Here is a 109,002-nt window from a genome sequence, read left to right as displayed (position 1 = left end):
GGCCCGCAAACCCTGCGCCGGTTCCGGAAACGCCTTCGCTGGCAAGCCAGCTCCTACCAGGGGCACCCACCGCTATTTCATGTAGGAGCCGGCTTGCCGGCGAAGGGGCCCGCAAACCCTGCGCCGGTTCCGGAAACGCCTTCGCTGGCAAGCCAGCTCCTACCAGGGGCACCCACCGCTATTCCATGTAGGAGCCGGCTTGCCGGCGAAGGGGCCCGCAAGCCTTGCGCCGGTTCCGGAAACGCCTTCGCTGGCAAGCCAGCTCCTACGGGGGTGCCTGCGAGGCGGTTCCTTGCCGGCGAACGAGCACCATTGCCCTCGTCATCCAGAGGCGCATGCCCGTACACTCGATGGCCACTTCGACTTCAAGGATGACCTCGCCATGCCCAACGCCCATCCCACCATCGTCATCGAGCGGTGCAACGAAGCTCATATCGACGGCCTGACGGCGCTGTACAGCGAACCCAGTGTGGCGGCCCAGACCCTGCAACTGCCTTATCAGTCCCGCGAGTTGTGGCGCAAGCGCGTCGGGCTGGGGCAGGAAAACGAAGGGCTGGTGGCCCTGGTTGCCCTGCACCAGGGTGCGGTGATCGGCAGTTGCAGCCTGCTGCAGGTGGCGCGGGTGCGCCGGGCCCATTGCGCCGATATCGGCATGGGCGTATCCCCGGCCTGGCAACGCCAGGGCATCGGCAGCCGCCTGCTGGCGGCCGTGCTGGAGGTGGCCGACAACTGGATGAACCTGCGCCGGGTGGAGTTGACGGTGTATGCCGACAACCAGGCCGCCATCGGCCTGTACCGCAAGTTCGGCTTCGAAACCGAAGGCCAGCTGCGCGACTACGCCGTACGCGACGGCGGTTATGTCGATGTGCTGAGCATGGCGCGCTTGCGTCGTTGAGGCCGGGTTCGTGTAGCCGCTGCCGCAGGCTCGGGCCGCGTTCGGACGATCGGCTCCGCAGCAGAGGCAGGGATCCTGTGGCCGCCCGAGGTTCGGCAGGCGATCGCCATGCAAGGCCCTGCGGGCCTTGACGTTCACTCCAGCAAAGCGAAATCCACCGCCGCCCGGGCATGCAATTCGGTGGTGTCCAACAGGGGCAGGGCGCTGTGCTCGGGCTTGAGCAGCAGGCCGATTTCCGTGCAGCCGAGGATGATCGCCTCGGCACCACGGGCCTGGAGCCCGTCGATCACGTGTTGGTACAGCCGCCGCGAGCTCTCGCTGACAACGCCCACGCACAGCTCCTCATAGATGATGCGGTGCACCGCCTGGCGCTGCGCTACATCGGGCACCAGCACCTTCAGGCCCTGGTCTTCCAGGCGGCCTTTGAGGAACGCCTGCTCCATGGTGAAGGCTGTGCCCAGCAGCCCCACGCTCAGGGTGCCGGCTGCCTGGGCGGCCTGCACCACGGGGTCGGCAATATGCACAAAGGGCACTCCAATGGCGGCCTCTATTTGCCCGGCGACCTTGTGCATGGTGTTGGTGCAGAGCACCACGCATTCGGCGCCGCCGGCTTCCAGGCGCCGGGCTGCCTCCACCAGGATCGCCGCCGCGTCGTCCCAGCGCCCGGCATGCTGGGCCTGTTCGACAGGCCCGAAGTCGACGCTGTACATTAACAGCCGCGCTGAACGCAGCGGCCCCAGTCGATCGCGAACCTGCTGATTGATCAGGCGATAGTATTCGGCGCTGGACTCCCAGCTCATGCCGCCGATCAGGCCGATGGTGCGCATGGGCAACTCCTCTGTGGTGCGGTTGGGTAAGCCTCAGTTTCACGCCGCCACGGGTGGCGATCTATCAGGAAATTTCACATGCCCCAGGTGCTCGAACATCGCCTGCTGGACGGCCGCCTGCTGCTGCAACTGCTGCCGGCCGCGGCCTACAGCGCCCGCGATCCGGCCCAGTGGCAGACCTTGGGGGTGACCCTGGAACGCCAGCGCGGGGTGCATGCCATCGACTCCGACCGCCGCGAGGATTTCGATACCTGGCCCGGCACCCTGGCCCTGACGCCCGCAGGCATTGAGGTGTTTTCCGAATCCGCCATGGGCGGCGAATACCTGCTGCTGCGCTGGCAGGGCGCGACGCCGCTGGTTCCTGGGCAGCGCCGGATGCAGAGCCCGGGGCATGCCCGCGCCCTGGCCCTGGGGCGCGAAGCCAGGCGCCTGTTGCTGGCGCCCGAGGCCGATGAGCTGGCCCTGGAGCAATGCGCGCTGACGTTTCTGGGGCTGGCCCAGCCCGGTCGTGCGGCGCCAGCCCCGGCCCCGGATTTGGGGCAGGTGCTGCAACAGATGGCCGATGAATACGCCCGGCCCCTGTCACTGGCGCAACTGGCCCTGACCTACGGCCACAACGAACTGCGCCTGCTGCGCGACTTTCGTCGTGCTGTAGGCATCACGCCCCATGCCTGGATCACCGAGGTGCGTCTGCAAGCGGCCCGGCGGCTGCTGGAGCACACGGATCTGCCCCTGGCGGCGGTTGCCCAGGACTGTGGTTTTGCCCATCAGTCCCACCTGGGCAGCGCCTTGCGCCAAGCCACCGGCCTGACGCCGCGTCAGTACCGGCTGCAGTTTCAGTGCCGAGCGGCGGATACTGCGCTGTAGATTTTGCCTGGTAATGCCTTGCCAGTGATCGTCGCCAGCGGCCCGCAGGATCATCATCGGTGGGCGCAGCTACAGGGCTCGGCGAGCCGGCGGGCAAACAACTCAACGCCCGACACCGGCATCTGCCATGCTCAGGGCCGGCGACCTGCTGTTCTCAAAGGTCGAAGCCAGGGACACAGCACAATGGACGATATCCAGCAACTGGGCGAGATGCTGCGCCACTACGCGGCCAGTGAAGCCCACAAGAAGCAGCTGTTCGACAGCCAGTCGGTAGTCTGGGCGCGTCGCATTCATCAATTGTTCGGGCAGATCGAAGACTGGCTGGCGCCGGTGTTGCTGCCGGACCTGCTGGCGTTGCAGCGCGAGCCCTATGTGGCCTTCAGCCCGGCGGTGCCGCTGGAGGTCTCGACCTTCAAGAGCGAGAAGCTGACCATCCATATCGCCGGCAAACCGGTGGAGTTCGTGCCGGATGTGATGGGCCCCCAAGGGCAGATTTCCCTGGCGGTGATCGGCCTGACTGCGGCGCGGCTGGGCAGCGTGTCCCTGGTCGGCGAGGCTTCGGGCGGCTGGCAATGGCGCAAGACCAACGGCTTGAAGGACCCTGACGTCTTTGCCTTTGACGGCAATTTCCTCGCCGCTCAGTTGCAGAGCCTGATCCCCCGCGAGCGCGCCTGACCCGGCCAATACCCCCACTGTAGGAGCTGGCTTGCCAGCCAAAGCGCTCTACATATCCAGGTTTATCCAACCCGGCTTGGCTTCCTCCGGCGCCACGGCGTTGATTTTCTTGCCCGTGGCCAGCTCCACCCGGCGGGCTACGTCGGGGTCGTCGGCGAAGGGGATCAGGCTGGCGTCGTCCAGGCTCTTGGCACTCTGGTGACGCAGGCAGTACTCGATGCAGAGGTAGAGAAACGCCACCCCCAGCAGGTTGAGCAGTATATCCATGGGTTTTCAGGCTCCCTGAGACGCAACACGCCGGCCACGGGGGCCGGCGTGGGGCAGGTGGGTCAGGCGATCCGGGCGTCGCTCAGCGCCAGGCGCTCATCGGCAACGCGCACGGTGCGCCAGGTGTTGTAGGCCATCAGCAGCATGCCGCTGAGGAAGAACACGCCGCCGGCGAAACGCACCACGAATCCCGGATGGCTGGCCACCAGGGCCTCGACGAAGGAGTAGGTGAGGGTGCCGTCTTCGTTCACCGCGCGCCACATCAGGCCCTGGGTGATGCCATTGACCCACATCGAGGCGATGTACAGCACGGTGCCGATGGTGGCGAGCCAGAAGTGCAGGTTGATCAGCGGCACGCTGTACATCTGCTCGCGGCCGAAGACCTTGGGCACCATGTGGTAGATGGCCCCGAAGGTGATCATCGCCACCCAGCCCAGGGCACCGGCGTGTACGTGGCCGATGGTCCAGTCGGTGTAGTGGGACAGGGCGTTGACGGTCTTGATCGCCATCATCGGGCCCTCGAAGGTGGACATGCCGTAGAACGCCAGGGACAGCACCAGGAAGCGCAGGATCGGGTCGGTGCGCAGCTTATGCCAGGCCCCGGAGAGGGTCATCATGCCGTTGATCATGCCGCCCCAGCTCGGGGCCAGGAGGATCAGCGACATGGCCATGCCCAGGGACTGGGCCCAGTCCGGCAGCGCGGTGTAGTGCAGGTGGTGCGGGCCGGCCCAGATGTACAGGGTGATCAGCGCCCAGAAGTGCACGATGGACAGGCGATAGGAGTACACCGGGCGCCCGACTTGCTTGGGCACGAAGTAGTACATCATCCCGAGAAAGCCCGTGGTCAGGAAAAAGCCTACGGCGTTGTGCCCGTACCACCACTGGACCATGGCGTCGGTGGCCCCGGAATACACCGGGTAGGACTTGAACCAGTCCACCGGAATCGACAGGTGGTTGACCACGTGGAGCATGGCGATCACCAGGATGAAGGCGCCGAAGAACCAGTTGCCGACGTAGATGTGCTGGCTCTTGCGCCGCACCACGGTGGTGAAGAATACAATCGCGTAGGCGATCCAGACCACCGCCATCCACACCGCGCCGGCGAATTCGATCTCGGCGTATTCCTTGGTGGTGGTGTAGCCCAGGGGCAGGGTGATCAGCATGATCACGATCACCGACTGCCAGCCCCAGAAGGTGAAGGCGGCCAGGGTGTCGGAGTACAGCCGCACCTGGCAGGTGCGCTGGACCGCGTAGTAGCTGGCGGCGAACTGCGCGCTGCCGGCGAAACCGAAGATCACCAGGCTGGTGTGCAGCGGCCGCAGCCGGCCGAAGGTGCTCCAGGGCAGGTCGAGGTTCATCTCCGGCCACACCAGCTGCGAGGCAATCCACACCCCCATGGCCATGCCGATCACGCCCCATACCACTGTTGCGACGACGAATTGGCGAACCACCTTGTAGTTGTAGGCCTGTCCGATTGTTGCTGAGTTCATGGTCAATGCTTCCACGGTTGCAAAGTCTTGCCAGGCCACCCGGTCTGGCACGGGGTGCACTGTAGGAATCAGCGGGGAAACAAAACAGGCTCAGAAAAACCACATTAATACGGATCAGATTTTCCTCATGCCTACGGTGGTGCAGCCTTGGCTGATATGGTTTTTTAGTTTTTACCTGAATCTGTAACGCTCTGCGCCGTACGCGCATAGTCGCCCCCTCACAACACGCGCCGTTTAGAGCACGATCAGCTTCGATGAGGTAGGGACATGTATCAGTACGACGACTATGACCGGGCCCTGGTGCTTGAGCGGGTGGCGCAGTTTCGCGACCAGGTCGAGCGCTTCATGGGCGGCCAACTGAGCGAGGAGGAGTTCCTGCCCCTGCGCCTGCAGAACGGCCTGTATATGCAGAAGCACGCCTACATGCTGCGGGTGGCGATTCCCTACGGCACCCTCAGCGCCCGGCAGATGCGTACCCTGGCCAGCATCGCCCGGGACTTCGACCGCGGCTACGGCCACTTCACCACCCGGCAGAACCTGCAGTTCAACTGGATCGAGCTGGCCCAGGTGCCGGACATCCTGCAGCGCCTGGCCGAAGTGGAGATGCACGCCATCCAGACTTCCGGCAACTGTGTGCGCAACATCACCACCGAAGCCTTTGCCGGGGTGGCCGGCGACGAATACCTGGACCCGCGCCCCCTGGCGGAGATCCTGCGCCAGTGGTCCACCATCAACCCGGAATTCCTGTTCCTGCCGCGCAAGTTCAAGATCGCCATCTGCTCGGCCAAGCAGGACCGCGCGGCGATCATGATGCATGACATCGGCCTCTATCTTTACCGTGCCCGCAACGGCGAGATGCTCCTGCGGGTGATAGTCGGCGGCGGCCTGGGGCGCACGCCGATCCTCGGCCTGCAGATCCGCGACGGGCTGCCCTGGCAGCACTTGCTGTCCTATGTCGAAGCGGTGCTGCGGGTCTACAACCGCTACGGCCGGCGGGACAACAAGTACAAGGCGCGGATCAAGATCCTGGTCAAGGCCCTGGGCATCGAGGCCTTCGCCAGGGAAGTGGAGGAGGAGTGGCAGCACCTCAGGGACGGCCCCGCGCAGCTCACCGAGGACGAATTCCAGCGGGTGGCCAGCGCCTTTGTGCCGCCGCTCTACGAGCGCCTGGCGGACACCGACCTGGAGTACGGCAGCCACCTGGCCGAGTCCCCGGCCTTCGCCCGCTGGGTGGCGCGCAACGTGCACCCGCACAAGGTGCCGGGCTACACCTGCGTGGTGCTGTCGACCAAGCCGGGCCCGGCCTCGCCACCCGGTGACGTCACCGGCCAGCAGATGGAAGCGGTGGCCGACTGGTCCGAGGACTACGGCTTTGGCGAGATCCGCATTGCCCACGAACAGAACATCGTCTTGCCGGATGTGCCCAAGTCGCGTCTGTTCGAGCTTTGGCAGCGGGCCTGCGAGCATGGCCTGGGGACCGCCAACGCCGGGTTGCTGACCGATATCATCGCCTGCCCGGGCGGTGACTTCTGCGCCTTGGCCAACGCCCGTTCGATCCCCATTACCCTGGCCATCCAGCAGCGCTTCGACGACCTGGACTACCTCCACGACCTGGGGGACATCAGCCTGAACATTTCCGGCTGCATGAACGCCTGCGGCCATCACCACATCGGCAATATCGGCATCCTCGGCGTCGACAAGAACGGCAGCGAGTGGTTCCAGGTCACCCTGGGCGGGGCCAAGGGCCGTGACAGCGCCCTGGGCAAGGTGATAGGCCCGTCCTTCAGCGCCGAGGAAATCCCCGAAGTGATCGAACGCATCATCGCCACCTTCGTACGCTACCGGGAAAGCGACGAACCCTTCGTCGAGACCCTGCAGCGCATCGGCCTGGAGCCGTTCAAGGAGCGGGTCTATCCCAAGGCCGTGGAGGCGCTGGCATGAACAACCTGCTGCGTTTGCACGAAGGCGAAGCCCAACGGGTGGAAGACGATGCCTGGAGCCTGGTGCGCGGGGTCGACGACGCATTGCCGGACGGGCCGCTGATTCTGCCCCTGGCCCTGTGGCTGATGCGCCGCATCGAGCATCACCCGACCCGGGACGGCGTATGGATAGGCCCGGACGACGAGGTGGAAAGCCTCAAGCCCTGGCTCAAGCTGATCCCGCTGATCGCCGTGGACTTCCCCAGCTTTCGTGATGGCCGGGGTTACAGCCAGGCCTACCTGCTGCGTACCCGCCTGGGCTGGATGGGCGAATTGCGAGCGATTGGCGATGTGCTGCGCGACCAGTTGAGCCATATGCGCCAATGCGGCTTCGACAGCTTTGCCGTGCGTGAAGACAAATGCGCGCTGGACGCACTCAAAGGGTTGGCGGGGATGAGCGTGCTGTATGGCCGCTCGGTGATCGAGCCGCGGCCGCTGTTTCGTCGGCGCTGAAGGTGGCGCGCGGTTGCGCTGGTTAATGTAATTTCTAGAATAAATAGTCGTTTAAAATCAATAGATTAATATTGATAGTTAATCCTGTTTGATTGGTTTTAGGAAGGCTCGGGTAACCGAGCCCTCCTTGCCACCCCGCCTATTGCAACGCCGGGTCCCCGGGGTTGAGCTGCTTCCATTGCTGCATCAGTGCCTGGGCCTTGGGTTCCTGGCCGCTCTCCAGGTAGTACTGGATCAGGCTCAGGCGCGCATTGCGCTGGGTCGGCTGGCGCTGCATCAGGGCTTGCAACTGACGGTTGGCAGCGTCCTGCTGGCCACTGTCGTGCAGGGCCACTGCCAGCACATAGGCGTACTGAGCATTCTGCGGTTCCAGCTCGACGGCCTTTTTCAAGGCGGCCATGGCCCGGGCAGTGTCGCCCCCACGAATCAGGCTCAGGCCCCGGGTGTGCTGCAGCAGCGCCGACTCCGGGTGCTGTTGCAGGGCCTGGGCCAGCAGTTGCTGCGCCTCCTGGCTGCGGCCATTGGCTTCCAGCCACTGCCCCAGGGTCACCAGGGCCGGGAAGAAGTCGCTGTCGCGGCGCAAGGCTGCGCGCAGGTAGGGTTCGACCTCGGCACCGCGCCCGCTGGCCTGGTAGAGCATGGCCAGGTTGAGGTTGGCTTCGGCCCGCTCCACGAGGCTCAACTGCACCGCTTCATATTCGCCAAGGGCTTTGTCCCAGGCCCCTTGAGCTGGGCCCAGGCCACTGCGCGCGGCGCCCAGCAGATCGCGAGCTGCGGTGATCCGCACGGCCTTGACCGGGTCTTGCAGCAGGGGCACCAGCAGCGGGCCACGTTCGGCTGGCGGCACCAGGGCGCTGGTGGCTCGCACCGCGCTTTCGCGCACCTGGGGGTCCGCATGCCCGAGGGCCTGGGTAGCCAGTTGCAGTGCCTGGGCACTGGGATAGTTGGCCAGCTCGGCCAGCAGGGTGGCACGCCGGATCGGTGGCAGATCGCTGCGCTGCAGTTGTTCCTGCAACGCCTGGGCTGCCCCTGGGTGGCCGCCGCGGATCAACCACAGGCTGTCGTCGTAGCGCGGTGGCTGGGGTGGGCTGTTGGCGGTCCATAACTGGAACTGCCGGCTGATGCGTTCGCCGGCCTGTTGCCCCTGGTGGCAGCCCAGGCAGGCATCGGCCGTGCCAAGCTTCTGCGCCCGCAGCGGGTTGGGCAGGCTGAAGCTGTGGTCATGGCGATAGTCATTGCCCATGTAGACCTTGCCCGGCATATGGCAGTCCACGCATTGCGCACCGGGCTGGCCGGGGGTGTGCCGGTGATGGTCGGGGGAATCGTAATCCTTGGCCTGCAACCCGCGTCCGTCGATGCCGGCTGCCGCGCTCTTGCCGGCGGGGTTGTGGCATTGCAGGCATACGGCGTTGCCCGGGGCCTTGAGCTGGGTGCTGTGGGGGTTGTGGCAATTGCTGCAGCGCACCCCCTTGTCGAACATCTTGCTCTGGGCGAAGGAGCCGTATTCGAACACCTCGTCCTTGATCTTGCCGTCCAGGGCGTACAGCTCCCGGGTCAGGGCGCTGGGCAGGTAGTCATCCATCAGGCGCTGGCCGACGTGGTAGCCGTCGCCCAGGGGCGCGCGCCGGCCGTGGCAGCGGGCGCAGGTCTCGATCTCCTGGGTGGCGCTTGCGGCCTTGAGGTCCACGGCGAAGCCGGCGTTGGCCAGGGTGGCCTTGCTGGCCGTGGCCTGCAGGTGGTTGGAGGCCGGGCCGTGACAGGCCTGGCAGCCAACGCCGAGGCTGTTCCAGCGGCTGTCGAAGCGCTCCTGGCTGGCGCTGAAATTACGCTGGTAGCCGGTGGTGTGGCATTCCACACACATGAAGTTGGCGTTCTGGCTGGGCTTGCTCCAGTGCAGCGGGTTCTTGAAGTTAACGCCCTGGCCCGGATACAGGTGGAACCACTGCTGCTTGCGGGTATCCCAGGCCACGCCCAGGGCTTGCAGGCGTCCCTGGCCGACCTCGATCAGGTATTGCTGCAAGGGCTCGATGCCGAAGGTGTAGGCCACCTTGAAGTCCGCGGGCCTGCCGTCGGCGCCGGGGGTGTTGACCCAGAACTCGGTCCCGCGGCGAAACAACCGGGTGCTTTCGCCTTCGGCCTTGAAACGCTGTTCATTGAAATTGCCCAGCACCGTCTGCGGGTTGGCCTCCTGCATCGCCAGTTGATGGTGCGAGCCTTGCCAGTCCCTGGCCTGGGCCTGGTGGCAGCCCTGGCAGGCCTGTTCATCGACGTACTGGGCGGCCGGTAGCGCCGGCACGGCCTTGGGCTGGGCGGGGGGCGGGGCCGCAGCCACCTGCGGCGCCGCCAGCCGGGGCGGTTCGGCCAGCAGGAACCAGACGAGCCCGCCGAGCACCAGCAGCAACAGCAGGGCGCCGAAGGGGAACAGGTAGCGGTGGGGCGAAGGTGCAGTTGAAGCAGGGGGTGTCGAGCGTGGGTTATTCTTCTTCGGCTTGGGCATTGCGACGTCCGTATCCAGAATGCGGTGCCTTGATCGGCACTCTCAGGCTCGATGGAGCTTTGACGGCAGCTGCCGGTCTGTCAAATCCGGGCTGTGAATCAGCCCGCAAGCCGTGACAAACAACCCGCGCCGGCGGGGCAAAGCGCCGGCTTTTGGCTATACCTTAATTTCCCCTAGCCAGTCCCTGGCTGCTGCACCTACAGGAGTTACACATGAAGCTTGCTCTGACCCTCAGCACGCTGTGCCTTGCCACCCTCGGGATGGTGGGCTGTTCCAGCAAAGTGCCCCAGCCTGACGAGTACTCCGGGTTTCTCAGCGACTACAGCCAGCTCAAGGAAGCCAAGTCGCCCTCCGGCGTGGAGGTGATGCGCTGGATCGATCCCAAGCTCAAGCTGAGCAACTACAGCAGCGTGTACATCGAACCGACCCAGTTCTACCCGCAGCCGCAGCCGACGGCGAAGATCCCCCAGAGCACCCTGACCGCCATCACCCGTTACTACGACCAGGCACTGCAGCGCGAGGTGAGCAAATCCCTGCCACTGGCCACCGGCCCGGGCCCGGGGGTGATCGTGGTGCGCGCGGCGATTACCGCAGTCACCAGCAAGACCGAGGGCCTGAAGCCCTATGAAATCATTCCCGTGGCCCTGGTGGCGGCGGCGGTGAGCACCGCCAGTGGCATCCGCGACCAGGAAACCACCCTGGCCACCGAGGCGGCGTTCCTGGATGGCAGCACCCACGCGGTGATTGCCGAAGTGGTTCGCAAAGGCACCGGCAAGCCCCTGGAAAACGACACCCAGGTGATGCAGGCCAGCGACGTGAAGAACGTCATCGACGGCTGGGCCTATGACATGCACCAGTCCTACCTGCAACTGAAGAAAAAGTGACCGACCGTTGATGGCCGCGGCATCTTGAAAGGTGCCGCGGCCATCGTTCGGTTTCAGTACTGGCTGCGCGCCAGTTTGTTGTAGTGGTAGAGCATCTGGTCGTAACCCTGGGTCACTGCGTGGTAGTCGTCGCTCAGGCGTTGCGGCTCGGCATGTTGCTGCCAGTCGCGGTGCAGGGTGTCCAGCGCCTTGAGGTACTGTTCGCCGGGCTGGGCGATCAGTTGCCAGAGGTACAGCACCTGCTCGGTGTTCTTGTCCGGCTGGCCTGTTTTCAGGTACTGCTGCCGAGCGTCCCAGGTCTGGCGCAACTGCCGGGTGACCTGCGCCAGTTGGTCCGGGGTCAGGCTTTGCTGGCGTACGCCTGCCTCGACAAACTCCACAGTGCTGCGGGCCTGGATCATGTAATCGAGCAATGCCCAATGGGCATTGCGCCCCAGGCGTTGCTCCAGGCGCAGCAGTTGCTGGCTGCGCGGTTCGATATCCAGGGCCGGGAGCAACTGGCGCACGGCATTGGAAGCTTCCAGGTAAGCCTCGCTCTGTTGCGCCAGTTGGCGGGCAAACTCATCCAGTTGCGCCTCGGTCAGGGGCCGCCCGATGCCCATTTTGCGCATGAAGGAATCCTTGGTCAGGGCCGCGAAGGGCCCGAGCACTTGCAGATAGCGCACGGTGGCGGGGAGCAAAGGGCTGTCCGGGGCCAGGACCTGCAACTTGTCGGTGATCCTGCCGGGGCAGTTGAGGCGGTACAGTGCGTCGATGTCCTGGTGGCTGTAGGCATACAGGTCGTAGGCTTCGGGCGCCTTGGTCCGGGGCGCACCCTCGGTCATGAAGGCCTGGTGGGCCAGGCGCCAGGGCACATCCACCTGGTTCATGCAATTGACGATCGGCGCCAGGGCATTGGCCTGGGCGGTGCTCGGGCTGTCCTGGTGGTCCAGCCACAGGTCGAGGCGCCCCAGGGGCTTGCTGGCCCCGGCCAGGCCGACCAGCGTCAACCCCAGAACCAGGCCGATGGGCAGCAACCAATTGGGGTTCATGGCTGCCCCTCCTGGCCGTACCACTGGCGGGCGGTGGCCGGGGCCGTGCAGCCCTCGGCATTGGCGGGCATGCGCGCGCACAGGCGTTCGCTCCATTGCTGCAGGCCCTGGTTGGGGTTGAGCGTGCGCTGGCTGGTGATCAGCTGGAGGCTGCCCAGGCCTGCCACCAGCACCATGCAGCCCAGGCCGATCAACAGCCGCCGGCGCCAGGGAGCGGGTTTTTCCCAGGAAGCCTGGGCCTTGAGTTCGCGGCGCCGCAGGCTCGCCACCCCCAGCAGCACGGCCAGGTAAGTGGCGGCGCTGACCGGGCCGCAGAAATATCCCAGGGCACCGCTGATCAGCAGGGCCGGCAGCAGGTCGCGCAGGACCAGCACCTCACGGTCCGGGTCGAGCCAGTGCGGCAGGCGTGCGCCGAGTGCCTGGTCGCGTACCCAGAGGCGGTGAGCCAGAGGCTGCCAGAGCCACCCCAGCAGGGCCCCGGCGCCGGCAAAACAGGTGCTCCAGAACAGCGTTACGCCAATGATTTCCCCCAGGCTGCCGGCTTGCGGCGCATAGCGGGCCACGGCCCCCGCCAGGCAGGCGAGGACAATGCCCAGGTACATGGGCCAGGCGTTGAAGGCGAACTCCCAGTCGCGCCAGAAGAACGGCGTGCCGCCGGGCATGCCGGCCGATACCTCGGGGTGATTGGCGTGCAGCCGCGAGCTCAGTTGGCGGCAGCAGGCCCAGTCATCGGGGCGCAGGCGCCGGGCGAAGTTGCGCCGGCGGGTGAAACTGATGGGCGCCAGCAGCAGGTAGGCGGCGCGCTGTTGCGGGCTGGCCGGCGCCTGGGTGGCCAGGGCCTGCTGGCGGGCAATGAATACCGGTGCTTCGTCACGGGCTTTGAGGCGCTCCCATTCCAGCGCCGGACAGGCGTTGTCCGCACCGTTGTGCCAGCCCTGGCCGGCACACACCGCGGCGAACCCCGGGCTGGACCAGTAGGGGCTGTTGAGCAGCAGCTCCACCAGTTGCAGGTTGAACCACTGGCCCTGGTCCAGGCTGTTCAGCCAGGGCTGCTGCTGGCGTTGCGCGTAGGCCTGGAGCAGAGCCTGGTCGTCGCGCTGGGCCAGGGCGTCCTGCAGGGGCTGCAAGAGCTTTTCCTGGCACTGTTCCAGCAATGCATCGATCAGGTACTCCGGCAGTTCCAGGCGCTGCCAGGCGCTGAGCCAGTGGAACGTGGCAAAGGCCCAGGCCAGCAGCTGTTGCGACTGGTCCGGGCGTTCCACGCAGTGGCGCAACAGGCCCAGCTCGAACTCCAGCAGGCAGTCGCTCTGGATCGCCTGCTGATAGCGCAGGTCCAGTTGCTTGATGCGGATGCCCTCCAGCAAGGGGGCGACTCGCTGCGCCGGCGACAGCGGCTTTGGGCCCTGCGGCGCCTGCCCGGCCAGCGGCACCGGATCTTCGTCCGAATGTGGATCCTGCTCCTGCATGCCCAGCCACCGGGCTTGCTCCAGCGCCGATTCATAGGCTTCGCGCAGGCGCTGGAACGCCACCGGGTCTTCATCCGGGCGAGTCTGCTTGAGCAGCCTGGCGTAGTGGCGTTTGATGGTGCGGGTATCGGCGGTGGCCGGCAGGCCGAGCAGGGTCCAGCAACTCATTGGGCGGTACGACTCCATGAAAGACCGCCGCGCCCGGGCAGTGGCGCGCTGAAACTGCGCACCCTACCGGTTTCCTGAAAAAAAGTCCCAGGCCGCATGCAACGGCCCGGGATGGGCGCTTCAGCTCACTGGCCGACGAACCAGCGGTAGTAGGGGTTGCCGGCATCCACCTGGAGCAGTTCGCGGATCTCCCGGGCCCAGGCTTCGCGGTCGCCATCATAGGCGTGCAGGCTGGCGCGGTAGAACTGCATCAGGTTGCGGCTTTCCTGGTTCATGCGCTGGCGAAACTCGGGGCTGACATTCACCAGCACCGGTGGATGGCGCAGGTTCAGCAGCTCCGGCAGAACCCGGTTGATCTCCCGTGGCCGCACCCAGGGTGCGTACTCGATGCGCGGCCGGTCATCGGTGACCGCCGGGGCATCGCCGGCAAAGCGCTGCAGGCCGTCGCGGTCGCTGACCCAGGTGGCCAGCAGCGCCTGGGCGGAATTGACCCCGACTTCCCCCAGGGCGCTGCGCACGCTGTCCTGGGCAAAGCGCCGCTCGATCCTGGCCGCGTCCAGCTCGATGGGGTCCGGGGAACCCACCAGCAGCATCTCGTGGAACTCGCTGGTCCACAGGGTGGCGTAGGGGAAGACCTCGAGGAAGCTCTGCACCAGGGCGCGGGAGTCTTCGGTGTTCTGGGTCGGCAGGGGCAGCCACTGGGCCACCAGGCCCTGGGTGTTGAGGCGCCGCGCGGCCAGTTGGTAGAAGTCCCGGGAGTACAGGTTGACCACCCCGGCAGCGGAGGGCGGCGGCGGTTCCAGGGTGATCAGGTCATAGTTCTGCGGGCTGCGCAGCAGTTCCTGGCGCCCGTCCTGCAGGCGGATCTGAATGCCCGGGTCGCTGGCGGCATTGAAGTTGCCCTGGAACAGCGGCGCGGCGTCCAGTACCGCCGGTAGCAATTCCGCCACCACCCGCTGTTCCAGCCCCGGGTAGCGCAGCAGGGCCCCGGCGGTGATCCCGGTGCCGAAGCCGATCACCAGCGCCGAGCGCGGCTCGCCGTTGTGGATCAGCAGCGGCAGCAGGGCCTGGATGCGCATGTAGCGCAGTGACGGCATGGCATCGCCGGTGTTCGACACGCCCTGGATATACAGGCGATGGAAGCGCCGCTCGGGCTGGCCCTGGGTCACCACCGCCACCGTGGCGCCGCGGCCTTCCTGGTAGAAACTCAGTTCGGCGTGGCGGGCCCCGGGCAGGAGTTGCGCCAGGCGCTGGGGCGGGGTCAGCAGGGCCACGGCCAGGGACAGCAACCCCAGGGCAACCACCCCCTGGCGCCGGCCCTTGTTCACCCCGGGGCCCTGGCGCACGGCAAGCAGGCCCACCAGCGCTGCGATCAGCGCCAGCAGCCCCAGGGTGCGCACCAGCCCCAGCCAGGGGATCAGCACGAAGCCGCACAGGGCCACGCCAATGATCCCGCCCAGGGTGTTGCAGGCCAGCACGGCGCCAACGTCGCGGCCCACTGCGCGGCCGTCACAGCACAGGCGCAGGGCCAGGGGGAAGGCCGCCCCCAGCAGCAGGGTGGGCACGAACACGATGCACAGCGCGGCCACGGCAAAGCGCCCGCTCATGCCCAGCAGCGGGCTGCCCCCCAGGCTGAGGATGAGGGCTTCGACCTGGGTCTGGGCGAGGATCAGCCAGCGCCCCAGCAGCGCCATTTCCAGCAGGGCCAGCAGCCCGGCACCGGCAATCAGCAGGCCGAACAGGCCCCAGGGGTCACGTACCCGGTCGGCCCGCGGGGCCATGAGGCTACTGCCCAGGAACAGCCCGCCCAGGTAGGTGGCCAGGACTACCGCAAAGGCGTAGGTGCGGGTGCTCATGAACGGCACGATGGACTGCGACCAGACCACCTCGTAGCCCAGGGCCACGCCGCCGGCGAGGCTGTACAGCAGCAGGGCCAGGCGTGCCGGCCGCGGGTTGCGGGCCAGCTTTGCCGGCGCGCTGGCGGGCAGGGCCTGCTGTTGTTGCAGGGCCAGGGCACCGAGGGCCGCCAGCAGGTTCAGCAGCGCGGCGGCCAGGGCGCTGCCGCGCACGCCGAGGGTGGCAATCAGCACAAAGGCGCTGAGCAGGGTGCCGGCAATTGCCCCGGCGGTGTTGGCTGCGTACAGCCTGCCACCGGCGCGGCCCAGTTGCCCCGGGTCGGCCGCCAGGGCTCGCACCAGCACCGGCAGGGTGCCGCCCATCAGCACCGCCGGGGCGCCCACCAGCAGCAGTGGCAGGCCCCAGGCCAGCAGGCCCAGGTGCAGGGCCAGTTCAGCGAAGGGTGCGGCGGCGCCGGCCAGGGCCAGGGTCGCGCCCACGGCCGTCAGCGCCACCAGCAATTCCAGCAGCGCGTACAGGCGCCAGGGATTGGCCACCCGGTCGGCCAGGCGGCCGAACAGCCAGCCGCCCAGGGCCAGCCCGGCGAAGAAGGCGCTGATACCAGTGGTGATGGCATAGACCTCGACCCCCACCACCAGGGACAGTTGCTTGATCCACAGCACCTGGAAGATCAGCGCCGCAGCGCCGGAGACAAATAACAGCAGTGCCGGAAACCACTGCGCGCGGGTATCGAGGCTGTGGCTGGCAAGGTGTGGCCGCGAGAGGGGAGAACTCATGTTCCATGGCCTTATGCAGAAATCGAAATGCCCTACGGATGGGCAGGTGCCGGAGTCCCGGCGAATGCGGACTCAAGCGTAGTACAAGACTGGCGGACGTCTTCGTCGGCAAGCCGACTCCTACAGGGAATATGCGTACCCGCCCGTAGGAGCTGGCTTGCCAGCGAAGGCGTTGGCGAGGATGACGCAGGGCTTGCGGGCCTCTTCGTCGGCAAGCCGACGCCTGCTGTGTGGGGGGAGAGGCCGCCCGGTGGGCCGGGCGGCGTCGGGTCATTGGGCCGGTTGAGCCTTCATTTTCTCGGCGATCTTGGCATCCACCGCGGCGCGGATCTGGTCGATGCTGAAGCTCGCCGGTTTCTGGCTCGGTGGGTATTCGATGAAGGTCTCGAGGAACTTCGCCGACTTGGTCACCGCCACCCCGGCCAGGTAGACGTTCTTGGTGTTCCAGTCATAGAACTGGTCGGACACCACGTCCGCCCGCTCGTAGGGGTCCATCCGCAAGTTGAGGATCTTCGGTACCCGCAGGCATACGAACGGCTCGCTCCAGACCCTGAACCCGCCGGGCTGGCGCTGCTCGCAGAACACCACTTTCCAGTTGTCGAAGCGCATCGACACCAGCACCCCGTCATCGTTGAAGTAGTAGAACTCGTGGCGTTCCCCCTTGGGCTGCTGGCCGGTCAGGTAGGGCAACTGGTTGAAGCCGTCCAGGTGCACCTTGAAGCTGGCGCCACCGGTGGTGGGGGCCCAGCCCTTGAGCAGCTTGTCCTTGACCCCGCTGTCGCCGGCCGCCGCCAGCAGGGTGGGGAACCAGTCGAGCCCCGAGAACATCTCGTTGGAGACTTCCCCGGCCTTGACCTTGCCCGGCCAGCGAACCATCGCCGGCACCCGGTAGGCGCCTTCCCAGTTGGAGTTCTTCTCGTTGCGAAATGGCGTGGTCGCTGCATCCGGCCAGGAGAACTGGTTGGGCCCGTTGTCGGTGGTGTAGACGACGATGGTGTTGTCGGCGATCTTCAGGTCGTCGAGGGTCTTGAGCAGTTTGCCCACATCGTTGTCGTGCTCGACCATGCCGTCGGCGTATTCGTTGCCGGGCATGCCGCTCTGGCCCGCCATGGACTCGCGCACATGGGTGAACACGTGCATGCGCGTGGTGTTCATCCAGACGAAGAACGGCTTGTCGGCCTTGGCCTGCTTCTCGATGAAGGCCTGGGCGGCGGCGGTGGTTTCGTCGTCGATGGTCTCCATGCGTTTCTTGGTCAGGGCGCCGGTGTCCTCGATCTTGCCGTCGGCAAAACTGTGGATCACCCCGCGTGGCGAGTTGGCCTTGACGAAGTCCGGGTCGTCCTTGGGCCAGTAGGGGCGCTCGGGCTCCTCTTCGGCGTTGAGGTGGTAGAGGTTGCCGAAGAACTCGTCGAAACCGTGGGCGGTGGGCAGGTACTCATCCCGGTCGCCCAGGTGGTTCTTGCCGAACTGGCCGGTGGCGTAGCCCTGGGACTTCAGCGCCTGGGCGATGGTGATGTCGCGTTTTTGCAGGCCCACCGGGGCCCCGGGGATGCCCACCTTGGACAGCCCGGTGCGCAGCGGCGTCTGCCCGGTAATAAAGGAAGAGCGCCCGGCGGTGCAGCTGTTCTCCGCGTAGTAGTCGGTGAACAGCATGCCTTCCTTGGCGATGCGGTCGATGTTCGGTGTCTTGTAGCCGACCACGCCCATGGAATAGGCGCTGATATTGGTCTGGCCGATATCGTCGCCGAAGATCACCAGGATATTGGGTTTCTCTGCCGCCCCGGCAGTTGCCGAGAACGCCATCACCGCGGTCGCCACCAGGGCGGCCTTGGGTAGCCACTTGCGTATGCGAGTCATCTGACTTGCTCCTTTTTCGGGTTCGCTCGCCTGGGGCGAGCCACGTTGAGTGCTGTCCTGCCTTGCGTCTGTTGTTGCTTCTCCTGTGGTCATTGCGCTTGCTCGGGTGCCAGGGGCTCGAAGGGGTAGATCCGCCGCCATTCGGCGGCCATGTCCACCAGCGTCCAGCCGTGCTGCTGTGCTTGATCCAGGGCCTGGTCCAGGCGCCCGATCTGGGACTTGCGGTCGTAGGCCCACTCGCGCGCTGCGTCGGTGTGGTGCACCAGGGCCATGAACCGCTTGCCACTGCCGGCGGCGGTCCACTGCAGCATCTGCAGGTCGCCGTCGGAGTTGCCGAAAGCCAGCAGCGGGCGCCGGCCGATGATCCCGTCGATGCTTTCCGGCTTGCCCGGGCCGTCGTCGTTGTGGGCCAGCTTGGCGGTGCGCAGGATCGACGGCTGGCCGTCCTGGAACTGCCACTGGGTGACGAAGTTGCTGCCGATCACCTGTTCCGGCGGGATGCCGTAGGCGCTTTCGGCGAAGGCGCGCATGAAGGCGGTGTCGCCGCCGGAGACGATGTAGGTCTTGAAATCCTGGCTGCGCAGGTAGTCGAGCATTTCCAGCATGGGCTGGTAGATCATCTGGTTGAACGGCCGCCCGGTCTTCGGGTGGCGGGCCTCGGCCAGCCAGCGCCTGGCATTGTCGATAAAGGCCTCGCTGCTGATGCCGGTATGGGTGGCGCCGATGATCTGCAGCAGGCCGTGCATGCCGCTGGCGGCCAGGGCCTGGTGATCACCTTCGAGCACGGCCTGGAACGGCTGGCGGGTCTTCCACTCGGGGTGCTGGGGCGCGAGGCGCTTGATTTCGTCGAAGGCGAACAGCACCTCGAAATAGGCCGGTTGCTCGCTCCACAGGGTGCCGTCGTTGTCGAACACGGCAATGCGCTCGGCGGGTTTCACGTAGTCCGGGCCGCCCTGGGTGGTCACGGCCTGGACGAAGGCGAGAATGCCCTGCTTGCTCGGGCCGTCCTTCCACGAGGGCAAGGGGTCGCTGTTGGCCAGGGCCAGCAGCGGGGCGGCCAGCATCAGCAGCAGGAGGGGCAGGTGGCGCACGCGCCAGGGGGCTGGAAGTGTCATGGGAAATCCTTCTCGTGACGGGGGTTGAGGGGGCGCAGGCCGTGGCCTTGAGAAGGGGCTTGCGGCGTACCTTCGGCGTGCAGCGCCGGCAACGCCTGGCGCAGTTGCTCCAGCGCCGCACCGGCGTGGAGCGCCGGGCCATAGCAGGCCTGCAGCAGGGCGCGCAGGCGCGGGCCCAGGCTGGCCAGATCGAGGCGGCCGCTGCTGCGCCGACACCACAGGTACAGGGCACCCAGTTGCGGCGGCTGCTGCTTAAGCTGGCCCGGCACCTGTTCCCAGGCCCAGGCGGCGGAGCGCTCCCAGGCGGCCTGGCGGGCGGCCCGCCAGTGTTGCCAGGCCTGCTGCCCGCGTTGCCACCAGGGGCGGCCCAGGTACAGCGCCACAACGCCCAGCGCCAGCAGCAGGGCCAGGCCGACCAGGTACTGGGAAATGCGCCAGGGGTTTTGCCGGCCCAGGGCCTGGAGATCGTCGCGGATGGAAAACACCGGTTGATAGCGGCTGGCGGCCGTGGCCTCGAAACTCAAGGCCGGCAACTCGCTGACCTGGGCCCGATGCGCCCGGCTGTTCCACCATTTGATCCGCAGCGCCGGCAGTTGGTAGTGCCCGGGGCGCTGGATCCTGTAACTCAGGCGATCGATGCGCTGGCCACCGCTGATATGCCCGCGACCGTCATCCAGGTTGCTGATGCGCGGGGCCACCGGGTAGGCCTCCAGGCCGGCCACGGCGGCCGTGTGCGGCGGCGGCAGGGACAACCCCGGCGGGCCGTCGGCCTGCAGGGTCAGTTCGCGGACCAGGGTGTCGCCCACCGCCGCTGGTGTCGTGGACAAGCGCAGGGTCTGGGTCAGGCGCAGATCATCGGCCACCAGCACCGTTTCCCCCGGGGCGAAGCCCGGCGGCTGGCTGGCGCTGAAGGCCAGGGGCGGGGTCTGCGCCGACTGTTCGGCGCTGGCCTGGGCCGGGGTGGCGCGCACCACCAGGGGCGGGATCTGGAACGAGCTGGCCTGTTGCGGGGTGATCCGGTAGCGGTAGCGCATGCCGAAGAACGGCTGCCCGTCGAGGGTCTGGTTCAAGTGCTCGGCTTCTCCGTCGGGTGCCAGCACCAGGGCCCCGGGCAGTTGCAGCTCCGGCAGGGTCGCGGCCTGGGTGAACCAGGTATTGGTCAGCACATCGACCTGCAACTGCAGGGTTTGCCCGACCATCACCGAGGTATCGGGCTGCAACTGGGCCTGCACCCGCAACTGCGGCTCTGCCGCCAGCGCCTGCCAGCCCCAGAGCATCAGCCCAAGCGCCATTGCCCACAGCCCTCTCAGCGCTACAGGGTTCATGGCGTCACCTGCGGCGTGGTGTTGTCGAGGTCCTGCAGGCTGAACTTCTGCCGCAGGAACGCCGCCGGGGAGGTGCTGAGGTTCTGCAGCCAAAGCTCGTCGCTGGCGGCCTGCTGGGTCTCGACCTTCTTGCTCTGGCCCTTGCCCGCAGGCTTGTCGAACTTGATGGCATCGGGCTTGACCTCGGGGGCGTTCTGCTGCGCGCTCTCGGTGTCTTTTTTCAGCGCCTGGGCCAGGGCCAGGTTGGCACTGGCCTCGGCAAACCGGGGCTGCAACTTCAGGGCTTGCTGATAGGCGGCGATGGCCTCGTCGAACTTGAAGCGCCGCACATGGATATTGCCCAGGTAGAAATACGCCGCGGCGCTGTCCAGGCGGGCGAAGCTGGCCAGGGCCAGATCGAAGTCCGCCGCTTTATAAGCCGCGATGCCTTTCCAGTAGGGGTCGGTGAACAGCGCGGCGGCGGCCGGGTAGTGGCCGTGTTCGAAGGCCCAGCGTCCTTGCTGGTCGGCGCTGAAGAAGGCGTCGGCCAAGGTATTGGCCCGGGCCGTCGGCGCTTGCAGGCTCAAGCCCAGGCCCAGCAGCAGGGCACCCAGCCAGTTCAGGCTCCAGCCGCGGCGCACGCAGCAGAACGCCAACAGCAGCAGTGGCCAGCACAGCCAGTAGCCGGCGTCTTTCCATTGCAGTTGCCGGTCGGGGGCGCTGGCCGCGGTGAAATGCTGCTGGGCATGCAATTGCACCCAGTCCAGGTCGTCGTCATTCAGGGTCAGGCTGCCCAGGGGCGCGTCGCTGGCGGCGGCCAGTTGCTTGAGCGCGGCGCTGTCGAAACGCCCCAGTTGCGGGCGGCCGTCACTGTCGGTGAGCGGCTGGCCGTTAGCGTCGCGGATGATCCCGCCGTCGCTGCTGCCGGCCGCGAGGATCAGTACCTGCAAGGGGCTGCCGGCCAGTTGCTGTTTGATCGCCGTCAATTGCGAGGTGTCGGCGCCGTCGCTGATCAGCAGCAGGCTGCCGGGGCTGTGCTCGGCCTGGAGCAGGCGCTGGGCTTGCCGGATCACCCCCAGCACATCCTTGCCCGGGCGCTGGATCAGCTCGCTGCCCAGGGCCTGGATGAAGCTGTCGAGCAAGGCCGGGTCGTCGCTGGCCGGCAGTACCAGGTGGGCGCTGCCGGCGTAGGCGATCAGCCCGGTGCGGGCGCCACGGCGTTGCTGCACCAGTTGCTGCAACTTGTGCTTGGCGGCCTCCAGGCGGCTGGGCGGCAGGTCGCTGGCGTTCATCGAGGGGGACAGGTCGAGGGCGATGATCAGCGGTGCGCGGTTGTGCAGGAAATCCGGGCGGTCCTGTTCCCAGGTGGGGCCGGCAGCGGCCAGGGCGCCCAGCACCAGCAGCGCGCTGAGCAGATGCACCGGCCGCAGGCGCTGGGAGTCCTGCGGGGTGACCAGCAGGTGCGTCAGCAGGTGTGGGGCAATGGTGCCCCGCAGGCGGGCCTGCAGGTCATGCCGGCGCTGCCAGAGCCAGGGCAGCAAGGCCCCGGGAATGATCAGCAGCAGCCACAGTGGGCGCAGGAGGTGCAGGTCGCTGAGGTTGATCTGCATTTCAGGCCTCCTGCGGCGGGCGAACCCGGTTCGGGCGCAGGCGCGGCGCCAGCCAGGCCAGCAGGTGATACAGCACCAGCAGGCCCAGGGCCGCGCCCAGGGGCCAATGGAACAAATCGCGCTTGGGCTGGTGGCGCAGGGTCTGCACTTGATGGGGGGTGAGGCGGTCGAGGGTGGCGTAGACCTGGTCCAGGGCGCTGCGGTCCTCGGCGCGGAAGTAACGGCCACCGGTGGTCCGGGCGATCTGCTCCAGGGCCGACAGGTCGACCTTGGCTTCACCTTCGGCGCTGGGGTCCCCGATGCCGATGGTATGGATCACTACGCCTCGGGCTGCGGCCATGGCGGCGGCGTGTTGTGGGGTGATGGCGCTGCTGGTGTCGTTGCCGTCGGTGAGCAGGATCAGCACTTTTTCTGGTTCATGGGCCTGTTCCAGCAGCTTGAGCGCCAGGCCGATGGCGTCGCCAATCGCGGTGTTGGGCCCGGCCATGCCGATCCCGCTGTCTTCGAGCAGCAGGCTCAGGCTGGCGTGGTCCAGGGTCAGGGGCGCCTGGGCAAAGGCGCCGCTGCCGAACACGATCAGCCCCAGGCGATCGTCCTTGCGCCGCTGGATAAAGCCCTGGACCACTTCTTTCACTGCGCTCAGACGGTCGATCCGCTGGCCGTTGGCGTCGTTGAAATCCTGGGTCTGCATCGATTGCGAGAGGTCGATGGCGAGCATCAGGTCGCGTACCGGCTGCTGCTGTTCGAGGGGAGGCTCGACCCACACCGGCCGCGCCACCGCCAGCACCAGCAGGGCCCAGACCAGCAGGTTGAGCAGCAACTGCCCGCGGTTGCGGCGGCTGCCGGACGGTTGCGGCGCCTGGCCGACCGCGCGGCTCATGGCGGCGAAGAACGGCACCCGCACCGCGCTGCGGGCCTCGCGGTAGGCGGGCAGCCAGCGGTAGCCGAACCAGGGCAGCGGCAGCAGGAGCAACAGCCAGGGAGAGTCAAGCTGCCACATGATGCTGCTCCACCCAGGTGCGGCACTGCTCGAACAACTGTTGTTGCTGTGCGGGCGACAGGGCCTGCAATTGCGCCTGGGGCGCGTAGGCCAGCAGGGCCAGTTGCTGGCTGAAATCATCGGGCAGCGGTAGCGGGCAATGCTGTTGCAGAAAGGCCTGCCAATCCGCCCCTCGCAGCCCCGCCACCCCCCGCGGGCCTGCAGGCGCTGGCTTGCCCGCAAAAGCGCGGGTGGCTGTGGCAACGGCTTCCCCGGCAGGTCGGCGCCCACGGGATGCGTGGGGGGCAGGGGGCATGGACAGGGCCACGCGCTTGAGCAGTTCGGGCAAGGCGCGCAGGGCATGGATGCGCTCGTCGCTGGCTTGCAGCCGGGCCAGTTGTGCCAGTGCTTCGCGCCGATAGGCATCCCGGCGCCAGCGCCAGTAGCGCCGGGCGCCCCAGGCCAGGGCGCCGAGCAGCAGCAGGGCCAGCAGCACGGCCCAGCCCCAGGTCTGCGGCAGGTAGGCGGGCGGTGGTGGCAGGGGCATTTCCTGCAACTGGTCGATGCTGGGGAGGGTCGGGTTCATCGCCGCGGCGCTCCCAGCCTGCCCAGCTCGCTGCGCAGTTGTCCCTGGGCCTCCTGGGCCGTGCTGAACATCATCAGCGGTACCTGGCTGCGGCGCAGCAGGCTGGCCACGTCCTTGAGCCGGCCACTGAGGAAGTCCCCCAGGGGCCGGTGCACCTGGCGCTGCTCCACCGCCAGTTCCACTTGCAGTTGGCCCTGGGTCACCAGCAGCCGGCCGTTGTGCGGCAGTTCCAGGGCCAGGGGGTCGTAGACCTGCAGGGCGATCACGTCGTTGTGCCGGGCCAGTTGGCGCAGGTACTGCAGGGTGCGCGGGCTGGTGCCGGCGAAGTCGCTGACGATACAGACCAGATGGTCGTGGGCGGCGAGGTTCAGGCATTGCTGCAGCACCCGGTCCAACTGCGCGTCGCCCTCATGGTCGGGGTTGCCGGCGTGCAGTTGCTGGTTGTGCTGGACGATCCGGCTGCACAGGGCTTCCACCCGCTTGCGGCTACGCAGCGGGGCGAGGCTGTCGATGCCCTGGTCGTTGAACACCAGGCCGCCGACCCGGTCACCGGCCTGGAACACCATCCACGCCGCCAGCGCCGCCAGTTCTGCGGCCAGGGCCGACTTGAAGGCCCGCCGCGAGCCGAAGAACATCGACATGCGCTGGTCCACCAGGATCAGTGCCGGGCGGTCGCGCTCTTCGGTGAAGGTACGCACCACCGCCTTGCCGGTGCGCAAGGTGGCGCGCCAGTCCAGGTGACGCAGATCGTCGCCGGGCTGGTAGCGGCGCAGTTCGTCGAAGTTCAGGCCGCGCCCGCGCAGGCGCGAGGCGTGGTTGCCGGCGAGGATGCTGGCTTGTGGCTGGCGGGCGACAAAACTCAGGGAACGGGCCTGGAACTCCAGGGCCATCAGCTGGCTCAGGGCGACATAGACCTGCCCGTCGGCTTCGTGCAGTGGCGTTGCCATGGCGGTTCTCCTCAGGCCGGGATGGCCACGCTGTCCAGCAGCAGGTCCAGCACCTGGTCGGCGCCGACGCCGTCGGCCACCGCGTCGTAGCTCAGTTGCAGGCGGTGGCACAGCACCGGGTGCAGCACCCTGCGCACGTTGTCCGGGCTGACGAAATCCTCGCCCTGCAGCCAGGCATCGGCGCGGGCGCAGCGATCCAGGCCGATGCTGCCCCGGGGGCTGGCGCCGATGGCGATCCAGCGCCCCAGGTCCGGGTGATAGTCGGCGGGGTGGCGGGTGGCGTTGACCAGGTCGATCAGGTAGCGGTCGATGGCCGGGGCCACGGCCACCGCGCCGACTTCGCGACGGGCATCGAAGATCACCTGCTGGGACAAGGCAAAGCCCGGTACCCCGGGCGTGGCGCTGCCCAGGGCCTGTTCCTCGGCGCGCAGCAGGCGCAGCACCTGGCTTTCGTCCTCGGGCTGGGGGTAGTCCAGCAGCACCTTCATCAGGAAGCGGTCCATCTGCGCTTCCGGCAGGGGGTAGGTGCCTTCCTGCTCGATGGGGTTCTGGGTCGCCAGAACGATGAACAGCTCGGGCAGGGCATGGCTGGTGCCGGCCACGGTGATCTGCCGTTCCTCCATGGCTTCCAGCAGCGCTGCCTGGACCTTGGCCGGAGCGCGGTTGATCTCGTCCGCCAGGATCAGGTTGCCGAACAGCGGCCCGGGCTGGAAGCGGATCTGGTTCTGCCCCTGTTCCTGGTGCAGCACTTCGGCGCCGGTGATGTCCGAGGGCAGCAGGTCGGGGGTGAACTGGATGCGCCGCATGCTGGCCTCCAGGTGCCGGGCCAGGGCCTTGACCGTGCGGGTCTTGGCCAGCCCGGGCAGGCTTTCCAGCAGCAGGTGGCCGTTGCCCAGCAGGCCGATGACGATCTGCCGGATCACCGCTTCCTGGCCCAGCACCGCTTCGCTGATGCTGGCTTGCAGGGCCTGTATATCGTTACGTGCGCTCATGCTCGGTTCCTTGTGCATAGCCATTACCAGGGGGCCGCCACGACCACGTAGCGCAGGCTGCCGCCGATGTATTGCGGCTGGTACCAGGTGTTGCCGCAGTGTTGGTAGGCCACGCCGCTGGCCACCACCGAAACGCAGTCCGGCGGCACGCTGTCGACCTGGGTGCCGATGGCGAATGCCGCGGCGGTGGTGGCGCCGATCACCGCCGCTGCGCCCCAGGGGTGGTACCAGTCGTCGCCGTGATCGGGTGGTGGTGGCGGTGGCCCGGGCGGCCCCGGATAAGGCTGGGGCCCTGGCCCTGGATAGGGGTGTGGCTCAGGGCCCGGGCCGGGATAAGGATGCGGGCCGGGTCCTGGTCCCGGCCCGGGATGGGGCTGCGGATAGGGATGGGGCTCGGGATGCGGCGCCGGTTGCGGTGGCTGGGGCATGGGGTGCGGCATCGGCCGCGGCTGGGGCATGGGCCTCGGCGCCGGGCCGCCCCCACCCCCACCGTGGGGCACGACGAAGGTGCGGGCACCGCCGCCACCGCCGCGCAATTGCCAGGCCTGGGCCGCGGACACTTGCAGCAGGCCAAGGGTCAGGACGCTGTACAGCAACCAGTGATTGCGCTTCATGGCTGTACCTCCCCCTGTGCTGCGCTGCGCTCCAGGCGCCGCAATGGCACCTGCGTGGCGCCGGCCGGGGGCTTGAAGGCGAAGCTTGCGGCACTTGGCGCCGACTTGAGTTGCCAGCGGTAATCGACACTGTGGCGCGGCTGCTCGGGGCTGTCGCGGCGGCTGATGACCAGGCGGCAGGGCAAGGGCCGGGGCCCTTCGCGCAGCCACAGCTGCCAGTCGATGTCGCTCTGGCGGAAGGCGTAGTGGGCGCAACGCTGGTCGCCCAGGGTCTCGCTGGCGATGTACAGCGCCGAGGTCAGGCCGACCTTCTGCGCGGTGTCGGCGTCCCAGCGGAACAGGTCCGCCAGGGGCAGTTCGATGCCGTAGCTGTCGCTCAGGCGCTGTACCAGAGCGTCGATGCTGGCGGGCGCCGGGGCTCGGGCATAGTAGGGGCCGCGGCTGTCGTAGAGGGTGAAGGCTTCGCCGTCGTAGTACAGGCTGCGCCGCGCGCCCTGGCTTTCGACACTGACCCGCAGCCTGTCGGGTCGCTGGGCCAGCAGTTCGGTGTGGTGGCGAAACTCCACGGCCTGGCCGCTTTCCAGCAACTGGTCGGTGACGCTGTCGGCCTGGATCGCGAACTGGCGCAGGCTGCGCAGGTAGCTGCCCATCTGCTGCAAGGCGCCGAGGGCACGAGGTTCCAGCTCATCGGCGGCGTACAGCGGGGCACCGGCCCAGAGCAGGCCGAGCAGGGCGGCCAGCACAGCAGAGAATCGGGCACGGTCGGACATGGCGGGCTCCGTTCAGAACATGAAAGTGGGAATGACCGGGATAAAGGACAGGCGAAAATTCCAGCGGCTGCCGATCTGGTCGTCGGGGTGGATCGCCGAGTACTGGACTTCGCCGGAGATCCTCACCGGCAACTTGCCGACGTTGAAAATGCGCCCGGCACCCAGGCCGATGGGGAAGGTCACCTTGTTACCGCCGTCGGCCTTCCAGTTGACGGTGATATTGGGGGTCATGCCGATCCGCCATTGGGCCGGCCCCGGCAGGGCGCGTTGGATGAAGTACTGGATGTTGCTCAGGCTGACGTCCTTGCGCCGTCCGTCGCCGGCCACCGACCACCAGTGCTGGGGAAACACCCCCAGGGTCCAGTCCGGGCCGAGGTAGGCGGCGACGAAGGCCGGGCCCAGGGAGTACTTGCCGGTGCCCAGCACGTCCTGCTCGGCGGTGGGAAACATCGCCGTTGGCCCCACGCCCCAGACCAGCTTGCCGCCGCCGGCAAAGCGCAGTGGCTCCTTGGGGGAGAACACCCCCACGTAGGCCAGGTCGCCGAAGCCGCTGGTGCGCTGGAAGGGGTCTTCGATCAGCGCTGGAAAGTCCCGGTCGCTCAGCACTTCATAGGGGCTCAGGCCCACCAGTTTGCCGGCCTTGCGGTTGACCGGGGCGCTGACATAGCTGATGGGCAGGCGGTTGATCAGGTTCCAGTCTTCCCCCAGGGAGATCGGGAAGGTGGGCATGAAGCTGTATTTGCCCAGGTAGCGCGTGCCGTTGCTATGGGGGCCCTTGAGGGCGGTGTAGTCGAACTGGTTGAACAGCAGCACCAGGTTGCCCACCGGGTTGTCCATCAGTTTGGCGATCTGCTCGGTGGAGGGTTCGCAGCCGGCCTTGACCACTTGCTTGAGGTCGATATCGAAGTTTTCCTGCAACTGCCGGCAGGTCTCGGGATCGCCCTTGGCCGCCGGGCGCTTGCCGTCTTCCCCCAGGGCTGGCAGTTCGTTGGCAAGGGCGGCGAGGCTGCCCAGCAGGGTGGAGCACAGGGCCAACTGGCAAGCGATACGCATTGGCGTGCTCCTAGAAAAAGGCCAGGGTCAAGTTGACGCTGACGCCGTTGCCCTCGGGGCGGTTCTTGGTGTCGAACTCGGGGATCCAGCGCGCGCTGATGTTGGCCTGGGCGTCGGCGAACTTGCCGCTCCAGCCCAGGGTTGGCCCGGCGCCCACGGAGCGCCCGCGATAGCCGTTGAGTTTGTCTGCGGTGGGGCCCTGGTCGTCGCTGATCTGCTGGATGTAACCGACCACCAGCCCGGCGTTCCAGCCGCTGCCGAAGCCGTGGGTCCACAAGCCATCGAGGCGCAGGATGTCGCCGTTGCGGTAGTCGGCGGCGTCGTTGCGGGTATAGAACTCCAGGGAGCCCATCAGGCTGAATTCGCCGCCCTTGCCGTCCAGATGGGTGAAGGCGATGGTCGGCATGAAGGTGTAGTTGTTCTGCCCGGGGTTGGCCAGGCGGTTGTCGTTGTAGGCCCCGGTGGGCACGTAGATCGGCAGCGACAGGGCGATATGGTCGCGCTCGTTGATGTGGTAGCCGGCGGCGATCGGCGTGACCAGCAGGTCGGCGAACTGGGTGCCGCTGTCCTGGGTACCCACCGTGCGCCCGCGGGGGCCGGTGAGGCTGGCCTGGATGTCGGTGTACTGCACCGGCACGCCGATGGCCGAGGCGTAGTTCCAGCGGCCCTTGCCGGTGTCCCAGACCCGGGTGAAGTTGCCCATGGTGTAGGACACCTTCATTTTCAGCCCCGAGCTGAGATCGCCGATGATCGGCACCTGGCCGCTGCCCTTGAGCTCGCCGTCGTAGTAGATGCTGGTCAGGGACATCACCCAGCCCGGTTCCGGGGGGATGATCCCGGCATTGGAGTAGATCTGCTGGCCGGTGATGGGCCGGCCGACCCCGCCTTCGGCGGCATGCAGCAAGGGGCTGGCCGCCAGCAGGCAAAGGGCCAGGGATGAACGCAGGGGCGAAGGGCTGGGCATGACGGGCTCCGCTTATTGTTGTTCAGGGGCGACCGGCGTCAGCGGCGGCATCTTCCACTGGCCGTTGCTGACGTCGGGTTTGGGCAGGTAGATCCGCAGCACCCCGTAGAAGGGGCCGTTGGGGGCCGGCAACCAGTTGCTTTGCAGCTCCTTGGCCGGCGGCTGGTGCTGCACATGGAGGGTCAGGCCGCCGTCGGCGTCGGTTTTCAGCGAGGGCAGCATGCGTGAGTTGATCAGGTAGCGTTGCAGCGGGTTGGCCACCAGCAGCTTGTTCTTGCCGTCGTACATCGTCAGCGACCAGAAGGCATTGGCCGGGGGCAACTGGCCCTTGGCGAAGTGCAGGCGGTAGCGATGCTGGCCGGCGTTGAGCGGCTGGCCCTGGTCATCGACGAAGTAGCCAATATAGCTGGCCTCTTCGGCGGAGTTGCCGAAGATCCCCATGTTGGCCCCGGCGTAGCGGTACAGGTAGTTGTCCTGCAGGTGCTGGCGGCTGCCGAACAGGTCGCCACTGGTGATCTTGTGGGTATCGACCTGTTCTTTCTTGAAGGCGGCGAATTCGGCCTTGCCGTCGCTGATGCCGTCTTCCAGGGCCTGCTTTTGCGCGCTGCCCAGCTCTTTGAGGGGGAAGGGCTGGCCGGGAATGATGCCGATACTGGCCAGGCGTGCCAGCAGGTCCTTTTCCTCGGGCTGGGGCTGGGCGAAGGCCAGCATGAAGTTCAGGTAGCCGAACAGTTCCGGGCTGTCGCTCATGGTGGCGGTGAGCGGGGGCCAGTGGATCGCTGCCGGCGCCGGGGGCGGCGGCCGGCCGAGGAACTGGCTCAGCGCCTGGACCTGGTAGCTCTGCTGGATCTTCTGCACCTGCTCCAGGTCTTTTTCATCGAACAATTGGGTGCGGTACAGGGCGTAGACGATGTTGCTTTCACTGTGCAGCACCTTGTCGATACCGGCTGGCGTGGGGCCTTGCCAGTCAGGCCCGGCGATCAGGTAGTGGCCGCCCTGGTTGCCGGTGCTGCGGGTGCCCAGGTAGTCGAAGTTCTGGGTGTAGAGGTCGATCAACTGCACCGAGTAGTAGCGCTGGGCATCGATGGCCGGCAGGCTCAGTACCTGGGGTTCGGCCCGCAGGTCGAGCCAGGCGAAGGAGTAGGGGGTGTCCGAGTTGGGGGTGACGAAGGCCGTGTCCTTGGGGCTGAAGACCTGGGCGGTACCGCCGATGCGGTTGAACGGTGCCTTGAAGTTGGGCCCCCCCTGATCCACGGCCTGGGTGTAGAGGGTCTTGTACATCTCCACCACCGGAAAGCCGTAGAGGTAGGCCTGCTTGGCGATACCCCGGGCCTGCTCCGCGGTCGCGCTGAAGGCGCCCAGGGACGGGCCGCTGAGGGCCAGCGTCAAGACCCCGAGCAAGCTGGGCATCACAGCGTTGATGATCATCGTTCGAATCCTTGCGCCAAAGTCAGGGGGGCAGGCGTTACTGCACCAGGGTGATGTCATCGAGTTTCCAGCGCTTGTCGAAGTAGGCCTCGGTGGGGGCGTAGAGCCGGAAGTAGCTGAACCAGTGCTTGCCCGGCAGGGTCTGCACCCAGTTGCTTTCCAGGCCCTTGGGGGCGCTGGGGCCGAAATACAGGTCCAGGGAGCCGTCGGGGTTTTTCTTCAGGTCCTGGCGCGATGACAGATCGGCCTTGCGCTGCGGGTTGTCGATCAGGCAGCGGCTGGCACTGTCGTAGACGGTCAGCGACCAGAACTGCCTGGCCGGCGGGTTGCTGCCCAGGTGCAGGCGATAGTGCTTGCCGCCGTCCAGCCACTGGCCGTTGTGGTCGGTGTAGGCGCCGAGGTAGGTCTGGCCCAGGCCCGGGGTCTTGGACACCATGCCCTTGGTGTTGGTGACCGCCTCGTAGAACCAGGCGCTGCGTTCCCACAACTGGTCGTAATAGGCCACGCGCTGGGACGGGTCGGCGATGTTCAGCACCTTGTCCCATTGCCGGTCTGGCCAGTACTGGGCATCGGCGAAGCGCTTGGCGAAGGTATTGGCCTGGGCGATCAGCTCACCCATGCGCGCGCCCTGTTCCAGGGCCTGGCGCTGGTGCTCGTTGGGGTTGAAGGGCTTGTCCTTCTCGATGCCGAGGCTGGCGAGCATGGCCATGTAGAAGCGGTCGCGCTCGTTGACCGGCTCCTGCTGGATGATCTGGTGCAGGCGCTCCCAGTAGGCCATGCCCCGCGGCTGGGTGCCGGACCAGGGCTTGCCGCCGGGGGACAGCAGGCGGGTCGCCGGCGGCGTCGCGCGCTGGGCGTAGGGGTACATCTTGAATTGCTGCACCAGCGCCTTGCCCTTGGCCGGGTCCGGGTCGAGCACGCGAAAGCCCACCAGCACGTTCATGGTTTGCGACTTGGCCAGGTAGTACTGGTCGGCGTCGGAAGGTTCCGGATGGCCCGGCGGCAGCACCAGGTACTTGCCGCCCTTGCCCTGGTCCGGGCCGGTCTGGCCCATGTCGGTGATCGCCCGTTGCCAGAAGTCGCCGACTCCACCGGCGGTGGGGCCGGGGGGCAGCTCGACGACCATCGGCCCGGTCTGGTTGAGGTCGACAAAACCCAGGATGTAGGGCGTGGTGGCGTTGGCGGTGATCACCCCGAGCTTGTCTTCGTAGCTTTCCAGGACCATCAGGTCGCCATTGCCGGCGTGCAGCTTGTCGCGAAATTCCCCCTGCCACTGGGCGTAGGACACCAGCGGCAGGGCCCACAGGTAGCTTTGCGTGGCCTGCTGGAAGTCCAGCTCGGCAAACAGCCCGGCAATGGCGGCCCGGGCCGGCAGTTCGCCATCCATCTTGATCGCCGTCAGGCGGCTGTTATGCGGCTCGGGCTGGGCGCCGACCCCGCAACTGGCGGCCAGGAGCAACAGGCTGAAACCGGCAGTGCGCAGTAGTGGCTGCATGGCGCGTCCTTATTTTCCGAAAGTGACATTGATCCCGGCGAACAGGGTGAACTGGGGCAAGCCGTCGCCTTTGCGCTCCACGGTCCACTGCGGCTCGACGAAGGCGTTGAGAATGTTGTCACCGGCTTTCCAGGCCTTGCCCACCCCCAGGCCAATGGGGATGTAGTGGGTGTTGTTCTTCAGGTCGAAGGTCCAGGTGCCGGTGGAGCGCAGGTACCAGCCCCGGGGCAGGTTGTGGATGATGAAGGGCTGCAGGGTGGCGCTTTCGACATGGGCGCGGTCATGGTCGCCGGCAAATGAACTCTGGTACTGCACCAGGGCCCCCAGCAGGCCCCGGGGCGAGGCATCGATGGCCACTGCGGCCAGCCCGGCCTGCCATTTGCCGGTGCCCAGTTCGTCCTGTTCGGCGGTGGGTGCGGTGATCTGCGGGCCGATGCCCAGCTGCACGCCGTCGGTCTTGAGCAGGAAGATATCGAACAGGTTGAGGTCGCCGATGCCGGTGCTGTATCCGTGGTGCGGATCGGGGCGGGTACTGACCGGCAGGGTGGCACGCAGCAGCTGGGGGACGCCGATGAAATCCGAGGGGGCGATGGGCAGGGTGCCCCGCAGCAGGGTGTCGTTGGTGTGGGCGTTGCTGTCGTACAGGCGCGGGGTGTAGTAATCCTGCAGGTTGAGGCCGGGAGCAAGGTTCAGCGGGTTGTTGCTTTTGTTGGCGGTTTCCGCGTTGTCGGCCAGGGCCGGCAGCGATGAGCTCAGGGCGACTACGGCCCAGACGGCGGGCGCAAAAAATGCTCTGGACATGCAGGTTCAATCCTTTTGCGAACGGTCACCGAGCGGCACTTCTTGAGCCGTGGGTCCACTGATAGTGTTTCTCTCTAATACCCGTAGGAATTGTCTGATGACGCTAGCAGCTAACCTTCGCTTAGCCAGTCGAAAGGATTAATTCGTTGGTTTTTGTGCACAGGATCACTGCCGGGCTGTGGACAGGCAGTGCGTGGCCGGCGGCCCTTTGAAGGTGAGCGCCGGCGAATCTTTCTTAAAGTGTTTTGTGATTATTTCAATGTAAATTGTATGGTTATAGTGATTGATTTTTTATGTGAATAAAAACCATTAAAAACAATTAGTTATATGTTTTTAATGAAGTGGTTTGTAGGTTTGTGTGGGTGCCTCCTCAACAAAATCAGCAAGGATGAACCAGAATGCCCGTGGTCGAACGCACGACTTTCCTGGCCGGATACAGCCCGCAGCAGGTGCTGGATTTCTGCCTCGAAGGCGCCAACTTTCCAAAGATTTTCCCCGAGCGTGTCACGCCCTTGGGGGGCCTCGATATCAATGACCTGCGCATCAGTGTCGGGCGTCAGTTCAGCTTCCTGCACTGGATGTTCGGTGTCATACCGGCGAAATGGACGGTGGTTATACGTGAGGTCGGCGATCGGCATTTTGTCGACGAGATGCTCAAGGGGCCGCTGCGGGCCTTTCGCCATGAGCACCGGGTCGAGGCCGCCGAAGGGGGCACCCTGTACACCGACCGGGTGACCTACAGGGCCATCGGTGGTGCACCTTTGGAGTGGTTGATGGTCAACGCCTACATGGCGCGGATTTTCGATGCCCGGCACCGCAACATGCTGCGGTTGCTCGGTTGATTGCCGTGCCTTGCCCTGTTTTCCAATGCCAAGGAGCATGCCCATGAGCAAGAAGATACTGGTGGTCCTGACCAGCGTGGCCAAATACCCCAACCTGGCCCGCGCCACTGGCCTGTGGCTGGGTGAGGCGGTGCATTTCGTGAAGAAGGTCGAGGCGGCGGGCTTCGAGGTGGATTACGTCAGCCCCCAGGGGGGCTACGTACCCATCGATCCCCATAGCCTGGCCATGGCCGACGACACCGACTGGCAGTGGTACCAGGACAGCGCCTTCATGAGCCGCCTGGGCTCGACCCTCAAGCCTTCCCAGGTCAGGGCCGGGGACTATGTGGCGATCTATTACGCCGGTGGCCACGGCGTGGTCTGGGATTTTCCCGATAACCCGGAACTGCAGGCCCTGAGCCGGGAGATCTATGAGCAGGGGGGCTATGTCAGCTCGGTGTGCCATGGCGCGGTGGGCTTGCTCAACATCAAGCTGGGCGACGGTAGGCTGCTGATCGCCGGCAAGCAGGTCACCGGTTTCTCCAATGAAGAGGAGAAACTCGCCGAACTGGATCAGTACGTGCCCTACCTGACGGAAACCGAACTGGTCAAGCGCGGTGCCCTTTACCAGAAGGCCGCTGCACCCTGGGCGCCGTTCGCGGTGGAGGATCAGCGGGTGATCACCGGGCAGAACCCGGCGTCCGGCGGCCCGGTGGCCGATCTGCTCCTGGCGCACCTCAACAAATAACCGTAGGAGCCGGCTTGCCGGCAAAGAGGCCGTTAAGGCTTGTGCACGGCTAGAAATCGCTTTCGCTGGCAAGCCAGCTCCTACACCGAAACACCCAGATTCGCCCCTGTAGGAGCCGGCTTGCCGGCGAAGGCGGCCTTGAGGCTTGCTCAAGTCTCGAAATTGCTTTCGCTGGCAAGCCAGCTCCTACACCGAAACACCCAGATTCACCCCTGTAGGAGCCGGCTTGCCGGCGAAGGCGGCCTTGAGGCTTGCTCAAGTCTCGAAATCGCTTTCGCTGGCAAGCCAGCTCCTACACCGAAACACCCAAATTCGCCCCTGTAGGAGCCGGCTTGCCGGCGAAGGGGCCCTTGAGGCTTGCGCAAGGTTTGAAAGCGCCTTCGCTGGCAAGCCAGCTCCTACAACCGGTAATGCCGGTGTCGGGGTGGGTTGTTGGACAATTTGCCCGTGGGGCATAGGTGCCCGGGCCGTTTCATGCTTAACTTCGGCCTCTCAGGAATTTCTCATTGCTGTTCCATCATCACTGTTCAATAAGGACTCCGTTCATGGCTCAAGTCACTCTCAAAGGCAACCCGGTGCAGGTTAACGGCCAATTGCCGCAAGTCGGTTCCAAAGCCCCAGCGTTCACCCTGGTGGGCGCAGGCCTGGCCGATGTTTCCCTGAGCAGCCTCGCCGGCAAGCGCAAGGTGCTGAACATCTTCCCAAGCGTCGACACCCCGACCTGCGCCACCTCGGTGCGCAAGTTCAACGCCCAGGCCAACGAGCTGGCCAACACCGTGGTGCTGTGCATCTCTGCCGACCTGCCATTCGCCCAGGCACGCTTCTGCGGCGCAGAAGGCCTGGAAAACGTGCAGAACCTGTCGACCCTGCGTGGCCGCGAGTTCATCGAGAACTACGGCGTGGCCATCGCCGACGGCCCGCTGGCCGGCCTGACTGCCCGCGCCGTGGTGGTGCTGGATGAAAACGACAAGGTGCTGCACAGCGAGCTGGTCAAGGAAATCGCCGAAGAGCCGAACTACGACGCGGCCCTGGCCGTGCTCAAGTAACAGGTTTTACAATTATTCACGGCCTGGCTCTGTCCAGGCCGTTTTTATTTGTGCTTCAGTGGCTTAGCACCGCTCCTTGAAACGTCAGTCAAAGGTAAATTGCCGGTAAAGGCGCTTTGCTAAAACGGTTCCAGTGCTTATCTTTCAGCCTTCTCAAAGAAGCCTCCCACGCGCCCAATGGTTGATCACTCCATGCAATCCTCTGTCTCCCGCAACTCCCGTCGCTGGCTGTTCGGCCTGTTCGTCCTGCTGCTGGTCGTTGGCCTGTGCTGGAAATTCTGGCCGGCCAGTACCCACCAGGAGGCCGCCGGGCAGAAAGCCGCGGCCGGGCATACCGGGCGCAGCGGTAGCATGCGCCCCGGTTTCGGCGGCGCCAGCGGGCCGATCCCGGTGCGGGTGTCACCGGTGACCCAGGGGGATTTCGCGGTGTACTACAAGGCCCTGGGCACGGTGACGGCACTGAACACCATCAACGTGCGCAGCCGGGTGGCGGGGGAACTGGTCAAGGTCAACTTCGAGGAAGGGCAGATGGTCAAGGCCGGCGACCTGCTGGCACAGATCGATCCGCGTCCGTACCAGAACGCCTTGCTCCAGGCCGAAGGCACCTTGCTGCAGAACCAGGCCCAGTTGAAGAACGCCCAGGTCGACCTTGAGCGTTACCGCGGCCTGTACGCCCAGGACAGCATCGCCAAACAGACCCTGGACACCGCCGCGGCGCTGGTGGGGCAGTACCAGGGTACGGTCAAGACCAACCAGGCGGCGGTCAATGACGCCAAGCTCAACCTGGAATTCACCAACATCCGCGCGCCGATCGCCGGCCGCCTGGGCCTGCGCCAGCTGGACGTGGGCAACCTGGTGGCGGCCAACGACACCACCGCGCTGGTGATCATCACCCAGACCCAGCCCATCAGCGTGGCCTTCACCCTGCCGGAAAACAGCCTGGAAACCGTGCTCGCCCGCTACCACAGCGGCGCCAGGCTGGCGGTGGAAGCCTGGGACCGCGGTGACGTGAAGCTGCAGGCCACAGGCGTGCTGCAGAGCCTGGACAACCAGATCGACACCACCACCGGCACCCTGAAGTTCAAGGCGCGCTTCGATAACCGCGACCAGGGCCTGTTCCCCAACCAGTTCGTCAATGTGCGGCTGCTGGCCGATACCCTGAAGAACGTGGTGCTGGCGCCCTCGGCGGCGATCCAGTTCGGCACCAACGGCACCTTCGTCTACGCCCTGGATGGCGACAACAAGGTGAAGATCCGCCAGCTCAAGGTGGGCGCCAGCAACGGCGACTCGACGGTGATCCAGGACGGCCTCAAGGCCGGTGACCGGGTGGTGATGGAAGGCACCGACCGCCTCAAGGACGGCAGCGAAGTGGAAGTGGTCAACGACAGCATCGACGTGCCCACCACCCCCACCGAACACCTGCAAGGGCAGCCCGCCGGGGCACCGGCCGCAGACGGCAAGCCGGTTGATGGCAAGGCGAAAAAGGTCGGCGCATGAATTTCTCGCGGCTGTTCATCCTCCGTCCGGTAGCCACCACCCTGAGCATGCTGGCCATTGTCCTGGCCGGCCTGATCGCCTATCGCCTGCTGCCGGTGTCGGCCTTGCCCCAGGTGGACTACCCGACCATCCGGGTCATGACCCTGTACCCCGGGGCCAGCCCGGACGTGATGACCAGCGCGGTCACCGCGCCCCTGGAACGCCAGTTCGGGCAGATGCCCGGCCTGACCCAGATGGCCTCCACCAGTTCCGGCGGGGCCTCGGTGCTGACCCTGCGCTTCAGCCTCGATATCAATATGGACGTGGCCGAGCAGCAGGTGCAGGCGGCGATCAACGCTGCCACCAACCTGTTGCCCAAGGACCTGCCGGCGCCGCCGGTGTACAACAAGGTCAACCCGGCGGATACCCCGGTGCTGACCCTGGCCATTACCTCCAAGACCATGCTGCTGCCCAAGCTCAATGACCTGGTGGATACGCGCATGGCGCAGAAGATCGCCCAGATCAGCGGCGTGGGCATGGTCAGCATTGCCGGCGGCCAGCGCCAGGCGGTGCGGATCAAGGTCAACCCCGAGGCCCTGGCGGCCAACGGGCTGAACCTGGCGGACGTGCGCGCCCTGATCGGCGCCTCCAACGTCAACCAGCCCAAGGGCAACTTCGACGGCCCGACCCGGGTCTCGATGCTCGACGCCAACGACCAGTTGACTTCGCCCAAGGACTACGCCGAGCTGATCCTGGCCTACAACAATGGCGCGCCGCTGCGCCTGAAGGATGTGGCCGAGATCGTCGATGGCGCGGAGAACGAGCGCCTGGCGGCCTGGGCCAATGAAAACCAGGCGGTGCTGCTCAATATCCAGCGCCAGCCCGGGGCCAACGTGATCGAGGTGGTGGACCGGATCAAGGCGCTGCTGCCGAGCATCACCGACAACCTGCCGGCGGGCCTGGACGTCACCGTGCTCACCGACCGTACCCAGACCATCCGCGCTTCGGTCAAGGATGTGCAGCACGAGCTGTTGATCGCCATCGCGCTGGTGGTGATGGTGACCTTCCTGTTCCTGCGCCGGGCCAGTGCCACCATCATTCCTTCGATTGCCGTGCCGCTGTCGCTGATCGGCACCTTCGGGGTGATGTACCTGGCCGGCTTCTCGGTGAACAACCTGACCCTGATGGCCCTGACCATCGCCACCGGCTTCGTGGTGGACGATGCCATCGTCATGCTGGAGAACATCTCGCGCTTCATCGAGGAGGGCGACAGCCCGATGCAGGCAGCGCTCAAGGGCGCCAGGCAGATCGGCTTCACCCTGATCTCCCTGACCCTGTCGCTGATCGCGGTGCTGATCCCGCTGCTGTTCATGGCGGATGTGGTGGGGCGGCTGTTCCGCGAGTTCGCCATCACCCTGGCGGTGGCGATCCTGATTTCCCTGGTGGTGTCCCTGACCCTGACCCCGATGATGTGCGCGCGGCTGCTCAAGCGTGAGCCCAAGCCTGAAGAGCAGGGGCGCTTCTACCGCGCCAGCGGGGCCTGGATCGACTGGCTGATCGAAAGCTACGGGCGCAAGTTGCAGTGGGTACTCAAGCACCAGTTCCTGACCCTGATGGTGGCCATCGGCACCCTGGGCCTGACCGTGTTCCTTTATATGGTGGTGCCCAAGGGCTTCTTCCCGGTGCAGGACACCGGGGTCATCCAGGGCATTTCCGAGGCGCCGCAGTCGGTGTCCTTCGCCGCCATGAGCCAGCGTCAGCAGGACCTGGCCAAGATCATCCTGCAGGACCCGGCGGTGCAAAGCCTGTCGTCCTACATCGGGGTGGACGGCGACAACGCCACCCTCAACAGCGGCCGCCTGCTGATCAACCTCAAGCCCCACAGCGAGCGCGACCTGAGCGCAGCCCAGGTGATCGCGCGGATCCAGCCCGAGGTGGACAAGCTGCTGGGCATCCGCCTGTTCATGCAGCCGGTACAGGACCTGACCATCGAGGACCGGGTCAGCCGCACCCAGTACCAGTTCAGCCTGTCGTCGCCGGATGCCGAGCTGCTGAGCCTGTGGAGCAATCGCCTGGTGCAGGCCCTGGCCCAGCGTCCGGAGCTCACCGACGTGGCCAGCGACCTGCAGGACAAGGGCCTGCAGGTGTTCATGGTGATCGACCGTGACGCCGCGTCCCGGGTCGGGGTTTCGGTGGCGAACATCACCGACGCCCTGTACGACGCCTTCGGCCAGCGCCAGATCTCCACCATCTATACCCAGGCCAGCCAGTACCGGGTGGTGCTCCAGGCCCAGGCCGGCGAGCGCATCGGACCCCAGGCCCTGGAGCAGATCCACGTCAAGACCACCGACGGCGGGCAAGTGCGGCTGTCGAGCCTGGCCCATGTCGAGGAGCGCCAGGCGCAACTGGCCATTGCCCATATCGGCCAGTTCCCGGCGGTGATGATGTCCTTCAATCTGGCGCCCGGTGTGGCCCTGGGGGAGGCGGTGAACGTCATCGAGCAGGTGCAGCAGGAGATCGGCATGCCGGTGGGCGTGCAGACCCGCTTCCAGGGCGCGGCGGAAGCCTTCCAGGCCTCGCTGTCGAGCACCTTGCTGCTGATCCTGGCGGCGGTGGTGACCATGTACATCGTGCTCGGCGTGCTCTATGAGAGCTATATCCACCCGATCACCATCCTCTCCACCTTGCCCTCGGCGGCGGTGGGGGCCTTGCTGGCGCTGATCCTCAGCGGCAACGACCTGGGCATGATCGCCATCATCGGCATCATCCTGCTGATCGGCATCGTCAAGAAGAACGCGATCATGATGATCGACTTCGCCCTCGACGCCGAACGCCACCAGGGCATGGCCCCGGAACAGGCTATCTACCAGGCGGCGCTGCTGCGTTTCCGGCCGATCCTGATGACCACCCTGGCGGCGCTGTTCGGCGCCGTGCCACTGATGCTGGCCACCGGTTCCGGCGCCGAGCTGCGCCAGCCCCTGGGCCTGGTGATGGTGGGCGGCCTGCTGGTGAGCCAGGTGCTGACCCTGTTCACCACGCCCGTGATCTACCTGTACTTCGACCGCCTGGGCCGGCGCTTCGGCAAGCGTGAAGACGCCCAAGAGGTGGAGGCATGAAGGGCCGCAGCCTGCCTCAAGCCTGGAGCGTGTCGGCATGAACCTCTCCGGCCCCTTCATCAAGCGCCCGGTGGCGACCATGCTGTTGTCGCTGGCGATCATGCTGCTGGGCGGCGTCAGCTTCGGCCTGCTGCCGGTGGCGCCGCTGCCGCAGATGGACTTCCCGGTGATCGTGGTCCAGGCCAGCCTGCCCGGGGCCAGTCCCGAGGTCATGGCCTCCACCGTGGCCACGCCCCTGGAGCGTTCCTTCGGCGCCATCGCCGGGGTCAACACCATGAGCAGCCGTTCCAGCCAGGGCTCGACCCGGGTGATCCTGCAGTTCGACCTGGACCGCGACATCAATGGCGCGGCGCGGGAAGTGCAGGCGGCCATCAACGCTTCGCGCAACCTGCTGCCCAGCGGCATGCGCAGCATGCCCACCTACAAGAAGGTCAACCCGTCCCAGGCGCCGATCATGGTGCTGTCGCTGACTTCCGATGTGCTGGAGAAAGGCCAGCTCTACGACCTGGCCTCGACCATCCTGTCCCAGAGCCTGTCCCAGGTGCAGGGCGTGGGCGAGGTGCAGGTGGGCGGCAGCTCCCTGCCGGCGGTGCGCATCGAGCTGGAGCCGCAGTTGCTCAACCAGTACGGCGTGGCCCTGGACGACGTGCGCAACGCCATTGCCAACGCCAACCAGCGCCGGCCCAAGGGCTCGGTGGAGGATGACCAGCGGCTGTGGCAGATCCAGGCCAACGACCAGTTGGAAAAGGCCCGTGACTACGAGCCGCTGATCATCCACTACAACAACGGCGCGGCCCTGCGCCTGAAGGACGTGGCCAAGGTCAGCGACGGCGTCGAGGACCGCTACAACAGCGGCTTCTTCAACGACGACGCGGCGGTGCTGCTGGTGATCAACCGCCAGGCCGGGGCCAACATCATCGAGACGGTGAACGAGATCAAGGCTCAGTTGCCGGCGTTGCAGGCGGTGCTGCCGGCCAGCGTCAAGCTCAACCTGGCCATGGACCGCTCACCGGTGATCAAGGCCACCCTGCACGAGGCCGAGATGACCCTGCTGATCGCCGTGGCCCTGGTGATCCTGGTGGTGTACCTGTTCCTCGGCAATTTCCGTGCCTCGCTGATCCCGACCCTGGCGGTACCGGTATCCCTGGTGGGCACTTTTGCCATCATGTACCTCTACGGTTTTTCCCTGAACAACCTGTCACTGATGGCGCTGATCCTTGCCACCGGGCTGGTGGTGGACGATGCCATCGTGGTGCTGGAGAACATCTCCCGGCACATCGACGAAGGCATCGCGCCGATGAAAGCGGCGTACCTGGGGGCCAAGGAGGTGGGCTTCACCCTGCTGTCGATGAACGTGTCGCTGGTGGCGGTGTTTCTCTCGATCCTGTTCATGGGCGGGATCATCGAGAGCCTGTTCCGCGAGTTCTCCATCACCCTGGCCGCGGCCATCGTGGTATCGCTGGTGGTGTCCCTGACCCTGACCCCGATGCTCTGCGCGCGCTGGCTCAAGCCTCACACCCCGGGCCAGGAGAACCGCCTGCAACGCTGGAGCCGGCGCAGCAACGACTGGATGATGGGCAAGTACGCCACCAGCCTGGACTGGGTGCTGCGGCACAGGCGCCTGACCCTGCTCAGCCTGCTGCTGACCATTGGCGTCAACGTGGCCCTGTACGTGGTGGTGCCCAAGACCTTCATGCCCCAGCAGGACACCGGCCAGTTGATCGGTTTTGTCCGCGGCGACGACGGCCTGTCCTTCAGCGTGATGCAGCCGAAGATGGAAATATTCCGCCGCGCCGTGCTCAAGGATGCGGCAGTGGAGAGCGTGGCCGGCTTCATCGGTGGCAACAACGGCACCAACAACGCCTTCATGCTGGTACGCCTGAAGCCGATCAAGGAACGCAATATCTCGGCGCAGAAGGTCATCGAGCGCCTGCGCAAGGAAATGCCCAAGGTGCCCGGCGCGCAACTGATGCTGATGGCCGACCAGGACCTGCAGTTCGGCGGCGGCCGCGAGCAGACCACCTCGCAGTATTCCTACATCCTGCAAAGCGGTGACCTGGGCGAGTTGCGCCAGTGGTACCCGAAAGTGGTGACGGCGCTGCGCGCCTTGCCCGAGCTCACCGCCATCGACGCCCGGGAAGGCCGTGGCGCCCAGCAAGTGACCCTGATGGTGGACCGCGACCAGGCCAAGCGCCTGGGGGTGGACATGGACATGGTCACCGCGGTGCTCAACAACGCCTACAGCCAGCGGCAGATCTCCACCATCTACGACAGCCTCAACCAGTACCAGGTGGTGATGGAGGTCAACCCGAAATACGCCCAGGACCCGATTACCCTGAATCAAGTGCAGGTGATCACCGCCGACGGCGCGCGGATTCCGCTGTCGGCCATCGCCCACTATGAAAACAGCCTGGAAGACGACCGGGTCAGCCATGAAGGGCAGTTCGCCTCGGAAAGCATTTCCTTCGACATGGCCGAGGGCGTGACGGTGGAGCAGGGCACCGCCGCCATCGAACGGGCGATCGCCAAGCTGGGCATGCCCGAAGACGTGATCGTCAAGATGGCCGGCACCGCCGATGCCTTCGCCGCCACCCAGAAGAGCCAGCCGTTCATGATCCTCGGCGCGCTGCTGGCGGTGTACCTGGTGCTCGGGGTGCTCTATGAAAGCTACATCCACCCGCTGACCATCCTCTCCACCTTGCCCTCGGCCGGGGTTGGCGCCTTGCTCTCGATCTATGTGCTGGGCGGTGAGTTCAGCCTGATCTCGCTGCTGGGGCTGTTCCTGTTGATCGGGGTGGTGAAGAAGAACGCGATCCTGATGATCGACCTGGCGCTGCAACTGGAGCGGCACCAGGGCCTGGACCCGTTGCAGTCGATCCGCAGCGCCTGCCTGCAACGCCTGCGGCCGATCCTGATGACCACCCTGGCGGCGATCCTCGGCGCCTTGCCGTTGCTGCTGGGCGGGGCCGAAGGCTCGGAAATGCGCCAGCCCCTGGGCCTGACCATCATTGGCGGCCTGGTCTTCAGCCAGGTCCTGACCCTCTACACCACCCCGGTGGTCTACCTCTATCTCGATCGCCTGCGCCACAAGTTCAACCACTGGCGTGGGGTCCGTACCGATGCTGCTCTGGAAACGCCGCTATGACCGACCAATCGTCCCGTCCCGTTACTCTGCTGTCCGCCCAGCGCCTGGCCATGGCCCGGGGCTCGCGGGCCTTGAGCCTGGGCCTGTGCGTGCTGCTGCTCAGCGCCTGCGCCATCGGTCCCGACTACCAGCGCCCGCAGGTGGCCGAGCCGGTGCACTACAAGGAAGCCGAAGGCTGGCGCCAGGCCAACCCCAGCGACGCCCTGGCCCGTGGCGCCTGGTGGGAGCTGTACGGCGATGCCCAGCTCAATGGCCTGATCGACAAGCTCAACAGTTCCAACCAGAGCGTGGCCCAGGCCGAGGCGCAGTTCCGTCAGGCCCGTGCCCTGGTGCGCAGCTCCCGGGGTTCGTTCTTTCCCAGTGTCGACCTGAGCGCCGGCAAGACCCGCGCCAGCCAGGGCACCGGCAGCAGCAGTTCGGCCCTGAGCAGTTCCAGCAGCGGCATTCGCGACACCTACAACACCCAGTTGGGGGTGAGCTGGGAAGCGGACGTGTGGGGCAAGTTGCGCCGTGACCTGGAAGCCAACGAGGCCAGCGCCGAGGCCAGCTTTGCCGACCTGGCGGCCATGCGCCTGAGCCAGCAGTCCGAGCTGGCGCAGAACTACCTGCAACTGCGGGTGATCGATGAGCAGAAGCGCCTGCTGGAGGCCACGGTGGCGGCCTATCAGCGCTCCCTGACCATGACCCAGAACCAGTACCAGGCCGGGGTCTCCGGCAAGGACGCGGTGGCCCAGGCCCAGACCCAGCTCAAAAGCACCCAGGCCGACCTGATCGACCTGATCTGGCAGCGGGCGCAGTTCGAGAACGCCATCGCCGTGCTGATCGGCGTGCCGCCGGCAGAGTTCAACCTGGGCGAGAGCAAGACCATCCCCGTGCTGCCCCAGGTGCCGTTGGGCGTGCCGTCGCAACTGCTGGAGCGGCGCCCGGACATCGCCTCGGCGGAGCGTTCGGTGATTGCCGCCAACGCCAAGATCGGCGTGGCCAAGGCCGCCTATTACCCGGACCTGACCCTGAGCCTGGCCGGCGGCTACAGCAGCAGCACCTACGCCGACTGGATCAGCCTGCCGAACCGCTTCTGGTCGGTAGGGCCGAAACTGGCCATGACCCTGTTCGACGGCGGCCAGCGTTCGGCGGAAGTGGACCGCACCGAGGCGGTGTACGACCAGACCGTGGCCAAGTACCGGCAGACCGTGCTCGACGGTTTCCGCGAGGTGGAGAACTACATGGTCCAGCTCAAGGTCATGGAGGACGAGGCGGGGGTGCGCCAGCAGGCCCTGGATTCGGCCCGCGAGGCCCTGCGCCTGACCGAGAACCAGTACAAGGCCGGGCTGATCGCCTACCTGGATGTGGTCACCAGCCAGACCACTGCCCTGAGCAACGAGCGTAGCGTGCTCAGCCTGTTGCAGAGCCGGCTGATCGCCAGCGTTCAGTTGATCGCCGCCATGGGCGGTGGCTGGGATGGCGAGCTGCAGGCCAGCGAGCAGAAATAGGCCCCTGAAGGCCTTGCAGCAAGGTGGCTGCAAGGCCTGCTCGACAGCCGCAGGCAGGGCGCATCCGAAGCCGCTTGCAACTGCTCGCGACTTCCCGCAAAGCCCATGCCCACAGGGCTTGTAGGGGTATGAGACAGCCGAAAACGGCGTTCTGTCCGACTAATGGCTTTTTGCTAACTTTGTAGATGCGTTCTTCCACGCAATCAGTACAATCTGCGGTTTTGCCCGCCGCGCAGGGATGTCGGCACAACGGCCAAGAGACGCCTCATGCTCATCGGTAGCTACTCCTCCGCACTGGTCCTGATCTCCATTTTCGTGGCGATCCTCGCTTCCTATACTGCCCTCGACCTGACCGGGCGCATTGCCACCACCACCGGCCGTGCCGCTTATCTATGGATGATGGGCGGAGCCCTGGCCATGGGCGTCGGTGTGTGGTCCATGCACTTTATCGGCATGCTGGCCTTCAGCCTGCCCATCGACCTGGGCTACGACATCCAGCTCACCGCCTTGTCGCTGCTGATCTCGATCCTGTCCTGCGGCTTTGCCCTGTGGCTGGTGAGCCAGCCGCGGCTGCCGCTGTGGCAATTGCTGTTCGGCGCGCTGATCATGGGCTCGGGCATCAGTGGCATGCACTACACCGGCATGGCGGCCATGCGCATGCAGCCGGGTATCGACTACGACCCGAGCCTGTTCGGCGCCTCGCTGCTGATTGCCTTCGGCGCGTCGCTGGCGGCGCTGTGGATTGCCTTTCGCCTGCGCCAGAACACCCCCTACGTACGTCTGGCCCGGACCGGCGCGGCGATTGTCATGGGCTTTGCCATCGTCGGCATGCATTACACCGGCATGGCCGCGGCGCGTTTCGCCGATGGCAGTTTCTGCGGCGCCCTGGGCAACGGCCTGAGCGGCAAGGGCCTGGACAACCTGGTGCTGATCACCACCCTGGCGGTGCTGATCATCGCCTTGCTGACCTCGGTGCTGGATGCCCGGCTGGAGGCCCGCACCGCGGTGCTGGCGCAATCGTTGACCGAAGCCAACAAGGAACTGACCCAACTGGCGTTGCACGACACCCTGACCGGGCTGCCGAACCGCATTCTGCTGGCCGACCGCATTGACCAGGCGATGCACCGGGTCACTGCCCATGGTGGCTGTTTTGCGCTGATGTTCATCGATCTGGACGGTTTCAAGCCGGTCAACGACGCCTTTGGCCACCACATGGGCGACCAGTTGCTGCGCGAAGTGGCCCAGCGCCTGCGCGAGGATTTGCGCAGCGAAGACACCCTGGCGCGGATCGGCGGCGATGAGTTCGTGCTGCTGGTGCAACTGGCCGAGCCGGACGATGCCCTGCGCCTGGCGGCACGCCAGGTGGGGCTGGTATCGCGCTCGTTCCGGGTGGCCGAGCACGACCTGCAGATTTCCGCCAGCATCGGCATTGCGGTGTACCCGGGCAATGGCCTGAGTGCCCAGGAACTGCTGATGAACGCCGATGCGGCGATGTACCACGCCAAGGGCACCGGCAAGAATGGCTACAGCTTTTTCGATGCCTCGATGAACAGCAATGCCCGGCGCCAGCTGCAATTGCTGCAGGACCTGCGCAATGCCCTGGAGCATCATCAGTTCCGCCTGCACTACCAACCCAAATTCGACGCTGCCAATGGCCTGCCGGTGGGGGCCGAGGCGCTGCTGCGCTGGGAGCATCCCCAGCATGGCCTGTTGCTGCCGGACAAGTTCATCGAACTGGCGGAAAAGACCGGGCTGATCATTGCCATCGGCGAGTGGGTGCTCAACGAGGCCTGCCGGCAGATGCGCGAGTGGTACGTCCAGGGCTACACCGACTGGCGCATCGCGGTGAATCTCTCGGCCTTGCAGTTCTGCCATGCCGGGCTGGTCAGGAGCGTGGCCAATGCCCTGGAGCGTTACCACCTGCCGGCCAACAACCTGACCCTGGAAATCACCGAAACCACGGCAATGAACGACGCCGATGTCAGCATGCTTGTCCTGCAACAGCTGGCGGACATGGGGGTGGACCTGTCCATCGACGATTTCGGCACCGGCTATTCCAGCCTGATGTACCTCAAGCGCCTGCCGGCCAACGAGCTGAAGATCGACCGCGGCTTCGTCCGCGACCTGGAGCACGACAGCGACGATGCCGCCATCGTCTCGGCCATTGTCGCCCTGGGCCAGGCACTGGGCCTGCGGATCGTCGCCGAGGGCGTGGAAACCGGGGTGCAGCAGACCTTCCTCACCCAACTGGGCTGTGATTCCCTGCAAGGCTATTTCCTTGGCCATCCGCTGCCGCCCGAAGGTTTCATGCAGGGCATCCACCGGGGCGAAGAAAAAGCCTGAGCCTCTCGCCTTGCCGGCTGCGGTCGCGATCTGGCGGCAGTTCGCAGGGATATGGCCGCCGCCCAGGTCCCTGCCGGTTTGCGCCGTCGGTGCGCGGGGCTACCGTGCACTTCTACTGGCTTGATGTGGCACATTTGCGCAGTTTTCATCGCCGCCCGCGCGGTGTTTAATGGCTCGCGTTGAAATGTTCAGTGAGGGAGTCGGCAGCATGGATAAAGTCATCGTCATCACCGGTGGCGGAAGGGGTATAGGCGCCGCCACGGCAGTGTTGGCCGCGCAGCAGGGATTCAAGGTGTGCATCAACTACCAGGCCGACGAGCAGTCCGCCCTGCAGGTGCTCGAACAGGTTCGCGCCCTGGGCGTGCAGGCCATTGCGGTGCGCGCCGACGTCAGCATCGAGGATGAAGTGATCGGTCTGTTCCAGCGGGTCGACAGCGAACTGGGGCGGGTCACGGCCCTGGTCAACAATGCCGGGACCGTGGGCCACAAGTCGCGGCTGGATGAAATGTCCGAATTTCGCATCCAGAAGATCATGAAGACCAATGTCATGGGGCCGATCCTCTGCGCCAAGCACGCGGTGCTGCGCATGTCGCCGCGCCATGGCGGGCAGGGCGGCAGCATCGTCAACGTCTCCTCGGTGGCGGCGCGCCTGGGTTCGCCGGGGGAATACGTCGACTACGCCGCCTCCAAGGGCGCCCTGGACACCTTCACCATCGGCCTGTCCAAGGAAGTGGCGGGCGAGGGCATCCGCGTCAACGCGGTGCGCCCGGGCTATATCTACACCGACTTTCATGCCCTGAGCGGCGATGCCGACCGGGTCAGCAAGCTGGAATCGGCAATCCCCATGGGTCGTGGCGGGCGTCCTGATGAAGTGGCCGAGGCGATTGTCTGGCTGCTGTCGGACAAGGCCTCCTACGCCACCGGCACCTTCGTCGACCTGGGCGGCGGCCGCTGAGCCCCCGCAAGTCCGCGGCCTATCCCGTAGGGGCCGGCTTGCCGGCGAAGGGGCCCTCAAGCCTTGCGCCGACCTTGCAGACGCCTTCGCTGGCAAGCCAGCTCCTACAGCCCCCTCCGAGCTTATGGTCTGCCGTGTAGGAGCCGGCTTGCCGGCGAAGAGGCCCTTGAGTCTTGCGCCGCGCTTGCGGACGCCTTCGCTGGCAAGCCAGCTCCTGCGGTTTCCTCAGCGGGCGCGGCGGCGGCCGGGGCCGATCAGCAGGGCCAGCAATAGCCCCAGTACGCTGGTGCCAAAGCTCATCAACTGTGGCATCAGGAACCCCAGGGTTTCCCCCGGGCGGTTGCAGCTGTAGCCATATCCATCGCCTTGCTCATGGGCCCAGACGCCCGGTGTGGCGCTCACGTCCACAGGCGCCGATGGTGCGGGTTCCTCATTGGAGAACCCCAGGTTCGAATGGCTCGCGCTGCGCCTTTCCAGCTGTTCGATGGCCTGCAACTGGGCGTCGTTGCAGCGGTTCTGCGCCCAATTGCCGACCACCACCAGGACGGACAGAAGAAGCAGCAGCGGCACCGGGTAATAACGCCGGGTCCGCAGCAGGGGCGCCACCACCAGCCCGGCCAGGAAACCCGCCAGCAGCAGATTGACCCAGAACCACGGGCCGCCTTCCCAGCTCGGCGGTATCAACTGCACCAGCAGCGGGGGCAGTACAACGCGGGCGAACAGCAGGCACAGGGCGGCTGCGAGCAGGGTGATCAGCAGGGTCTTGATCCAGGATTTCATGGGCAATGCATAACCTTTAAGAAGGGGCGGTAAACGGGGTCTATCAGTGCTGCGCCAGCTATTGGGGCATCGGCGGCGGGGTAAAGCGCCGGGCGTATTCGAGCATCTCCCGGGGGAAGACCATGTGCTTGACCGCGCTGTCGTCCAGGCCGAACAGGTAGGCCACTGCCGCCGCTTCAAAGGCCCAGTAGCCGAAGTAGGAACCCTCGTCGCCGTCTAGGTGGCTGTCGTGCCATGGGGCCTGTTCGAACGCCTCGTACCACTGGTTGCAGTACTCCACCAGCAGTTCCCGGGGTTCCTCCGGATCTTCGGTGTAGATGGCCCGGATCAGGGGCGTGGAGACGTCGTGGAACCACTGATCAACGTCTTCACGATCCGGCAGGTAGGCCTTGAGCAGGTCCTCGATCAGGGTGTCCTGGCCGCCAAAGCCGGCACGGTCCTGCAGCAGCACCAGGCGCGGTAGCAGGTCGCTGCGTTGCAGCAGGATGCACAGGCTGATGACCTGGACATATTCCTCGTACTCGTCGGGGTAGTCTTCGATGTTCAGCGGCGCGATATCCGGCCGTTCTTCATAAACCCCCATCTTGCGCTGGTAGTCCTCGTAGCCTTCGATCACCCCATCCAGCTCCCGGGCCAGTTGCTCCATGGGTGCACCGCCGGTGTAGCCCAGGATCAGGTGGTGCAGGCGCGCGCTGCGCACATTGGAGGCCTTGAGGGAGGCTTCCTGCTCGGGGCTGTCGGCCATCATCGAGTGGGTCTGCCAGTGGGCCTCTTCGCCGGCCAGGCTTTCGAGGAAGTCGTGGTACTGCTTGTGGCTGAGAAACACTTGTCTGCGGTTCATGTCGGTGCCTTGGCTCAGTACACAGGAATCAGGGTGAAGGGCGCCTTGCGCTGCGAGGTTTCCAGCAGCAGGGTCGGCAGGTCGACTTCGGCGGGCTCCAGGTCAAGCTGCTCCAGCTCTTCTTCCAACTGCTGCGCACCCGCGGGCAGGGCAACGATTGGCCGGCGCAGGTAGGGCCGTGGGTCTTCGCCGTAGTAGACCTTCACCGGGCCCTCGGGGATGCCTTCCAGGCGGGCAAAACCTTCCTGGTCGAGGTTGCCCTCGGCTTGCGAGCCGTCACTGAACACCGCTCGGTAGGCGGCGCCGGACACCGGCTCCAGGTTGGGGTAGTGCAGGTTCAGTTCCAGCCAGTGGCCCTCACCGGTGAGGTGTTCCAGGCCCTGGTTGATGTCCTGGGCGAGGCTTGCGGCGTCGTGGGCCCCGGGTTGTGGCGCGGCGGTGAGGGTCGTTGGGCGCGGTTCCAGGGACGACTGCGGCTTGGGCGCCAGGGCCGGGCCGCGGCTGTGGGCGGCGGCCGAGTTGTTGCGTTGCTCGGCGATCCAGGGGGCAATGCGTTCTTGCACCGACACCATGAGGAACTCGGTGTGTTCGCAGGCTTCGTTGAGGTTGTGCAGCACCAGGCGCTGCTGCTGGGGCGTCAGGCCGTTGAAGGTGCTGGAGGCGCTCACGCCGCGGATGATCTCGGGCAGTTCCTCGGCCAGGCGCACGGGGTCCAGGCACTTTTCCAGCAGCTGTTCGGGGCTGGTCTTCAGGCGGCAGGCCAGCAGGGTGTGGCGGATCAGGTCGAAGAGCTTTTCGGCGTGGCGCTGGGGGGCGCGGTTGATCAGGCGCAAAAGGATCTTCAGGCCGTGCCCGGGGCCGGGAATCCAGCCGATCAGGGCCAGGGCCAGGTCGAAGAAGGCGTCTTGCTCGTCCTTGGGGTTGTTGATGGCGTCCAGTTCGAAGATCGCCTGGATGCAGTCGTAGGCGTTGAGTTCCTGGGTCAGCAGTGGCAGGCGGCCACGTTCGATGGCCTTGATCAGTTCGGCCTTGGCCTCTGGGTAGTCGTCGTAATACAGGTCTTCGACCATGACGTGTTCCTTTCCCTGGAAAATTGGAGCGCGGATGCTGAATGAGTTGAGGGGAGGTGGCAAGGGGATTTGGTTCTTTGATGGGGCGCGTGGGATGGGGTACATATCCATTCCGGCGGGTGCGGCTACTTGCGGTTCCGCTCTTGCAGCGACTCACTCGGCCTGGAGATTGCGCGGTGTGTACCGCCCCGTAGGAGCTGGCTTGCCAGCGAAGGCGTCCGCTCAGGCGCTGCATGGCTTACGGGCCTCTTCGCCGGCAAGCCGGCTCCTACAGGTGCGGGTGGGGCGGTTGTGCTTAAAAGGACCGAATGATCCGCCCCAGGGTTTCCATGGCCTTTTCCGCGGCTTCGTTCCACGGGCTGCCGTAGTTCAGGCGGATGCAGTTGCGAAAGCGCTGGGTCGGCGAAAAGATCGGCCCTGGGGCGATGCTGATGCCTTGGGCCAGGGCCATCTGGAACAGTTTCAGCGAGTCCATCTGCGGCGGCAGCTCCAGCCACAGGAAGTAGCCGCCGGCCGGCTGGCTGACCCGGGTCTGGGCCGGGAAGTAACGGGCGATCGCCGCCAGCATGGCGCTCTGCTGTTCTTCCAGGGCATAGCGCAGCTTGCGCAGGTGGCGGTCGTAGCCACCGTGCTGCAGGTAGTCGGCAATCGCCGCCTGGGCCGGCATCGAGGCACACAACGAGGTCATCAGTTTCAGCCGTTCGATCTTCTGCGCATAGCGCCCGGCCGCGACCCAGCCGATGCGGTAGCCCGGGGCCAGGCTTTTGGCGAAGGAGCCGCAGTGCATCACCAGGCCCTCGGTGTCGAAGGCCTTGGCCGGTTTCGGCGCCTGCTGGCCGTAGTACAGCTCGGCGTAGACGTCGTCTTCGATCAGCGGCACCTGGTGCTGGCGCAGCAGCTCCACCAGCTCCTGTTTCTTCGCCTCGGGCATGCTCGCGCCCATGGGGTTCTGGAAGTTGGTCATGCACCAGCAGGCCTTGATCGGGTGCCGCTCCAGGGTCTGGGCCAGCACCCCGAGGTCGATGCCGTCGCGCGGGTGCACGGGGATTTCCACCGCCTTGAGCTTGAGCCGCTCCAGCACTTGCAGGCTGGCGTAGAAGGCCGGAGCCTCGATGGCCACCAGGTCGCCGGGCTCGGTCACCGCTTGCAGGCACAGGTTCAGCGCCTCCAGGGCGCCGTTGGTGATCAGCAACTCCTCCATGGGCAGCATCAGCCCGGCCACCATGTAGCGCAGGGCGATCTGCCGGCGCAGTTGCGGATTGCCCGGCGACATGTCGGTGACCACCACCCGCGGGTCCATCTCGCGGCTGGCGCTGGCCAGGGAGCGCGACAGGCGCTGCAGGGGGAACAGGGTCGGGCTGGGGAACGCCGAGCCGAAAGGCACGGTGCTCGGGTCCTTGATCGAATCGAGCACCGAGAACACCAGTTCGCTGACATCGACTTCGGTGGATTCATTGACTTCGCTGCTGATCACCGGCTCCGAGAACGGGCTCGGCGCGTGGGCATTGACGAAGTAGCCGGAGCGCGGGCGGGCGCGGATCAGGCCGCGACGCTCCAGCAGGTAATAGGCCTGGAACACCGTCGACGGGCTGACCCCGTAGGTCTGGCTGGCGTAGCGCACCGAAGGCACACGCTGGCCCGGCCCCAGGACCCCGGAGCGGATCAGTTCGGCGATGTCATCGGCGAATTTTTCGTAGCGTTTCATCTGCGGTTGAGGATCCAGTCTGGTCATCGGGTCGACATATCTGCGGTGGCGAGGGAGTGACGAACGCCGCCAGCGGGCTGGCGGCGGGTGTCCGGTTCATTGGCTCCGGGGCCGGCCCCGGGGGGGAGCCGGCTCCCTCGCCAGGGCATTCTAGAGGCTCAGCGGTTCATCGGCGCGACAAAACGACTCTTGGCCACGGCGTAGACGCCGGGGTCATCGCTGTCGCTGACCTTGAAACTGATGGCCTGGGAGCTGCTCTGCGCCTTGTCCTGGGTCATCGCCACGGACACCGGCAGGTCGGTGATTTCACCGGGGGCCAGGCTCAGCTCGGTCTTGCCCTGCAGCTCGAAGCCTTCGCCATCCACCAGGGCCAGGTGGTACTGCTGGCGTTCCTGGGTCTTGTTGATGATCTTCAGGCTGTAGATGTTCTCGATCTGGCCCAGGGCGTTCTCGCGGAACAGGCCGCGGTCCTTGCTCACGTCCAGGGAGACCATCGGCCGCTGCACCAGGGCCAGGGCCAGGGCGCCGATCATCACCAGCAGCACCAGGCTATAGCCCACCAGGCGCGGACGCAGCAGGTGGGTCTTGCCGCCTTGCAACTCGTGTTCCGAGGTGTAGGCGATCAGGCCGCGGGCGTAGCCCATCTTGTCCATGATCGAGTCGCAGGCGTCGATGCAGGCAGCGCAGCCGATGCACTCCATCTGCAGGCCGTCGCGGATGTCGATGCCGGTAGGGCAGACCTGTACGCACAGCTGGCAGTCGATGCAGTCGCCCAGGCCGACATCGGCAGGCTTCACATCACGCTTGCGCGGGCCACGGCTTTCGCCGCGCACCGGGTTGTAGGAAATGGTCAGGGTGTCCTTGTCGAACATCACGCTCTGGAAGCGCGCATAAGGGCACATGTGCATGCACACCGCCTCGCGCAGCCAGCCGGCGTTGATGTAGGTGGCCGCGGCGAAGAACAGCACCCAGAACAGGCTCAGGCCGCCGATCTGCAGGGTCAGCAGTTCCTGGGCCAGGGGGCGGATGGGGGTGAAGTAGCCGACGAAGGTCAGGCCGGTGAGCAGGCTGATGCCCAGCCACAGGGTGTGCTTCATGGCCCGGCGGGCCAGCTTGTTCAGGCCCCAGGGCGCGGCCTGCAGCTTGATCCGCTGGTTGCGCTCGCCCTCGGTGACCTTTTCGCACCACATGAACAGCCAGGTCCACGAGCTTTGCGGGCAGGTGTAGCCGCACCAGACGCGGCCGGCGAACACGGTGATGGCGAACAGGCCGAAGGCGCAGATGATCAGCAGCGCCGAGAGGAGGATGAAGTCCTGGGGCCAGAAGGTTGCGCCGAAAATGTGGAACTTGCTTTCGGCCAGGTCCCAGAGCACGGCCTGGCGGCCACCCCAGTTGAGCCACACGGTGCCGAAGAACAGCAGGAACAGGAAACCTGCTCCGCTCATGCGCAGGGTGCGGAACAGGCCGCTGAAACTGCGGGTGTAGACGTGTTTGTCAGTGGTCTTCGTCTTCATCTGTGTAGGGCGTGAAGGTTCGAAGGTTTCTACTAATCGGACGGGGATTCTTTCGCTCATGGTCGTTCGCTCATCAGCCTCCATCAGGCCGGGCAACTATGACCACGGATCTGTTTGCATAACAGACTCAGGTATTTGATAAAAAACCGGATCAGATGGCCCTTTGCAGCGCCCCTGCGACAACTTGCCGTACCCCCTCAGGTGCCACCAGGGAGGGCTGCAGGCCGTGCTGGCACAGGGCCGCGGGGCGGGCCCTGATCCAGGTCAGTCAAATCACCGAATCACCTTCACTGGCTTTCAGATGGCGCCGGCCGTCGGTGGCGCCTGCTACGGTCAATGCGTCGGCTTCTGCTTCGGTGATGTAGACCCGCTCGCCACCCAGGTCCACCGCCGACATCGACTTGGCGCTGTCGGTGATGATGGTCACGGCGCTGGCCGGGAGGTGCTGGTGCAGGGTTTCGGTGTCGAAATAGCAGGTCTGGTTTTCGATGCGCAGGCTCATGGCGGTTACCTCAAGGCAATGGCTGTACAGGTTAGGGCGCAGGGGCTGGCCAGGGTTCGACCACGGCGATCAACGGTGGCTGGGCAGGCGCTGGCGGGTGGGGGCGCAGGCTTGTGCAGGAACTGGCTGGCCAGCGAAGGCGTCCGTGGGGTTGGCAGCCGGCTTGGGGCCTCTTCTCCGGCAAGCCGGTTCCTGCGGTGGTGATGGCGGCACCTTTTGCTGGCGGGCGCGGTCCATCGCTCAGGAACCCGCGAAGGGACGAGGAGCGATCGCATGAACACCTGGTGGCAAGAAGTCTGGCTGACCCTGCAAGACGAATTCGCCGATATCGGCGATGCCCGGCAACTGACCCAGATCACCCTGCGGCTGCTGGTGGCGGCCCTGCTGGGGGGCATTCTGGGCTTCGAACGCGAGCACCAGGGCAAGGCCGCCGGGGTTCGCACCCATATGCTGGTGGCCATGGGCGCGGCCCTGTTCGTGCTGGTGCCGAGCCTGTCCGGGGCCCAGGCCGATGCCATGAGCCGGGTGCTCCAGGGGGTCATCGCCGGGATCGGTTTTCTCGGCGCCGGGACCATCCTCAAGGGCCGTGAAGAAGACCAGGGCCAGCACGTCAAGGGCCTGACCACCGCCGCCGGGCTGTGGATGACCGCAGCCATCGGTGTGGCCGCCGGCATGGGCCGCGAGGCCACGGCGGTGCTCAGTACCTTGCTGGCGCTGATGGTCTTCAGCCTGATGCCGCTGATTGTCCGGCGCCTGGAAAAGCGCCAGGACGGCTGATGCTCCGGGCCTCCCCACGCGGCTGTCTATGCTTGCTGGCTGGGCGGGCGCCCGGGCTCAGGCGCTGACCACCACCGGCGGCATGGTAGTGGGCGGGTCGCCCTTGGGTGGCGGGGTGCTTTCCGGCGGTTCCTGCTCCGGGATCGGCTCAGGCTCGCTGGGGGGCAGGGTCGGTTGGTCGATGTTGGGATCGGGGGTTTCTGCCGGGATCGGGATATTCATCGCGCTGGCCTCCTTTGTGCTTGCAGATGCACGGGCTCTTCTGGTGGACCGCAGCGGCGCGGATTTGATTCCCGCCGCTTGGCCGACCAATCGCGGTGAACTTTCGCCGCAGGCTTTGGCTCGGAACCTAAGTGCATTGATTCACCGGGGCCGCGGCCCCGCCACCAGAGCGTCTAAGACGTGAAAAAGGGGTGATGCTCGATGACTGTAGAAAAACCGACCGAACAGCAATACCAGGCGCACCTGCCGTTGTCCCAGGCCCTGCTGCTGCCGCGCATTGCCATCGAGAGCATCCGCCCGGTGCTCGACGGCGGCCAGTTCGCGGTCAAGGCGGTGGCCGGCCAGGAGGTAGAGGTGGCGTGCAAGGTATTCGCCGACGGCCACGACAAACTGGCGGTGCGGGTGCGCTGGCACAACGAGCAGCAGGACAGCTGGGCCAGCCAGGCCCTGGAAGACCAGGGCAACGACGGTTGGCAGGGGCGTTTCACGGTGCCCGAAGTGGGGCGCTACCGCTTCTGTATCGAAGCCTGGATCGATCAGTTCGCCAGCTTCTGCTACGAGCTGGAGAAAAAGCACCTGGCCGGGGTTGCGGTCAGCCTGGAGCTGCAGGAGGGCCGCAGCCATGTGCAACAGGCCGCCGAGCGCAGCGAAGGGCCGCTGCGCGAGCAGTTGCTGGCGTTGCAGCGCGAGCTGTCCGGGTTGCTGGAGGCCGAGCAGGTGGCGCTGTTTCTCAGCGAGTCCAGCGCGCGCCTGATGGCCGAGGCCGATCACCGGCCCTACCTGAGCCTGAGCCCCGAGTACCCGCTGGATGTGGAGCGGCTACAGGCCCAGTTCGCCAGTTGGTACGAGCTGTTTCCCCGCTCGATCACCGACGATCCGGCCCGCCACGGCACGTTCAACGACGTTCATTCGCGGCTGCCGATGATTCACGACATGGGCTTTGACGTGCTGTATTTCCCGCCGATCCACCCCATCGGCCGCAGCCACCGCAAGGGGCCCAACAACTCGCTGAGCGCAGGCCCGGACGATCCCGGCAGCCCCTATGCAATCGGCAGCGAGGAGGGCGGCCACGAGGCCATCCACCCGCAACTGGGCAGCCGGGAGGACTTCCGCCGGCTGCTGGCGGCGGCCGCCGACCACGGCCTGGAGATCGCCCTGGACTTCGCCATCCAGTGTTCCCAGGACCACCCCTGGCTCAAGCAGCACCCGGGCTGGTTCAACTGGCGCCCGGACGGCACCATCAAATACGCCGAGAACCCGCCGAAGAAGTACCAGGACATCGTCAATGTCGACTTCTATGCCGCCGAGGCCATTCCCAGCCTGTGGCTGGAGCTGCGGGACATCGTCATCGGCTGGGTCGAGGAGGGGGTCAAGACCTTTCGCGTGGACAACCCCCACACCAAGCCGCTGCCGTTCTGGCAGTGGCTGATCGGCGAAGTGCGCCGCCAGTATCCGGAGGTGATCTTCCTCGCCGAAGCCTTCACCACCCCGGCGATGATGGCGCGCCTGGGCAAGGTCGGTTACACCCAGAGCTACACCTACTTCACCTGGCGCAACACCAAGAGCGAGTTGTCCAGCTACCTGGCCGAACTCAACCAGCCGCCGTGGCGCGACTGCTTCCGCCCCAACTTCTTCGTCAACACCCCGGACATCAACCCGCAGTTCCTGCATGACTCGGGGCGCCCTGGGTTTCTGATCCGCGCGGTGCTGGCCACCATGGGATCCGGGCTGTGGGGCATGTATTCCGGGTTCGAGCTGTGCGAATCGGCGCCGGTGCCGGGCAAGGAGGAGTACCTGGATTCGGAGAAATACCAGATCCGCCCACGGGACTTCTCGGCGCCGGGCAACATCATTGCCGAGATCGCCCAGCTCAACCGCATCCGCCGGCAGAACCCGGCGCTGCACAGCCACCTGGGGCTCAAGCTGTACAACGCCTGGAATGACCACATCCTGTATTTCGGCAAGCGCAGCGGCGACAACTTCGTGCTGGTGGCGGTCAGCCTCGACCCGTTCAACCCCCAGGAGGCGCATTTCGAATTGCCGCTGTGGGAAATGGGCCTGGCCGATGACGCCCAGACCCAGGGCGAGGACCTGATGAACGGCCACCGCTGGACCTGGTACGGCAAGACCCAGTTCATGCGCATCGAACCGGCGCAGCCCTTCGGCATCTGGCGCATCACCGCCACGTAGGAGCCGGCTTGGGCCCATGGGCCTTGTGCAGGCCCGGCCGACGCCTTCGCTGGCAAGCCAGCTCCCACGGTGGGGCGTGGTTTGTGGCAGCTGCGAATTCAATTTTTTCAGGAGCTCGACATGGCCAAGAAACCTCGCCCCACGACCTTTATCAAGGACCCGCTCTGGTACAAGGACGCGGTGATCTACCAGGTACATGTGAAGTCCTACTTCGATTCCAACAACGACGGAATCGGCGATTTTCCCGGGCTGATCGCCAAACTCGACTACATCAAGGACCTGGGGGTCAACACCATCTGGCTGTTGCCGTTCTACCCCTCGCCGCGGCGCGACGATGGCTACGACATCGCCGAGTACCGAGGGGTCAGCCCCGACTACGGCACCCTGGCTGACGCCCGGCGCTTTATCGCCGAGGCCCACAAGCGCGAGCTGCGGGTGATCACCGAGCTGGTGATCAACCACACTTCCGACCAGCACCCCTGGTTCCAGCGGGCACGCAAGGCCAAGCCGGGTTCGGCGGCGCGCAATTTCTACGTGTGGTCCGACGACGACCAGAAATACGACGGCACGCGGATCATCTTTCTCGACACCGAGAAGTCCAACTGGACCTGGGACCCGGTGGCCGGCCAGTACTTCTGGCACCGCTTCTACTCCCACCAGCCGGACCTCAACTTCGACAACCCCCAGGTGATGAAGGCCGTGCTCTCGGTGATGCGCTACTGGCTCGACATGGGCATCGACGGCCTGCGCCTGGACGCCATTCCCTACCTGATCGAGCGCGATGGCACCAACAACGAGAACCTGCCGGAGACCCATCAGGTGCTCAAGCAGATCCGCGCCGAAATCGACGCCAACTATCCGGACCGCATGCTCCTGGCCGAGGCCAACCAATGGCCGGAAGACACCCAGCTGTACTTTGGTGATGTCACAGGCAGCGACGGCGACGAGTGCCACATGGCCTTCCACTTTCCGCTGATGCCGCGCATGTACATGGCCCTGGCCCAGGAGGATCGCTTCCCCATCACCGACATCCTGCGCCAGACCCCGGAGATCCCGGCCAACTGCCAGTGGGCGATCTTCCTGCGCAACCACGATGAACTGACCCTGGAAATGGTCACCGACCGCGAGCGCGACTACCTGTGGAACTACTACGCCGCCGACCGCCGGGCGCGGATCAACCTGGGGATCCGCCGGCGCCTGGCGCCGCTGATGGAGCGTGACCGGCGGCGCATCGAGCTGCTCAACAGCCTGCTGCTGTCGATGCCCGGTACCCCGACCCTGTACTACGGCGACGAGATCGGCATGGGCGACAACATCTACCTGGGGGACCGGGATGGCGTGCGTACGCCGATGCAATGGTCCATCGATCGCAACGGCGGTTTCTCCCGGGCCGACCCGGCCAGCCTGGTGCTGCCGCCGATCATGGATTCGCTGTACGGCTACCCGTCAGTCAACGTCGAGACCCAGTCTGGCGACCCCCATTCGCTGCTCAACTGGACCCGGCGCATGCTGGCGGTGCGCAAGCAGTCCAAGGCCTTTGGCCGCGGCACGCTGAAGATGCTGTCGCCGAGCAACCGACGGATCCTGGCCTATACCCGGGAATACACCGGGCCTGACGGCAAGCAGGAGATCATTCTGTGCGTGGCCAACGTCTCGCGTAGCGCCCAGGCCGCGGAGCTGGACCTCTCGGCGTTCGCGGGCATGGTGCCGGTGGAGATGCTCGGCGGGAACGCCTTTCCGCCCATCGGACAGCTGAATTTCCTCCTGACCCTGGCGCCCTACGGTTTCTACTGGTTCGTCCTGGCGGCGGAAAACCAGATGCCCAGCTGGCACGTGGAACCGGCCCAGAGCCTGCCGGATTTCACCACCCTGGTGCTGAAGAAACGCCTCGAAGAATTGCTCGAAGCGCCATCGCGCACCACCCTGGAGCAGGAAGTACTGCCCAACTGGCTGCCCAAGCGGCGCTGGTTCGCCGGCAAGGACAGCGCCATCGACCAGGCGCGGATCGCCTACGGCGTGCGCTTTGGCGACCCGCAGCACCCGGTGCTGCTCAGCGAGATCGAAGTCACCAGCGCCGGGCGCAGCGAGCGCTACCAGTTGCCGTTCGGCCTGTTGGCCGAAGAGCAGATCAACAGCGCCTTGCCCCAGCAACTGGCCATGGCCCGGGTGCGTCGCGGGCGCCAGGTGGGGCTGATCACCGACGCCTTCGCCCTCGACAGTTTCGTGCGCAACGTGCTGCTGGCGCTGCAGGGCACCACCTGCCTGGACAGCGAGCAGGGCCAGATCCGTTTCGAGGCCACCGCGCAGTTGGCGGCGCTGGGCCTGGGGGCCGACGCCGAGGTGCGCTACCTGTCGGCGGAGCAATCCAACAGCTCGGTGGTGGTGGGCGGCAGCCTGGTGCTCAAGCTGATCCGCAAGGTGGCGGGGGGCATTCACCCGGAACTGGAAATGGGCGCCTTCCTCACCGCTGCCGGCTTTGCCCACATCTCGCCGCTGCTGGGCTCGGTGCTGCGCCGCGATGCCCAGGGCGAAGACCATCTGCTGATGATCGCCCAGGGCTACCTGAACAATCAGGGCGATGCCTGGGAGTGGACCCAGAACAACCTCGAGCGGGCGATCCGCGACGAGCTGGCCGAGGCCATGTCCGAGCAGGAGCAGCACTACAACGCCTTGGGCGAGCTCCAGGATTTCGCCGGCCTGCTGGGCCAGCGCCTGGGGGAAATGCACCTGCTGCTGGCGGCCCCCAGCGACAATCCGGATTTCGCTCCCGAGCACGCCACCGCCAAGGATGCCCAGGCCTGGAACCAGCAGGTTGCCGAGCAACTGGAGCGCGGGTTGCAACTGCTTCAACAGCACCAGGCCGAACTCGCGGCAGGGGAGCAGAAATTGCTCGGCAAATTGTTGCAGCATAAGGCGCTGATCCTGGGTCACATCCAGCAACTGGCCAAACAGTTGGTGGGGGGCGTGCGGATTCGTGTCCACGGCGACCTGCACCTGGGGCAGGTACTGGTGATCAAGGGCGATGCCTACCTGATCGACTTCGAGGGCGAGCCGGCCCGGCCCCTGGCCGAGCGCCGCGGCAAGCACAGCCCGTACAAGGATGTCAGTGGGGTCCTGCGTTCCTTCGACTACGCGGCGGCCATGGCCCTGGAGGCACCGGCGGTGGACGGCGCGCAAGGCGCGGCGGCGGGGCGGCGCAAAGTGGTCACGCGCTACCTGGCCGAGGCGCGCCACGCCTTTGTCCAGGCGTATCGGCTGGCGACGGCTAATCTTGCCCATGGCTGGCAGGATCCGGCGGCCGCGGATGCCGCCCTGGCACTGTTCAGCCTGGAGAAGGCCGCCTACGAGCTGGCCTATGAAGCGGAGAACCGTCCCGCCTGGTTGCCTGTGCCATTGCACGGCCTGGTGGGGCTGTTACGTGAACTGAAACCCTTTTCCGATATTGAGAGTGGTGGAGAGCAGTCATGAGTTTCTCGAACAAGGAACAGGGAAAGCAGCAACCGGCATTGCTTCCTTCGGCCAAGGCCATCGACGCCCTGGTACGGGCCGAACACCGCGATCCATTCGCCATTCTCGGGCCCCACGGCGATGGCGCCGGCGGGCAATTCATCCGCGCTTTCCTGCCCGGGGCGCTGAGTGTGCAGGTGCTGGACCGCGACCAGCAGCAGGTGCTCGGCAGCCTGCAAGCCGGTGAGGTGCCGGGGCTGTTTGTCGGGCACTTTCCCGAGGCCCGGCCCTATCTCTTGCGCATTCAATGGGCCGGGGGCGAACAGGTCAGTGAAGACCCCTACAGCTTCGGCCCCCTGCTGGGGGAGATGGACCTGTACCTGTTTGCCGAAGGCAATCACCGCGACCTCAGTTCCTGCCTGGGGGCGCAACTGACCACCGTGGACGGCATCGACGGCGTGCGTTTTGCGGTCTGGGCACCGAATGCCCGGCGGGTCTCGGTGGTGGGCGACTTCAATATCTGGGACGGGCGCCGGCACCCGATGCGCCTGCGCCATCCCTCCGGGGTCTGGGAGCTGTTCATCCCGCGCCTGCAGGCGGGCGAGGCCTACAAATACGAGATCCTCGGGCCCCAGGGCATCCTGCCGCTCAAGGCCGACCCCATGGCCCTGGCCACGCAGTTGCCGCCGGACACCGCCTCCAGAGTCGCGCCGCCCCTGACCATCGACTGGCAGGACCAGGAGTGGATGCTGGCCCGTGGCGAGCGCCAGCGGGTGGACGCGCCGCTGTCGATCTATGAGCTGCATGCTGGTTCCTGGCAGTGCGAAGTGGACGACCTTGGAGAAGTGGCCCGCCAGTACAGCTGGGCCGAACTGGCCGAACGGCTGATTCCCTACGTCAAGGACCTGGGGTTTACCCATATCGAACTGATGCCGATCATGGAGCACCCGTTTGGCGGCTCCTGGGGCTACCAGCCGCTGTCGCAGTTCGCCCCCAGCGCCCGCTACGGCAGCCCGCAGGATTTCGCAGCCTTCGTCGACGCCTGCCACCAGGCGGGCATCGGGGTGATTCTCGATTGGGTGCCGGCGCACTTTCCCACCGATACCCACGGCCTGGCGCAGTTCGACGGCACTGCACTGTATGAGTACGGCAACCCCCTGGAGGGCTTCCACCAGGACTGGGACACCCTGATCTACAACCTGGGGCGTACCGAAGTGCACGGTTTCATGCTGGCTTCGGCGCTGCACTGGCTCAAGCATTTCCACGTCGACGGCCTGCGGGTGGATGCCGTGGCCTCGATGCTCTACCGCGACTATTCGCGCAAGGCCGGGGAATGGGTGCCGAACCGCCACGGCGGCCGGGAAAACCTCGAAGCCATTGATTTTCTGCGTCACCTCAACGACGTCGTGGCCCTGGAGGCCCCGGGTGCCCTGGTGATCGCCGAGGAGTCCACCGCCTGGCCTGGGGTCAGCCAGCGCACCGACCAGGGCGGCCTGGGCTTTGCCTATAAATGGAACATGGGCTGGATGCATGATTCCCTGCATTACATCCAGCAGGACCCGGTGTACCGCGCCCACCATCACAACGAACTGAGCTTTGGCCTGGTGTACGCCTGGTCCGAGCGTTTCATCCTGCCGATCTCCCACGACGAAGTGGTGCACGGCAAGCACTCGCTGATCGACAAGATGCCCGGCGATCGCTGGCAGAAGTTCGCCAACCTGCGGGCCTACCTGAGCTTCATGTGGGCCCATCCGGGCAAGAAGCTGCTGTTCATGGGCTGCGAGTTCGGCCAATGGCGCGAGTGGAACCACGACCAGCAACTGGACTGGTACCTGCTGCAATACCCCGAGCACCGCGGGGTGCAACAACTGGTGGGGGACCTCAACCGCCTGTATCGCCAGTACCCGGCGCTGCACGACCAGGACGACGTGCCCCAGGGTTTCCAATGGCTGATCGGCGACGATGCGATCAACAGCGTCTATGCCTGGTTGCGCTGGAGCAAGAGCGGCGAACCGCTGCTGGTGGTGGCCAACTTCACCCCGGTGCCACGCCAGGGCTATCGCGTCGGCGTACCGGTGGCGGGGCGCTGGAGCGAGTTGCTCAACAGCGATTCGCAACTGTATGCCGGCTCCAACTACGGCAACGGTGGCGAGGCCTTCAGCGAAGAGCAGAGCAGCCATGGCCAGGCCCTGTCCCTGGTACTCAACCTGCCGCCGCTGGCCGTACTGATCCTGCGCCCTGACAGTTGACCCAGGCGTCCTGTAGCCGTTGCCGAAGGTTACGAACTGTCTGGGCGGCGCTCCGTCGCTGGGGCGCGGGGTTTGCGAGGTCGCCAACGGCTCGTCTGAAGATCGCCCAGTCAACCGGTTACAGGGAGTCGGCGGCCTCGGCGATCAGCGCGGCTACGGGCCCGGGCTGGGAGGCGAGGGAGGCGTGGCTGGCGTCCAGGTGAATGACCTTGCGGGCGTTGAGCCGGGCGGCCATGCGCTCCTGGTTCGCCGGGGCGATCATGCGGTCGGCACGGGACACCTGGTACCAGGAAGGTTTGTCGCGCCATGCCGGGGCCCCCAGGGCGTCGCCGAAGGTGCTGGCCAGCGGCGCCTTCTGGGTCAGGCCCATGACCAGCCCTTCCTGGGGGCTGAGATCCTGGCAGAAGCTCTGCTGGAAACGCTCCGGACGCACCCAGAGGTAGCCGTCGCTGTCGGGCGCCAGATTGGCGGCGGCTTCAGGCGGGAACTCCTGGGTCAGGCCACCGGGGCTTTCACCCTGGTCCGGGGCGAAGGCGGCGATGTACACCAGGCCCGCGACGTTTGGCGCATGCCCGGCCTGGGTGATCACCGCGCCGCCGTAGGAGTGCCCCACCAGCAGCACCGGCCCCGCTTGCTGGGCCACCAGCTTGCGGGTCCGTTCGACGTCCTCGGCGAGGGAGGTCAGGGGCAGTTCCACGGCGCGGATCTTCTCGTAACCGCGGTTCAGCAGTTCGACGATGACCCGGTTCCAGTGGGCGGCACCGCCCCAGAAACCGTGGACTAGGACAATCGTGGGTTGCTCGCTCATCGCTTGATTCCTTCTCTGGGCTCAAGGTTGGCCCGGAGGCGGGTGCCCCCAGGCTCGGGTTCGGGGAAAAGCATGGTCGACTCTGGCGGGAATACGGCTATTTATTCATGAATTCTGATGTGCGGCCCCAGGCGGCAGGTGCACTTCCACCGCCAGCGGCAGGTGATCGGAGAGGTGGGTCCAGGGCTTGTTGCCGAGGATCTGCGGGCGGTGGCTGTGGGCGTTGCGCAGGTAGACCCGATCCAGGCGCAGCAGTGGCCAGCGGGCCGGGTAGGTCTTGGCCGGGCGGCCATGATGGCGTTCGAAGGCTTCGTGCAGGTCGTTGCGCCGGCCCAGGGTGGCGTTGCCGTGCATCTGCCAGTCATTGAAGTCGCCGGCGATGATCACCGGTGCCTCCTCGGGCAGGGATTCGAGCAACTGGCCCAGCAGCGCCAGCTGCAACTGGCGATGGCTTTCCAGCAGGCTCAGGTGCACGCAGATGGCGTGGACCTCGGCGTGGCCGGGCACATCCAGCACGCAGTGCAGCAGGCCCCGGCGCTCGGGGCCGGTGATCGAAACATCGAGGTTGCGGTACTGGCGGATCGGAAACTTCGACAACAGGGCGTTGCCGTGATGGCCGTCGGGGTACACCGCGTTGCGCCCGTAGGCGTAGTCGCTCCACATACTGTCGGCGAGAAACTCGTACTGTGACTGCTGAGGCCAGTTGTCCAGGCGCGAGGCATGGCGCTCGTGCTCGCCCAGCACTTCCTGGAGAAACACCAGGTCGGCCTGGGTACTGCGCACGGCCTCGCGCAGTTCCGGAAGAATGAAGCGGCGGTTCAGGGCGGTGAAGCCCTTGTGGGTGTTGACGGTCAGAACGCGTAACCGCTGGACCGCCTCGGGGTTGGGCTGGCGGGTGGAATCGCTGCTCACGCGGGCTCCTTGGAATCAGTGGCGGTTACAGATGGGACTGGCGACCGGTGCGTGCGTTCAGCTTATTTTCCACCCGCGCAGGCCTACATCAGGATGATCTCGTAGGGCAGGCGCAGGCGCTCCAGCAGCACCGGCGACAGCGACGGCTCCAGGCCGATCTCCGGCTCGCCCTGCAACTGGCTGGCATAGGCGTGGGCGGCGTGGCGCTTGCGGGCCACGGTCCAGGTGTCCAGGCGCAGCTTGCGCGCACGCTGCCAGGGGATCTGGTGCTCCTCGCGGGCCGCCCAGTGCCAGGCCCAGATCGGAATCTCATGAAAACGCGCACCCACCAGGCTCGCGGCCTTGGCCGTGGCCCTGCCCACGGCTTCGTGGTCGAGGTTGCCATCGGCGCGCCAGGTGCTGAACACCACGTCGGTGTCGCGCAGGTAGCGGCAGATGAAGGGCACCAGCTGCTGTTCCCGTTCGCTCAAGGCGCTGTCGGCAAAGCCGCCGCGGATCCACTTCAGGCTGTGCAGGGGCAGGCCCAGGCGACGCAGGGCTTCGGCGCTTTCCTGGGGCCGGAACACGCTCAGGCGGCGCTTGGGCCACAGCTCCGACCCGGGATGGCTGGCGCTGCCGTCGCTGATGGAAATCAGTTGCAGAGGGTGGCCGTGGTGGGCCAGCACTTGCAGCAGGCCGCCGCTGGCGACCACTTCGTCACCGGGGTGAGGGGCGACTATCACTGCCCGGGAGCCGGCCGGAACCAGGTTGGCCAGATTGATGGCCGGCACCTCGGCCAGGCTGCGGGCACTGTTCCAGACTTGGCTGGGCCAGTTGCTGTCGATTGCGGGTATGGCTTTCATGGGGTGTCACATCCCTGTTTTCCGGGCCACGGCAGTAGCGGTTGAACCTCCGTTCAGTCGCGACCCTGGGTTTGCACGCACGCTGATTCCTTGGCACCTGCCTCAGCGTGAAGTACCGGTGCCCCATACCTTTGGAGCACCGCGATTCGGGGGTAATCATACACAGCCTGGAGCTTTCCACGCAGTGCCAGCCCAGGCTTATTTGCTGATTACCAAGCCCGTCACAGGGTAGACGGCAATTCTCCCCCCGGGGAGGCGCACTGACCAATGCCATGCTGTACTTCACAGCCCTGCGCAAGGTCCGTTCAGGCCCTTGAGGTAATCGCCGAACCCACCTTTGGCCCGCGAATCCAGGCGCCCGCTGGTAATCACTTGCGGATGCCGGCTCCAGGCGATGCTGGCGCCGCAGCGCTGCAACTGCCGCACCAGCTGCACATCCTCGTGGCAGGCCAGGGCCTCGAAGCCGCCGGCGCGGACATAGGCTGCAGCGCTGATGCCGAGGTTGGCGCCATGGATGTGCCGGTGGCCATCGCTGTCCTGGTAGGCGTCGTGATAGCGGATCCGGGCCTGGGGTTCGAAGCCTTCGCTCCAGCGGTCGACGGTGACGGTGCCGCAGACGGCGTCGGCGCCCAGGGCCAGTTGGGCCACCAGCCAGTCTTCGGGCACGCGGCTGTCGGCATCGGTACAGGACAGCCAGCGGGCGCCGGCCTGCAGCAGCAACTGCGCGCCCGCGGCCCGTGCCCGTCCGACATTGCGCACCTGCAATTGCAGGTGTTGCACGGCGAACTGGCGGGCAATGTCCAAAGAACCGTCGGAGCAGCTGTCGAGCACCACCAGGATCGCCACGTCTTCATTGAGCTCGGGGTGGCTGGCGGCTTTCAGGGCGCAGCGCAGGCAGTCGGCCAGCAGTTGCTCCTCATTATGGGCGGGTATCACCACTCCGATCATCGCAGGCCCTCCAGGGTCGCGACCGAATCCGCTTCGCGGCCCCAGAGGTCGAGGAGAAAGTCCGCTTCCTGGTGCTCCAGCAAGCGTGGCAGTTGCAAATGGCGATGGAGCAGTTCGTGCACTTGTCCGGCATCCAGGGGGCACTCGGCAATGGGCGGGCGCCAGTGGCAGGCCAGTAGCTGGCCATCCGCGGCCAGGGAGCCCAGGGCCCGTGCCACCAGTTGCGCCAGGTCGGCGGCGTCCAGGTAATAGCCGATCTCGCTGATGACGATCAGATCGAAGGGCCCCTTGGGCCAGTCCTGGGGCAGGCGGCCGTGTTCCACCCGGGCGTGGGGGAAGGAGCGCAAGCGCTGCCGGGCCAGGTCCACCGCATTGCGCGCGGTGTCGTAGGCCAGCAGGCTGTCGCAGCGGCTGGCCAGTTCGGCGCTGAGTTCGCCGTTGGCACAGCCGGGTTCGAAAATGCTCCGGTAATGGCGGCGCGGCAGGCTGGCCAGGGTGATTGCACGTTTACGCTGTTCATACCAGCGCTGGCGAAAGGCCCAGGGGTCCTGGTCCCGGGCGAACAGCCCTTCGAAATAGCGACTGTCGACACTCATAGGAACACCACCTCAAAAGGTTGCAGCAGACGCTCGATGATGTGCGGTGCCAGCACGGGCGCCAGGCCGATCTGCGGGTCGCCCTCCAGTTGGCTGGCAAAGGCGTGGATGGCATGGCGCTTGCGGGCCACCTGGGCAGGGCTGAGCAGCACCTTGCGGGCCCGCTCCCAGGGCAGCTGCCGGCCCTCAGGATCGGCCCAGTGCCAGGTCCAGATCGGCAGTTCCTTGAGGCTCGCGCCCGCCGCCCGGGCGGCCAGGGCGCTGGCCCGGCCCACGGCTTCGTGGTCGCAGTGGCCGTCCTCGCACCAGGTGCTGAACAGCACGTCACCGGCGCGCAGGCAACCCTGGATGAACTGCGTCAGGGCGGCTTCGTCCCGGGCGACGCGGCTGTCCTCGAAGCCCGCGCGCAGCCAGGTGATGCGCTGCAGCGGCAAGCCCAGGCGGCGCAAGCCTTCGGCGGACTCCTGGGGCCGTACCTGGCTCAGGCGCTGTACCGGCCAGCGCCGGGAGCCGGGATGGCTGGCGCAACCATCGGTGACCGAAATCAGCAGCAGCTCGCGCCCCTGCGCCGCCAGCAGTTGCAGGAGGCCGCCACAGCCGAGGATTTCATCGTCCGGGTGCGGGGCCACAATCACCGCCCGCGCTCCTTGCGGGACCAGGGTTCGAATATCCACCGCGGCCATGGCCTGCAGTTGCGAGGAAGCCTGCCAGGCCTGCAGCGAGGTGCCGCGACCGACAATCGGATTGGCTTTCACAGTTGCCATCCTCCCGTGTCCGCTGCAGCGTGGGCGGCGTTGGCCAGCTGTTGCCCGAGAATGGCCAGGTCACGCTCGGCATGGCTCTGGCGGATGAACACCGGCAGGTCCGCCAGCAGCCGGGCGAAGTGCCGGTCCAGGCAATAGGGGCCGGCGCCCAGCGCCCGGCCGACGTGGTGCAGCACGCTGTCGACGCTGGCCTCGGTCACCGCCCGGGCGCGCCGGGCCAGCAACTGGCAGTCGGCCTGGGGCGCATGATCCAACTGCCGGGCACTGTGGCGCATCACGCAGGCGGCCTGATGCAGGGCGCTGTCCACTGCCCCCAGGTGGGCCAGGGCATGGGGCTCGTCGCGTTTGGCGCAGTGTTCGCGCAGGGGGCGTGCGATGGCCTGGGCGGCCCCCAGCCAGCAGGCGGCGATGCCGATGGCGCCTTGCCAGAAGCCCGGGCGCTGCAGGTAGTCATCCGGCCCGCCGACCCATTGGCCACGAGCCTCGTGGAAGTCAACCCGCTGGCTGCCGGTACTGGCCATGCCCACGGCTTGCCAACTGCCGCTCTCGACCTGCACCCCGGGCTGGTCCAGGGCCACCGCCACCAGGCGTTGGTGGCCGTCGGCGTCCCAGGCGGTGAGCAGGGCATGGCTGAGCACCTCGGCCCCCGAGCACCAGGCCTTGGTGCCGCTGAGCCGGCAGTGCGGGCCATCGGCAACGGCGTGCACCCGGGCCTGGGGCGGCTCCGCGGCCCAGGTGCCCCAGGTGGTGCCGGGGGGCACGGGGCAGCCCAGTTCCGCCATGATCGCCAGGGCGTCGGTGTGCCCCTCGTAGAGCTTGCACAGGCCCAGGTCATGGCCGGCGACCCTGGCCAGGGCCTGCCAGCGTTGCAGGGTGGCGCCCCCGGCGGGCAGTGGCAGGCGGTCGAGCCCGGCGCCCACCAGGGCGTCCAGGCACAGGCCCAGGGCGCGGGTGTCGGCATGCCCCAGGTCGGGGGAGTGATGCAGGAAGCCTTGCAGGTCCATGTTCAGTCTTCTTCCTCATGTTGCAGTTCGAACAGCAGCAGGGAGCGCCCGGTCACCGAATACTCGTGGCCGAAGGCAAAGCGTTCCTGGCCGCGCACCGCCGGCTGGTTGGTGTCGAGCATGCAGGTCCAGAACTCCCCGGCGGGCACCTCAGGCAGGCGGAAGTTGACGATGTCGTGGTGGGCGTTGACCACCAGCAGCAGCGTGGCATCGGCCCCGGGGCGGCGGATCCCGGTTTCCTGGGCGCGGCCGTCCAGCAGCATGCCCAGGCAGCGACCATGGGGGTCCTGCCAGTGCTCGGTGGTCATCTCGCTGCCGTCGGGGGCCAGCCAGGTGACGTCCTTGACCCCGATGTCCTCGTTGTAGCTGCCCACCAGGAAGCGCCCGCGCCGCAGGATCGGGTAGCTCAGGCGCAGCTTGATCAGGCGCTTGACGAACTTGAGCAGGGACTTGCCGTCGTTATCCAGCTCCCAGTTGACCCAGCCGATCTCGCTGTCCTGGCAGTAGGCGTTGTTGTTGCCGTGCTGGGTGCGGGCGAATTCGTCGCCGGCCACCACCATCGGCGTGCCCTGGGCCAGTAGCAGGGTGGCGAAGAAGTTGCGCATCTGGCGCAGGCGCAGGGCGTTGATCTCGGGGTCGTCGCTGGGGCCTTCGACGCCGTGGTTCCAGGACAGGTTGTTGTTGCTGCCGTCCTGGTTGTTCTCGTCGTTGGCTTCGTTGTGCTTGTCGTTGTAGGACACCAGGTCGTGCAGGGTGAAACCGTCGTGGGCAGTGACGAAGTTGACCGAGGCGTAGGGCCGGCGGCCGCGCTGGTTGAACATCTCGCCGGAGGCGGTCATGCGCCCGGCAAAATCCGCCAGCTGGCCGTCATCGCCCTTCCAGAAGGCCCGCACCGTGTCGCGAAAGCGATCGTTCCATTCCACCCAGCCCGGCGGGAAGTTGCCCACCTGATAGCCGCCGGGGCCGCAGTCCCAGGGTTCGGCGATCATCTTCACCTGGCGCAGCACCGGGTCCTGGCGGCAGGCCACGAGGAAGCTGTGGCGCTCGTCGAAACCGTCGTGGTAACGCCCGAGAATGGTCGCCAGGTCGAAGCGGAAGCCGTCCACGTGCATTTCCGTGGCCCAGTAGCGCAGCGAGTCGGTGACCATCTGCAACACGCAGGGGTGGCTCAGGTCCAGGGTGTTGCCGGTGCCCGAATCGTTGATGTAGAAGCGCTTGTCGTCGGGCATCAGGCGGTAGTAGGAGGCGTTGTCGATGCCGCGCATGGACAGGGTCGGGCCTTGCTCGTTGCCTTCGGCGGTGTGGTTGTAGACCACGTCCAGGATCACCTCCAGCCCGGCTTCGTGCAGGTGGGCGACCATTTCCTTGAATTCGGCGATCTTGCCGCTGGCCAGGTAGCGCGGGTCGGGGGCGAAGAAGGCGATGCTGTTGTAGCCCCAGTAGTTGGTCATGCCCTTGTGCAGCAGGTGCTGGTCGTTGACGAAGGCGTGGATCGGCAGCAGCTCCACCGACGACACCCCGAGCTTGCGGATGTGCTCCAGCACGTCGTCCACCATCAGCCCGGCGAAGCTGCCCCGCAGGTTCTCGGGCACCGAAGGGTGGCGCATGGTGAAGCCGCGCACATGGGTCTCGTAGATGATGGTCTTGTCCCAGGGCACGCTGACCCGCTGGTCGTTGCCCCAGGTGTGGGCCGGGTCGATGACCTTGCACTTGGGCACGAAGGGCGCGCTGTCGCGCTCGTCGAAACTGAGGTCGGCATCCGGGTGGCCGATGGTGTAGCCGAACAGCGCCTCGGACCATTTCAGCTCGCCCACCAGTTGCTTGGCATAGGGGTCGATCAGCAGTTTGTTGGGGTTGAAACGGTGACCGTTGGCCGGGTCGTAGGGGCCGTGCACGCGGTAGCCGTAGATCAGCCCCGGGTGAGCGTCGGGCAGGTAGCCGTGGAAGATTTCGTCGGTGTATTCCGGAAGTTCGATGCGTTCGAGTTCCACTTCGCCGGCATCATCGAACACACAGAGCTCGACCTTGGTGGCATTGGCCGAGAACAGCGCGAAGTTGACCCCCAGGCCGTCCCAGGTGGCGCCGAGGGGGAAGGGCAGGCCTTCACGAATGCGCGAGGGTTCGCTCTCGGGAGTGGCGGCGGGCTGCTTGGATCTGCTCATGGTTGCTCCTGCAGTGAGACGGTGACGGGCCGGGCCCTTTTTTCAGGGCGAACGCGACCCTTATGGCGCGCGGGCGTGCCACGGGTTGACGAGGACGAGATGGCCGGCGGGTGTCAGTTGGCCGGCGGTTTGCGCGGCGCCCGGGGCTTCTTCGCCGCCGCGGGTTTTTCCCCCGGGGGCACTACCACGGCGGCGGCCGACTTGGCCTTGGGTTTGGCCGCGCTCTTGGCGGCGGGCTTTCCGGTCGCAGGCTTGGCCTTGCCGGCCTTGGGTGGCGTGCTTGGAGCCAGGGCTTCGGCCTCGGCGAGCTTGCGGGCCATGTCCCAGTGCCGGGCTTCCTGGCCCTCCGGCTTACCTTCCGACTCCCAGATCTGATAAGCGAATTCACGAATGCGTTTGTCGTCGGTACTCATCGCAATGCTCCTGGACTGAATTCAAGGTTGAATCAAAAGGTTGAGCGCAAAGTCTTGCAGTGCGGCGCTAAGCATCAGCTCCCTGTGGGGTGTGACTGCCACCGTGGAAAAAAGTCCATTCAGCTTTTGCCCCGAGGCGTCGAACGGTAGCTGCACCCGGGTATCGCCCCACAGCGGCCCCTCGATCAAGGGCATTGCGCGATCTCCCAGCAGGCCGGCGACCTGCACCGGCACTATCACCACTGCCCGTTGTGCACCGTGCTCGCGCATGAACGCCAGGACCCGCCCGGCATGCTGGCCAAGCACCGGCAGCGGCTGGTAGCGGCCCCGGCGAAACAGCTCCGGGTACTGGCCACGCAGGTTCAGGGTGCGGGCGATCACGGCCTGCTTGATGCGTCCGTCGTGCCACTGGGCCAGCCACTGGCGTGGTTCGCCGCCGCGCTCCAGGGCCGCCTGCCGGGCCGGGTAATCCACCGGCCGGCGGTTATCCGGGTCCACCAGGCTGAAATCCCAGAACTCGTTGCCCTGGTACAGGTCGGGGACCCCAGGCACGGTCATGCGCAGCAAGGTTTGCGCCAGGCTGTTGAGGGCGCCCGCCGGGGCAATGGCCCGGGCCGCCGCGGCAATCGACTGGCGCAATGCCAGGCCCTGGGGCGCCAGCAGCAGGGCCTGGACAAAGGCCTGCACGGCCTCTTCGTATTCTGCGTTGGGCGCCGCCCAGCTGCTTTGCAGCTTGGCCTCGCGCAGGGCCTTGAGCTGCCATTGCCAGATCCTTTGTCCATAGCCTTGCAGGGCCGCCTGATCCTCGGCAGCCAGTTCCAGGGGCCAACTGCCCAGCAGGGTCTGGTAAAGGATCAGTTCGTCCCCCGCCGAAGGCGCATCCGCCCGCTGGCGCAGGGGTGCGGCCAGGGTGCGCCAGTGCTCCACCTGGGCGGCATACCAGGGGGCCCGTTCGCTGAGCACTGCCAGGCGCGCGCGGCTGTCCTCGCCCCGTTTGTGGTCGTGGGTGGCGCTGGTCAGCAGGTTGTCGGGGAAGCTGGCCAGGCGTTGCTGGCAGGCCGTGTGGAAGGCGGCGATCGGCGCACTGAACTGTTCGCTGTTGAAGCCCACGTCGTTGCGCGCCAGCAGTACTGCCGAGCGGTAGAAGGCGGTGTCTTCCACGGCCTTGGCCGCGGCGGGCGAAGTCAGTTGCTGGAAACGCACGCAGGCGTGGCGCAGCAGCTTGCGCCCACGGCCCGGTGGCTGCTGGCGCCAGCCCTGGCCGCCGAGCCAGCGCTCCAGGCAGTCGAGCACCGGCCTGTCGGCCTCGCCCAGGCTCTGTCGCGCGCCGTCCAGGGCCTGCTGGAACAACTGCTGGTCCTGCTGCCCGCGGCCACAGGCGCTGATATAGGTGCGGTACACCGGGAAGTGCACGATCAGTTCCTGCAAGGCGCGGCGGATGGCCCCCAGGGTCAGGTCGCGGCTCATCAGGTCCAGGCGCGCCACCTGCAACAGGGCCTGGGCCACGCTTTCAAAATCGCTGGCCAGGGAGCCGTTGAGAATCTGCTGACGGGCCAGCAATGCCTCTTCGGCGAACGCCGCGGGGCGCTGGCTGTGCCGGCTCCACAGTTCGGCCAGCACCGCCTGGCCTGCAGGGGCCTGCTGCAGCAGCGACAGTTGGTTCATGAACTCATAGCCGGTGCTGCCATCTACGCCCCAGTCGCGGTGCAGGGTTTCCCCGGCGCCGAGGATCTTCTCGACGTAGATCGGCAGGTGCTGGCCCGGGCGCAGGCGGTCGATCCGGCGCCGCAGCTTGCGGCAATAGCTGCGCGGGTCGGCCAGGCCGTCGATATGGTCGATGCGCAGGCCGTCCACCAGGCCACGCTGGATCAGCTCGAAGATCTTGCCGTGGGTGGCTTCGAACACCGCCGGGCGCTCGACCCGCAGCCCGCCCAGCTCGTTGACGTCGAAGAAGCGTCGCCAGTTGATGTCGTCGGCGGCGGTGCGCCAGCTGGCCAGGCGATAGCTCTGTTGCTCCAGCAGATGGTGCAGGCGCTGGAAACCTTCGTCGTGGCGTGAGTCGTAGCCTTGCAGGTGGGCGGTGACGGCCTGGTGCAGCGCCGGTTGCTGCAACAGTTGGCCCAGGGCCTGCTGCAGCGGTTGTGCCTGGGCGTGGGCGTCGCCGCTGAAACGCAGGGCGGCAAAGCTGTCGGCCAGGGGCTTGAGGGCCTGGGCGGCATCCGGCGGGCCGGCGAGGCGCAGCAGTTCCCCGAAGTCGGCGGGGCAGATGGGGAAACAGTGTTCATAGTGGCGAACATGGAAACCGCAGCGATCGTCGTCCAACTGCAGTTGCAGGCTGCCTTCCTGCAAGGCCTGCCCATAGTCGCTGCCGAGGAAGGGCAGCAACAGCTGGCCTTCCATCAGCGGGTCGGGGGAATGCCACTGGATATCGAAGAACTCACCGTACGGGCTCAGACGCCCCCATTGCAGCAGGTCCAGCCACCAGGGGTTGTCATTGCCGCCCACCGCCATGTGGTTGGAGACGATATCCAGGATCAGGCCCATGCCGTGCTGGCGCAGGGCATCCACCAGCCGTACCAGGGCCGCCTCGCCCCCCAGCTCGGGGTTGACCCGGGTGGGGTCCACCACGTCGTAGCCGTGCATGGAACCGGCCCGCGCGCAGAGCAGTGGCGAGGCGTAGAGGTGGCTGAGGCCCAGGCCGGCGAAGTAGGGCACCAGGGGCAGCGCATGATCCAGGGTGAAGCCCTGGTGAAATTGCAGGCGCAGGGTGGCCCGTGGCATTGGCGTGGCTGGCGGGCTCATCGGTCACGCTCCAGGGCCTGCTGCCGGGCACAGGCCAGCAGCTCCAGGCGCCGCGCAGCGTCGCTGTCATCCAGCAGGTGCCGGCTGGCAGTAGCCAGGCGCCGGCGCCAGTTGGGGTGGCTGTCGAGGGTGCCGGGCAGGTTGGCCTGTTCGTCGATGCCCAGGGCGTCCTCCAGGGGAAGCAGCACCAGGGGCGCCCGGGTGTGGCCGAGGAAACGCACGCTGGCGTCTACCACCTGGTCGGCCTCGTGGCTTTCCTCGCGAAAGTTCTGCGGATCCTGGGCCAGGGCGTGGCGCAGGCCGTTGCGTTCGTGCTGGCGATGTTCGCGCCAGTGCCGCGCCGCCGCTTCGTCCACCAGGCCCAGGCGCTGGTTCCAGTCGATATCGCGGCCATGCCACCAGCCGTTGAGGGTCGGCAGGTCATGGGTGCTGGTGGTGGCCAGGGCATTGTCCGGCCAGTCGAGGATGGGCTTGAAGTGGCAGCCGTGGTCCTGTTCGAACAAAAGCACACGCATGCCGAGCATGGCCCGGGCGGCGAGTTTTTCCCGCAGCCCGTCGGGCACTGTGCCCAGGTCTTCGCCCAGCACTATGGCCTGGTGGCGATGGGATTCCAGGGTCAGCAGGCGCAGCAGGTCGTCCACCGGGTAATAGAGGTAGGCGCCATCGCTGGGAGGCGCGCCCAGGGGAATCACCCACAGCCGTTGCAGGCCCATCACATGGTCGATGCGCAGGCCCCCGGCATGGGCGAAGTTGGCCCTGAGCATTTCGATGAAGGCGCGGAAACCGTGGCGTTGCAGGCCTTCCGGGGAAAAGGCCGATATGCCCCAGCTCTGGCCCTGGCGGTTGAGGATGTCCGGTGGCGCGCCCACCGTCAGGTTGGCCAGTAACTGCTCCTGCCGGCTCCAGGCCTGGCTGCCGCCGCCGTCGGCGCCCACCGCCAGGTCGGCGATCAGGCCGATGCCCATGCCGCCGCTGCGGGCCGCGCTTTGCGCTCGCTCCAGGCTGCGGGCGATCAGCCACTGGCAAAAGGCATGGAAGCCGATTTCGTGGGCCTGTTCCTCGGCGAAATGAGCCAGGGCCGGGCTGGCCGGATCACGCCACTGCGGCGGCCAGTGACGCCAGTCCAGTTCCTCGCCACGGGCGGCGCGCTGGGCCTGGATGGCTTCGAAGCGGCAGTGGTTTTCCAGGGCTTCGCCGGCTGCCCGGCGGTAGCTGGCGAAGTCCTCGTGCAGCGGGTGCTCGCCCTGGCAGAAGCCTTCATACAGCGCCCGCAGTGCCTGCAACTTGGCCTGGGCCGCCAGGGGCCAGTCGATCAGCGGCAACTGTTCCAGGTCCTGCAGTTGTTCGCCCAGGCCACAGGCTTCGATCGCAGTGCGCCAGGCGCGGTCGCCGAGGATCGCGCCAGGGGCGGCATACAGGCTGTTGAGGAACAGCCGGCTGGAAGGTGAATAGGGGCTGTAGCGCAGCGGGTCGCTGCTGAACATGGCGTGCAGCGGGCTGATGGCCAGGGCATCGGCGCCGCGTTCGGCGGCCTGGCGCGCCAGTTCTTCCAGGGCCTGGGTATCGCCGAAACCGCCATCGCCGGGGCGGCGCAGGGCGTACAGCTGCACGCTGAGGCCCCAGGCCCGCGGGGTGGGCTGGTGCACGGCGTCGGCCACGCTGAAGCAGCGTTCGGGGGCCACTGCCAGGACAAAGTGTTCGTCGTCGATACTCACGGCGTGGTAACCCACCGGAATCGAGCCCGGCAGCCGGCTCTCGGCATCCAGGTCCAGGTGCAGCGGGCTGCCATCCTCCAGCCGCAGGAGACAGGCCGTGTGCGGGGGGAAGTAGCGCGCCAGGTCCAGGCTCTGGCCGTGGTCGGCGGTCAGCAGCGGTGGCAGGTGCCGGCTCTGTTGCACCCCTTGCAATTGCAGCAGGCTCTGTTCGACCTGCTGCGGGTCTTCGGCCGGATGCCCCAGGCCGGCCAGGACAGCCCGCAGGACCCGGTCCTCGACCTTCTGGGCACGGCCGTTGGCATCGATCCAGTCCACTGCCAGGCCGGCGCGGCTGGCAAGCAGTTCCAGTTGCGCATCGCTCATAGGCATTCTCCATCTGGGTCGGTCGGGGAAGAGGTGGGGGCCAGCAGCACCAGCACGCTGTAGGCAGGCAGTTGACCCTGGCACCAGTGCTTGAGGGTGTGCGGCGGATATTCGAAGCACAACTGCGGTGCGGCCTCGGCGGCCAGTTCGACCTGATGCGGGCCGAGGTTGAGATCGATGCGCAACAGGCTGCCGTCCCCCAGGCGCCAGCGCGCACTCAGGGCGCCCTCGGCCAGTACCTGGCAGCCCAGGGCCCGGGCGCCGGGCAGGCGCGGAACCAGCTCGCGGTGGCGGATCTGCAACAGGCTGCGGTACAGCTCGCGGGTGGCCTCGGCCTGCCGGGACTGGGCCTGTGGGCGCGAGGCCTGGAAGGTCGAGGCGGCGTTGGGGTCGGGAATGCGCTGGCGCTGCCCGGCGTCGGCGAAGGCACTGAAGGCGGCGAATTCGTTGCGCCGGCCCTCGCGCACCGCTTCGGCCAACTGGCCCTGGTGGCTGGTGAAGAACAGGAATGGTTCCTGGGCGGCCACTTCGTCGCCCATGAACAGCAGCGGAATCATCGGTGACAGCAGCAACAGCACCGTGGCCGCGTGCAGGGCCTGGGTCGGCGCCAGTTGGTTGAGGCGTTCGCCAAAGGCCCGGTTGCCGATCTGGTCATGGTTCTGCAGAAACAGCACAAAAGCGCTGGGCGGCAGGTGCCCGCTGGGTTCGCCGCGGGCCTCGCCATGGCGGTTGGCATGGCCCTGGAAGGCGAAACCCTGGCTCAGGCAGCGGGCCAGTTGCTCAGTGGGCTGCTCGGCGAAGTCGGCGTAGTAGGCGTCGGTTTCGCCGGTCAGCAGCACATGCAGGGCGTTGTGGCCGTCGTCGTTCCACTGTGCGTCGAAGCCTTGTTGCAGCAGGCTGGCCTGATTGAACTCGTTCTCCAGGTTGAGCCACACATGGCGATCGGGTGGCACTGCCTGGCGGACCCGCTGCGCCAGTTGCCGCAGGAAATCCGGATCGTCGATGGCGTGTACCGCGTCCAGGCGCAGGCCGTCGAAACGGTACTCCAGCAGCCACATCAGGGCGTTGTCGATAAAGAACTCGCTGACCTGCGGGCGTCGAAAGTCGATGGCAGCGCCCCAGGGGGTGTGCAGGTCCTGGCGAAAGAAGCCCTGGGCGTACTCCTGCAGGTAGTTGCCGTCGGGGCCGAAGTGGTTGTAGACCACATCGAGGATCACTGCCAGGCCCAGGCCATGGGCGGCATCGATCAGCGCGCGCAGCTCGTCGGGCGAACCATAGGAGGCTTCCGGGGCGTAGGGCAGCACGCCGTCGTAGCCCCAGTTGCGTTCGCCGGGAAACTCCGCCAGGGGCATCAGCTCGATGGCGGTCACCCCCAGTTCCACCAGGGCCGGCAGGGCTTGCTGCACCGCCTGATAGCCGCCCATGACCCCCACGTGGAGTTCGTAGATCACCGCCTCGTGCCAGGGCCGGCCGCGCCACTGCGGGTGCTGCCATTGATAGCGCTCGGGGTCCACCACCAGGCTTGGCCCGTGGACATCACCGAGCTGGGCCCGGGACGCCGGGTCGGGGACCTGGATCCGCTCGTCGATATTGAAACGGTAAGCGCTGCCCGCGGGGCAGCGCGCCTGGGTCATGAACCAGCCTTCGGGCTGGGGCTGCATGGGCAGCGACTGGCCGTCCGCCAGTTCGACGCTGACGCAGCGCGCATCCGGCGCCCACAGGGCGAACCGGGTGTGCTCGGCATCCAGCAGCCGCGCGCCATGAGTCCAGGTGTGCAGCGTGCTTGAGGGCATCGGTCCTTGCCTCTTACTGTCGGGCGGCCTGTCCCAGGGCCTTGGCCACCAGTTGTTCGTAGAGTTCGGCGTAGGGTTCCACCGCCTTGCACCAGTTGAAGGGCGCGGCCATGGCCCGGCAGCGCATGGCATTGAGCAGCGCCGGGTAGGCGAACACCTTGAAGGCCCGGGTCAGGGCTTCCTGGTAGCTGGCCACGGTGGATTCGTCGAAGAGGAAACCGGTGACGCCATTCTCGATGGTGTCTGCCAGGCCGCCGGTGTTGCGCGCCACCGGCAGCGAGCCGAAGCGCTGGGCATACATCTGGCTCAGGCCGCAGGGCTCGTAGCGCGAGGGCATGAGCAGGAAATCGCTGCCGGCGAACATGCGCCGGGCGTCGGTCTCGTTGAAGCCGATGTGCACCCCGATGCGGCCGGGGAAGCGCCGGGCCAGGGCGCGCATGGACTGTTCTTCCTCCGGCTCGCCGCGGCCGATGATGGCGATCTGGCCGCCGGACTGCACGATGAACTCGGCCACCGCTTCGGTCAGGTCCAGGCCTTTCTGGTAGACCAGCCGCGAGACCACGGCAAACAGCGGGCCGCTGGAGGCGTCGAGGCCGAACATCTGCCGCACATGGGCGGCGTTGGCTGCCTTGCCGTCCCAGTCGCCGATGCTGAAAGGCGTGAGCAGGTGAGCGTCGGTGGCGGCGTCCCAGCTTTCATCGATGCCGTTGGGGATGCCGCTGAGCAGGCCCTGCTGGGTCTTGCTGGCGAGGAAGCCGTCAAGCCCGCAACCGAAGGCCGGGGTGGTGATTTCCTGGGCATAGGTGGCGCTCACCGTGGTGATGTGGCTGGCGTAGGCCATGCCGGCCTTGAGGAACGACAGCTTGCCGTAGAACTCCATGCCTTCCTGTTGCAGGGCATGCTCGGGGATGCCCAGTTCCGGGCACGAGGCCAGGCTGACCACGCCCTGATAGGCCAGGTTATGAATGGTGAACAGGGTCGGCGTGCGTTGCCCGCGCCAGTGCATGTAGGCCGGCGCCAGCCCGGCGGGCCAGTCATGGGCGTGCACCAGGTCGGGGCACCAGTGGATCTGCGCCAGGTTGGCCGCGATGTCGGCGGCGGCCAGCCCCAGGCGGGCGAAGCGGATATGGTTGTCCGGCCAGTCGCGGCCGTTGTTGGCGCCGTAGGGCGTGCCTTCGCGCTCGTAGAGTTCCGGGCAGATCAGCACGTAGATCACCAGGCCGTCGGGCATGTCCATGCGCCCGATCTTGCAGGCCGGCAGTGCCGCGTGGCCACCCAGCTCCCCGATGATGTGGATCGGGTTCTCGCTATGCAGCACCTGGGGGTAGCCGGGGATCAGTACCCGCACATCGTGCAGGTGGGCCATGGCCCTGGGCAGGGCGGCAGAGACGTCGCCCAGGCCGCCGGTCTTCACCAGGTCGGCGATTTCCGAGGTGACGAACAGCACTCGCTTGCGGTTGGGATTGGGCCGCGCCAGCGGCAGCACTGTCTTGTTCCCAGGGACCGGAACCGAGGGGGCGGCGCGGTCGCCGGCCTGCTGTTGAGGGTGATCTCCCTGAGTGTCCAATACGGCGCTGATCATGTGTCTCTCCCGTTTTATTGATCTGTTCTGGTGTCTCGAGCGCCGCGCGTGGCCAATTCCTGTGGCCGGGCGCAAACGCGCCACACGTCGATCAGCCTGCGCTGCTCGAGCGTGGAAGCAGAAAGGGTGGAGGAGCCGTTGCAAGGAATGCACCAGTGGCAGCGACCCTACCTTTAACCTGACCTTGGGCCGAAGCGAAAAGTTTCGACTTTTTCTCGGCGAATGTGACTGCCCGGTCACAGTGCGAAATTCAGTCTAGGACAGAACCTAGAGCGGTGCCGGGGGAGGTGGGTGTTTCCCGGGGTTGGCAGGGCGGGCGGCGAACGCGTCCCGACGAAAGGTCGGCCATGCACTGCCCGGGAGCGGGGCCGTTGCGGCCCGGGGGCGAAAATGGGGAGGGGCTGCCAGCGGCCGGTGCCGTTGTGGTGCGGCGCCGCCCAAAGAACGGGCACAGGCGGGCTCCTGCGCCCAGCGTCCCTGCGAGCCTGGTCGCCGCCGAGCCTGCGAGGCTGCGAAAAGCTGCGCAGGACCTTGCCTGGCGATCGCCACGGGGGGCTTTCAGTTGAGCAGGCGGATCGGCTGGCCGGCGTGCCAGGCTTGCAGGTCTTCGATCATCTGGCCGAAGAACTGCTGGTAGTTCTGCCGGCTGACATAGCCGACATGGGGCGTGGCCAGAACATTGGGCAAGCGCCGCAAGGGGTGGTTGGCAGGCAAGGGTTCCTGCTCGAATACATCCAGTGCGGCCCCCGCCAGCCGGCCCTGTTCCAGGGCGGCAATCAGCGCGGCTTCATCGACAATCGGCCCGCGGGCGGTATTGACCAGCAGCGCCCCGGGCTTCATCCACGCCAGGGCCTGGGCGTCCACCAGGCCGCGGCTGCGCTCGCTGAGCACCAGGTGCACCGAGAGCACATCGGCCTGTTCGAACAGTTGCTGCTTGTCGACATGGGTCACGCCGGCCGCGGTCGCGCGTTCAGCGGTGAGGTTCTCGCTCCAGGCAATCACCCGCATGCCGAACACCTGGCCGAATTGCGCCACCCGTTGGCCGATGCTGCCCAGGCCGAGAATGCCCAGGGTCTTGCCGTGCAGATCGCCCCCCAGGCCCTGTTGCCAACCGCCTGCGCGCAGGGCGCAGGCTTCGCTCAGCAGGTTGCGGCTCAGGGCCATGAGCAGGGCCCAGGTCAGCTCCGGCGCGGCGTGCTTGTAGCTGTCGGTGCCGCACACCTGGATCCCCAGGGCGCTGGCCGCCTTGAGGTCGATGGCGGCGTTGCGCATGCCGCCGGTGAGCAGCAGCTTGAGCTGCGGCAGGCTGCGTAGTAGGGTTTCATCGAACCGGGTGCGCTCGCGCATCACGCAGATCACCTGGAACGGTTGCAGGCGCCGGGCCAGGGTGGCGGGGTCTGCCGGGTAGTCGTGAAGGAAGCTGACCCGGCCGATGCTATCGAGCACCGACCAGTCCACTACCTCGCGCGCTACGTCCTGCCAATCATCGATTACCGCAATCTCTAGTGCCATGTTCGGGCTCCTGGCTCAGGGTTGCTTCAACCAGCCCAGCAGGGCCTGGTGGAAAGGCTCGGGTTGTTCCATTTGCGGTGCGTGGCCCAGCCCCGGGAACTGCACCAGGGTCGAATGGGGGATGCGCTGCGCCACCTGCTTGCCCAGGTCCTGGTAGTGGCCGATGCGCGCCTTGACCTCGGGCGGCGCGATATCGCTGCCGATGGCGGTGGTGTCGGCGGTGCCGATCAGCAGCAGGGTCGGCATCTTCAGGTCCTGGAATTCGTAGTACACCGGCTGGCTGAAGATCATGTCGTAGATCAGCGCCGAGTTCCACGCCACCAGGCGCTTGCCGGGGCCCTGGTTGAGGCCGGCGAGCATGTCCACCCAGCGCTGGTATTCGGCCTTCCAGCGGCCGGCGTAATAGGTCTGCTGCTCGTAGCGGCGGATACCCTCGCCGGTCTGCTTCAGCTCGCGCTGGTACCACTGGTCGACGCTGCGCCAGGGCACGCCCAGGGCTTTCCAGTCTTCCAGGCCGATGGGGTTGACCAGGGCCAGTTGCCGTACCTGATCGGGGTATTGCAGGGCGTAGCGGGTGGCCAGCATGCCACCGGTGGAATGGCCCAGCAGGCTGGCCTGGTTGACGCCAAGCTTGGCCAGCAGTTGATGGGTGTTCTGCGCCAGTTGCTGGAAGCTGTACTGGTAGTGTTCGGGCTTGCTGGAGGTACAGAAGCCGATCTGGTCCGGGACTATCACCCGGTAGCCTGCGGCGCTCAGGGCCTTGATCGAGCCCTCCCAGGTGGCGCCGCAGAAGTTCTTGCCATGCATCAGTACCAGGCTGCGCCCGTTGGCCGGGCTCTGGGGCGGTACATCCATATAGCCCATCTGCAGTGCCTGGCCCTGGGACACAAAGCTGAAATGCTGCAAGGGATAGGGGTAGTCGAAGCCCTGCAGTTCGGGACCGTAGACCGGCGCCTGGGCGGCGAGGGCAGGCAGGGCCAGGGGCAGCAGCAAGGCACTGAGCCAGCGAGGGGTAGCAAGGAACATAAGGACACTCCGCAAGGTTGCGGGCGATGCTGTAGCCGCCGGATTAGGGCGACGTTAAGCCACAGGCAAACCCTGGGCACCGGCTTGCCGACAAGGAAGACGTGGTGCCGGGGCGGGCACTTTCGCTGGCAAGCCAGCTCCTGCGCGGTGATGGGGAGCTGCGGGCGCTCAGCCGATCCAGCCCAGGGTCAGCCACGCCAGCACGGCGTAGCGCGCGCCCTTGGCCAGGGTGACCAGCAGCAGGAAACGCTTGAGGGGTTCGCCCATGACGCCGGCCACCAGGGTCAGCGGATCGCCGATCAGCGGCATCCAGCTCAGCAGGAGCGTCCAGTGGCCATAGCGTTGGTAAGGCCCCCGGGCCCGCTCCAGGTGACGCGGGCTGACCGGAAACCAGCGGCGCTCCTTGTAGTGTTCCAGGCGCTGGCCCAGCCACCAGTTGACCAGCGAGCCCAGGACATTGCCCAGGGTCGCCACCAGCCACAGCCCGAGCACTGCCAGTTGGCTGTTGTGCAGCAACCCCACCAGCAGCGCTTCCGATTGCAGGGGCAGCAGGGTGGCGGCGCCGAACGCCGCCAGGAACAGGCCGAAGTAGGCGCCGAAGATCAACGAGCCGGGTAGTCCGCGACGACCACGTCCTTGCCCTCGCGGGTCAGGCCGATGACCTGGAAGGCATCGGCGCCCATGCCGTCCATTTCCATCCCGGGGGAGCCCATGGGCATGCCCGGGGCGGCGATGCCCAGCAGGTCATCGCGCTTGCGCAGGGCCAGCACCTGTTCGGCCGGCACGTGGCCCTCGACGAACTTGCCGTCGATCACCGCGGTATGGCAGGAGCCCAGGCGCGGGGCGACGCCGAGCCGCTGCTTGACCGCACTCATGTTGCTTTCCACGTGGTCGGTCACGGCAAAGCCGTTGTCCTGCAGGTGCTCGATCCACTTTTTGCAGCAGCCGCAGTTGGCGTCGCGGTGCACGTCGATGGGAATCAGTTCTCCAGCCTGGGCCAGGGAGCTGATCAGCAGGGCGGACAGGGCCGCCAGACGCAGTGAGGTGTTCATCGAAAGTCTCTTTGTCGCTGATCAATAAGGAAGGGTGGCATGGCCGGCCACCCGCGGTTGCACGCTCGGGGTGGTGCATTTTGCGGTTTTTTTCGCTGGCCGCCGCTGGCTTTTGTTTCAAGGTGATACCAAGGCCGGCCAGCGGTTGTGGCCTTCAGAACCACAGGCGCAGGCCCAGGACCAGGCGCGGGTCGTTGTCCAGCTCGGCCTCGTCCCGGGCGTAGTCGGCGCTGCGGCCGTAGCTGCGGTTCCAGGTCACCCCTATATAGGGAGCGAACTCGCGGCGGATCTCGTAGCGCAGGCGCAGGCCGATCTCGCTGTCCGCCAGGCCTGCGCCCAGGCCCCGTTGCCGGTCATTGCGGCTATAGAGGTTGACCTCGGCGGAGGGCTGGAGGATCAGGCGCTGGGTCAGCAGCAGGTCGTAGTCACCCTTGAGGCGCAAGGCGGCCTGGCCGTCCTCGCCGAGGTAGGCGGTGACCTGGCTTTCAAAGTTGTACAGGGCCATGCCTTGCAGCCCCAGGGCGGCCCAGGTCTGCGGCGTGCCGGGCTTGAAGTCCTGGCGCAGGCCGCCCACCAGGTCCCACCAGGGGCCAATGGCATGGCCCCACAGGGCTTGCAGCTCGGCGTGCTCGGTGACGCCCCGGGTGCGTTCGCCTTCACTGCGCAGCCAGAGCCGGTCGCGGTCGCCACCGACCCAGCCCTCGACCTCCCAGGCGACGCTGCCGCCCGGGTCGGCGTCCTGCCATTCCAACTGGTCCACCAGCAGGAAAGTGTTCAGCGACGGGCCGTGGATGTGGCCGCTGGGGCCCTGGTAGACCGCCGCCCGATCGGCATCGGTCAGCACCGGGATCGGTGTGCGGCTTCGTGTGGGGGCTGGCGCCTGCATGCTGGGCATCTGCGAGTGGTCCATGGCACCCATGGCGTGGCCGGGCATGGTGGAGGGGGCCACGCCGGGTGTCGATTGGCCCTGTGTCGGCGCCTGCATGCCGGGCATCTGCGAGTGGTCCATGGCGCCCATGGCTGTCCCAGGCACGCTGGAATGGCCCATGCCCGGCATCGATTCGCCCTGTGCCGGTGCCCAGGGCCAGGCCAGCAGGAGCAGGGCCAGGCCAACGCCGGGCTGCCGGGTGAAGCGGAGGTAATCAAGCTTCATGGTGGCGTTCCTCCTCGACCCGGACTTCGCGGAACATGCCGCTTTCCATGTGGTACAGCAGGTGGCAGTGATAGGCCCAGCGCCCCAGGGCATCGGCGGTGACCCGGTAGCTGCGGCGGGTGCCCGGTGGCATGTCGATGGTGTGCTTGCGCACCTGGAAGCGGCCGTGTTCGTCCTCCAGGTCGCTCCACAGCCCGTGGAGGTGGATGGGGTGGGCCATCATGCTGTCGTTCACCAGTTCGATGCGCAGCCGCTCGCCATACCGAAGGCGCAGGGGTTCGGCTTCGGCAAAGGGAATGCCGTCGAAGGACCAGGCAAACTTTTCCATGTGCCCGGTCAGGTGCAGGGTCAGGGTCCGGCTCGGTTCGCGACCGTCGGGGTCGGCGAAGGTGCTTTTCAGGTCGGCGTAGCGCAGCACCCGGCGGCCGTTGTCGCGCAGGCCGATGCCCGGATCGTCCAGGCGCGGCATGGGGTTCACCGCCTGCATGTCCACCAGGGGGTTGTTGGTTTCCGAGGTCGGGTGGCTGATCGCGGTATTCATCGCGCCGTGATCCATGGCGGCCATGGCGCCATGGTCCATGCCCGGCATTGCCCCGTGATCCATGGTACCCATGGCCATGTCCGTCATGTCCAGCAGCGGTCGCGGGTCCATGGCCGGTGCCTCGGCCACGAGCCCGAGGGCGCTGGCCAGGGTGCCCAGGGCATAGCCGCTGCGGTCCATGGCCTGGGCGAACAAGGCGTGGGCTCCGGCACCGGGTTGCACCAGCACGTCGAAGGTTTCGGCCACGGCAATGCGCAGTTCATCCACGGTCACGGGCACCACGTGCTGGCCGTCGGCGGCGACCACGGTCATCTGCACCCCGGGAATGCGCAGGTCGAAATAGCTCATGGCCGAGGCATTGATCACTCGCAGGCGCAGGCGTTCGCCGGGGCGGAACAGCCCGCACCATGGCTGGCCCGGGGCCTGGCCGTTGAGCAGGAAGGTATAGGTGGCGCCGCTGACATCTGCGAGGTCGGTGGGGGTCATGTTCATCTGCGCCCACATGCTGCGTTCGGCCAGCGTGGCCGCCCAGCCGTCGCGGCCGACGTCCTCGATGAAGTCGCCCAGGGTGCGCTTGTGCTGGTTGTAGTAGTCGGACTGTTTCTTCAGGGTGCGCAGGATCTGCCCCGGCTCCTCGTCGCTCCAGTCCGAGAGCAGCACCACGTAGTCGCGTTCGTAGCTGAAGGGCTCCGGTTCCCGGGCGTCGATCACCAGCGGGCCATACACCCCCAGTTGTTCCTGCAGCCCGGAATGGCTGTGGTACCAGTAGGTGCCGTGCTGCTTGACCGGGAAGCTGTAGCGGTAGAGCCCGCCGGGCTCGATGCCCTCGAAGCTCAGGCCGGGCACGCCGTCCATGTCGGCCGGCAGGATGATCCCGTGCCAGTGGATGGAACTGGGCTGGTCCAGGCGGTTGCGCACCCGCACAGTCACCCGGTCGCCTTCGCGCCAGCGCAGCAGGGGCCCGGGCAGGCTGCCGTTGATGGCCATGGCCTTGCGTGGCCGGCCGCTGAAGTTCACCGGCAACTGCTGGATGCACAGGTCGAAGTCGCTGCCGGCCAGGACCTCGGGCTGGCCCGGGCTGCTGATGGCCCAGACCGGGTTGCGCCACAGGCCGAAGCCGGCTAGCACACCACCGGCAGCCAGGGCCTTGACGAAGGTGCGGCGGGAGGGGCTGTGGAACGAGGAGGGGCGCGGCATCGGAGGCTTCCAGTCAGTCAGCGAATTGGAGCGGACTCTAATCGGCGCTGGCTGTCAGGAAACTGAGGTGGGCATTACAGATTTGTCAGTCGTCGGGCTGTTCCAGACGCTGCTTGAGGTTGCCCAGGGCCTGGCTCGAAAGCTGCTCCATGCGTGCTCGCAGGCCACTGAGCTGCAGGTCGGTGGCGTATTCCAGGGTGCGCCGGAACAGTGTGCCGTCGCCCTGCTTGCTCAACAGGTAGTGGATCGAACCGTCCAGCGCGGCGGAACTGAACAGGGTCTTGAACTCCTTGGGAAACACCGCCACCAGCACCCGGTAGCTGATGGGCAGTTGCACTCCCAGCAAGTCCATGGTTTCACTGAAACGGTGGCCGGCGGGCAATGAACCGCACAGGCCGGTGTCGGCACGCAGGCTGGAAGGGTGCCACTCCGGCCAGCGGTCCGGCTGCGTCACGTAGTAGTAGACGGTGTCGATGCTGGCCTGGATAAACAGTTCGTGGCTGATCTGTTCATGCAACAGATGTGTTTGGCGCTGGCCCATGGGGCACCTCACGTCCTTGTGACCGGAGCCTGAAATATAGCCCCGCCCCGGCGGGCTGCCAGGGGCGGGGGCAGACCGTTCAGCGGACTTTGAAGCGGCTCATCAGGTGGCTGACCTGGGCATTGGCCTGCAACAGGCTCTGGGTGTTGCTTTCCCCGGCCCGGGCGCTGTCCACCAGCTCCTCGACCATGTGTCGGATGCTCACCATGCTGCGGTTGATTTCCTCGGTCACGGCGCTTTGCTGTTCGGCGGCGGTGGCGATCTGGGTGCTCAGGCTGTTGATCTGGCTCACCGAGTCGGCCATTTCGTCGAGCCCGCTGTTGACCCGCGCCGTGGCATCCGCCGCTGACTGGCAACTGGCCTGGGTGTTTTCCATGGCGCTGACCGAGGAACTCACGCCCTGGGTCAGGCGCGCGAGCATTTCGTTGATCTGCGAGGTGCTGTCCTGGGTCCGCGCGGCCAGGGCCCGCACTTCATCGGCGACCACGGCGAAGCCGCGGCCCTGTTCTCCGGCCCGGGCGGCCTCGATCGCGGCGTTCAGGGCCAGCAGGTTGGTCTGCCCGGCGATGGCGCCGATCACCCCGAGGACCTCGGTGATGCGCTGGGCGTCGGCTTGCATGGCCTCGACCTTGTGGGTGGCATCGGCGACTTCGTCGATCAATGCGATGACGCTGCCGGAAGCTTCGCCCACCACCACCCGGGAACGTTCTGCGTGTTCGTTGGCGCGGCGGGTGAAGTCTGCGGTCTGGGCAGCGTTGGCGGCAACGCTGTCGGCGGTGCTGCTCATTTCGGTAATGGCGGTCACCGTCTGATCGGTTTCCGAGGCATGGCGCAACAGGATCTGCTGGCTGTGGGCCGAGCTCTGCTGCAACTGCCCCAGGCTCCCGGCCATGGCCTCGGTGGCCTGGGTGACCTCGCCGATCATCTGTTGCAGGTACTGGATAAAGCGGTTCACCGAGTGGCCGATGGCCCCCAGTTCGTCCTCGGCGCGGATCACGATGCGCCGGGTCAGGTCGGCGTCGCCGGTGGCCAGGGCGTCGATATTGCCCTTGAGGATCTTCATACGCTGCACCAGCTGGCGGATCGCATAGACCTGCAGCAACACCAGCAGGATCACCATGGGGATCTGCAACAGGCTCAGGGTACTCAGCACGTCGTCGCGCTGGGCGGTGATCAGCTGGGTCGGCAGGGCGCTGGCGAGAAACCAGGGCGTGCCTTCGATGGCGCGCATGAAGAAGGTGCTGGGCACCCCGGCATTGTCGAACTCGACGCGCCGTGCCCCCTGGTCAGGTTGCTGCAGGGCGGCCTGGACCTGGGCGGCGAAGGGGGAGCCGGGGCTCAGGTCGCGGATGTTCTTGAGCACGATCGGGCCGTTGATCCGCGAGCTGTTGCTGATGATCTTGCCGTCGGCTTCGACGATCAGCATCTCGGCCTTGAGTGCCTGTTCCTGGCGCGCCACCAGGTCGTTGAAGAAACCCAGGGTCACGTCGATGGTGGCCACGCCCCAGGGCTGGCCGTCGCGGCGGATGGCCATGGCGCAGTTGGTGCGCGGCTCGGCGCTGGCATCGTCCTTGTAGGCCGCAGCCCAGGCGCACTGGCCGGGGGCGGTCTGCATGCCGCCCAGGTACCAGGGCTGCTCGTAGTAGTTGGGCGCCGGGTCGCTGTTCCAGAAGGTGTTGACCACCAGTTTGCCGGAGGCGTCACGGTGCCAGAAGGTGCTGTGTTTGTTGCGCCCCGGGGTGCGCTGGCCGGGCAGGGGCCAGATGCCGCCGCCGAAGACTTTCTGTTCACCGTACTGGTCCACCAGGCCCGGCAGGACCTTGTCGATGCTGTCGCTGTCGAGCAGGGGAATGGTCTGGGTGATGCTGCGTTGCTGGGCCTGGACCTTGTTCAGTTCGCCCTGGATGCGCTGCGCCACTTCGGCGATGCGGTTGAGGGCTACCTGTTCTTCGGTATGACGCAGCTTGGGCGCTACCAGTTGGCTGATGCCCACCACCGTGAGTATCAGCATCAAGACAATGAACAGGACCAGAAACAGCGTGTAGCGGGCTTGAATCGTGCGCAAAGCGGGCATGGGACCTGTCCTTACCGAGCGATTTTTATTATTCGGGAATGCGATGCGTTGTCAGGGCATCCACAGGATGTCGGCGCGGTTTTTCTGCTCTTTAGTACGATCGTCCAAAAAAGGCATGCCCTGGAAAAAAAACTGCGCCACGGGATGGTGGGGCAGGGCAAAGGCGCCCGGTCAAGGGCAAGGCAAGGCATGAAAAGATGACGCTTTGATGTGCGGGAAAACTTCCCGGGCCTTTTAAACAGGGCCTTTGCGGTAATTGTGTCGAGTTTGTACAAAAATTGTAAACTCAGGAAATAAAGCGTTGTTGGCGCTTGCCACGGCGTTGATACTTGCGCCCATTCAGATGTTTCAACACGGCTTACATCCTTGTTCAGGTGCCTTGTCAGAAGTTTCATGGCGCTGAAAAAGGTGATTGGAAGGCCGGACTACAGGAGTTACAGCATGGCAATCGGATACGTCGGCGGCTGGACCAGCAAGGCGGGGCTGCTGGTTCGCGAGGATGGTGGAACGCGTTCGACCAAACCCGTATCACAGAGCGTCAAGGTCCGGCAGATGCTGGCCCTGGTGGGGAGCGACCCGACAGTACTCAACACCCGCAAGATGGACGAACTCAAGCTGCACAAGCAGATCAAGGGGTTCGATCCTACTAATGTCACCTCCAAATCGCTTGGAAGCATGAGTACCTTCCTCAAGAACAATGGCCTGATCAGTGATGTGACGGCACTGAACTTGATCAATGCCGGCGACCAGTTTGACCGCTTCGGTATTCCCAAGGATCCGGAGCAACCGTTTAATGCCCTGGAGTACTTCGCGATGAAGCTTGAGGATATTCAGAGCAATAACCTCAAGGGCAACAAGTACGCCAACTACCTGATCCCCGAGTACAAGAAAGCCATCTATGTACTTCAGGGGCTACAGAACTATGGCAAGGGCAACGGCACCACGGTGACCGACAAGAACGTCTCCGCCAAGGCCTGATTCCAGTGGCGCGCACTGCCTGCCGGTGCGCGCCACAGCTCTGCTTTCAACGCCCCAGCAAGCCCATTACCTCTTCGGCATACCGGGTTCCGGCGGTGGTCTGCGGGCTGAAGATCTGCTCCAGTGACGCCAGTTCCTCGGCGCTCAGCCTCACCTCCAGTGCCGCCACGTTCTCCTCCAGATACCGCCGTTGCTTGGTTCCGGGAATCGGAATCAGGTAATCGCCCTGAGCCAGCACCCAGGCCAGGGCCAATTGCCCGCTGCTCACCCCCTTGTCCGCCGCCAACTGCTGCACCTGTTGCACCAGGCGCAGGTTGTGCTGGAAGTTTTCGCCCTGGAAACGTGGGTTGAAACGCCGGTAGTCGTCGGCGGCGAAGTCTTCCGGGCTTTTCAGGGCCCCGGTGAGAAAACCCCGGCCCAGTGGGCTGTAGGGCACGAAGGCGATGCCCAGGCGCTGGCAGGCGGCGAGGCAGCCGTTGTCTTCCTGATCCCGGCTCCATAGCGAATATTCACTTTGCAGGGCGCTGATCGGATGCACCTTGTGCGCCCGCTCCAGGGTTGCCGCCGAGGCTTCGCTCAGGCCCAGGTAGCGCACCTTGCCGGCCTGGACCAGCTCGGCCATGGCGCCGACGGTTTCCTCGATGGCCACGTCCGGGTCGACCCGGTGCTGGTAGTACAGGTCCAGGGTGTCCACCCCCAGGCGCCGCAGGCTGCCGTCGATGGCGGTGCGGATGTATTCCGGCCGGCCGTCGACCCCGCGGGCCGCCGGGTTGGCCGGGTCGCGGACAATGCCGAACTTGCTGGCCAGGAACACCTGTTCGCGCTTGCCGCGAATGGCCCGGCCGATCAGCTCTTCGTTGCTGTGGGGGCCGTAGATGTCGGCGGTATCGAGCAGGTTGATGCCCAGTTCCAGGGCCCGATGCAAGGTGGCGACGGCTTCCCGGGGATCGTTGCCGGTGGTGTAGAAATCGCTCATGCCCATGCAGCCCAGGCCAATGGCGGAAACCTGCGGGCCGTCCTGGCCCAGTTGTCGAGTGCGCATCGATGAATGCTCCGGTAAGGGGAAAGAGCCTGCAGTGTGCTACTCGACAAAAAACCGATAAACAGGCTAAAAGCGCTATCACTATTATTGAATTCTAAATAATCCGCAGGTTTGCTCCATGGATCGTTTCAACGCCATGCGCGTCTTTACCCGTATCGTCGAGCTGGGCGGCTTTGCCAAGGCTGCCGACAGTCTGCAGATGCCGCCGGCGTCGGTGACCATTCTGATCAAGCAACTGGAGGCCCATCTGGGGGTGCAGTTGTTGCACCGCACCACCCGCCAGGTCAGCCCGACCCTGGACGGAGCCGCCTATTACCAGCGTTGCGTACGCTTGCTGGCGGACCTGGAGGAGAGTGAGGCGGCATTCTCCCTGGCTCGGCACAACCCCCGTGGCCTGTTGCGTGTCGATATGCCGGTGGGCATCGGCCGGTTGCTGGTGATGCCGGCGCTGCCGGAGTTTTCCGCGCGCTATCCGCAGATCGAACTGGAGATCGGCCTCAATGACCGCCCGGTGGACCTGATCCGCGAGGGCGTGGACTGTGCGCTGCGCGGCGGCCCGGCCCTGGACGAGAGCCTGGTGGCGCGGCCGCTGGCGCAGTTGCAGCAAGTCACCTGTGCCAGCCCCGGGTACCTGCGCCAGCGGGGGGTTCCCCGTACTCCGCAAGAGCTGCAAGGGCATCAGATGGTGGAGTATTTCTCCAACGTCAGCGGCAAGCGTTATGGTCTGGAATTCTTCTTCGCCGGCCAGTTGCAGCCGGTGCAGTTGCCCAAGCGGGTGGCGGTGAACAGCGCCGATGGCTACCTGGCGGCCTGCGAAGCCGGCTACGGGCTGATCCAGACCCCGTACTACCACGTTGCCCGGCAGTTGCAGGACGCGACCCTGCAGCGGGTGCTGGAGGACTACCCGCTGCCTGCATTGCCGCTGACCGCGCTGTACCCGCCCCAGCGGCACCTGTCGACCCGCCTGCGGGTATTCATCGATTGGCTGGTGGAGCTGTTCGCCCGCCCGGGCAATCACATTTCTTGCCCCTGAATGGTCGGGCGCCATGCAGCAAAACGCCCGCGACAAGGCGGGCGTTGGTGGCGAGATCGGGCGGCTCATGGGGCCGATGGGCTGGCCGGATGACTCAGCGGTGATAGTAGCCCGGGCCGCCGTCGTAGTAGCGGTGGTGCCCGCCATCGTGGGGCATGATGATGCAGCCCGACAGGGTCAGCATGGCCAGCAGGGGAATCAGCAGTGTGATTCGACGAAACATGGATCAATCCTCAAAGGGCTCGGGGAACACGGCAGGACGACAAGGAAGAAAAAACTCCTTCGCGCCTGTACCATGTGACCCCGATTTGCCCGGCTCATCCCCGAATCCGGGTATGTGCTTGGCATCGATCTTGATACACGGCAGATACAATTTCAGCTTCAGGACCCGGCAATGACTCAGAAACAACGCTTGATCTACTCGATTCTGATTTCCCTGGTGGTACTGGGAATCATGCTTGGCCTTTCCTACCTGCAGAACAACGGCATCATCAGCGAGAAGCTGTTCCAGTACATCGCCATTGGCGTGGCGGTGGTCGTGGTGGTGATCAACGGCGTGATGCGCCGCAAGGTCAAGCCCTGAGCCCGGGCTCGACGGCCTCAGGAGAGACCGTCGAGCACCGCTGCGGCCTGCTGGTGCAGGCTGTAGCTCTTGTCTGCATTGAGGGTCAGTACACCCTCGCTGCACAGCCGCTTGAGCACCTCCCGCACACTGAGAAAGGACAGGGGAATGTCCAGTTCCAGCAGTTGGCTGTGGATGCCGCGCACCCCCAGGGAGCGGTCGCTCTGGGCCGCGGTGAGCAGGGCGTCGATGACTTTCAGGCGAATCAGGCTGGTACGCAGGCCGAAGCTTTTGAGCAGGTGCTTGATTCGTTCATTACTGTTGCGCTCGGCGTTCTTGCCGAAGACACCGGCGCCGGCATTCAGGGAAGGCGTGCTGTTCACGGTGTTGCCGTCCATTGGCAGTTGCGGGTTGTACATGCAAAAACTCCTTATCAGAGCCTGATCAGGAAAAGAATGATGGATGCTCTAGTAACTAGACGAACGAGCACGGCAAATCATGAAGTCCTGAATGTAGAAAATTTGTCGGTATCAGGTCGCTGACATGTGATGGCGGGGCTTTTGGCCTTTGCGGATTAAATTTTTTTCAAGCATTTCGTCTTTATGGGCAGGCAGGCGTCGGGTGATCCGTGCGCGGCTGGATTCCCAGACTGGCGGCGTTGCCAACCGCTCCTGCACACCAGTCCTGGTTCTGTATTTTTGCATCAGGAGTCGGCGTGATCATTTCCAGGCAGTTACCGAGTTTTTGCCTTGCAGCCCTGTTTCTAAGCTTCAGCGGTGGCGCCCATGCCTTGGCACAGCCCGAGCAGACCCGCGCCGAGATTCGCCGCACCAGTTTTGGTGTGCCGCACATCCGTGCCGACGACGAGCGCGGCCTGGGCTACGGCATCGGCTACGCCTACGCCCAGGACAACCTGTGCCTGATGGCCAATGAGGTGCTGACGGTCAACGCCCAGCGCTCGCAATACTTCGGCGCCGAGGGCCAGACCCTGGAACAGCGCGACAACCTCAGCAGCGACCTGTTCTTCAGTTGGCTCAACACTCCCCAGGCCGTGGCGGCCTTCTGGCAGGCCCAGACCCCGGCGATGCGCGAGCGCATGCAGGGTTACGTCGAGGGCTACAACCGCCAGCTGGCGGAGCGCCAGGCCCAGGGCCTGCCCGAGCAATGCCGGGGTGACTGGGTGCGGCCGCTGGCCACCTCGGACCTGGTGAAACTGACCCGACGCCTGTTGGTGGAAGGCGGTGCCGGGCAATTCGCCGAGGCCCTGGCCGGAGCCACGCCACCTGGAGCCACGGCCCAGGCCGGGCTGCCGGCCGAGCACTGGCAACTGGCGGCGGCACGCCAGCAGCGTTTCGCCCTGGACCGTGGCAGCAACGCGGTGGCCATCGGTAGCGAGCGTTCGTTCAACGGCCGTGGGCTGCTGCTGGCCAACCCGCATTTCCCCTGGGTCGGCGGCATGCGCTTCTACCAGATGCACCTGACCATTCCCGGGCAACTGGATGTGATGGGCGCGGCCTTGCCCGGCCTGCCGCTGATCAATATCGGCTTCAACCAGCACCTGGCCTGGACCCACACCGTGGACGCCTCCAAGCACTTCACCCTGTACCGTTTGCAACTGGACCCCAAGGACCCGACCCGCTACCTGCTGGACGGCCGTTCGCTGCCCCTGGAGCGCCAGACCCTGACCGTGCAGAGCAAGGGCCCGGACGGCCAGTTGCAGCCGCGTACGCGCACGCTCTACAGCTCGGTCTTCGGCCCGATCGTGCAGTGGCCGGGGGAACTGGACTGGGATCATCAATATGCCTACAGCCTGCGCGACGCCAACCTGGACAACAGCCGGGTGCTGGCCCAGTGGTACGCGATGAACCAGGCCAGCAGCGTGGCCGGCCTGCAAGACAGCGTGCACCAGTTGCAGGGCATTCCCTGGGTCAACACCCTGGCGGTGGACGACCAGGGCCGGGCGCTGTACATGAACCAGTCGGTGGTGCCCAACGTCACCCAGGCCAAGCTGACGCAGTGCAGTGATCCGCGGGCCGGCACCCGGGTCATCGTTCTGGATGGCTCGCGCAGTGCCTGCGCCTGGGATATCGACCCGGCAGCGGCGCAACCGGGGATCTTCGCCGCCAGCCAGTTGCCGCAACTGGCGCGCAACGACTACCTGCAGCATTCCAACGATTCGGCCTGGATGGTCAACCCGGCGGCGCCGCTGCAAGGCTTTTCGCCGGTGATCAGCGAGCAGGACGTGCCGCTGAAGATGCGCGCGCGCTTTGCTCTGGATCGCCTGAGCCGGATGCACAAGGCCCAGGTCAGCGACCTGCAGCACCTGGTCACGGACGATCAGGTGTACCTGGCCGGCCAGGTGATGCCCGATCTGCTGCAGTTCTGTGAGCAGGGCCTGGGGGCGGATGCCCAGCGCCTGGGGCCGGTGTGCGCCAGCCTGAAAGCCTGGGACCGCAGCGCGGGGTTGCAGGCCGGCCTGGGCTTCGTGCACTTCCAGGGCATCATGCAGCCGCTGTTGCAGGACCCCAGCGTGTGGCGCGTGGCCTTTGACCCGAAAGATCCCCAGCACACCCCACGGGGCCTGGCCATTGGCCGGCCAGCGGTGGCCCGGGCACTGCGCGAGTCGATGCTGGCTTCGGCGCAGCAGGTCGCCGACGCCGGGCTGGGGAGTGACGTTCGTTGGGGCGATATCCAGCAGGTCAGCCAGGGCGGCCAGCCGACCCCGGTGCCCGGCGGCCCTGAAAGCCTGGGGGTGTACAACGCCATCCAGAGCGTGCCGGCGGCCGATGGCAAGCGTGAAGTGGTCAGCGGTACCAGCTACCTGAACGTGGTCAGCTTCGACGAGCAGGGGCCGCGCGCCCTGGGGCTGCTGGCGTTCTCCCTGTCCAGCGACCCGGCCTCAGCGCATTTTCGCGACCAGACCGCTGCATTCGCCCGCAACCAGTGGAGCGTGCTGCCCTTTACCGAAGCGCAGATCCGTGCCGATGGCCAGTATCAGTTGCAGGTGATCGAAGAGCCGCGCAAGGGGGCGGTACTGGCGCGCCAGTAACGGTTGAGCGTGAGCATCAAGAGGAGGCCGCCCCGGCAACGGGGCGGCCTTCAGCTTTTTGGCGGGGACTGGGGCAGTGAGTTGATTACCGGGTTTCCATCGCGATTGCGCGTCAGGTAGACCGGCAGCACCTTGGGCAGCGAGGTCAGCAGGCTCTTGATTTCCCGGGTGTTGTAGATGCCGCCGACGCGGATCTTGCCGGTGTTGGCGTCGGCGACCTGCACCGGAGTGTCCAGGTAGCGGTTGATCAGCGGCAGGGCGTCGGTGAGGGCCAGGTTGTCCAGCACCAGCTTGCCTTCGCGCCAGGCCAGGGAGCTGTCGTTGCTGTAGGTCTGGCTGATCTGCGGCTGGTAGTCGCCGGCCTTGTAGCTGGCCTGCATGCCCGGCTCCAGGCGGAAACCTTCGCCGGGCAGGGCGGTGTTGCTGCTCACCAGGACCGAGCCCTGGAGCAGGGTGACCCGCACCTGGTCCTCGTACATCCACACATTGAACTGGGTGCCGGTGACCTTGACCTGGCCATTGGCGGCCTTGACCACGAACGGGTGGCTGGCGTCGTGGCTGACCTTGAAGAAGGCTTCGCCTTTTTTCAGGGTGACCCGGCGCTGGTCCTTGTAGTTGCTGTAGGTCAGGGTGCTGCCCAGGTTCAGTTGCACTTGGCTGCCATCGGCCAGGGTCACGCTGCGCAGGCTGTCGCCGGCTTCGAATCGCTGGTAGGAGGACGGCACCCAACCCAGTTCCCAGCCGCTGTAGGCGGCCAGGGGCAGGGCGCACAGGGCGATGGCCGCCGCCACGCCATACTGCTGCCAGGTGCGCCGGGGAACGAGCTTGACCGGTGCGGGGGCTGGTGCGGCAGTGAGGGTGGAGGGGGGCAGTTGATCGGCCACTTCCCATATTTCCCGCATCGCCTCGTATTCGAAGGCGTGCAGGGGGTCGGCATCATGCCATTGCTGAAAGGCCAGACGCTCCGCGTCGCTGCAGTCGGGTTCATGCAGGCGCATGCACCATTGGGCTGCCGCTTGGGTGATGGCGTCGTATTCGGCTTCTGAGAGGATCTGTTCGCTCATTGACTCTTCCTGATTTCCCGCATTCTACCCTCCGCGGCAAGTCTTGGAGAACAACCGTCATGGCTAATGAGCATCAAAGTGAACTTATTTTCATCTGGCACGCCCTAAAACCAGGCTCTGTATCGAAAGTGAATACACAAGGAGATGGACCATGTTGAAGAAGACGCTTGCCGCATTGCTTGCCACCGCCAGCCTGCTGGGCGCTGGAGCGGCCCTGGCCGACCGCCCGGGGGCCGGTTGGATCACCATTGAAAAAGCCATTGAAACCGCAAAGACCAAAGCCGGCTACGTGGAGATCTACAAGATCGAAGCGGACAACGATGGCTATTGGGAAGGCGAAGGGCGCAAGTCCGATGGCAGTGTCTATGAGTTTCGCATCGACGGCGCCTCGGGCAATGTGCTGCGCGACCAGAAGGACTGAGCCAGGCTGATACAGCCCCCTGTGCCTTGCCACGGCAGCGCACAGGGGGCTTTTTCTTGCTCCAGGGGGATGGTTGTTCCGGCCATCCTGGCACCTTCCCTGCAAGGCGCCGGCAGTGGTTGACAGGGTTGGAGTGCGGCGTTGTTTAATCGCCAGGTTCACACGCTGTCGCCCCCTCCAATAATTACTCTGGAGCTTCAGATGTCTGCATCGTCCGTGGTTGTTGAAACACCGCCCCAATACCTTTCTTTACCGGCCCTGGTGCAGTTGCTGGAAACGATTTTCCAACGCCACGGCTGCCGCGCCGAAGTGGCCCGCTGCCTGGCCGAGAACTGTGCCGGCGCCGAGCGCGACGGAGCCCACAGCCATGGCGTGTTCCGCATTCCCGGTTATGTCTCGACCCTGGCCAGTGGCTGGGTCGACGGCCAGGCCGTGCCGGTGGTGGAGGATGTGGCGGCGGCCTTTGTCCGGGTCGACGCCGGCAACGGCTTTGCCCAGCCGGCCCTGGCTGCCGCCCGCGAGCTGCTGGTGAGCAAGGCCCGCAGCGCCGGTATCGCCGTGCTGGCTATCCGCAATTCGCACCACTTCGCCGCACTCTGGCCGGATGTCGAACCCTTCGCCGAGGAAGGATTGGTGGCCCTGAGCGTGGTCAACAGCATGACCTGCGTCGTGCCCCACGGCGCCGACAGGCCATTGTTCGGCACCAACCCGATCGCCTTCGCCGCACCCCAGGCGCAGGGGCAGCCGATCGTCTTCGATCTGGCCACCAGCGCCATTGCCCATGGCGACGTGCAGATCGCCGCGCGCAAGGGCGAGCGCCTGCCGCCGGGTATCGGTGTCGACAGCCTGGGCCAGCCGACCCAGGACCCCAGGGCGATTCTTGAAGGTGGCGCCTTGCTGCCGTTTGGCGGGCACAAGGGCTCGGCTCTGTCGATGATGGTGGAGCTGCTGGCGGCAGCCCTGACCGGGGGCAACTTCTCCTTCGAATTCGACTGGTCCGGCCACCCGGGGGCCAAGACGCCCTGGACCGGCCAGTTGCTGATCGTCATCGACCCGAGCAAGGCCGCCGGGCAGAGTTTTGCCGAGCGCAGCCAGGAGCTGGTGCGGCAGATGCATGCAGTGGGGCTCAAGCGCCTGCCGGGGGATCGCCGGCATCAGCAGCGCGAGCGTTCGCAGCACGCGGGCATCGCCATTCCCGCCGAGCAGCTGCAGCAATTGCGGGCGCTGGCCCAGGACTGAAGGCATGAAAAAGGCCAGGCCGCCATTGGCGTACCTGGCCTCAACGTTGCACGGGGGCTTAGGAACGACGGCCCAGCAACAGGCCTACCACCAGGCCGAAACCGGCGGAGATGGCCACGGTCTGCCACGGGTGACCACCGATGTACTGCTCGGTGGCATCCACCACCGGCTTGCTGCGCTCGCGCACATTGCTGACCGAATCCAGCGCCTGCTTGAGCTTGAGGCTGACTTGCTGGCGCAGGCTCTCACCTTCTTCGCCGACCAGGCTGGCGCTGCCCTTGAGCAGCTTTTCCGATTCTTCGATCAGCGCCTGCAGTTCGCTGAAGGCCTGGTCCTTGATTTGATCGTTTTCCGCTTGCGCGGCAGATTTACGAGCCATGAAGTTTTTTCCTTGGAAATATCGCCGCTGGTGCACAACACATCCCCCAGCGGCTACAGGTGAATGGGTAGCAAGCAATGGAGTCTGGCGTGGGGGCAAAAGTTGCAGCTGTTTTACGCCCCGTTGGCGACCCCGGGGTAAAACCCGTAGCCCCTACAGTGTAAGATGGCGCCTATTTTACGCAGCAGGAATTTCCCATGAGTTTCAATCTGGCTAACAAGACCCTGGCCGAGCGCGCCGCCATCGAGGACGAGAAGTCCCGTCTGTTCGACCTGTGGCAGAGCAACCTGGGCAAGGCCAAGGGCGAGGCCGCGCGGCTGTTCGGCGAGCGTGGCAAGCGCAAGGGCAAGTGGGCCGAGTGGGTCCGCGCCGAGCTCGACGGCATGTCGCCGCCGGAGTACTCGAACATGGTGCGCAGTGAAGTCAATCGCCTGATGGCGGCGAACAAGTAAGGGCAAAACTCTCGACAATCGCCTCGCGTACCTTCACCAGCAGCGGATCGGTCTGCGGGCTGGTGCGCCAGCCCAGCTCGATCGGGTAGCGCGGCAGGGCCAGGGGGCAGGGCAGCAACTGCAGCCCGGTGAATTCGGCGATGCGCCGGGCGGCATGGGCCGGAATGGTCGCCACCGCCTGGCTGCCCTTGAGCAGAAAGGGCAAGGCGGCAAAGTGCGTGGTCGAGGCGCACACCTGGCGGCTCAGCCCCAGGTTGGCCAGGCCTTCATCGGTAATCCCGATAAACCCCTGGGACGACACCAGCAGGTGTTCCCGTGCGACAAACTCCTCAAGACTGATCTGCTGTTGCCCGGGGGCCAGGCTGGCCGGGTCTGCCAGGCACAGGTAATGGCCTTCCCCCAGCACCTGGCGGCTGAGCAGGCGTTCGGCAAAGCCGCCGGCACTGATGGCCAGGTCGACGCTGCGCTGCAACAGCGCCTCGGCGACGATCTGGCTGTGGCTCTGGCGAAAGATCAGCCGCAGCTTCGGCGCCCGCCGGGCCACGGCCTCGATCATCTGCCGGCCATAGGCAATCTCGAAATCATCCGACAGCCCCAGCGTTACCGAGCGGCCCTGATAGTCGGCGGTGTCGGGGGCGACCATGGCCAGGCTCTGGCGGCATTTGTTCAAGGCTTCGCTGACCACGGGCTTCAACTGATTGGCCTTGAGGGTCGGCGCCAGCCCGCGCCCGGTACGCACGAACAGCGGGTCGCCATACAGCTCGCGCAGCCGGCGCAGGGCAGCGCTCATGGCCGACTGGGTCACCCCCAGGCGCAAGGCGGCGCGGCTGGCGCTGGACTCGTCATGCAGCGCCTCGAAAGCCTTGAGAAGGTTGAGGTCGACACTGGCGATATTCATCTGGTTCATATCATTAAGCACTGGAGTGGGGTTTATCGATGATCAGGGGCGGCAGCAGAATGGGCAACACCTGATTGCTCAAGGAGTCATCCCATGCCCAAGTCCGTTGTCGCTGCCCTGCAGATCGGGGCCTTGCCTGAAGGCAAGGCCGCCACCCTGGAACAGATCCTCTCGTACGAGGCCGCCATCATCGAAGCCGGCGCGCAGTTGGTGGTGATGCCCGAAGCGCTGCTGGGGGGCTACCCCAAGGGCGAAGGCTTCGGCACCCAGCTGGGCTATCGCCTGCCGGAGGGCCGCGAGGCCTTTGCCCGCTACTTCGCCAATGCCATCGAGGTGCCCGGGGTGGAAACCGATGCCCTGGCCGCGCTGTCCGCCCGTACCGGAGCCAACCTGGTGCTGGGTGTCATCGAGCGCAGTGGCAGCACCCTGTACTGCACGGCGCTGTATTTCGACCCGCAGCAGGGGCTTTCGGGCAAGCATCGCAAACTGATGCCCACCGGGACCGAACGCTTGATCTGGGGCAAGGGCGACGGCTCGACCCTGCCGGTGCTGGACACCCAGGTCGGCCGGGTGGGCGCGGTGATCTGCTGGGAAAACATGATGCCGCTGCTGCGTACCGCGATGTACGCCCAGGGCATCGAAGTCTGGTGTGCGCCCACGGTGGACGAGCGGGAAATGTGGCAGGTGAGCATGCGCCATATCGCTCACGAGGGGCGCTGCTTCGTGGTCAGCGCCTGTCAGGTGCAGGCCTCGCCCGAAGATCTGGGGCTGGAGATTGCCAACTGGCCGGCCCAACGACCGTTGATTGCCGGCGGCAGCGTGATCGTCGGGCCCATGGGGGACGTACTGGCCGGCCCCCTGGTGGGCCGGGCCGGGCTGATCAGCGCGCAGATCGATACCGCCGACCTGGTGCGGGCGCGCTATGACTACGACGTGGTCGGCCACTACGCCCGCCCGGATGTGTTCGAACTGACGGTGGACCAGCGCCCCCGTCCCGGGGTGCGCTTTACCTGAGCCGGCGCCATTGCTCGCGGGTGATTTCCCAGATGTCCACGGGGAATCGCCCACTGACGAACTCACCGTCCTCGGAGCGGATCAGGCGCATGCCCGCGCGTTCGGAAATCCGCCGCGAGCCCTGGTTCGGCGCGGCCTTGGGCACCCGCATCAAGGGCCGTTGCAGTACCTCGAACCAATAGTGGTCCACCACCTTGCAGGCCTCGCTCATGTAGCCCTGGCCCTGCCACGGCGGGGCCAGCCAGAAGCCGCGGTTGTTGTCGGCTTCGTCCATCAGGCTGATGCTGCCGATCATTTGCCCGGGGTTGCTGCGCAGGCGCAGCGTCCAGTGCCATTCCGTGCCCCGGGCCATCGCCGGCAGTGCCATGTCCCGCAGGAAGCTCAGGGCGCCGTCGGCCGGGTAGGGCCAGGGCACCAGGGCGTTGAGGTAGCGCACCACCTCCCACTGGGGGAATAGCTGCTGGATGGCGTCGGCGTCCGCCAGTTCCAGGGGGCGCAGCAGCAAGCGTTCGGTGCACAGCGCGGGCGTGGGGTGTGAGTCCATTGGCAAGCGATCCAAGGTGGCAAGGAGGCGTTGCATAGTCCCTGCAATGTCATCGATCACGCAAGCCGCGATGGATTTGACGCGGCCCGGGCGCTGCCGTTGAATAGCCCCCTGGTTCAGCCCCGCGACTCCTGGAAACCCCCTGTGCTTAGAAACGTCACCGACATGGACCTGCGCCTGCTGCGGATTTTCTCCGTAGTGGTCAAGTGCGGCGGTTTCACCGCGGCCCAGGCCGAACTGAACATGAGCCAGTCCAATATCAGCATGCACATCTCCAGCCTGGAAAAACGCCTCGGCTATCGGCTGTGCGAGCGCGGTAAGGGCGGCTTTCGCCTGACCGAGAAGGGCCAGCGGATCCTGGCGGCGGCCCAGGCGCTGTTCGGCGCGGTGGAGGTGTTCAAGAGCGAGGCCCAGGAATTGTCCGGACGTTTGGTGGGGGATCTGTACCTGGGGCTGGCGGACAACATCGCCACCTTGCCCGCGGCACGCATCGACGCGGCCATCGCGCGCTTCTATCGCCGCGAGCACGACCTGCACCTGCATGTGTTTATCAATTCGCCCACCGAGCTTGAGCGGGCGGTGATCGACGGCCAGTTGGACCTGGCCATTTCCTATTTCAGCCGCAGCCTGCCGACCCTCGACTATCAGCCGCTGTACGCCGAGGAAATCGCCCTGTTCTGCGGCGCCTCGCACCCGCTGTTCCCTGTCCTGGAGCCAGAGCTTGCGCACATCAAGGCCTGTGACTGGATCAAGCACGGTTTCCTGCCCGCCAACCAGGTGCTGCCGGTAACGCCCCAGCGCGCCTCGGCCACCGCCTACCACATGGAGGCGGTGGTCCACGGGGTACTGGCGGGCACCCACCTGGGCTACCTGCCCAGCCACTATGCCCAGCCCTGGGTCGCGGCCGGGCAGATGCGCGTGCTGCACCCCGAGACGCTGCGCTACGAGGTGCAGCACAGCATGATCACCCACGCCGGGCATGCCCGTGGCGAAGCGCTGAAGGCCTTTATCGCCGACCTGCTGGCAGAGCATGGCGGCTGATCCCGCGCTTCAGCCCAGGCAGCGGGTCAGGTGCTTGATCGACTGATAGGCAGCCAGCCCCCAGGGGCCCAGTTCCCGCCCGATGCCGCTGCCCTTGGTGCCGCCCCAGGAGGTTTCGACGAACACCGCCTGTAGTGAATTGATCCACACGTGGCCCACGTCCAGAGCGGCGGCGACCCGTTCGGCGCGCGGCAGATCGGCGCTGATCACAGTGGCCACCAGGCCGAATGCGCTGTCGTTGGCCAGGGCCAGGGCCTGTGCTTCGTCACTGAAACGGCGCATGCACAGCACCGGGCCGAAGATCTCCTCTTGCCACAACCTGCTGCTGGTGGGCACATCGGTGTACACCGTGGGCGCCACGAACCAGCCCGGCCCGGTCAGGGCATGGCCGCCCACCAGGCATTCCAGGCCCTCGTTCCTGGCCTGTTCCAGGTAGGTGCACACCGTGCGCCACTGGGCCTGGCAACTCAGGGGGCCCATGTCCACTTCCTGCTCCAGGGGGTTGCCGACCCGCAGGGCCAGCAGGGCACTGCGCAACCGCTGCAGCAAAGCATCGGCAATCGACTCGTGGACCAGCAGCCGCGAGGTGGCCGAGCACATCTGCCCGGCGTTCCAGCAAAAGCCGCCGATGATCCAGTGCACTGCCTGGTCCAGGTCGGCGTCGGCGAATACCAGGATCGGCGACTTGCCCCCCAGCTCCAGCGTCAGTGGCCGGCAGAAGGCGGCGGAGCTGGCCATCACTCGCTGGCCGGTGGCAGTGCTGCCGGTGAACGACAGCTTGTCCAGCCCCGGATGCTGGCTCAGGGCTACGCCGGTTTCGCCGGCGCCGGCCACCAGGTTCAACACGCCCGCCGGCAAGCCCAGGGCGTCGGCGATTTCGCCGTAGACCTGTTCGATCAGGGGCGTCACTTCCGAGGGCTTGAGCACCAACGTGCAGCCCGCGGCCAGGGCCGGGGCCAGCTTCCAGGCACTGGTGACCAGGGGGAAGTTCCAGGGCACGATCAGCCCTACAACGCCCAGGGCCTCGAACCTGCAGTGGGCACTGAAGCCCGGAGCCTGCAAGGGCACCGGTTGATCCTGGCGGGCGTCCAGCTGGGCAGCGAGGCCGGCGTAGTAGTCGAAGGTGGCGATGGCGTCGTCCAGGTCCAGTTCGGCTTCGTGCCGCGGCTTGCCGTTATTGCGCATCTGCAGGGCGATCAGCCCTTCGCGGCGTTGCTGCAGGTGCCGGGCGAAGCCTTGCAGGTACTCGGCTCGCCGGGCGCCGCTGAGGCTGCGCCACCCGGGCAGGGCCCGGCGCGCGGCCTGCACCGCCAGGTTCACCTGATGGGCGCTGGCCGCCGGTACCTGGGCCATGATTTGGCCCAGGGACGGGTCATGCACCGGCATCGGCGCGCTGTCGCCATCGACCCAGTGGCCATCGATAAACAAGGCCGGTTTCATGGGCGGGCTCCTGGCAGGACGCCGTGCACGGCGTTGCGGAAGATCTGGCTGTAGTCGGCGGCGCTCAGCGGTCGGGCATTGGTGTCGGAGGACGAAATATCCGCCAGGGCCTGGGCCCCGACCCACTCGGCTTCATGGCTGTCCAGGCCGATATCCGCCAGGCAGTGGGGGATGCCCAGCTCGGCGCGCAGGGCCAGGATCCAGTCCAGGAACCCCTGGAAATCCCCCCGGGGCAAGTCCAGGTAACGGGCCAGGCGCCCGATCTCCTCGGCAATCACCGGCTGGTTGGCCACCAGCACATAGGGCAGGAGGACGGCATTGAGCAGGCCATGGTGACGGTGATAGCGCGCGCCCAGCGGGTGGGCCAGGGCGTGGACGCCACCCAGGCCCTTCTGGAAGGCCACCGCAGCCATCGCCGAGGCCACCAGCATGCCTTCCCGGGCGTTCAGGTCCTGGCCATGGCTCACTGCCCGGCGCAGGTGCTGCTGCACCAGGCGCATGCCTTCCACGGCAATCGCGCTGGACATCGGGTGGTACAGCGGCGAGCAGAACGCCTCGATATGGTGGGTCAGGGCATCCATGCCGGTGGCGGCGGTCAGCGCGGGCGGCAGGCCGCGGGTTAGCAGCGGGTCGAGGATCACGCAGGCGGGCAGCAGTTCGGGGTGGCTGATGACCCGCTTGACCTGCTGCTGGCTGTCGGTCAGTACCGCTTCGCGGCCCAGTTCGGAGCCGGTGCCGGCAGTGGTGGGCAGGGCGATCAGGGGCGGCAGGCCCAGGCGCGGAAAGTCACTGAGGCTCGGGTAATGCTCGATCACCCGGGACCACTCGAAACGCTGCAGCCCTTGCGGGTCCACGGCGGCCAGGGCGATGCCCTTGGCGGCGTCCATGGCGCTGCCGCCGCCCAGGGCGATCAGCGAGTCGTGGCCGCCGGCCCTGAAGGCTTGGACGCCGCGCTGCACATCGTCCAGGCTCGGGTTGCTGGCCAGCTCGGCAAATACCGCAAAGCCCTGGCGGCTCTGCTCCAGATGCGCGGTCAACAGGCCAAAGGGTTCCAGTTCGAGCATGCCCGGGTCGGTGACCAGCAAGGGCCTGGCCATGCCCAGCAGGGCGCAGCGCTGGGCCAGGCCGTGCAGGGCCTCGGCGCCGCAGAAGATCTCGGTGGGGTAGTTCCAGTAGTGGATGGACGGGGGCATCGATGGTCTCCAGAAACATCAGGCGTGAAGCGGCCGGCGCAGCAGGCGCCGGGCCAGTAGCGGGGAGGGAATGCGCTGTCGCTGACAGCGCATGAGGATTCAGCCGCGGTCGGATGCGCTGCTGTCGCGGCGCAGGTAGGGCTTGGCCAGGACCATGTAGATCAGGCCCAGCACGGCCAGGGTCGAGAACACCAGCACCACTGCCCAGACCTGGAACCAGGGCGCTCCGGGCGGCGCCAGAGATTCCCGGGGCCAGGCCACGTTGACGCTCTCGAACAGCAGCCAGACAAAGGCCGCGAGGTTCACCGGCAGGCCCCAGCGGCCGAGGTTGAAGACCCCGGCGTCGGGCCGCCAGCGGCCACGCAGGCGATGGACCAGGGCGCAACCGATCACGATCAGGAACACCATGAAGAAGCCCCCGCTGCCGAAGGCGATCAGGGTGCCCACGGCCGTGGCGTTCAGGCCCAGGGCCAGGCCGAAACTGGCGAACAGGGTGCAAACGAGCATGGCGGCGAAGGGCACCTTGCGCCCATCCACCCGGCGCAGGAACGCCGAGGCGGGCAGGATCGAGTCCCGGGCCATGCCGAATACCGCGCGGCCGATATAGGTCTGCACCGAGACCACGCAGGCAATGAACGCCACCAGCACCACGCCGACGAAGGGCCGCTCGGCCCAGGCGCCAAAGGCATCCACCACCGCCGGGGTGACCGGGTCCACCACCTGGCCGGCCACCAGGCCCGCGGTGTCGGTGAACGACAGGGTCACGGCAAAGGCGGTGAGCATCACCGTCAGCCCCACCAGCAGCATCGAGCGCAGGATGGCCCGCGGCGTGGAGGTACGGGCATCGGCGGTTTCCTCGGACACCTGGGAGCAGGCATCGAAGCCGAGAAAGGCCCAGCCGCCCACTGCCATGGCGGTGACGAAGCCACTCAGGTAGGTGCCATCGTCGCTGACGCTGTTGCCCAGGCCTTCCAGCAGCAGCGACCAGGAGTGGTTGCGAAAGAACAGCAGCAACAGCACGCCGATGCCGATGGAGGCGATGGCTTCGGCGATGATCCCGGCGTTGACGAAGTACTTCAGCGGGTTGATCCCCAACAGGTTGACCCCCAGCCCCAACGCCAGCAGCACGGCGCCGCTGGCCACCTGGGCATTGGCCGAAGGCGGCGTGCCGGTGACGAACAGCCACAGCCAGAACCCGCCCAGGTAGGCCACGGTGGTCAGGGAAGCCAGGGCCGAGGCCAGGTACATGAAGCCGGTGAACCAGGCCCAGCGGTCTCCAGCCAGGCGCTTGACCCATTGATAGCAACCGCCGGCCAGGGGGTACTGCGAGGCGAGTTCGGCATAGACCAGCGCCACCAGCATCTGCAGGGCCAGGCACAGGGGCACGATCCAGACCCAGGACGGGCCGGTGCTCATGGCGCCCAGGGCCATCACCGAATAGATCCCCACCACTGGCGAGACCGTGGCAAAGCCCACGGAGAACGACGACCACAGGGACAGGCCGCGGTGCAGCTCCTGGCGATAGCCCTGGTGGTGCAGCAAGTGTTCATCGGTGCCCGGAGCGGGCAGGAAGTCAGTCATGGCGCACCTCGTTCAAGGGGCGGGCGCCACGATGCAGGCCGACGCAAGGGCGGCGTGATGGGGTAGTTGACATAGCGGTTCCTGGAGTCGGCAGATCAGATTGTTATTGGGATGGCCTTTAGCTGTTGTTTTTGGCGTACCGACATTGCCTGGCCTGCAGCAGCAGGCCAGGACGAGCTTACGGTGGGCAAACATCAAGATGAATACATGGATTGGTAAGCTGGCATCTGCATTTGTTGATGTTTTGCAGGGGCCGGCGACTGCCCGGCCAGCGCCAGGCATCGAGGGGATATCAGCGGGAAGCGTGGTGCTTGCCCAGCTCCAGCCGTTCACCGAGAAAGTCGACGAACACCCGCAGCTTGGGCAGCAGGTGACGGCTGCTGGGCCAGAGGATGGAGAACTTGCCGCGCTCTTGCTGGTAGTCGTCCAGTACCGCGACCAGGCTGCCATCGGCCAGGGCCCCGCAGACCACGAACTCGGGCACGTAGGCGATGCCCAGGCCCTGGGTGGCGGCGTGGATCAGCGATTCCAGGTTGTTGCTGGTCAGGGCACTGCCCAGCACCAGCGGCGGGGCTCCGTCGGGCAGGCGCAGGCTCCATTGCTGCAGCAAGCTGCCGCCGGGGAACTTGTAGCGCAGGCAGGCGTGCTGCTCCAGGTCCCGGGGCGTGCGCGGGGTGCCGCGCCGGGCGAAGTAGCCGGGGGCGCCGACCAGCACGAAGCCGAAGGGCCCCAGGTTCCTGGACTTGAGTTGCGAGTCCGGCAGCTCGCCACTGCGGATCACCGCGTCTACGCCTTCGGCGATCACGTCGATCAGCCGGTCGTTGAAGTCCAGGTCCAGTTCGATGTCCGGGTAGCGCGCGGAAAACTCCGGGAGGATCGGCAGCAGCATCCGATAGCCGATGGCCGGCAGGCTGACCCGCAGCCGGCCCCGGGGCTTGTCGCTGATCCGCGCCAGTTCGGCCTCGGCCTCCTGGACTTCGGCGACAATGCGCTGGCCGCGCTCATAGAACAGCGCGCCTTCATCGGTCAGGCTGATGCGCCGGGTGCTGCGGTTCAGCAGGCGCACGCCAAGGCGCTGCTCCAGGCGCGCCAGGGCCTTGCCCACCGCCGAGGCAGACAGCCCCAGGCGCTCGCCGGCGCCCACCAGGCTACCGCTCTGGACCACGCTGACAAACACCTGCAAGCCGTTTAGGTTGTCCATCGTTCACCTCGATTGCAGCGTTTTTGTCCGTAAAGAGCGGAAGAATGCCCTGTTTTTCAGTGATTGCGGCATACCTACCATGGATTTTTCTTAGCCCACCCCTGGTTGCCAGGGCTTGAGAGGTCCGTGTGAATCCCGAACTCGAATTACCCCTGGGGCAGGCCGCCCAAAGTCGCCGGCAGTCCGCCCATGGCGTGCTGGCCGCGGTGTGCCTGGCGGCCCTGATGCTGCCCCTGACCTTTGTCGGGGTAGCGGTGGCGACCCCGGCCATCGGCCATGAACTGGGGGGCAGCCCGCTGGCCCTGAGCTGGACCACCAATGCCTTCATGCTGACTTTTGGCAGCGTGCTGATGGCCGCCGGCACCCTGGCCGACGAATTTGGCCGCAAGCGCCTGTTCAGCCTTGGCGTGGCGCTGTTCGGCCTGAGCTCCCTGGCCCTGGTGTTCGTACCGTCGCTGCTGTGGCTGAACCTTCTGCGCGGGGTCCAGGGGCTGGCCGGTGCCGCCGCCCTGGCCGGTGGTTCGGCGGCCCTGGCCCAGGCCTTCGACGGGCCGGCGCGAACCCGTGCCTTCAGCCTGCTGGGCACCACCTTTGGTGTCGGCCTGGCGTTTGGCCCGATCCTCGCCGGGGTCCTGGTGGAACAGGCCGGCTGGCGCGGGATCTTTGTCTCCGGGGCGCTGATCGGCGGCCTGTCCCTGGCCTTTGGCGTGCCGCGCATGCAAGAGTCCCGCGACCCCGACGCCCAGGGCGTGGACTGGCCGGGCACCCTGAGTTTCACCCTGGCGCTGGTGCTGCTGACCTGGGGCATCCTGCAGGCCCCGCAAAACGGCTGGAGCAGCCCTTGGGTTCTGCTGTTGCTGGCGGGGGCGCTGCTGGCACTGTGGCTGTTCATCGTCGTCGAGCGGCGTGCAGCGCGGCCGATGCTGGATCTGTCGCTGTTTCGCTATCCGCGTTTTGTCGGGGTGCAGGTGCTGCCCATCGCCACCT

Annotated in this window: 89 protein-coding genes and 2 pseudogenes (1 of these 91 only partly in view); 29 read left to right on the top strand and 62 right to left on the bottom strand. The window is 66.2% G+C overall.

Annotated features, from left to right (window positions below; all coding sequences use genetic code 11):
• Nucleotides 1-382 precede the first annotated feature (382 nt).
• Entirely contained in the window at nt 383-895 is a 513-nt protein-coding gene (locus ACUXVH_RS11550) for a GNAT family N-acetyltransferase (protein ID WP_011061120.1), read from the top strand.
• Between the two features lie 134 nt (nt 896-1,029).
• On the opposite strand, the gene ACUXVH_RS11545 is transcribed toward ACUXVH_RS11550, so the two are convergent.
• On the bottom strand, nt 1,030-1,722 hold the full coding sequence (locus ACUXVH_RS11545; RefSeq protein ID WP_065363958.1) for an aspartate/glutamate racemase family protein: 693 nt from the start codon (nt 1,720-1,722) through the stop codon (nt 1,030-1,032).
• A gap of 78 nt (nt 1,723-1,800) precedes the next feature.
• Between ACUXVH_RS11545 and ACUXVH_RS11540 the strand changes: the two genes are divergently transcribed.
• Together ACUXVH_RS11540 and ACUXVH_RS11535 are read left to right on the top strand one after the other, a co-directional pair.
• Nucleotides 1,801-2,589: a helix-turn-helix domain-containing protein gene (locus tag ACUXVH_RS11540; protein WP_065363959.1), complete on the top strand. Its 789-nt coding sequence runs from the start codon at nt 1,801-1,803 to the stop codon at nt 2,587-2,589.
• A 183-nt stretch (nt 2,590-2,772) separates the two neighbouring features.
• Entirely contained in the window at nt 2,773-3,264 is a 492-nt protein-coding gene (locus ACUXVH_RS11535; protein ID WP_015635490.1) for a hypothetical protein, read from the top strand.
• A 48-nt stretch (nt 3,265-3,312) separates the two neighbouring features.
• Here the strand turns inward: ACUXVH_RS11535 and ACUXVH_RS11530 are convergent, their stop codons facing one another.
• Together ACUXVH_RS11530 and ccoN are read right to left on the bottom strand one after the other, a co-directional pair.
• Nucleotides 3,313-3,531: a hypothetical protein gene (locus ACUXVH_RS11530; protein WP_011061124.1), complete on the bottom strand. Its 219-nt coding sequence runs from the start codon at nt 3,529-3,531 to the stop codon at nt 3,313-3,315.
• 62 nt (nt 3,532-3,593) lie between these two features.
• Nucleotides 3,594-5,021, bottom strand: a complete 1,428-nt coding sequence (gene ccoN / locus ACUXVH_RS11525; RefSeq protein WP_065363960.1) for a cytochrome-c oxidase, cbb3-type subunit I — start codon at nt 5,019-5,021, stop codon at nt 3,594-3,596.
• Between the two features lie 267 nt (nt 5,022-5,288).
• Between ccoN and ACUXVH_RS11520 the strand changes: the two genes are divergently transcribed.
• On the top strand, nt 5,289-6,962 hold the full coding sequence (locus ACUXVH_RS11520; protein WP_053158306.1) for a nitrite/sulfite reductase: 1,674 nt from the start codon (nt 5,289-5,291) through the stop codon (nt 6,960-6,962).
• Nucleotides 6,959-7,453, top strand: coding sequence for a DUF934 domain-containing protein (locus tag ACUXVH_RS11515; RefSeq protein ID WP_065363961.1), 495 nt, complete (start codon nt 6,959-6,961; stop codon nt 7,451-7,453). Before ACUXVH_RS11520 ends, ACUXVH_RS11515 begins: the two co-directional genes overlap by 4 nt.
• Nucleotides 7,454-7,592: 139 nt before the next feature.
• On the opposite strand, the gene ACUXVH_RS11510 is transcribed toward ACUXVH_RS11515, so the two are convergent.
• Nucleotides 7,593-9,950, bottom strand: coding sequence for a tetratricopeptide repeat protein (locus ACUXVH_RS11510; RefSeq protein WP_065363962.1), 2,358 nt, complete (start codon nt 9,948-9,950; stop codon nt 7,593-7,595).
• A gap of 212 nt (nt 9,951-10,162) precedes the next feature.
• On the opposite strand from ACUXVH_RS11510, the gene ACUXVH_RS11505 reads away from it, so the two are divergent.
• Complete coding sequence (locus ACUXVH_RS11505; protein ID WP_011061129.1) at nt 10,163-10,834, top strand: DUF3313 domain-containing protein; 672 nt, start codon at nt 10,163-10,165, stop codon at nt 10,832-10,834.
• A gap of 53 nt (nt 10,835-10,887) precedes the next feature.
• Here the strand turns inward: ACUXVH_RS11505 and ACUXVH_RS11500 are convergent, their stop codons facing one another.
• The 18 genes from ACUXVH_RS11500 to ACUXVH_RS11415 form a co-directional block, all read right to left on the bottom strand.
• On the bottom strand, nt 10,888-11,865 hold the full coding sequence (locus ACUXVH_RS11500; RefSeq protein ID WP_065363963.1) for a DUF3829 domain-containing protein: 978 nt from the start codon (nt 11,863-11,865) through the stop codon (nt 10,888-10,890).
• A complete protein-coding gene (locus tag ACUXVH_RS11495; protein ID WP_065363964.1) occupies nt 11,862-13,499 on the bottom strand; it encodes a molecular chaperone DnaJ in 1,638 nt (545 codons plus the stop codon). Before ACUXVH_RS11495 ends, ACUXVH_RS11500 begins: the two co-directional genes overlap by 4 nt.
• A 125-nt stretch (nt 13,500-13,624) precedes the next feature.
• Nucleotides 13,625-16,132, bottom strand: a complete 2,508-nt coding sequence (locus ACUXVH_RS11490) for a fused MFS/spermidine synthase (RefSeq protein WP_065363965.1) — start codon at nt 16,130-16,132, stop codon at nt 13,625-13,627.
• Nucleotides 16,133-16,402: 270 nt separating this feature from the next.
• Nucleotides 16,403-17,989 carry an arylsulfatase gene (locus ACUXVH_RS11485; protein WP_011061132.1) on the bottom strand — a complete coding sequence of 529 codons (1,587 nt, stop codon included), beginning with the start codon at nt 17,987-17,989 and terminating at the stop codon, nt 16,403-16,405.
• A gap of 89 nt (nt 17,990-18,078) precedes the next feature.
• Nucleotides 18,079-19,104 (bottom strand): HAD family hydrolase, encoded by a 1,026-nt coding sequence (locus tag ACUXVH_RS11480; protein ID WP_065363966.1) that lies wholly within the window; start codon nt 19,102-19,104, stop codon nt 18,079-18,081.
• The gene (locus ACUXVH_RS11475; protein ID WP_065363967.1) at nt 19,101-20,429 is read right to left on the bottom strand and encodes a BatD family protein; all 1,329 of its coding nucleotides are present in this window, start codon (nt 20,427-20,429) and stop codon (nt 19,101-19,103) included. The genes ACUXVH_RS11480 and ACUXVH_RS11475 overlap by 4 nt, the downstream gene beginning before the upstream one ends.
• The gene (locus ACUXVH_RS11470; RefSeq protein ID WP_065363968.1) at nt 20,426-22,018 is read right to left on the bottom strand and encodes a VWA domain-containing protein; all 1,593 of its coding nucleotides are present in this window, start codon (nt 22,016-22,018) and stop codon (nt 20,426-20,428) included. The genes ACUXVH_RS11475 and ACUXVH_RS11470 overlap by 4 nt, the downstream gene beginning before the upstream one ends.
• Before the next feature lies 1 nt (nt 22,019).
• Complete coding sequence (locus ACUXVH_RS11465) at nt 22,020-23,018, bottom strand: vWA domain-containing protein (protein WP_065363969.1); 999 nt, start codon at nt 23,016-23,018, stop codon at nt 22,020-22,022.
• Nucleotides 23,005-23,583: a DUF4381 domain-containing protein gene (locus tag ACUXVH_RS11460; protein ID WP_065363970.1), complete on the bottom strand. Its 579-nt coding sequence runs from the start codon at nt 23,581-23,583 to the stop codon at nt 23,005-23,007. The genes ACUXVH_RS11465 and ACUXVH_RS11460 overlap by 14 nt, the downstream gene beginning before the upstream one ends.
• The gene (locus ACUXVH_RS11455; protein WP_065363971.1) at nt 23,580-24,530 is read right to left on the bottom strand and encodes a DUF58 domain-containing protein; all 951 of its coding nucleotides are present in this window, start codon (nt 24,528-24,530) and stop codon (nt 23,580-23,582) included. Before ACUXVH_RS11455 ends, ACUXVH_RS11460 begins: the two co-directional genes overlap by 4 nt.
• 11 nt (nt 24,531-24,541) lie before the next feature.
• A complete protein-coding gene (locus ACUXVH_RS11450) occupies nt 24,542-25,522 on the bottom strand; it encodes an AAA family ATPase (protein WP_445494861.1) in 981 nt (326 codons plus the stop codon).
• A gap of 23 nt (nt 25,523-25,545) precedes the next feature.
• Nucleotides 25,546-26,136, bottom strand: coding sequence for a hypothetical protein (locus ACUXVH_RS11445; RefSeq protein ID WP_065363973.1), 591 nt, complete (start codon nt 26,134-26,136; stop codon nt 25,546-25,548).
• Nucleotides 26,133-26,906, bottom strand: coding sequence for a DUF2092 domain-containing protein (locus ACUXVH_RS11440; protein WP_065363974.1), 774 nt, complete (start codon nt 26,904-26,906; stop codon nt 26,133-26,135). Before ACUXVH_RS11440 ends, ACUXVH_RS11445 begins: the two co-directional genes overlap by 4 nt.
• Nucleotides 26,907-26,918: 12 nt before the next feature.
• Nucleotides 26,919-27,959 (bottom strand): hypothetical protein, encoded by a 1,041-nt coding sequence (locus ACUXVH_RS11435; RefSeq protein ID WP_019095219.1) that lies wholly within the window; start codon nt 27,957-27,959, stop codon nt 26,919-26,921.
• A 10-nt stretch (nt 27,960-27,969) separates the two neighbouring features.
• On the bottom strand, nt 27,970-28,923 hold the full coding sequence (locus ACUXVH_RS11430; protein WP_123397403.1) for a SphA family protein: 954 nt from the start codon (nt 28,921-28,923) through the stop codon (nt 27,970-27,972).
• A 12-nt stretch (nt 28,924-28,935) separates the two neighbouring features.
• Nucleotides 28,936-30,333 (bottom strand): DUF1254 domain-containing protein, encoded by a 1,398-nt coding sequence (locus ACUXVH_RS11425; protein WP_259699548.1) that lies wholly within the window; start codon nt 30,331-30,333, stop codon nt 28,936-28,938.
• A 55-nt stretch (nt 30,334-30,388) separates the two neighbouring features.
• Complete coding sequence (locus ACUXVH_RS11420) at nt 30,389-31,846, bottom strand: DUF1254 domain-containing protein (protein WP_065363977.1); 1,458 nt, start codon at nt 31,844-31,846, stop codon at nt 30,389-30,391.
• 9 nt (nt 31,847-31,855) lie between these two features.
• On the bottom strand, nt 31,856-32,647 hold the full coding sequence (locus ACUXVH_RS11415) for a hypothetical protein (protein WP_065363978.1): 792 nt from the start codon (nt 32,645-32,647) through the stop codon (nt 31,856-31,858).
• Nucleotides 32,648-33,045: 398 nt separating this feature from the next.
• Here ACUXVH_RS11415 and ACUXVH_RS11410 point away from each other — a divergent pair, with 398 nt between their 5' ends.
• The 9 genes from ACUXVH_RS11410 (at nt 33,046) to ACUXVH_RS11370 (ending at nt 47,787) form a co-directional block, all read left to right on the top strand.
• The gene (locus tag ACUXVH_RS11410; protein ID WP_072441941.1) at nt 33,046-33,489 is read left to right on the top strand and encodes an SRPBCC family protein; all 444 of its coding nucleotides are present in this window, start codon (nt 33,046-33,048) and stop codon (nt 33,487-33,489) included.
• A gap of 43 nt (nt 33,490-33,532) precedes the next feature.
• Entirely contained in the window at nt 33,533-34,216 is a 684-nt protein-coding gene (locus ACUXVH_RS11405; RefSeq protein ID WP_065363980.1) for a type 1 glutamine amidotransferase domain-containing protein, read from the top strand.
• A 545-nt stretch (nt 34,217-34,761) separates the two neighbouring features.
• On the top strand, nt 34,762-35,262 hold the full coding sequence (gene tpx / locus ACUXVH_RS11400; RefSeq protein ID WP_011061148.1) for a thiol peroxidase: 501 nt from the start codon (nt 34,762-34,764) through the stop codon (nt 35,260-35,262).
• Between the two features lie 177 nt (nt 35,263-35,439).
• The gene (locus ACUXVH_RS11395) at nt 35,440-36,759 is read left to right on the top strand and encodes an MdtA/MuxA family multidrug efflux RND transporter periplasmic adaptor subunit (protein ID WP_053151414.1); all 1,320 of its coding nucleotides are present in this window, start codon (nt 35,440-35,442) and stop codon (nt 36,757-36,759) included.
• Nucleotides 36,756-39,854, top strand: coding sequence for an MdtB/MuxB family multidrug efflux RND transporter permease subunit (locus ACUXVH_RS11390; protein ID WP_065363981.1), 3,099 nt, complete (start codon nt 36,756-36,758; stop codon nt 39,852-39,854). The genes ACUXVH_RS11395 and ACUXVH_RS11390 overlap by 4 nt, the downstream gene beginning before the upstream one ends.
• Nucleotides 39,855-39,891: 37 nt before the next feature.
• A complete protein-coding gene (locus tag ACUXVH_RS11385) occupies nt 39,892-42,999 on the top strand; it encodes an efflux RND transporter permease subunit (protein ID WP_019095226.1) in 3,108 nt (1,035 codons plus the stop codon).
• Nucleotides 42,996-44,489, top strand: a complete 1,494-nt coding sequence (locus ACUXVH_RS11380; RefSeq protein ID WP_065363982.1) for an efflux transporter outer membrane subunit — start codon at nt 42,996-42,998, stop codon at nt 44,487-44,489. Before ACUXVH_RS11385 ends, ACUXVH_RS11380 begins: the two co-directional genes overlap by 4 nt.
• Before the next feature lie 267 nt (nt 44,490-44,756).
• Nucleotides 44,757-46,832, top strand: a complete 2,076-nt coding sequence (locus tag ACUXVH_RS11375; protein WP_065363983.1) for a putative bifunctional diguanylate cyclase/phosphodiesterase — start codon at nt 44,757-44,759, stop codon at nt 46,830-46,832.
• Nucleotides 46,833-47,040: 208 nt separating this feature from the next.
• A complete protein-coding gene (locus tag ACUXVH_RS11370; RefSeq protein WP_015635506.1) occupies nt 47,041-47,787 on the top strand; it encodes an SDR family oxidoreductase in 747 nt (248 codons plus the stop codon).
• A 225-nt stretch (nt 47,788-48,012) separates the two neighbouring features.
• On the opposite strand, the gene ACUXVH_RS11365 is transcribed toward ACUXVH_RS11370, so the two are convergent.
• The 6 genes from ACUXVH_RS11365 to ACUXVH_RS11340 form a co-directional block, all read right to left on the bottom strand.
• On the bottom strand, nt 48,013-48,567 hold the full coding sequence (locus tag ACUXVH_RS11365; protein ID WP_065363984.1) for a hypothetical protein: 555 nt from the start codon (nt 48,565-48,567) through the stop codon (nt 48,013-48,015).
• A gap of 58 nt (nt 48,568-48,625) precedes the next feature.
• Nucleotides 48,626-49,408: a PoNe immunity protein domain-containing protein gene (locus tag ACUXVH_RS11360; RefSeq protein ID WP_065363985.1), complete on the bottom strand. Its 783-nt coding sequence runs from the start codon at nt 49,406-49,408 to the stop codon at nt 48,626-48,628.
• A 14-nt stretch (nt 49,409-49,422) separates the two neighbouring features.
• Nucleotides 49,423-50,478 (bottom strand): hypothetical protein, encoded by a 1,056-nt coding sequence (locus ACUXVH_RS11355; protein WP_065363986.1) that lies wholly within the window; start codon nt 50,476-50,478, stop codon nt 49,423-49,425.
• A gap of 295 nt (nt 50,479-50,773) precedes the next feature.
• Nucleotides 50,774-52,183: a GntR family transcriptional regulator MpaR gene (mapR, locus tag ACUXVH_RS11350; RefSeq protein ID WP_011061157.1), complete on the bottom strand. Its 1,410-nt coding sequence runs from the start codon at nt 52,181-52,183 to the stop codon at nt 50,774-50,776.
• A 158-nt stretch (nt 52,184-52,341) separates the two neighbouring features.
• Nucleotides 52,342-53,757, bottom strand: a complete 1,416-nt coding sequence (ccoG, locus tag ACUXVH_RS11345; RefSeq protein ID WP_011061158.1) for a cytochrome c oxidase accessory protein CcoG — start codon at nt 53,755-53,757, stop codon at nt 52,342-52,344.
• A gap of 208 nt (nt 53,758-53,965) precedes the next feature.
• Nucleotides 53,966-54,199, bottom strand: a complete 234-nt coding sequence (locus ACUXVH_RS11340; protein WP_011061159.1) for a DUF3203 family protein — start codon at nt 54,197-54,199, stop codon at nt 53,966-53,968.
• Nucleotides 54,200-54,472: 273 nt separating this feature from the next.
• Here ACUXVH_RS11340 and ACUXVH_RS11335 point away from each other — a divergent pair, with 273 nt between their 5' ends.
• Nucleotides 54,473-54,976, top strand: coding sequence for an MgtC/SapB family protein (locus ACUXVH_RS11335; protein ID WP_011061160.1), 504 nt, complete (start codon nt 54,473-54,475; stop codon nt 54,974-54,976).
• A gap of 57 nt (nt 54,977-55,033) precedes the next feature.
• Here the strand turns inward: ACUXVH_RS11335 and ACUXVH_RS11330 are convergent, their stop codons facing one another.
• Nucleotides 55,034-55,198: a hypothetical protein gene (locus ACUXVH_RS11330; protein ID WP_019095231.1), complete on the bottom strand. Its 165-nt coding sequence runs from the start codon at nt 55,196-55,198 to the stop codon at nt 55,034-55,036.
• Nucleotides 55,199-55,399: 201 nt separating this feature from the next.
• Here ACUXVH_RS11330 and ACUXVH_RS11325 point away from each other — a divergent pair, with 201 nt between their 5' ends.
• The 3 genes from ACUXVH_RS11325 (at nt 55,400) to glgB (ending at nt 63,084) form a co-directional block, all read left to right on the top strand.
• The gene (locus ACUXVH_RS11325) at nt 55,400-57,388 is read left to right on the top strand and encodes an alpha-1,4-glucan--maltose-1-phosphate maltosyltransferase (RefSeq protein WP_065363987.1); all 1,989 of its coding nucleotides are present in this window, start codon (nt 55,400-55,402) and stop codon (nt 57,386-57,388) included.
• 120 nt (nt 57,389-57,508) lie between these two features.
• The gene (treS, locus tag ACUXVH_RS11320; protein ID WP_011061162.1) at nt 57,509-60,856 is read left to right on the top strand and encodes a maltose alpha-D-glucosyltransferase; all 3,348 of its coding nucleotides are present in this window, start codon (nt 57,509-57,511) and stop codon (nt 60,854-60,856) included.
• Complete coding sequence (glgB, locus tag ACUXVH_RS11315) at nt 60,853-63,084, top strand: 1,4-alpha-glucan branching protein GlgB (RefSeq protein ID WP_019095234.1); 2,232 nt, start codon at nt 60,853-60,855, stop codon at nt 63,082-63,084. The genes treS and glgB overlap by 4 nt, the downstream gene beginning before the upstream one ends.
• Before the next feature lie 118 nt (nt 63,085-63,202).
• Here the strand turns inward: glgB and ACUXVH_RS11310 are convergent, their stop codons facing one another.
• The 22 genes and pseudogenes from ACUXVH_RS11310 to ACUXVH_RS11205 form a co-directional block, all read right to left on the bottom strand.
• Nucleotides 63,203-63,892 (bottom strand): alpha/beta hydrolase, encoded by a 690-nt coding sequence (locus ACUXVH_RS11310; RefSeq protein ID WP_015635519.1) that lies wholly within the window; start codon nt 63,890-63,892, stop codon nt 63,203-63,205.
• A gap of 105 nt (nt 63,893-63,997) precedes the next feature.
• Nucleotides 63,998-64,804 carry an endonuclease/exonuclease/phosphatase family protein gene (locus tag ACUXVH_RS11305; protein ID WP_011061165.1) on the bottom strand — a complete coding sequence of 269 codons (807 nt, stop codon included), beginning with the start codon at nt 64,802-64,804 and terminating at the stop codon, nt 63,998-64,000.
• An 83-nt stretch (nt 64,805-64,887) separates the two neighbouring features.
• The gene (locus ACUXVH_RS11300) at nt 64,888-65,646 is read right to left on the bottom strand and encodes a PIG-L deacetylase family protein (RefSeq protein ID WP_011061166.1); all 759 of its coding nucleotides are present in this window, start codon (nt 65,644-65,646) and stop codon (nt 64,888-64,890) included.
• 282 nt (nt 65,647-65,928) lie between these two features.
• Nucleotides 65,929-66,594 (bottom strand): glycosyltransferase, encoded by a 666-nt coding sequence (locus tag ACUXVH_RS11295; RefSeq protein WP_065363988.1) that lies wholly within the window; start codon nt 66,592-66,594, stop codon nt 65,929-65,931.
• Entirely contained in the window at nt 66,591-67,190 is a 600-nt protein-coding gene (locus tag ACUXVH_RS11290; protein ID WP_011061168.1) for a class I SAM-dependent methyltransferase, read from the bottom strand. Before ACUXVH_RS11290 ends, ACUXVH_RS11295 begins: the two co-directional genes overlap by 4 nt.
• Nucleotides 67,187-67,945 (bottom strand): PIG-L deacetylase family protein, encoded by a 759-nt coding sequence (locus tag ACUXVH_RS11285; RefSeq protein WP_065363989.1) that lies wholly within the window; start codon nt 67,943-67,945, stop codon nt 67,187-67,189. Before ACUXVH_RS11285 ends, ACUXVH_RS11290 begins: the two co-directional genes overlap by 4 nt.
• Nucleotides 67,942-68,958 carry an acyl-CoA dehydrogenase family protein gene (locus ACUXVH_RS11280; RefSeq protein ID WP_065363990.1) on the bottom strand — a complete coding sequence of 339 codons (1,017 nt, stop codon included), beginning with the start codon at nt 68,956-68,958 and terminating at the stop codon, nt 67,942-67,944. The genes ACUXVH_RS11285 and ACUXVH_RS11280 overlap by 4 nt, the downstream gene beginning before the upstream one ends.
• Before the next feature lie 2 nt (nt 68,959-68,960).
• Nucleotides 68,961-71,120 carry a glycogen debranching protein GlgX gene (gene glgX / locus ACUXVH_RS11275; protein ID WP_011061171.1) on the bottom strand — a complete coding sequence of 720 codons (2,160 nt, stop codon included), beginning with the start codon at nt 71,118-71,120 and terminating at the stop codon, nt 68,961-68,963.
• A gap of 113 nt (nt 71,121-71,233) precedes the next feature.
• The gene (locus tag ACUXVH_RS11270) at nt 71,234-71,533 is read right to left on the bottom strand and encodes a DUF2934 domain-containing protein (protein ID WP_015635523.1); all 300 of its coding nucleotides are present in this window, start codon (nt 71,531-71,533) and stop codon (nt 71,234-71,236) included.
• A 21-nt stretch (nt 71,534-71,554) separates the two neighbouring features.
• Nucleotides 71,555-74,335 carry a malto-oligosyltrehalose synthase gene (locus ACUXVH_RS11265; RefSeq protein WP_065363991.1) on the bottom strand — a complete coding sequence of 927 codons (2,781 nt, stop codon included), beginning with the start codon at nt 74,333-74,335 and terminating at the stop codon, nt 71,555-71,557.
• Entirely contained in the window at nt 74,332-76,413 is a 2,082-nt protein-coding gene (malQ, locus tag ACUXVH_RS11260; protein ID WP_065363992.1) for a 4-alpha-glucanotransferase, read from the bottom strand. The genes ACUXVH_RS11265 and malQ overlap by 4 nt, the downstream gene beginning before the upstream one ends.
• On the bottom strand, nt 76,410-78,206 hold the full coding sequence (gene treZ / locus ACUXVH_RS11255; protein WP_065363993.1) for a malto-oligosyltrehalose trehalohydrolase: 1,797 nt from the start codon (nt 78,204-78,206) through the stop codon (nt 76,410-76,412). Before treZ ends, malQ begins: the two co-directional genes overlap by 4 nt.
• 13 nt (nt 78,207-78,219) lie before the next feature.
• Nucleotides 78,220-79,788, bottom strand: coding sequence for a glycogen synthase GlgA (glgA, locus tag ACUXVH_RS11250; RefSeq protein ID WP_011061176.1), 1,569 nt, complete (start codon nt 79,786-79,788; stop codon nt 78,220-78,222).
• 558 nt (nt 79,789-80,346) lie between these two features.
• Entirely contained in the window at nt 80,347-81,300 is a 954-nt protein-coding gene (locus ACUXVH_RS11245) for a D-2-hydroxyacid dehydrogenase family protein (RefSeq protein ID WP_065363994.1), read from the bottom strand.
• 15 nt (nt 81,301-81,315) lie between these two features.
• On the bottom strand, nt 81,316-82,326 hold the full coding sequence (locus ACUXVH_RS11240; RefSeq protein ID WP_065363995.1) for an alpha/beta fold hydrolase: 1,011 nt from the start codon (nt 82,324-82,326) through the stop codon (nt 81,316-81,318).
• 168 nt (nt 82,327-82,494) lie between these two features.
• Nucleotides 82,495-82,932, bottom strand: a complete 438-nt coding sequence (locus tag ACUXVH_RS11235) for a YqaA family protein (RefSeq protein WP_011061179.1) — start codon at nt 82,930-82,932, stop codon at nt 82,495-82,497.
• Entirely contained in the window at nt 82,929-83,378 is a 450-nt protein-coding gene (locus ACUXVH_RS11230; protein WP_015635530.1) for a DUF411 domain-containing protein, read from the bottom strand. Before ACUXVH_RS11230 ends, ACUXVH_RS11235 begins: the two co-directional genes overlap by 4 nt.
• Before the next feature lie 154 nt (nt 83,379-83,532).
• Nucleotides 83,533-84,531, bottom strand: a complete 999-nt coding sequence (locus ACUXVH_RS11225) for a copper resistance protein B (protein ID WP_065363996.1) — start codon at nt 84,529-84,531, stop codon at nt 83,533-83,535.
• Nucleotides 84,521-86,269, bottom strand: coding sequence for a copper resistance system multicopper oxidase (locus tag ACUXVH_RS11220; protein ID WP_065363997.1), 1,749 nt, complete (start codon nt 86,267-86,269; stop codon nt 84,521-84,523). Before ACUXVH_RS11220 ends, ACUXVH_RS11225 begins: the two co-directional genes overlap by 11 nt.
• A gap of 85 nt (nt 86,270-86,354) precedes the next feature.
• On the bottom strand, nt 86,355-86,810 hold the full coding sequence (locus tag ACUXVH_RS11215) for an SRPBCC family protein (protein ID WP_011061183.1): 456 nt from the start codon (nt 86,808-86,810) through the stop codon (nt 86,355-86,357).
• Nucleotides 86,811-86,889: 79 nt separating this feature from the next.
• Nucleotides 86,890-87,420 (bottom strand): annotated as a pseudogene (locus tag ACUXVH_RS11210) (methyl-accepting chemotaxis protein); the annotation flags it as partial.
• Between the two features lie 327 nt (nt 87,421-87,747).
• Nucleotides 87,748-88,821, bottom strand: a pseudogene (locus ACUXVH_RS11205) (cache domain-containing protein); the annotation flags it as partial.
• A 504-nt stretch (nt 88,822-89,325) separates the two neighbouring features.
• On the opposite strand from ACUXVH_RS11205, the gene ACUXVH_RS11200 reads away from it, so the two are divergent.
• Nucleotides 89,326-89,862 carry a hypothetical protein gene (locus ACUXVH_RS11200; RefSeq protein ID WP_065363999.1) on the top strand — a complete coding sequence of 179 codons (537 nt, stop codon included), beginning with the start codon at nt 89,326-89,328 and terminating at the stop codon, nt 89,860-89,862.
• A 46-nt stretch (nt 89,863-89,908) separates the two neighbouring features.
• Here ACUXVH_RS11200 and ACUXVH_RS11195 read toward each other — a convergent pair whose 3' ends face one another.
• Nucleotides 89,909-90,904 (bottom strand): aldo/keto reductase, encoded by a 996-nt coding sequence (locus tag ACUXVH_RS11195; protein WP_065364000.1) that lies wholly within the window; start codon nt 90,902-90,904, stop codon nt 89,909-89,911.
• Nucleotides 90,905-91,022: 118 nt separating this feature from the next.
• On the opposite strand from ACUXVH_RS11195, the gene ACUXVH_RS11190 reads away from it, so the two are divergent.
• On the top strand, nt 91,023-91,937 hold the full coding sequence (locus ACUXVH_RS11190) for a LysR family transcriptional regulator (protein WP_065364001.1): 915 nt from the start codon (nt 91,023-91,025) through the stop codon (nt 91,935-91,937).
• Between the two features lie 94 nt (nt 91,938-92,031).
• Here ACUXVH_RS11190 and ACUXVH_RS11185 read toward each other — a convergent pair whose 3' ends face one another.
• Nucleotides 92,032-92,160 (bottom strand): hypothetical protein, encoded by a 129-nt coding sequence (locus ACUXVH_RS11185; protein WP_011061188.1) that lies wholly within the window; start codon nt 92,158-92,160, stop codon nt 92,032-92,034.
• Between the two features lie 171 nt (nt 92,161-92,331).
• On the opposite strand from ACUXVH_RS11185, the gene ACUXVH_RS11180 reads away from it, so the two are divergent.
• A complete protein-coding gene (locus tag ACUXVH_RS11180) occupies nt 92,332-92,520 on the top strand; it encodes a hypothetical protein (protein WP_015635538.1) in 189 nt (62 codons plus the stop codon).
• A 17-nt stretch (nt 92,521-92,537) separates the two neighbouring features.
• On the opposite strand, the gene ACUXVH_RS11175 is transcribed toward ACUXVH_RS11180, so the two are convergent.
• Nucleotides 92,538-92,918: a hypothetical protein gene (locus ACUXVH_RS11175; RefSeq protein ID WP_011061190.1), complete on the bottom strand. Its 381-nt coding sequence runs from the start codon at nt 92,916-92,918 to the stop codon at nt 92,538-92,540.
• A gap of 296 nt (nt 92,919-93,214) precedes the next feature.
• On the opposite strand from ACUXVH_RS11175, the gene pvdQ reads away from it, so the two are divergent.
• Entirely contained in the window at nt 93,215-95,548 is a 2,334-nt protein-coding gene (gene pvdQ / locus ACUXVH_RS11170; RefSeq protein WP_065364002.1) for a bifunctional acylase PvdQ, read from the top strand.
• A gap of 50 nt (nt 95,549-95,598) precedes the next feature.
• Here pvdQ and ACUXVH_RS11165 read toward each other — a convergent pair whose 3' ends face one another.
• A complete protein-coding gene (locus tag ACUXVH_RS11165; protein WP_011061192.1) occupies nt 95,599-96,612 on the bottom strand; it encodes a FecR family protein in 1,014 nt (337 codons plus the stop codon).
• 151 nt (nt 96,613-96,763) lie between these two features.
• Here ACUXVH_RS11165 and ACUXVH_RS11160 point away from each other — a divergent pair, with 151 nt between their 5' ends.
• Complete coding sequence (locus ACUXVH_RS11160) at nt 96,764-97,033, top strand: PepSY domain-containing protein (RefSeq protein ID WP_011061193.1); 270 nt, start codon at nt 96,764-96,766, stop codon at nt 97,031-97,033.
• A 201-nt stretch (nt 97,034-97,234) separates the two neighbouring features.
• Entirely contained in the window at nt 97,235-98,272 is a 1,038-nt protein-coding gene (locus ACUXVH_RS11155) for an Ldh family oxidoreductase (RefSeq protein WP_011061194.1), read from the top strand.
• A 58-nt stretch (nt 98,273-98,330) separates the two neighbouring features.
• Here ACUXVH_RS11155 and ACUXVH_RS11150 read toward each other — a convergent pair whose 3' ends face one another.
• On the bottom strand, nt 98,331-98,651 hold the full coding sequence (locus ACUXVH_RS11150; protein ID WP_011061195.1) for a DUF883 family protein: 321 nt from the start codon (nt 98,649-98,651) through the stop codon (nt 98,331-98,333).
• Nucleotides 98,652-98,848: 197 nt separating this feature from the next.
• On the opposite strand from ACUXVH_RS11150, the gene ACUXVH_RS11145 reads away from it, so the two are divergent.
• Nucleotides 98,849-99,103 carry a hypothetical protein gene (locus ACUXVH_RS11145; RefSeq protein ID WP_011061196.1) on the top strand — a complete coding sequence of 85 codons (255 nt, stop codon included), beginning with the start codon at nt 98,849-98,851 and terminating at the stop codon, nt 99,101-99,103.
• Here the strand turns inward: ACUXVH_RS11145 and ACUXVH_RS11140 are convergent.
• Nucleotides 99,075-100,010, bottom strand: a complete 936-nt coding sequence (locus ACUXVH_RS11140; RefSeq protein ID WP_041118107.1) for a LysR family transcriptional regulator — start codon at nt 100,008-100,010, stop codon at nt 99,075-99,077. The two genes, ACUXVH_RS11145 and ACUXVH_RS11140, sit on opposite strands and share 29 nt — an antisense overlap.
• An 84-nt stretch (nt 100,011-100,094) precedes the next feature.
• Between ACUXVH_RS11140 and ACUXVH_RS11135 the strand changes: the two genes are divergently transcribed.
• A complete protein-coding gene (locus ACUXVH_RS11135; protein WP_065364003.1) occupies nt 100,095-101,015 on the top strand; it encodes a carbon-nitrogen hydrolase family protein in 921 nt (306 codons plus the stop codon).
• Here ACUXVH_RS11135 and ACUXVH_RS11130 read toward each other — a convergent pair.
• Complete coding sequence (locus ACUXVH_RS11130) at nt 101,008-101,559, bottom strand: GNAT family N-acetyltransferase (RefSeq protein WP_011061199.1); 552 nt, start codon at nt 101,557-101,559, stop codon at nt 101,008-101,010. The genes ACUXVH_RS11135 and ACUXVH_RS11130 overlap by 8 nt on opposite strands.
• Nucleotides 101,560-101,703: 144 nt before the next feature.
• On the opposite strand from ACUXVH_RS11130, the gene ACUXVH_RS11125 reads away from it, so the two are divergent.
• The gene (locus ACUXVH_RS11125) at nt 101,704-102,600 is read left to right on the top strand and encodes a LysR family transcriptional regulator (protein WP_041752238.1); all 897 of its coding nucleotides are present in this window, start codon (nt 101,704-101,706) and stop codon (nt 102,598-102,600) included.
• Between the two features lie 9 nt (nt 102,601-102,609).
• Here ACUXVH_RS11125 and ACUXVH_RS11120 read toward each other — a convergent pair whose 3' ends face one another.
• From ACUXVH_RS11120 to ACUXVH_RS11105, 4 genes are all read right to left on the bottom strand, one after another.
• Nucleotides 102,610-104,040 carry an aldehyde dehydrogenase family protein gene (locus ACUXVH_RS11120; RefSeq protein WP_065364004.1) on the bottom strand — a complete coding sequence of 477 codons (1,431 nt, stop codon included), beginning with the start codon at nt 104,038-104,040 and terminating at the stop codon, nt 102,610-102,612.
• Nucleotides 104,037-105,233: an iron-containing alcohol dehydrogenase gene (locus ACUXVH_RS11115; protein ID WP_065364005.1), complete on the bottom strand. Its 1,197-nt coding sequence runs from the start codon at nt 105,231-105,233 to the stop codon at nt 104,037-104,039. The genes ACUXVH_RS11120 and ACUXVH_RS11115 overlap by 4 nt, the downstream gene beginning before the upstream one ends.
• A 99-nt stretch (nt 105,234-105,332) precedes the next feature.
• Complete coding sequence (locus ACUXVH_RS11110) at nt 105,333-106,814, bottom strand: APC family permease (RefSeq protein WP_065364006.1); 1,482 nt, start codon at nt 106,812-106,814, stop codon at nt 105,333-105,335.
• A gap of 292 nt (nt 106,815-107,106) precedes the next feature.
• Entirely contained in the window at nt 107,107-108,015 is a 909-nt protein-coding gene (locus tag ACUXVH_RS11105; RefSeq protein WP_015635546.1) for a LysR family transcriptional regulator, read from the bottom strand.
• A gap of 128 nt (nt 108,016-108,143) precedes the next feature.
• Between ACUXVH_RS11105 and ACUXVH_RS11100 the strand changes: the two genes are divergently transcribed.
• Nucleotides 108,144-109,002, top strand: the 5' portion of a protein-coding gene (locus ACUXVH_RS11100) for an MFS transporter (RefSeq protein ID WP_011061205.1). It continues 680 nt past the right edge of the window; 859 of the gene's 1,539 nt are visible here — the first part of the coding sequence; its start codon is at nt 108,144-108,146; the stop codon falls past the right edge of the window.

The sequence above is a fragment of the Pseudomonas sp. 8(2025) genome, assembly GCF_052665325.1.
The sequence above is the reverse complement of the archived record's forward strand: the minus strand, read 5'-3'. Positions and strand labels throughout refer to the sequence as shown.

Excerpts from the sequence above, each read along its gene's own strand:
- ACUXVH_RS11550 (WP_011061120.1), top strand. The coding sequence starts at position 383 with ATGCCCAACGCCCATCCCACCATCGTCATCGAGCGGTGCAACGAAGCT.
- ACUXVH_RS11545 (WP_065363958.1), bottom strand. The coding sequence starts at position 1,722 with ATGCGCACCATCGGCCTGATCGGCGGCATGAGCTGGGAGTCCAGCGCC.
- ACUXVH_RS11540 (WP_065363959.1), top strand. The coding sequence starts at position 1,801 with ATGCCCCAGGTGCTCGAACATCGCCTGCTGGACGGCCGCCTGCTGCTG.
- ACUXVH_RS11535 (WP_015635490.1), top strand. The coding sequence starts at position 2,773 with ATGGACGATATCCAGCAACTGGGCGAGATGCTGCGCCACTACGCGGCC.
- ACUXVH_RS11530 (WP_011061124.1), bottom strand. The coding sequence starts at position 3,531 with ATGGATATACTGCTCAACCTGCTGGGGGTGGCGTTTCTCTACCTCTGC.
- ccoN (WP_065363960.1), bottom strand. The coding sequence starts at position 5,021 with ATGAACTCAGCAACAATCGGACAGGCCTACAACTACAAGGTGGTTCGC.
- ACUXVH_RS11520 (WP_053158306.1), top strand. The coding sequence starts at position 5,289 with ATGTATCAGTACGACGACTATGACCGGGCCCTGGTGCTTGAGCGGGTG.
- ACUXVH_RS11515 (WP_065363961.1), top strand. The coding sequence starts at position 6,959 with ATGAACAACCTGCTGCGTTTGCACGAAGGCGAAGCCCAACGGGTGGAA.
- ACUXVH_RS11510 (WP_065363962.1), bottom strand. The coding sequence starts at position 9,950 with ATGCCCAAGCCGAAGAAGAATAACCCACGCTCGACACCCCCTGCTTCA.
- ACUXVH_RS11505 (WP_011061129.1), top strand. The coding sequence starts at position 10,163 with ATGAAGCTTGCTCTGACCCTCAGCACGCTGTGCCTTGCCACCCTCGGG.
- ACUXVH_RS11500 (WP_065363963.1), bottom strand. The coding sequence starts at position 11,865 with ATGAACCCCAATTGGTTGCTGCCCATCGGCCTGGTTCTGGGGTTGACG.
- ACUXVH_RS11495 (WP_065363964.1), bottom strand. The coding sequence starts at position 13,499 with ATGAGTTGCTGGACCCTGCTCGGCCTGCCGGCCACCGCCGATACCCGC.
- ACUXVH_RS11490 (WP_065363965.1), bottom strand. The coding sequence starts at position 16,132 with ATGAGTTCTCCCCTCTCGCGGCCACACCTTGCCAGCCACAGCCTCGAT.
- ACUXVH_RS11485 (WP_011061132.1), bottom strand. The coding sequence starts at position 17,989 with ATGACTCGCATACGCAAGTGGCTACCCAAGGCCGCCCTGGTGGCGACC.
- ACUXVH_RS11480 (WP_065363966.1), bottom strand. The coding sequence starts at position 19,104 with ATGACACTTCCAGCCCCCTGGCGCGTGCGCCACCTGCCCCTCCTGCTG.
- ACUXVH_RS11475 (WP_065363967.1), bottom strand. The coding sequence starts at position 20,429 with ATGAACCCTGTAGCGCTGAGAGGGCTGTGGGCAATGGCGCTTGGGCTG.
- ACUXVH_RS11470 (WP_065363968.1), bottom strand. The coding sequence starts at position 22,018 with ATGCAGATCAACCTCAGCGACCTGCACCTCCTGCGCCCACTGTGGCTG.
- ACUXVH_RS11465 (WP_065363969.1), bottom strand. The coding sequence starts at position 23,018 with ATGTGGCAGCTTGACTCTCCCTGGCTGTTGCTCCTGCTGCCGCTGCCC.
- ACUXVH_RS11460 (WP_065363970.1), bottom strand. The coding sequence starts at position 23,583 with ATGAACCCGACCCTCCCCAGCATCGACCAGTTGCAGGAAATGCCCCTG.
- ACUXVH_RS11455 (WP_065363971.1), bottom strand. The coding sequence starts at position 24,530 with ATGGCAACGCCACTGCACGAAGCCGACGGGCAGGTCTATGTCGCCCTG.
- ACUXVH_RS11450 (WP_445494861.1), bottom strand. The coding sequence starts at position 25,522 with ATGAGCGCACGTAACGATATACAGGCCCTGCAAGCCAGCATCAGCGAA.
- ACUXVH_RS11445 (WP_065363973.1), bottom strand. The coding sequence starts at position 26,136 with ATGAAGCGCAATCACTGGTTGCTGTACAGCGTCCTGACCCTTGGCCTG.
- ACUXVH_RS11440 (WP_065363974.1), bottom strand. The coding sequence starts at position 26,906 with ATGTCCGACCGTGCCCGATTCTCTGCTGTGCTGGCCGCCCTGCTCGGC.
- ACUXVH_RS11435 (WP_019095219.1), bottom strand. The coding sequence starts at position 27,959 with ATGCGTATCGCTTGCCAGTTGGCCCTGTGCTCCACCCTGCTGGGCAGC.
- ACUXVH_RS11430 (WP_123397403.1), bottom strand. The coding sequence starts at position 28,923 with ATGCCCAGCCCTTCGCCCCTGCGTTCATCCCTGGCCCTTTGCCTGCTG.
- ACUXVH_RS11425 (WP_259699548.1), bottom strand. The coding sequence starts at position 30,333 with ATGCCCAGCTTGCTCGGGGTCTTGACGCTGGCCCTCAGCGGCCCGTCC.
- ACUXVH_RS11420 (WP_065363977.1), bottom strand. The coding sequence starts at position 31,846 with ATGCAGCCACTACTGCGCACTGCCGGTTTCAGCCTGTTGCTCCTGGCC.
- ACUXVH_RS11415 (WP_065363978.1), bottom strand. The coding sequence starts at position 32,647 with ATGTCCAGAGCATTTTTTGCGCCCGCCGTCTGGGCCGTAGTCGCCCTG.
- ACUXVH_RS11410 (WP_072441941.1), top strand. The coding sequence starts at position 33,046 with ATGCCCGTGGTCGAACGCACGACTTTCCTGGCCGGATACAGCCCGCAG.
- ACUXVH_RS11405 (WP_065363980.1), top strand. The coding sequence starts at position 33,533 with ATGAGCAAGAAGATACTGGTGGTCCTGACCAGCGTGGCCAAATACCCC.
- tpx (WP_011061148.1), top strand. The coding sequence starts at position 34,762 with ATGGCTCAAGTCACTCTCAAAGGCAACCCGGTGCAGGTTAACGGCCAA.
- ACUXVH_RS11395 (WP_053151414.1), top strand. The coding sequence starts at position 35,440 with ATGGTTGATCACTCCATGCAATCCTCTGTCTCCCGCAACTCCCGTCGC.
- ACUXVH_RS11390 (WP_065363981.1), top strand. The coding sequence starts at position 36,756 with ATGAATTTCTCGCGGCTGTTCATCCTCCGTCCGGTAGCCACCACCCTG.
- ACUXVH_RS11385 (WP_019095226.1), top strand. The coding sequence starts at position 39,892 with ATGAACCTCTCCGGCCCCTTCATCAAGCGCCCGGTGGCGACCATGCTG.
- ACUXVH_RS11380 (WP_065363982.1), top strand. The coding sequence starts at position 42,996 with ATGACCGACCAATCGTCCCGTCCCGTTACTCTGCTGTCCGCCCAGCGC.
- ACUXVH_RS11375 (WP_065363983.1), top strand. The coding sequence starts at position 44,757 with ATGCTCATCGGTAGCTACTCCTCCGCACTGGTCCTGATCTCCATTTTC.
- ACUXVH_RS11370 (WP_015635506.1), top strand. The coding sequence starts at position 47,041 with ATGGATAAAGTCATCGTCATCACCGGTGGCGGAAGGGGTATAGGCGCC.
- ACUXVH_RS11365 (WP_065363984.1), bottom strand. The coding sequence starts at position 48,567 with ATGAAATCCTGGATCAAGACCCTGCTGATCACCCTGCTCGCAGCCGCC.
- ACUXVH_RS11360 (WP_065363985.1), bottom strand. The coding sequence starts at position 49,408 with ATGAACCGCAGACAAGTGTTTCTCAGCCACAAGCAGTACCACGACTTC.
- ACUXVH_RS11355 (WP_065363986.1), bottom strand. The coding sequence starts at position 50,478 with ATGGTCGAAGACCTGTATTACGACGACTACCCAGAGGCCAAGGCCGAA.
- mapR (WP_011061157.1), bottom strand. The coding sequence starts at position 52,183 with ATGAAACGCTACGAAAAATTCGCCGATGACATCGCCGAACTGATCCGC.
- ccoG (WP_011061158.1), bottom strand. The coding sequence starts at position 53,757 with ATGAGCGAAAGAATCCCCGTCCGATTAGTAGAAACCTTCGAACCTTCA.
- ACUXVH_RS11340 (WP_011061159.1), bottom strand. The coding sequence starts at position 54,199 with ATGAGCCTGCGCATCGAAAACCAGACCTGCTATTTCGACACCGAAACC.
- ACUXVH_RS11335 (WP_011061160.1), top strand. The coding sequence starts at position 54,473 with ATGAACACCTGGTGGCAAGAAGTCTGGCTGACCCTGCAAGACGAATTC.
- ACUXVH_RS11330 (WP_019095231.1), bottom strand. The coding sequence starts at position 55,198 with ATGAATATCCCGATCCCGGCAGAAACCCCCGATCCCAACATCGACCAA.
- ACUXVH_RS11325 (WP_065363987.1), top strand. The coding sequence starts at position 55,400 with ATGACTGTAGAAAAACCGACCGAACAGCAATACCAGGCGCACCTGCCG.
- treS (WP_011061162.1), top strand. The coding sequence starts at position 57,509 with ATGGCCAAGAAACCTCGCCCCACGACCTTTATCAAGGACCCGCTCTGG.
- glgB (WP_019095234.1), top strand. The coding sequence starts at position 60,853 with ATGAGTTTCTCGAACAAGGAACAGGGAAAGCAGCAACCGGCATTGCTT.
- ACUXVH_RS11310 (WP_015635519.1), bottom strand. The coding sequence starts at position 63,892 with ATGAGCGAGCAACCCACGATTGTCCTAGTCCACGGTTTCTGGGGCGGT.
- ACUXVH_RS11300 (WP_011061166.1), bottom strand. The coding sequence starts at position 65,646 with ATGAAAGCCATACCCGCAATCGACAGCAACTGGCCCAGCCAAGTCTGG.
- ACUXVH_RS11295 (WP_065363988.1), bottom strand. The coding sequence starts at position 66,594 with ATGATCGGAGTGGTGATACCCGCCCATAATGAGGAGCAACTGCTGGCC.
- ACUXVH_RS11290 (WP_011061168.1), bottom strand. The coding sequence starts at position 67,190 with ATGAGTGTCGACAGTCGCTATTTCGAAGGGCTGTTCGCCCGGGACCAG.
- ACUXVH_RS11280 (WP_065363990.1), bottom strand. The coding sequence starts at position 68,958 with ATGGACCTGCAAGGCTTCCTGCATCACTCCCCCGACCTGGGGCATGCC.
- glgX (WP_011061171.1), bottom strand. The coding sequence starts at position 71,120 with ATGAGCAGATCCAAGCAGCCCGCCGCCACTCCCGAGAGCGAACCCTCG.
- ACUXVH_RS11270 (WP_015635523.1), bottom strand. The coding sequence starts at position 71,533 with ATGAGTACCGACGACAAACGCATTCGTGAATTCGCTTATCAGATCTGG.
- ACUXVH_RS11265 (WP_065363991.1), bottom strand. The coding sequence starts at position 74,335 with ATGAGCCCGCCAGCCACGCCAATGCCACGGGCCACCCTGCGCCTGCAA.
- malQ (WP_065363992.1), bottom strand. The coding sequence starts at position 76,413 with ATGAGCGATGCGCAACTGGAACTGCTTGCCAGCCGCGCCGGCCTGGCA.
- treZ (WP_065363993.1), bottom strand. The coding sequence starts at position 78,206 with ATGCCCTCAAGCACGCTGCACACCTGGACTCATGGCGCGCGGCTGCTG.
- glgA (WP_011061176.1), bottom strand. The coding sequence starts at position 79,788 with ATGATCAGCGCCGTATTGGACACTCAGGGAGATCACCCTCAACAGCAG.
- ACUXVH_RS11245 (WP_065363994.1), bottom strand. The coding sequence starts at position 81,300 with ATGGCACTAGAGATTGCGGTAATCGATGATTGGCAGGACGTAGCGCGC.
- ACUXVH_RS11240 (WP_065363995.1), bottom strand. The coding sequence starts at position 82,326 with ATGTTCCTTGCTACCCCTCGCTGGCTCAGTGCCTTGCTGCTGCCCCTG.
- ACUXVH_RS11230 (WP_015635530.1), bottom strand. The coding sequence starts at position 83,378 with ATGAACACCTCACTGCGTCTGGCGGCCCTGTCCGCCCTGCTGATCAGC.
- ACUXVH_RS11225 (WP_065363996.1), bottom strand. The coding sequence starts at position 84,531 with ATGAAGCTTGATTACCTCCGCTTCACCCGGCAGCCCGGCGTTGGCCTG.
- ACUXVH_RS11220 (WP_065363997.1), bottom strand. The coding sequence starts at position 86,269 with ATGCCGCGCCCCTCCTCGTTCCACAGCCCCTCCCGCCGCACCTTCGTC.
- ACUXVH_RS11215 (WP_011061183.1), bottom strand. The coding sequence starts at position 86,810 with ATGGGCCAGCGCCAAACACATCTGTTGCATGAACAGATCAGCCACGAA.
- ACUXVH_RS11200 (WP_065363999.1), top strand. The coding sequence starts at position 89,326 with ATGGCAATCGGATACGTCGGCGGCTGGACCAGCAAGGCGGGGCTGCTG.
- ACUXVH_RS11195 (WP_065364000.1), bottom strand. The coding sequence starts at position 90,904 with ATGCGCACTCGACAACTGGGCCAGGACGGCCCGCAGGTTTCCGCCATT.
- ACUXVH_RS11190 (WP_065364001.1), top strand. The coding sequence starts at position 91,023 with ATGGATCGTTTCAACGCCATGCGCGTCTTTACCCGTATCGTCGAGCTG.
- ACUXVH_RS11185 (WP_011061188.1), bottom strand. The coding sequence starts at position 92,160 with ATGTTTCGTCGAATCACACTGCTGATTCCCCTGCTGGCCATGCTGACC.
- ACUXVH_RS11180 (WP_015635538.1), top strand. The coding sequence starts at position 92,332 with ATGACTCAGAAACAACGCTTGATCTACTCGATTCTGATTTCCCTGGTG.
- ACUXVH_RS11175 (WP_011061190.1), bottom strand. The coding sequence starts at position 92,918 with ATGTACAACCCGCAACTGCCAATGGACGGCAACACCGTGAACAGCACG.
- ACUXVH_RS11165 (WP_011061192.1), bottom strand. The coding sequence starts at position 96,612 with ATGAGCGAACAGATCCTCTCAGAAGCCGAATACGACGCCATCACCCAA.
- ACUXVH_RS11160 (WP_011061193.1), top strand. The coding sequence starts at position 96,764 with ATGTTGAAGAAGACGCTTGCCGCATTGCTTGCCACCGCCAGCCTGCTG.
- ACUXVH_RS11155 (WP_011061194.1), top strand. The coding sequence starts at position 97,235 with ATGTCTGCATCGTCCGTGGTTGTTGAAACACCGCCCCAATACCTTTCT.
- ACUXVH_RS11150 (WP_011061195.1), bottom strand. The coding sequence starts at position 98,651 with ATGGCTCGTAAATCTGCCGCGCAAGCGGAAAACGATCAAATCAAGGAC.
- ACUXVH_RS11145 (WP_011061196.1), top strand. The coding sequence starts at position 98,849 with ATGAGTTTCAATCTGGCTAACAAGACCCTGGCCGAGCGCGCCGCCATC.
- ACUXVH_RS11140 (WP_041118107.1), bottom strand. The coding sequence starts at position 100,010 with ATGAACCAGATGAATATCGCCAGTGTCGACCTCAACCTTCTCAAGGCT.
- ACUXVH_RS11135 (WP_065364003.1), top strand. The coding sequence starts at position 100,095 with ATGCCCAAGTCCGTTGTCGCTGCCCTGCAGATCGGGGCCTTGCCTGAA.
- ACUXVH_RS11130 (WP_011061199.1), bottom strand. The coding sequence starts at position 101,559 with ATGGACTCACACCCCACGCCCGCGCTGTGCACCGAACGCTTGCTGCTG.
- ACUXVH_RS11120 (WP_065364004.1), bottom strand. The coding sequence starts at position 104,040 with ATGAAACCGGCCTTGTTTATCGATGGCCACTGGGTCGATGGCGACAGC.
- ACUXVH_RS11115 (WP_065364005.1), bottom strand. The coding sequence starts at position 105,233 with ATGCCCCCGTCCATCCACTACTGGAACTACCCCACCGAGATCTTCTGC.
- ACUXVH_RS11110 (WP_065364006.1), bottom strand. The coding sequence starts at position 106,814 with ATGACTGACTTCCTGCCCGCTCCGGGCACCGATGAACACTTGCTGCAC.
- ACUXVH_RS11105 (WP_015635546.1), bottom strand. The coding sequence starts at position 108,015 with ATGGACAACCTAAACGGCTTGCAGGTGTTTGTCAGCGTGGTCCAGAGC.